The sequence below is a fragment of the Hydrogenophaga sp. L76 genome (genome assembly GCF_057654755.1).
In genome coordinates this window covers 2,587,501-2,700,298 of record NZ_CM172807.1, presented here as the reverse complement: position 1 = coordinate 2,700,298, position 112,798 = coordinate 2,587,501, and the positions used below count along the sequence as shown (strand labels likewise).

102 protein-coding genes, 5 tRNA genes and 1 pseudogene (2 of these 108 running past the window's edge) are annotated in these 112,798 nt (G+C 66.7%); 65 read left to right on the top strand and 43 right to left on the bottom strand.

The annotated features are described in order from the left end of the window. Together AC23D4_RS12910 and AC23D4_RS12905 are read right to left on the bottom strand one after the other, a co-directional pair. Positions 1-67, bottom strand: partial view of a hypothetical protein gene (locus AC23D4_RS12910; protein WP_472889931.1) — the beginning only. Its footprint begins 167 nt before the window's first position; 67 of the gene's 234 nt are visible here — the first part of the coding sequence; its start codon is at positions 65-67; the stop codon falls past the left edge of the window. Then, positions 67-312 (bottom strand): cysteine-rich CWC family protein, encoded by a 246-nt coding sequence (locus AC23D4_RS12905; protein WP_472889932.1) that lies wholly within the window; start codon positions 310-312, stop codon positions 67-69. The genes AC23D4_RS12910 and AC23D4_RS12905 overlap by 1 nt, the downstream gene beginning before the upstream one ends. 60 nt (positions 313-372) lie before the next feature. Here AC23D4_RS12905 and AC23D4_RS12900 point away from each other — a divergent pair, with 60 nt between their 5' ends. The 3 genes from AC23D4_RS12900 to AC23D4_RS12890 all read left to right on the top strand — a co-directional run bounded on the left by AC23D4_RS12900 (position 373) and on the right by AC23D4_RS12890 (position 3,235). Continuing rightward, positions 373-1,101 carry a c-type cytochrome gene (locus AC23D4_RS12900; RefSeq protein WP_472889933.1) on the top strand — a complete coding sequence of 243 codons (729 nt, stop codon included), beginning with the start codon at positions 373-375 and terminating at the stop codon, positions 1,099-1,101. Further along, positions 1,098-2,357, top strand: coding sequence for a c-type cytochrome (locus tag AC23D4_RS12895; RefSeq protein WP_472889934.1), 1,260 nt, complete (start codon positions 1,098-1,100; stop codon positions 2,355-2,357). Before AC23D4_RS12900 ends, AC23D4_RS12895 begins: the two co-directional genes overlap by 4 nt. Before the next feature lie 68 nt (positions 2,358-2,425). Beyond that, positions 2,426-3,235, top strand: a complete 810-nt coding sequence (locus tag AC23D4_RS12890; protein WP_472889935.1) for a crotonase/enoyl-CoA hydratase family protein — start codon at positions 2,426-2,428, stop codon at positions 3,233-3,235. Positions 3,236-3,259: 24 nt separating this feature from the next. Here the strand turns inward: AC23D4_RS12890 and AC23D4_RS12885 are convergent, their stop codons facing one another. Genes AC23D4_RS12885 through AC23D4_RS12860 form a run of 6 tightly spaced genes read right to left on the bottom strand, consistent with a single transcriptional unit; the run spans position 3,260 to position 9,811 of the window. Then, positions 3,260-3,559 carry a hypothetical protein gene (locus AC23D4_RS12885; RefSeq protein ID WP_472889936.1) on the bottom strand — a complete coding sequence of 100 codons (300 nt, stop codon included), beginning with the start codon at positions 3,557-3,559 and terminating at the stop codon, positions 3,260-3,262. Next, positions 3,556-4,263 (bottom strand): M48 family metallopeptidase, encoded by a 708-nt coding sequence (locus AC23D4_RS12880; protein ID WP_472889937.1) that lies wholly within the window; start codon positions 4,261-4,263, stop codon positions 3,556-3,558. The genes AC23D4_RS12885 and AC23D4_RS12880 overlap by 4 nt, the downstream gene beginning before the upstream one ends. Continuing rightward, positions 4,263-7,526: a type I restriction endonuclease subunit R gene (locus tag AC23D4_RS12875; RefSeq protein WP_472889938.1), complete on the bottom strand. Its 3,264-nt coding sequence runs from the start codon at positions 7,524-7,526 to the stop codon at positions 4,263-4,265. Before AC23D4_RS12875 ends, AC23D4_RS12880 begins: the two co-directional genes overlap by 1 nt. Beyond that, positions 7,523-9,103, bottom strand: coding sequence for an RNA/DNA-binding domain-containing protein (locus AC23D4_RS12870; protein WP_472889939.1), 1,581 nt, complete (start codon positions 9,101-9,103; stop codon positions 7,523-7,525). Before AC23D4_RS12870 ends, AC23D4_RS12875 begins: the two co-directional genes overlap by 4 nt. A gap of 25 nt (positions 9,104-9,128) precedes the next feature. Beyond that, the gene (locus AC23D4_RS12865; protein WP_472889940.1) at positions 9,129-9,584 is read right to left on the bottom strand and encodes a macro domain-containing protein; all 456 of its coding nucleotides are present in this window, start codon (positions 9,582-9,584) and stop codon (positions 9,129-9,131) included. After that, entirely contained in the window at positions 9,581-9,811 is a 231-nt protein-coding gene (locus AC23D4_RS12860; RefSeq protein ID WP_472889942.1) for a restriction endonuclease subunit S domain-containing protein, read from the bottom strand. Before AC23D4_RS12860 ends, AC23D4_RS12865 begins: the two co-directional genes overlap by 4 nt. Between AC23D4_RS12860 and AC23D4_RS12855 the strand changes: the two genes are divergently transcribed. Then, positions 9,735-11,095 (top strand): IS3 family transposase gene (locus tag AC23D4_RS12855; protein WP_472889941.1). Its coding sequence is split into 2 segments (ribosomal slippage): positions 9,735-10,215 and positions 10,215-11,095, totalling 1,362 coding nucleotides; the frame shifts between segments, so codons are not numbered across the junction. The two genes, AC23D4_RS12860 and AC23D4_RS12855, sit on opposite strands and share 77 nt — an antisense overlap. A gap of 67 nt (positions 11,096-11,162) precedes the next feature. Here the strand turns inward: AC23D4_RS12855 and AC23D4_RS12850 are convergent. The 3 genes from AC23D4_RS12850 to AC23D4_RS12840 all read right to left on the bottom strand — a co-directional run bounded on the left by AC23D4_RS12850 (position 11,163) and on the right by AC23D4_RS12840 (position 16,398). Then, on the bottom strand, positions 11,163-13,379 hold the full coding sequence (locus AC23D4_RS12850) for a malate synthase G (RefSeq protein ID WP_472890215.1): 2,217 nt from the start codon (positions 13,377-13,379) through the stop codon (positions 11,163-11,165). A 220-nt stretch (positions 13,380-13,599) separates the two neighbouring features. Beyond that, positions 13,600-14,976, bottom strand: a complete 1,377-nt coding sequence (locus tag AC23D4_RS12845; protein ID WP_472890214.1) for a sigma-54-dependent transcriptional regulator — start codon at positions 14,974-14,976, stop codon at positions 13,600-13,602. 24 nt (positions 14,977-15,000) lie between these two features. Continuing rightward, the gene (locus AC23D4_RS12840) at positions 15,001-16,398 is read right to left on the bottom strand and encodes a sensor histidine kinase (protein WP_472890213.1); all 1,398 of its coding nucleotides are present in this window, start codon (positions 16,396-16,398) and stop codon (positions 15,001-15,003) included. A 382-nt stretch (positions 16,399-16,780) separates the two neighbouring features. Here AC23D4_RS12840 and AC23D4_RS12835 point away from each other — a divergent pair, with 382 nt between their 5' ends. The 5 genes from AC23D4_RS12835 (at position 16,781) to AC23D4_RS12815 (ending at position 21,378) form a co-directional block, all read left to right on the top strand. Next, a complete protein-coding gene (locus tag AC23D4_RS12835) occupies positions 16,781-18,001 on the top strand; it encodes a CaiB/BaiF CoA transferase family protein (RefSeq protein ID WP_472890212.1) in 1,221 nt (406 codons plus the stop codon). 10 nt (positions 18,002-18,011) lie between these two features. After that, a complete protein-coding gene (locus tag AC23D4_RS12830) occupies positions 18,012-18,932 on the top strand; it encodes a hydroxymethylglutaryl-CoA lyase (RefSeq protein ID WP_472890211.1) in 921 nt (306 codons plus the stop codon). A gap of 136 nt (positions 18,933-19,068) precedes the next feature. After that, the gene (locus AC23D4_RS12825; protein ID WP_472890210.1) at positions 19,069-19,452 is read left to right on the top strand and encodes a DUF4189 domain-containing protein; all 384 of its coding nucleotides are present in this window, start codon (positions 19,069-19,071) and stop codon (positions 19,450-19,452) included. Between the two features lie 144 nt (positions 19,453-19,596). Further along, complete coding sequence (locus tag AC23D4_RS12820; protein ID WP_472890209.1) at positions 19,597-20,529, top strand: LysR family transcriptional regulator; 933 nt, start codon at positions 19,597-19,599, stop codon at positions 20,527-20,529. Between the two features lie 63 nt (positions 20,530-20,592). Continuing rightward, entirely contained in the window at positions 20,593-21,378 is a 786-nt protein-coding gene (locus tag AC23D4_RS12815) for a trypsin-like serine protease (RefSeq protein ID WP_472890208.1), read from the top strand. Positions 21,379-21,411: 33 nt separating this feature from the next. On the opposite strand, the gene AC23D4_RS12810 is transcribed toward AC23D4_RS12815, so the two are convergent. The 3 genes from AC23D4_RS12810 to AC23D4_RS12800 are packed head-to-tail and all read right to left on the bottom strand — an operon-like array spanning position 21,412 to position 24,574. Continuing rightward, positions 21,412-22,224: a carbon-nitrogen hydrolase family protein gene (locus AC23D4_RS12810; RefSeq protein WP_472890207.1), complete on the bottom strand. Its 813-nt coding sequence runs from the start codon at positions 22,222-22,224 to the stop codon at positions 21,412-21,414. A gap of 24 nt (positions 22,225-22,248) precedes the next feature. Further along, the gene (locus AC23D4_RS12805; RefSeq protein WP_472890206.1) at positions 22,249-23,922 is read right to left on the bottom strand and encodes a flavin monoamine oxidase family protein; all 1,674 of its coding nucleotides are present in this window, start codon (positions 23,920-23,922) and stop codon (positions 22,249-22,251) included. 10 nt (positions 23,923-23,932) lie between these two features. Further along, positions 23,933-24,574: a LysE/ArgO family amino acid transporter gene (locus AC23D4_RS12800; protein WP_472890205.1), complete on the bottom strand. Its 642-nt coding sequence runs from the start codon at positions 24,572-24,574 to the stop codon at positions 23,933-23,935. 153 nt (positions 24,575-24,727) lie between these two features. Here AC23D4_RS12800 and AC23D4_RS12795 point away from each other — a divergent pair. The 14 genes and pseudogenes from AC23D4_RS12795 to AC23D4_RS12730 all read left to right on the top strand — a co-directional run. Then, positions 24,728-24,972: pseudogene (locus tag AC23D4_RS12795) on the top strand (hypothetical protein); the annotation flags it as partial. Beyond that, positions 24,955-25,350, top strand: a complete 396-nt coding sequence (locus AC23D4_RS12790) for a hypothetical protein (RefSeq protein WP_472890218.1) — start codon at positions 24,955-24,957, stop codon at positions 25,348-25,350. The pseudogene AC23D4_RS12795 and the gene AC23D4_RS12790, both read left to right, overlap by 18 nt. A gap of 72 nt (positions 25,351-25,422) precedes the next feature. Further along, positions 25,423-26,757 (top strand): ethanolamine ammonia-lyase subunit EutB, encoded by a 1,335-nt coding sequence (locus tag AC23D4_RS12785; protein WP_487623741.1) that lies wholly within the window; start codon positions 25,423-25,425, stop codon positions 26,755-26,757. After that, the gene (gene eutC, locus AC23D4_RS12780) at positions 26,754-27,572 is read left to right on the top strand and encodes an ethanolamine ammonia-lyase subunit EutC (protein WP_472890203.1); all 819 of its coding nucleotides are present in this window, start codon (positions 26,754-26,756) and stop codon (positions 27,570-27,572) included. Before AC23D4_RS12785 ends, eutC begins: the two co-directional genes overlap by 4 nt. 43 nt (positions 27,573-27,615) lie before the next feature. After that, positions 27,616-28,527 (top strand): HTH-type transcriptional regulator ArgP, encoded by a 912-nt coding sequence (locus tag AC23D4_RS12775; protein ID WP_472890202.1) that lies wholly within the window; start codon positions 27,616-27,618, stop codon positions 28,525-28,527. 240 nt (positions 28,528-28,767) lie between these two features. Then, the gene (argS, locus tag AC23D4_RS12770) at positions 28,768-30,441 is read left to right on the top strand and encodes an arginine--tRNA ligase (RefSeq protein ID WP_472890201.1); all 1,674 of its coding nucleotides are present in this window, start codon (positions 28,768-28,770) and stop codon (positions 30,439-30,441) included. Positions 30,442-30,455: 14 nt separating this feature from the next. Next, on the top strand, positions 30,456-31,145 hold the full coding sequence (locus tag AC23D4_RS12765; RefSeq protein WP_472890200.1) for an SPOR domain-containing protein: 690 nt from the start codon (positions 30,456-30,458) through the stop codon (positions 31,143-31,145). A gap of 65 nt (positions 31,146-31,210) precedes the next feature. Next, positions 31,211-31,849: a thiol:disulfide interchange protein DsbA/DsbL gene (locus AC23D4_RS12760; RefSeq protein WP_472890199.1), complete on the top strand. Its 639-nt coding sequence runs from the start codon at positions 31,211-31,213 to the stop codon at positions 31,847-31,849. 139 nt (positions 31,850-31,988) lie between these two features. Beyond that, positions 31,989-32,624 (top strand): lipopolysaccharide transport periplasmic protein LptA, encoded by a 636-nt coding sequence (lptA, locus tag AC23D4_RS12755; RefSeq protein ID WP_472890198.1) that lies wholly within the window; start codon positions 31,989-31,991, stop codon positions 32,622-32,624. A gap of 5 nt (positions 32,625-32,629) precedes the next feature. Then, positions 32,630-33,406 (top strand): LPS export ABC transporter ATP-binding protein, encoded by a 777-nt coding sequence (gene lptB / locus AC23D4_RS12750; RefSeq protein ID WP_472890217.1) that lies wholly within the window; start codon positions 32,630-32,632, stop codon positions 33,404-33,406. A 193-nt stretch (positions 33,407-33,599) separates the two neighbouring features. Beyond that, positions 33,600-35,249, top strand: a complete 1,650-nt coding sequence (gene rpoN / locus AC23D4_RS12745) for an RNA polymerase factor sigma-54 (RefSeq protein ID WP_472890197.1) — start codon at positions 33,600-33,602, stop codon at positions 35,247-35,249. Continuing rightward, positions 35,246-36,580: a THUMP domain-containing class I SAM-dependent RNA methyltransferase gene (locus tag AC23D4_RS12740; protein WP_472890196.1), complete on the top strand. Its 1,335-nt coding sequence runs from the start codon at positions 35,246-35,248 to the stop codon at positions 36,578-36,580. The genes rpoN and AC23D4_RS12740 overlap by 4 nt, the downstream gene beginning before the upstream one ends. Then, positions 36,577-37,032, top strand: coding sequence for a putative toxin-antitoxin system toxin component, PIN family (locus AC23D4_RS12735; protein WP_472890195.1), 456 nt, complete (start codon positions 36,577-36,579; stop codon positions 37,030-37,032). Before AC23D4_RS12740 ends, AC23D4_RS12735 begins: the two co-directional genes overlap by 4 nt. Beyond that, positions 37,029-37,421: a glutaredoxin family protein gene (locus AC23D4_RS12730; RefSeq protein WP_472890194.1), complete on the top strand. Its 393-nt coding sequence runs from the start codon at positions 37,029-37,031 to the stop codon at positions 37,419-37,421. The genes AC23D4_RS12735 and AC23D4_RS12730 overlap by 4 nt, the downstream gene beginning before the upstream one ends. 10 nt (positions 37,422-37,431) lie before the next feature. Here AC23D4_RS12730 and AC23D4_RS12725 read toward each other — a convergent pair whose 3' ends face one another. Together AC23D4_RS12725 and AC23D4_RS12720 are read right to left on the bottom strand one after the other, a co-directional pair. Further along, a complete protein-coding gene (locus AC23D4_RS12725; RefSeq protein ID WP_472890193.1) occupies positions 37,432-37,677 on the bottom strand; it encodes a hypothetical protein in 246 nt (81 codons plus the stop codon). A 22-nt stretch (positions 37,678-37,699) separates the two neighbouring features. Then, the gene (locus AC23D4_RS12720) at positions 37,700-38,161 is read right to left on the bottom strand and encodes a winged helix-turn-helix transcriptional regulator (RefSeq protein WP_472890192.1); all 462 of its coding nucleotides are present in this window, start codon (positions 38,159-38,161) and stop codon (positions 37,700-37,702) included. 89 nt (positions 38,162-38,250) lie between these two features. Here AC23D4_RS12720 and AC23D4_RS12715 point away from each other — a divergent pair, with 89 nt between their 5' ends. The 3 genes from AC23D4_RS12715 (at position 38,251) to AC23D4_RS12705 (ending at position 42,209) form a co-directional block, all read left to right on the top strand. Continuing rightward, complete coding sequence (locus tag AC23D4_RS12715; RefSeq protein WP_472890191.1) at positions 38,251-39,105, top strand: SDR family oxidoreductase; 855 nt, start codon at positions 38,251-38,253, stop codon at positions 39,103-39,105. Positions 39,106-39,447: 342 nt separating this feature from the next. Further along, positions 39,448-41,184, top strand: a complete 1,737-nt coding sequence (locus AC23D4_RS12710) for an N-acyl-D-amino-acid deacylase family protein (protein ID WP_472890190.1) — start codon at positions 39,448-39,450, stop codon at positions 41,182-41,184. A gap of 218 nt (positions 41,185-41,402) precedes the next feature. Continuing rightward, positions 41,403-42,209, top strand: coding sequence for a YecA/YgfB family protein (locus AC23D4_RS12705; RefSeq protein ID WP_472890189.1), 807 nt, complete (start codon positions 41,403-41,405; stop codon positions 42,207-42,209). A gap of 157 nt (positions 42,210-42,366) precedes the next feature. Here the strand turns inward: AC23D4_RS12705 and AC23D4_RS12700 are convergent, their stop codons facing one another. The 3 genes from AC23D4_RS12700 to AC23D4_RS12690 all read right to left on the bottom strand — a co-directional run bounded on the left by AC23D4_RS12700 (position 42,367) and on the right by AC23D4_RS12690 (position 45,072). After that, positions 42,367-42,834 carry a CZB domain-containing protein gene (locus AC23D4_RS12700; protein WP_472890188.1) on the bottom strand — a complete coding sequence of 156 codons (468 nt, stop codon included), beginning with the start codon at positions 42,832-42,834 and terminating at the stop codon, positions 42,367-42,369. A gap of 203 nt (positions 42,835-43,037) precedes the next feature. Next, complete coding sequence (locus AC23D4_RS12695; protein WP_472890187.1) at positions 43,038-44,180, bottom strand: DNA alkylation repair protein; 1,143 nt, start codon at positions 44,178-44,180, stop codon at positions 43,038-43,040. 10 nt (positions 44,181-44,190) lie between these two features. Next, a complete protein-coding gene (locus tag AC23D4_RS12690) occupies positions 44,191-45,072 on the bottom strand; it encodes a LysR family transcriptional regulator (RefSeq protein WP_472890186.1) in 882 nt (293 codons plus the stop codon). A 72-nt stretch (positions 45,073-45,144) separates the two neighbouring features. Between AC23D4_RS12690 and AC23D4_RS12685 the strand changes: the two genes are divergently transcribed. Next, positions 45,145-46,116 (top strand): NAD-dependent epimerase/dehydratase family protein, encoded by a 972-nt coding sequence (locus AC23D4_RS12685; RefSeq protein WP_472890185.1) that lies wholly within the window; start codon positions 45,145-45,147, stop codon positions 46,114-46,116. Here the strand turns inward: AC23D4_RS12685 and AC23D4_RS12680 are convergent. From AC23D4_RS12680 to apaG, 5 genes are read right to left on the bottom strand one after another with little or no spacing between them, the layout of a single operon-like run. Further along, positions 46,105-46,593 carry a CinA family protein gene (locus AC23D4_RS12680; RefSeq protein ID WP_472890184.1) on the bottom strand — a complete coding sequence of 163 codons (489 nt, stop codon included), beginning with the start codon at positions 46,591-46,593 and terminating at the stop codon, positions 46,105-46,107. The two genes, AC23D4_RS12685 and AC23D4_RS12680, sit on opposite strands and share 12 nt — an antisense overlap. A 1-nt stretch (position 46,594) precedes the next feature. Then, positions 46,595-47,140, bottom strand: coding sequence for a phosphatidylglycerophosphatase A family protein (locus AC23D4_RS12675; RefSeq protein ID WP_472890183.1), 546 nt, complete (start codon positions 47,138-47,140; stop codon positions 46,595-46,597). Between the two features lie 47 nt (positions 47,141-47,187). Beyond that, positions 47,188-48,198 carry a thiamine-phosphate kinase gene (gene thiL, locus AC23D4_RS12670; RefSeq protein ID WP_472890182.1) on the bottom strand — a complete coding sequence of 337 codons (1,011 nt, stop codon included), beginning with the start codon at positions 48,196-48,198 and terminating at the stop codon, positions 47,188-47,190. Then, positions 48,195-50,420, bottom strand: coding sequence for a site-specific recombinase (locus tag AC23D4_RS12665; protein WP_472890181.1), 2,226 nt, complete (start codon positions 50,418-50,420; stop codon positions 48,195-48,197). The genes thiL and AC23D4_RS12665 overlap by 4 nt, the downstream gene beginning before the upstream one ends. Positions 50,421-50,472: 52 nt before the next feature. Further along, positions 50,473-50,874, bottom strand: coding sequence for a Co2+/Mg2+ efflux protein ApaG (gene apaG, locus AC23D4_RS12660; protein WP_472890180.1), 402 nt, complete (start codon positions 50,872-50,874; stop codon positions 50,473-50,475). 83 nt (positions 50,875-50,957) lie between these two features. On the opposite strand from apaG, the gene rpe reads away from it, so the two are divergent. Then, positions 50,958-51,635, top strand: coding sequence for a ribulose-phosphate 3-epimerase (gene rpe / locus AC23D4_RS12655; protein ID WP_472890179.1), 678 nt, complete (start codon positions 50,958-50,960; stop codon positions 51,633-51,635). After that, entirely contained in the window at positions 51,635-52,330 is a 696-nt protein-coding gene (gene gph, locus AC23D4_RS12650) for a phosphoglycolate phosphatase (protein WP_472890178.1), read from the top strand. The genes rpe and gph overlap by 1 nt, the downstream gene beginning before the upstream one ends. A 37-nt stretch (positions 52,331-52,367) precedes the next feature. Here the strand turns inward: gph and AC23D4_RS12645 are convergent, their stop codons facing one another. After that, positions 52,368-52,946, bottom strand: coding sequence for a chalcone isomerase family protein (locus AC23D4_RS12645; protein ID WP_472890216.1), 579 nt, complete (start codon positions 52,944-52,946; stop codon positions 52,368-52,370). Between the two features lie 439 nt (positions 52,947-53,385). Here AC23D4_RS12645 and trpE point away from each other — a divergent pair, with 439 nt between their 5' ends. The 29 genes from trpE (at position 53,386) to AC23D4_RS12500 (ending at position 81,702) form a co-directional block, all read left to right on the top strand. After that, positions 53,386-54,885, top strand: coding sequence for an anthranilate synthase component I (gene trpE / locus AC23D4_RS12640; protein ID WP_472890177.1), 1,500 nt, complete (start codon positions 53,386-53,388; stop codon positions 54,883-54,885). A gap of 5 nt (positions 54,886-54,890) precedes the next feature. Further along, entirely contained in the window at positions 54,891-55,487 is a 597-nt protein-coding gene (locus AC23D4_RS12635) for an anthranilate synthase component II (RefSeq protein ID WP_472890176.1), read from the top strand. Further along, on the top strand, positions 55,484-56,557 hold the full coding sequence (gene ltaE / locus AC23D4_RS12630) for a low-specificity L-threonine aldolase (protein WP_472890175.1): 1,074 nt from the start codon (positions 55,484-55,486) through the stop codon (positions 56,555-56,557). The genes AC23D4_RS12635 and ltaE overlap by 4 nt, the downstream gene beginning before the upstream one ends. Before the next feature lie 20 nt (positions 56,558-56,577). Then, on the top strand, positions 56,578-57,228 hold the full coding sequence (locus AC23D4_RS12625; RefSeq protein ID WP_472890174.1) for a LysE family translocator: 651 nt from the start codon (positions 56,578-56,580) through the stop codon (positions 57,226-57,228). 15 nt (positions 57,229-57,243) lie between these two features. After that, complete coding sequence (gene trpD / locus AC23D4_RS12620; RefSeq protein ID WP_472890173.1) at positions 57,244-58,311, top strand: anthranilate phosphoribosyltransferase; 1,068 nt, start codon at positions 57,244-57,246, stop codon at positions 58,309-58,311. 8 nt (positions 58,312-58,319) lie between these two features. Then, entirely contained in the window at positions 58,320-58,469 is a 150-nt protein-coding gene (locus tag AC23D4_RS12615) for a hypothetical protein (RefSeq protein ID WP_472890172.1), read from the top strand. Further along, on the top strand, positions 58,462-59,262 hold the full coding sequence (gene trpC, locus AC23D4_RS12610; RefSeq protein ID WP_472890171.1) for an indole-3-glycerol phosphate synthase TrpC: 801 nt from the start codon (positions 58,462-58,464) through the stop codon (positions 59,260-59,262). The genes AC23D4_RS12615 and trpC overlap by 8 nt, the downstream gene beginning before the upstream one ends. 10 nt (positions 59,263-59,272) lie before the next feature. Beyond that, positions 59,273-60,019, top strand: a complete 747-nt coding sequence (locus tag AC23D4_RS12605) for a uracil-DNA glycosylase (protein WP_472890170.1) — start codon at positions 59,273-59,275, stop codon at positions 60,017-60,019. 57 nt (positions 60,020-60,076) lie between these two features. After that, positions 60,077-60,162, top strand: a tRNA-Tyr gene (locus tag AC23D4_RS12600). A gap of 82 nt (positions 60,163-60,244) precedes the next feature. Beyond that, a tRNA-Gly gene (locus AC23D4_RS12595) sits at positions 60,245-60,318 on the top strand. 62 nt (positions 60,319-60,380) lie between these two features. Beyond that, positions 60,381-60,455 (top strand) — tRNA-Thr (locus AC23D4_RS12590). A 44-nt stretch (positions 60,456-60,499) separates the two neighbouring features. Then, positions 60,500-61,690 carry an elongation factor Tu gene (gene tuf / locus AC23D4_RS12585; RefSeq protein ID WP_472890024.1) on the top strand — a complete coding sequence of 397 codons (1,191 nt, stop codon included), beginning with the start codon at positions 60,500-60,502 and terminating at the stop codon, positions 61,688-61,690. Between the two features lie 28 nt (positions 61,691-61,718). Then, positions 61,719-61,794, top strand: a tRNA-Trp gene (locus tag AC23D4_RS12580). Between the two features lie 147 nt (positions 61,795-61,941). Further along, entirely contained in the window at positions 61,942-62,325 is a 384-nt protein-coding gene (gene secE, locus AC23D4_RS12575; RefSeq protein ID WP_226463758.1) for a preprotein translocase subunit SecE, read from the top strand. Then, on the top strand, positions 62,325-62,900 hold the full coding sequence (gene nusG / locus AC23D4_RS12570) for a transcription termination/antitermination protein NusG (protein WP_177132500.1): 576 nt from the start codon (positions 62,325-62,327) through the stop codon (positions 62,898-62,900). Before secE ends, nusG begins: the two co-directional genes overlap by 1 nt. Positions 62,901-63,015: 115 nt before the next feature. Next, a complete protein-coding gene (rplK, locus tag AC23D4_RS12565) occupies positions 63,016-63,447 on the top strand; it encodes a 50S ribosomal protein L11 (RefSeq protein WP_305360000.1) in 432 nt (143 codons plus the stop codon). Next, positions 63,448-64,143 (top strand): 50S ribosomal protein L1, encoded by a 696-nt coding sequence (rplA, locus tag AC23D4_RS12560; RefSeq protein WP_305359999.1) that lies wholly within the window; start codon positions 63,448-63,450, stop codon positions 64,141-64,143. It abuts the gene before it with no gap. Positions 64,144-64,397: 254 nt separating this feature from the next. Beyond that, positions 64,398-64,964, top strand: a complete 567-nt coding sequence (gene rplJ, locus AC23D4_RS12555; protein WP_305359998.1) for a 50S ribosomal protein L10 — start codon at positions 64,398-64,400, stop codon at positions 64,962-64,964. A gap of 41 nt (positions 64,965-65,005) precedes the next feature. Then, complete coding sequence (gene rplL, locus AC23D4_RS12550) at positions 65,006-65,380, top strand: 50S ribosomal protein L7/L12 (protein WP_177132494.1); 375 nt, start codon at positions 65,006-65,008, stop codon at positions 65,378-65,380. 335 nt (positions 65,381-65,715) lie between these two features. Beyond that, positions 65,716-69,840: a DNA-directed RNA polymerase subunit beta gene (gene rpoB, locus AC23D4_RS12545; protein ID WP_472890023.1), complete on the top strand. Its 4,125-nt coding sequence runs from the start codon at positions 65,716-65,718 to the stop codon at positions 69,838-69,840. Between the two features lie 27 nt (positions 69,841-69,867). After that, a complete protein-coding gene (gene rpoC / locus AC23D4_RS12540) occupies positions 69,868-74,082 on the top strand; it encodes a DNA-directed RNA polymerase subunit beta' (RefSeq protein ID WP_472890022.1) in 4,215 nt (1,404 codons plus the stop codon). A gap of 182 nt (positions 74,083-74,264) precedes the next feature. Further along, positions 74,265-74,858 (top strand): LemA family protein, encoded by a 594-nt coding sequence (locus AC23D4_RS12535; protein ID WP_472890021.1) that lies wholly within the window; start codon positions 74,265-74,267, stop codon positions 74,856-74,858. Position 74,859: 1 nt separating this feature from the next. After that, positions 74,860-75,930, top strand: coding sequence for a M48 family metalloprotease (locus AC23D4_RS12530; protein WP_472890020.1), 1,071 nt, complete (start codon positions 74,860-74,862; stop codon positions 75,928-75,930). 25 nt (positions 75,931-75,955) lie between these two features. Beyond that, positions 75,956-77,305, top strand: coding sequence for a 16S rRNA (cytosine(967)-C(5))-methyltransferase RsmB (rsmB, locus tag AC23D4_RS12525; RefSeq protein ID WP_472890019.1), 1,350 nt, complete (start codon positions 75,956-75,958; stop codon positions 77,303-77,305). A 94-nt stretch (positions 77,306-77,399) separates the two neighbouring features. Next, a complete protein-coding gene (locus AC23D4_RS12520) occupies positions 77,400-77,990 on the top strand; it encodes a DUF4390 domain-containing protein (RefSeq protein ID WP_472890018.1) in 591 nt (196 codons plus the stop codon). A gap of 41 nt (positions 77,991-78,031) precedes the next feature. Further along, the gene (locus AC23D4_RS12515; protein WP_472890017.1) at positions 78,032-80,278 is read left to right on the top strand and encodes a sensor histidine kinase; all 2,247 of its coding nucleotides are present in this window, start codon (positions 78,032-78,034) and stop codon (positions 80,276-80,278) included. 30 nt (positions 80,279-80,308) lie between these two features. Beyond that, positions 80,309-81,001, top strand: a complete 693-nt coding sequence (locus AC23D4_RS12510; protein ID WP_472890016.1) for a response regulator — start codon at positions 80,309-80,311, stop codon at positions 80,999-81,001. A 53-nt stretch (positions 81,002-81,054) separates the two neighbouring features. Beyond that, positions 81,055-81,130 (top strand) — tRNA-Phe (locus AC23D4_RS12505). Between the two features lie 173 nt (positions 81,131-81,303). Next, positions 81,304-81,702 (top strand): hypothetical protein, encoded by a 399-nt coding sequence (locus tag AC23D4_RS12500; RefSeq protein ID WP_472890015.1) that lies wholly within the window; start codon positions 81,304-81,306, stop codon positions 81,700-81,702. Positions 81,703-81,805: 103 nt separating this feature from the next. Here the strand turns inward: AC23D4_RS12500 and AC23D4_RS12495 are convergent, their stop codons facing one another. From AC23D4_RS12495 to AC23D4_RS12485, 3 genes are all read right to left on the bottom strand, one after another. Continuing rightward, complete coding sequence (locus tag AC23D4_RS12495; protein WP_487623615.1) at positions 81,806-82,759, bottom strand: cytochrome-c peroxidase; 954 nt, start codon at positions 82,757-82,759, stop codon at positions 81,806-81,808. Positions 82,760-83,037: 278 nt separating this feature from the next. Then, complete coding sequence (locus AC23D4_RS12490; protein ID WP_472890013.1) at positions 83,038-83,544, bottom strand: hypothetical protein; 507 nt, start codon at positions 83,542-83,544, stop codon at positions 83,038-83,040. After that, a complete protein-coding gene (locus AC23D4_RS12485; RefSeq protein WP_472890012.1) occupies positions 83,541-85,613 on the bottom strand; it encodes an ATP-dependent helicase in 2,073 nt (690 codons plus the stop codon). Before AC23D4_RS12485 ends, AC23D4_RS12490 begins: the two co-directional genes overlap by 4 nt. Positions 85,614-85,740: 127 nt before the next feature. Here AC23D4_RS12485 and AC23D4_RS12480 point away from each other — a divergent pair, with 127 nt between their 5' ends. The 3 genes from AC23D4_RS12480 (at position 85,741) to AC23D4_RS12470 (ending at position 89,793) form a co-directional block, all read left to right on the top strand. Next, positions 85,741-86,703, top strand: coding sequence for an AEC family transporter (locus tag AC23D4_RS12480; protein WP_472890027.1), 963 nt, complete (start codon positions 85,741-85,743; stop codon positions 86,701-86,703). Between the two features lie 207 nt (positions 86,704-86,910). After that, positions 86,911-89,127, top strand: a complete 2,217-nt coding sequence (gene katG / locus AC23D4_RS12475) for a catalase/peroxidase HPI (RefSeq protein ID WP_472890011.1) — start codon at positions 86,911-86,913, stop codon at positions 89,125-89,127. Between the two features lie 105 nt (positions 89,128-89,232). Then, positions 89,233-89,793: a histidine phosphatase family protein gene (locus AC23D4_RS12470; protein WP_472890010.1), complete on the top strand. Its 561-nt coding sequence runs from the start codon at positions 89,233-89,235 to the stop codon at positions 89,791-89,793. 3 nt (positions 89,794-89,796) lie between these two features. Here AC23D4_RS12470 and AC23D4_RS12465 read toward each other — a convergent pair whose 3' ends face one another. The 5 genes from AC23D4_RS12465 to AC23D4_RS12445 form a co-directional block, all read right to left on the bottom strand. Further along, positions 89,797-90,108 (bottom strand): DUF167 domain-containing protein, encoded by a 312-nt coding sequence (locus AC23D4_RS12465; RefSeq protein WP_472890026.1) that lies wholly within the window; start codon positions 90,106-90,108, stop codon positions 89,797-89,799. 90 nt (positions 90,109-90,198) lie between these two features. After that, the gene (gene priA, locus AC23D4_RS12460; RefSeq protein WP_472890009.1) at positions 90,199-92,346 is read right to left on the bottom strand and encodes a replication restart helicase PriA; all 2,148 of its coding nucleotides are present in this window, start codon (positions 92,344-92,346) and stop codon (positions 90,199-90,201) included. Positions 92,347-92,745: 399 nt separating this feature from the next. Continuing rightward, a complete protein-coding gene (gene hemE, locus AC23D4_RS12455) occupies positions 92,746-93,840 on the bottom strand; it encodes a uroporphyrinogen decarboxylase (RefSeq protein WP_472890008.1) in 1,095 nt (364 codons plus the stop codon). Positions 93,841-94,404: 564 nt separating this feature from the next. Next, positions 94,405-95,037 carry a thioredoxin family protein gene (locus AC23D4_RS12450; protein ID WP_472890025.1) on the bottom strand — a complete coding sequence of 211 codons (633 nt, stop codon included), beginning with the start codon at positions 95,035-95,037 and terminating at the stop codon, positions 94,405-94,407. Positions 95,038-95,173: 136 nt separating this feature from the next. Then, positions 95,174-97,384 carry a protein-disulfide reductase DsbD family protein gene (locus AC23D4_RS12445; protein WP_472890006.1) on the bottom strand — a complete coding sequence of 737 codons (2,211 nt, stop codon included), beginning with the start codon at positions 97,382-97,384 and terminating at the stop codon, positions 95,174-95,176. A gap of 271 nt (positions 97,385-97,655) precedes the next feature. Here AC23D4_RS12445 and AC23D4_RS12440 point away from each other — a divergent pair, with 271 nt between their 5' ends. Continuing rightward, positions 97,656-98,879 (top strand): class I SAM-dependent methyltransferase, encoded by a 1,224-nt coding sequence (locus AC23D4_RS12440; RefSeq protein ID WP_472890005.1) that lies wholly within the window; start codon positions 97,656-97,658, stop codon positions 98,877-98,879. A gap of 95 nt (positions 98,880-98,974) precedes the next feature. On the opposite strand, the gene AC23D4_RS12435 is transcribed toward AC23D4_RS12440, so the two are convergent. Continuing rightward, the gene (locus tag AC23D4_RS12435) at positions 98,975-99,751 is read right to left on the bottom strand and encodes an alanyl-tRNA editing protein (protein ID WP_472890004.1); all 777 of its coding nucleotides are present in this window, start codon (positions 99,749-99,751) and stop codon (positions 98,975-98,977) included. A 45-nt stretch (positions 99,752-99,796) separates the two neighbouring features. On the opposite strand from AC23D4_RS12435, the gene AC23D4_RS12430 reads away from it, so the two are divergent. Beyond that, positions 99,797-100,630, top strand: coding sequence for a creatininase family protein (locus AC23D4_RS12430; protein WP_472890003.1), 834 nt, complete (start codon positions 99,797-99,799; stop codon positions 100,628-100,630). On the opposite strand, the gene AC23D4_RS12425 is transcribed toward AC23D4_RS12430, so the two are convergent. After that, positions 100,631-101,314 (bottom strand): histidine phosphatase family protein, encoded by a 684-nt coding sequence (locus tag AC23D4_RS12425; protein ID WP_472890002.1) that lies wholly within the window; start codon positions 101,312-101,314, stop codon positions 100,631-100,633. A gap of 176 nt (positions 101,315-101,490) precedes the next feature. Between AC23D4_RS12425 and AC23D4_RS12420 the strand changes: the two genes are divergently transcribed. After that, the gene (locus AC23D4_RS12420; RefSeq protein ID WP_472890001.1) at positions 101,491-103,833 is read left to right on the top strand and encodes a hybrid sensor histidine kinase/response regulator; all 2,343 of its coding nucleotides are present in this window, start codon (positions 101,491-101,493) and stop codon (positions 103,831-103,833) included. A 180-nt stretch (positions 103,834-104,013) separates the two neighbouring features. On the opposite strand, the gene AC23D4_RS12415 is transcribed toward AC23D4_RS12420, so the two are convergent. Genes AC23D4_RS12415 through AC23D4_RS12385 form a run of 7 tightly spaced genes read right to left on the bottom strand, consistent with a single transcriptional unit; the run spans position 104,014 to position 109,980 of the window. Beyond that, the gene (locus AC23D4_RS12415; protein WP_472890000.1) at positions 104,014-104,985 is read right to left on the bottom strand and encodes a threonine dehydratase; all 972 of its coding nucleotides are present in this window, start codon (positions 104,983-104,985) and stop codon (positions 104,014-104,016) included. A gap of 16 nt (positions 104,986-105,001) precedes the next feature. Beyond that, positions 105,002-105,697: a VOC family protein gene (locus AC23D4_RS12410; RefSeq protein ID WP_472889999.1), complete on the bottom strand. Its 696-nt coding sequence runs from the start codon at positions 105,695-105,697 to the stop codon at positions 105,002-105,004. Next, complete coding sequence (locus tag AC23D4_RS12405) at positions 105,694-106,569, bottom strand: PhzF family phenazine biosynthesis protein (RefSeq protein WP_472889998.1); 876 nt, start codon at positions 106,567-106,569, stop codon at positions 105,694-105,696. The genes AC23D4_RS12410 and AC23D4_RS12405 overlap by 4 nt, the downstream gene beginning before the upstream one ends. A 15-nt stretch (positions 106,570-106,584) precedes the next feature. Next, complete coding sequence (locus AC23D4_RS12400; protein WP_472889997.1) at positions 106,585-107,202, bottom strand: glutathione S-transferase family protein; 618 nt, start codon at positions 107,200-107,202, stop codon at positions 106,585-106,587. A gap of 5 nt (positions 107,203-107,207) precedes the next feature. Then, positions 107,208-108,383: an aminotransferase-like domain-containing protein gene (locus AC23D4_RS12395; RefSeq protein ID WP_472889996.1), complete on the bottom strand. Its 1,176-nt coding sequence runs from the start codon at positions 108,381-108,383 to the stop codon at positions 107,208-107,210. Next, positions 108,380-109,342, bottom strand: coding sequence for a DMT family transporter (locus AC23D4_RS12390; RefSeq protein ID WP_472889995.1), 963 nt, complete (start codon positions 109,340-109,342; stop codon positions 108,380-108,382). The genes AC23D4_RS12395 and AC23D4_RS12390 overlap by 4 nt, the downstream gene beginning before the upstream one ends. Next, positions 109,339-109,980, bottom strand: a complete 642-nt coding sequence (locus tag AC23D4_RS12385; protein WP_472889994.1) for a LysE family translocator — start codon at positions 109,978-109,980, stop codon at positions 109,339-109,341. The genes AC23D4_RS12390 and AC23D4_RS12385 overlap by 4 nt, the downstream gene beginning before the upstream one ends. A gap of 171 nt (positions 109,981-110,151) precedes the next feature. Here AC23D4_RS12385 and AC23D4_RS12380 point away from each other — a divergent pair, with 171 nt between their 5' ends. Beyond that, entirely contained in the window at positions 110,152-111,624 is a 1,473-nt protein-coding gene (locus AC23D4_RS12380; protein ID WP_472889993.1) for an aminotransferase-like domain-containing protein, read from the top strand. A gap of 140 nt (positions 111,625-111,764) precedes the next feature. Here AC23D4_RS12380 and AC23D4_RS12375 read toward each other — a convergent pair whose 3' ends face one another. Further along, a protein-coding gene (locus tag AC23D4_RS12375) for an ATP-binding cassette domain-containing protein (RefSeq protein ID WP_472889992.1) crosses the window boundary here: on the bottom strand, positions 111,765-112,798 show its 3' portion. 868 nt of this gene lie beyond the right edge of the window; the window shows 1,034 of its 1,902 coding nt (coding positions 869-1,902); its start codon lies beyond the right edge, outside the window; it ends in the stop codon at positions 111,765-111,767.

The following is a 112,798-nucleotide window of genomic DNA, read 5'->3' as shown; positions in this document are numbered from 1 at the left end:
GTGCCACGGCCAGCCAGATGGCGATGACCACCAGCCAGACCAACGGGAAGCGGTCCAGCCAGCCCATCACGCGGCGCTCCCGTTGGGGCTTTGACCGGCCTGGAAGGCTGCCAGACAGTTGCCGCAGATGCACGCCTGGCCCCGCGCCGCCTCGGGCAGGCGGTCCAGCAATTCGGCGCTGAAAGTGAACGAGGTGCACCAGCACGGCGCCTGTTCCACGCCGGTGGCGCGCTGGATCTCCATGGCGCAGCGGTTGTCGCCGCCGCAGAGCGGGCAACGGGTCGGGTCGGTGGACAAGATGGTGGTCTGCATGGAAATGGAACAATCTGCTCAGTGTATCGGCCCGGTGCCTGTGGTACTTTCAAACCGTCCATGCCCCACCTTCGAACCCCCATTTCCATCGTCCTCGCGGCACTGCTTTGTCACGGTGCCGCCCTCGCTGCCGAGCCGCTGCACACCGTGCCCGACACCCTGGCCCAGCGCATGATGGCCTGCACCCTGTGCCATGGCCAGGAAGGCCGCGCCACCAACGCCGGCTACTTCCCGCGCATCGCCGGCAAACCGGCGGATTACCTGTACCACCAGTTGCTGCACTTTCGCGACGGTCGGCGCAACAACGCCGGCATGAGCGATCTGCTCGACCACCTGAGCGACACCTACCTGCGCGACATCGCGGGCCACTTCGCCGGGCTGGACCTGCCTTACCCGCCACCCCAACCCTCTGACGCACAGGTTGACGAACTCGCGCGCGGTGAGGCGTTGGTCCGCCGCGGCGATGCGGCGCGCGAACTGCCCGCCTGCACCGCCTGCCACGGCGCGGCCCTGACCGGCGTCAATCCCGCCGTGCCCGGCCTGCTGGGGCTGCCGCGCGACTACCTGATCGGCCAGCTCGGTGCCTGGCAGACCGGCTTGCGCAAGGCCTTCGAACCCGATTGCATGGCTCACATCGCCCAGCGCCTGCAGCCGGCCGACGTCGCGGCCGTGTCCGGCTGGCTCGCTGCGCAACCCCTGCCCGCCAACACCCGCCCGGCGCCGCCGGCCACCCTGGCCCTGCCGCTGAAATGTGGCCTCTCGCCCCAGAGCGGCGGGGGCGCTCGATGAAGGTCGCGCCCCTGCGCGCCACCCTGGCGGTGTTGCTGCTGGCCTGCGGTGGGCTGGTGGCTGCCGTGTGGTCCGAGCTGCGGGGTGATGCCCTGCCGGCCGCGGAGGCTTTGGCGCCGCCTGCGGCGGAACAGGTGGCCCGCGGGGCCTACCTCGCGCGCGCCGGCAACTGCATGGCCTGTCACACCGCGCGCGGTGGTGCACCCTATGCGGGTGGCCGCGGCATCGAAACGCCCTTCGGCACCGTGGTCGCCGGCAACCTCACGCCCGACCCGGAAACCGGCCTCGGCCGCTGGTCGCCCGAAGCCTTCCGCCGAGCCCTGCACGAAGGCCGTTCGCGCGACGGCCGTCTGCTCTACCCCGCCTTCCCTTACGCCCACACCACCCTCATGCCCGAGGCCGACGTGGACGCGCTGCACGCCCACCTGCGCAGCCTGCCCCCGGTGCACCAGGCCAGCCGGCTGCACAGCCTGCGTTTTCCCTACGACACCCAGGCCGCGCTGGCGGTGTGGCGTCTGCTGAACTTCAAGCCGGGCCGTTTCCAGCCCGACCCCGCGCAGTCGGCCGAGTGGAACCGGGGCTCCTACCTCGTCAACGGGCCCGCCCACTGCGCCGCCTGCCACAGCGCGCGCGATGCCCTCGGTGGCGCCAGCGCGGCCTTCGGCGCCAGCGACCTGCCCGACGGCCACTGGTTCGCCCCTTCGCTGAGCGATCCGCGCCAGGCCGGCGTGCAGCTGTGGAGCACCGAACGCATCGTTGCATTGCTGCAGCGGGGCAGCGTCGACGGTGCCACCGTCATGGGGCCGATGGCCGACGTGGTTTTTCACAGCACGCAACACCTGCAGACCGACGACCTGCGCGCCATGGCCACCTACCTCAAGGCCCTGCCGGTGCTTGAAGAGCCCGAGGTCGCTTTCAGTGCCGCCGACAGCACCCAGATGCATCTCGGCGAACAGCTCTACCAGCGGCATTGTGTGGATTGCCATGGCGCCGCCGGACAGGGCGCCGCCGGCGCCTACCCGCCGCTCGCAGGCAACCGCGCTGTCACCCAGACCTCCCCGGTCAACACCCTGCAGGCCATCCTCCGCGGCGGCTTTGCGCCCGCCACCGCCGGCCATCCGCAACCCTACGGCATGCCACCGTTCCGCACCTTGCTGAGCGATGTGGAGGTGGCCGCCGTGGCCAGCTTCGTCCGCCAGAGCTGGGGCAATGCCGCGGGCGCGGTGTCTTCGCTGGAGGTGCAGCGCGTGCGCTGAGTTCGGTCTTGCGTCGCGTGGCGCCTGGGTGACCGCGCAGTGGGGCGCCGTGTCACTACCATCGTGCCATGAACACCGCCACACCCCCCGACGCAGGCCGCATCAGCACCGAAGTGCGTGGCCATGTGCTGCTGATCGGCATTGACCGTCCGGCCAAACGCAACGGCTTCACGCCGGCCATGATGCGGGCGCTCGCCGAGGCCTACACCCGGCTCGACGACGATCCCGCGCTGCGCGTGGGCGTGCTGCACGCGCACGGCGGGCACTTCACCGCCGGCCTCGACCTGCCGACCTTCGCGCCGCTGATGCAGCGCGGCGAAACCGCCGTGCCCCACGGCCTGGTGGACCCGCTCAACCTCGGCGACGCCGGCTGGCGCCGCCGCACCAAACCCATGGTGGTCGCGGTCAAGGGCATCACCTACACGCTCGGTATCGAACTCATGCTCGCGGCCGACATCGTGGTCGCGGCGGACGACTGCCGCTTTTCTCAGCTCGAGGTGAAGCGCGGGATCATGGCCACGGGTGGCGCCACGCTGCGCATGGCCGAACGCGCGGGTCTGGGCAACGCGCTGCTGCACCTGCTGACCGGTGATGAGTTCGACAGCGCCGAAGCGCTGCGACTGAACTTCGTGCAGCGCGTGGTGCCCGCGGGTACCGAGCTCGACGAAGCCCTGCGCATCGCCGACGCCATCGCGCAGCAGGCCCCGCTGGCCGTGGTGGCAACGCGGCTCAACGCACTCAAGGCGGTGGAGCAAGGGCCGCTGGTCGCCATGGCCGAGTTCGATGCGGTGCAGCAGCGGCTGGCGAACAGCGAGGATGCAGGAGAGGGTGTGGCTTCGTTCAAAGAGAAGCGGGCGGCGGTGTTCAAAGGGCGCTGAGCCGCTACGGATCGGCAGTTCGATTCAGTCGCTCCCAGAAAACCGCCCCACCAGCGCCTCACCCCATTCCCAAGGCCCGGTGAGCGTCAGCGTCACCGTGGTCCAGTCGCCGTCGTTCTGCACCTGCTGGTCGGCGTCCCAGGCGCCACCTTCGTCCAGCGGTCCACGCGGGCCGGGGCTTTGGCGTTCGGCCCAGTCCAGCACGGTCTGCACTTCGGCCAGCACAGCAGGCACTTCCGCCGCGCTCACGCTGGCCATGGCGTCCCAGGTGCCGGAGCCTTCGCCGTCGTCGCTGGCATCAAAGATCAGGTACTGCAGTGTCATAGGTCCAAGGTCGCGCCACGCACACGCAGCCAGTCCTTGCGCTCACGGTGGTCCGGCAGCACCTTGTCCACCTCGTTCCAGAATGCGTCACTGTGGTCGCGCAGGTGCAGGTGGCACAGCTCGTGGACCACGATGTAGTCGATCACGGTCAGCGGCGCCATCAGGCACTTCCAGTGAAAGTGCAGAGTGCCACTCGGCTGGCAAGCCGCCCACCGAAACCCAATGTCCTTCACCAGCACCGTGCCCGGTGTCACACCCACCCGGGGCGCGAAGTGCGCCACGCGCCGCTGCAGCCGTTCCAGCCCTTTGGTCGCGTAGAACTGCTCGAACGAGGCCCGTGCCGCCGCCGCGCCGCCATGCTCTACGAGCGAGCGCAGCAAGAGGAACCGTCCGTCTTTCAGCTTCAGCGGCTCGTCCTGTTCGGCCACCAGTTGCAGCTGGTAGCTGCTGCCCAAGTACAGAAAGGTTTCGCCGTTCACCCACTCGCGCACCACGCCGCTAGCGTTCAGGTCACGCCACTCGGCCAGGTTGCGGTAAATCCACATGCGTTTGCTCAGCACCGTGGCGTCCACCTGCTCGGGCGCCATGTGGCGCGGCGGCCGCACCGTGATCACGCCGTCGCGCTCGATGACGATGTCGGTGGTGCGCCGCTCAGCACCCGGCAGCAGCCGGTACTGGATGTCTTTCACCTGCCGCGTTTGCATCAGGCCTCTCCCCCGCGCGCGGTGTTCACCAGCGCGTCGTGGCGGTTCTTCGCCAGCCGCATGATTTCCACGGCTACCCGTTCGCGGTTGATCTTCAGCTCTTCGATGCCGGTCTTGGTGATCTCGGTCTTGATGAGTCCACGCAGGCGCTTTTGTTTGTCCGGGTTCTGCCAGAAGTCGATGCTGCCAATCGTCTCCTGCAGCAACGCCACCACCGCCTCCATCAGTTCTTTGAAGCGCGGCTTGTCCGCCTCGCTCACCGCCCCCCCGGCAAAGCCCACCAGGGCGATGTGTTCGTAAAACGTGGTCGCTTCGCGGCTCATGCCCGCTTCGCCCTGCTGGCGCCCAGCCACGGCTTCCCCGCGCAGCTCGGCCAGCTTCTCGGCAAGCAGGTCCCACTGGTCCTGGTGTTGCTCAATCAGCGCGTCCACCTTGGCCGACAGGCTCTTGTAGAACGCCGGGTCTTCGTCGTGGTGCACGGTGCAGTGCTTGCGGATGGCATGCTCCATCTCGCTGGCCTTGGCCTCGGGGTTGCCACCCGTGTGGGCCGCCAGCTGGGCCATGAAGTCCTCGGCCAGCAGCTCCACCGGCGGCACCTTGGGGTTGATGCCCAGGCTGATCAGGTGCTCGTTGATCAGCGCCTTCACCTTCTCGCCCGCGTTGCCCAGGTTCAGGCTCTCGTCCTTGTAGCGTTCCTTGGCCAGCTGCAGCACATAGCCCATGCGCCGCGCCGGCACCCGGTAGGGCTGCGCGTCCGGCCGCGGCAGCACGATGTCCAGGCTTATCAGAAACTTCTTCAGGTACACCTCAAAGTCGGCCCGCTGCTTCTCGTCCTTGAGCGCCTTCACCGCCTCGTTCACCACCGCCGCATCGGCGTCCAGACCCGGCAGGGCACCGGTGACAAACGCCTTGAAGTGCTTCACGCCCAGCGCGTCAAAGTGCTGCAGCAGGCGCTGGTAGCGCTCCTCTAGCACCGGCAGTTCGGACGTGATGCTCTTCATCCCGTCCTGCAGCTCCTGCAGTTCGTCCGCAGCGGCGTACAGGCTCAGCGCCTCGGTCAGGTGGTTGGCCAGGCCGATGTAGTCCACGATGTAGCCGCGCTGCTTGCCCTTCTTCACCCGGTTGGTGCGGGCGATGGCCTGCAACAGCGTGTGTTCGCGCAGCTTCTTGTCGATGTACATCACCTGTTCGATGGGCGCGTCAAAACCCGTCAGCAGCATGTCGCACACGATCAGGAAGGCAATGCCGGTGTTTGCCTTGTCCGGGGCTTGTTGGTCAAAGCCGCGGCAGAAGTTGTCCACCGCCTTCATCTGCGCCGCCTGCTTGCGCGCCTGGGTGATGAAGGCCGCCTCGTTCGTACCGTCCGACGAAATCACCACCGCCGTTTTCAGGAAGGCCAGCCGTTCGATCAGCGCGACGTCGGGCTCGGATTTAGCGCGCTCCTGTGCCAGCCTTTCGGCCAGCGCCGCCTCAATGCCCGACTGGTAGCGGATGCACGCCAGCTTCGAGTGGCACACCACCTGGGCCTTGAAGCCGTTGGGCAAGATGTTGTCCACGTAGTGCCGCACCATGTCGCGCGCGATCGCGTCGACGCGGTTCTTCGCCTCCAGGATGTCACCCGTCGCGCCGTATTTCTTCTTGATCGCCAGCAGCTCCGCCTCGCTGCGCTCGCGGAACAGGTCTTCAAACGCGGTGTCGAAGGCGTGTTTTTGATTCAGCGCAGTGTCCGCCGTCCGGCCTTCGTACAGGATCTGCAGCGTCGCCCCGTCGTGTACCGAATCCATGATCCGGTACACGTCGATCAGCTCGCCAAAGCGCTTGTGCGTGCGCTTCTCGCCGTGGCGTTCGGTGATCAGCGGTGTGCCGGTGAAAGCGATGCGCGTGGCGTTCGGGAACGCCTCGAACAGGTTCTCGCCCAGGTCCGAGCTTTGTGTGCGGTGCGCCTCGTCGATCATCAGCACGATGCGGCTGGACGGGTTCACCACGCCAAAAGTCTGGCCTGCCGGCATGGCCAGGTAGGTGCCTAGTGCCTCGGCCACCGTATTGCTCAGCGTCTGCTTGTGCTCCTGGAATTTGTGGACCATCACCATGTTGATGTCCGAGCTGTCGCTGGCCAGGTGCTGGCGCAGGCTCTGGCGGCTCTCGATCACGTTCACCTTGCCGCCGATCAGCGTGGCCGTGTCGGCCAACTGGTCTTCCAGGTCGGTGCGGTCGTTCACCAGCACGATCTTGTGGTCGCTCAGATCGCGGCTCGCCCGCAGCATGCGCGCCAGAAACACCATCGTCAGCGACTTGCCCGAGCCCTGCGTGTGCCAGACCACGCCGCTGCGCTCCAGCGCGGTCTGGCCGCTGCGCAGCCGCTCCACCACCTTGTTGGCCGCGCGGAACTGCTGGTAGCGGCACACCACTTTCACGCGCGGGCCGCCGTCCGTGTCCATGCACACCGCGCTGGTGCGCAGTATCTGCAGCAAGTTGCTCTTGGTCAGCATGCCCGCCACCAGCTGCTGCTGTGCGTTCAGCCCGGCCAGCGCCGCGTCGTCCTGCGGGTACAGCGTCTTCCAGCCGTAGAAGTGTTCTTCTTCCGAGGTGATCGTGCCGTAGTCCGCAAGGGTGCCGCTGCTGCGCACCACCATCAGGTTGCTGTGAAACAGGCGCGGCTCGCCTTCCTTCAGCCCGGCGGCTTCCGTCTCGGCGCGGCGGCGCATGTAGCGCTGCAGCTGCACAAAGGCTTCCTGCATGGGGTTGGCGCAGGTTTCCGACCCCTTCTTGCACTCCACCACCACCAGCGGAATGCCGTTCACGAACAGCACGATGTCCGGGATGATGAAGGGCTTCACGCAGCCCGGCGTGTCCACGCGGAACTGGTTGATCGCGTGAAAGCGGTTGTTCTCCGGCGTGTGGAAGTCGATCAGCCGCACCACCGGGTCGGCCTCGCCCGTCAGTTCGTTGCGGTCGGCCTGCGCCTTGATCAGCAGCGCCTGCACCGCCTCGTTGGACTCCAGCAGCGTGCGGTTGGGGTGGCGCGTCAGCTGGGTGCGCAGCTCGTCGAGCTGCCGGTCGGTCAGCCAGGGCTGGCCGTCGGGTGTGGTGTTGATGGCGCGCACCGCTTCGTCAAACACCCCCGGCAGCAGCGTCTGGCGAAAGTGCTGGCGCAGGCTGGGCGTGGCGTCCTGCTGCACCCCCTGGCCCTGGTCGATCACCGTCCAGCCCTGCGCGGCCAGTTGGTCGAGGAAAGGGCGTTCGACCTCGGAGTATTCGCTCACCGGTTGGCCCCCTCCGGTGGGTTCTGCAGCCATTGGCGGCCCAGAGCCGTGAGCCGGTAGCCCTGCTTGCTGCTTTGCGGCTTGTCGGGCAGCGTCATTTCCACCAACTCCGAAGCCAGGGCCGGCAGCAGGTAGGCCTTGCGGAAGTGCTTGGTGTCCTTCAGCCCCAGCGCCTGCTGCAGTTCCTGGCGCGACAGCGGCTGGGTCAGGGCCACCACCACCAGGCGGACTTCCGGGGTGACTTGGGGGGTGACTTGGGGGGTGACTTGGGGGGTGACTTGGGGGGTGACTTGTTCGGCCCCTTCCTGATCCGGGCGCTTGGCCTGCGGGTGGGCGGGCAAATGCACGGCACAGGCCAGGCGGTCGTCGTCGGTCTCAAACCGGGGCGGCAGCGAGCCGTTGGCCGCCATCGCCTTCAGGATCTTGGGCACACCGGTGGAGCGGCCCTCGGTCAAGTCCAGCTCTTTCAGAAACTCGCCGATGCGCCGGTTGCGGTAGCGGCGGCTCACCGCGCGCCCGGCCTCAAAGTCCGCCGTTTTGATCGAACGGTCCGGCCCCGGCACGCTCACGATCACCAGCTCGTCGTAGCCGATGCGCACCTCCACCGGCTCGCGCTCTTCGTACGAGCGGTGGTAGACCGCGTTCACCAGCGCCTCTTCCACCGCCACATACGGGAAGTTCCACACCCGCGTCGCCTCGGCCCGGTCCGGGTGCTTGATCACGGTTTCGTGCAGGTAGTTGCGCTGAATGTAGGCCAGCGCCTCGCGGATCATGCGCGCCAGCGGCCCTTTGAAAATCTTCTCGTCAAAACGGTCGCCCCCGGCACCTTCGGGGAACCACACCACGTCGATCTGCGCGTAGGGGAAAAACCGCTCAGGCGCCTCGTTGAAAAACAGCAGCCCCACGTTCTTCACCCAGGGCGTTTCGCTCGGCCCGCCCACCACATTCATCTGCCGCCCCAGCGCTTCCAGCGGCAGGCTGTCGGCATCGTCGGCCAGCGCGCTGCCCACCTCGCGCAGGTAGTCCAGCATCAGCGGTCGCGACAGGTCGGCCACGCTGGCCTGCTGCGCAAAGCGGTCGTCCCAAGGCACCTGAGCGGTCAGGCTCAGCAATTCGCGCTCGGTGTCGCCCTTGGCCTCCACCGTGCTGCTGAAGCGGCGGATGTAGTAGTGGCAGCTCTTGTGTCTGGCCGACACGGAAGCCGGCGCCTTGTAAGGCCGGTTCATGCCGCCCGGCGCCTGCAGCACGATCAGCTGGCGGCCCTCGACCGTTTCGACGCTCAGCGCGGGGAAGTACGGCGGCTGGATCAGCTGGCAGGCGGCCAACAGCTCCTGTTGCACCTTGTCCAGCTGGTCGGCAGGCACACCCACCGGCGGAAACACCGGCTGGCCGTTGGCGTCGCAGTCCTGCCCAATCACCACATAACCGCCGCCCAGGTTCTGGAAGTCGTTGGCAAAGGCGCACAGCGTGCGGATGATCGCGTCCGGGTTCCAGCCCGCCTTGTATTCAATGCGCTCACCCTCCACCGTGCGCTGGCGCAGCAGGTCGGCAATGTTGATCGGCAGGTGTTGCGGCATGGCAGGCAGGGCGGTGAAGGGTGGCTCAGGGCTGCAAAGGTTGATACACGCGAACGTCCACAGGCAAGTCTGCCAGAGCGGCCGCTATCTCGGCGCGCACCGCGGGCCAGCTCAGACCGCCCAGCCCGGCGCCCAGGGCGGGCAGCGCCACCGACTTCACACCCTTCGCCAGCAGAAAGCCCCGCAGGTCCTGCAGGCCGTCGCGCACCCATTCCAGCCGCGACGGGTCGCGCCAGTGCTGCTTGGTCGGGAAATTGACGATCCAGCGCGGCCCCATCAACGCGGGCGTCTCGGTCACGAACATGCGGCCCGTCACCACCTCGCCGCGCTGGCAGGCGGCGGCGTAGGCCTGGAAGTTGGCCGGGAAACGGGTCTTGAACGCCAGCGCAAGGCCCTTGCCCATCACGCCCGCCGTGTTCACCGCATTGACCAACGCGTCCACGTCGGCGGCGAGCAGGTCGCCTTGGTGGTAGCTGATCACGCGGCGGCCTCGGCGGGTTCGGAGTCGGCGGACACCGGGACGCGGCCAGTGAGCAGGTCTTGCATGAGGCCGAGTTTTTGCTTCTGTAGCTTCTCCGCTTCTCGCTCAAGCCCTTCGATTCGTTCTCCCGTTGCATCCAGCCTCTCCACGATCAATGCCTGTTCTTCAAGTGGAGCGAGCGCGATCGGGTATCTGGCCGGGCCGCTGGGCCATAAGGCTTTGGCCAAGCAGTACGGGATAGGCCGAAACAGCATCGCGAACTGGGTGGACCGCTATATGGCCCATGGTCTGAAAGGATTGCACAGAAAGCCAGGGGGCTACTACAGCGCAGAGTTCAAGTTGAACGTACTGCGCCAGGCCAAGCTTCGGGAGTTGTCGAACACGCAAGCGGCCACGCTCTTTGATGTGCGTGGCGGTGGAGGCATCGTGGGTTTGTGGCGGCGCCAGTACGATGAGGGCGGCCTGCAAGCGCTCCACCCCAAACCCCGAGGCCGCCCTCCCATGAAGCCCCCCAAGCCCAAATCCGCGCCAGCCGCCCCCGCGCAGACGGACGACAAGCGCTCGCTGCAAGAGTTGCACGAGGAGAACGAGCAACTACGTACGGAGGTGGCCTACCTAAAAAAGTTGGAGGCCTTGGTTCGAGCCAATCGGCAAGCTGCGCTGAAAAAGCGCAAGCCGTCCTCGAACTGAGGCCACAGTTCCTGCTGCGTCGACTACTGCAGTCCGCAGGCCTGTCGCGAAGCACGTTCTACTACCAAGCCAAGGTGCTGCAGGCTGGCGACCGATACGCCGGATTGAAGGACAGCATTCAAGCTGTGTACGAACGCCACAAGGGGCGTTATGGCTACCGGCGCATCACGGCCGAGCTCGGCCGCAGCGGCCAAATAGTGAATCACAAGACGGTGCAGCGTCTGATGCAGAGCCTGGGCCTGAAGTCGCTGGTGCGACCCAAGAGATATCGCTCCTATCGGGGCGAGATGGCCTCGACGCCCAACCTACTCAATCGTCGGTTCGAGGCCGAGCGTCCGAACGAGAAATGGGTGACCGATGTGACCGAGTTCAATGTGCGCGGCGAGAAGCTGTACCTGTCGCCCGTGATGGACCTGTTCAACGGAGAAATCGTGGCTTATGAAATGAACGAGCGTCCGCTCTTCCCGCTGGTGGGAAACATGCTCAAGAAGGCTCTGTCGCGGCTCACTGCGCAGGAGGCTCCGATGATGCACTCAGACCAAGGCTGGCAGTACCAGATGGAGGCCTATCGACAGCGGCTGCTCGAGCGAGGCCTGACGCAAAGCATGTCCCGCAGGGGTAACTGCCTGGACAACGCAGCGATGGAGAGCTTCTTCGGCACGCTGAAATCGGAGTTCTTCCGTCTCAACAAATTCGACAACGTCCAGCAGTTACGACAGGGACTGTGCCGCTACATCCACTACTACAACCACCAGCGTATTAAGCTCAAACTAAAAGGCCTGAGCCCGGTGGAGTACCGAACTCAGGCCTTGGGTGCCTAGCTTCCAACCGTCCAACTTCTTGGGGTCAGTTCAGAAGGCGCCGTTTCGTTTTCACTGCTCGGAGTGATCAGGCTGCGGCCTTGACCTTCAAACGCCAAGCGTGCAGCAGCGGCTCGGTGTAGCCGCTGGGCTGGGCCAGGCCCTTGAAGACCAGGTCGCAGGCGGCCTGGTAGGCCATGCTGGTCTTGAAGTTGCCGGCCATCTTTTTGTAGAACGGGTCGCCCGCGTTCTGCTGGTCCACCACGGCGGCCATGCGTTCAAAGGTCTCGCGCACCTGCTGCTCCGTCACCACGCCGTGGTGCAGCCAGTTGGCCATGTGCTGGCTGCTGATGCGCAGCGTGGCGCGGTCTTCCATCAGGCCCACGTTGTGGATGTCGGGCACCTTGGAGCAGCCCACGCCCTGGTCCACCCAGCGCACCACGTAACCCAGGATGCCCTGGGCGTTGTTGTCGAGTTCCTGCTGTTTTTCTTCGGCGGTCCAGTTGGGGTTGGCGGTCACGGGGATGGTCAGCAGGCCGGTGAGCAGGTTGTCGCGCTCGGCGTTGGCGTCGATCTTCTCCATCTCCTTCTGCACGTCGGACACCAGCACCTGGTGGTAGTGCAGGGCGTGCAGCGTGGCGCCGGTCGGGCTGGGCACCCAGGCGGTGTTGGCGCCGGCCTTGGGGTGGGCGATCTTCTGCTTGAGCATGTCGGCCATCAGGTCGGGCATGGCCCACATGCCCTTGCCGATCTGCGCCTTGCCGCGCAGGCCGCAGGAGAGTCCCACCAGCACGTTGTTGCGCTCGTAGGCCTGGATCCAGGCGCTGGTTTTCATGTCGCCCTTGCGCACCATCGGGCCGGCGAGCATGGCGGTGTGCATCTCGTCGCCGGTGCGGTCGAGGAAGCCGGTGTTGATGAAGGCGACGCGGCTGGCGGCGGCGGCGATGCAGGCTTTCAGGTTGACCGAGGTGCGGCGCTCTTCGTCCATGATGCCGAGCTTGACGGTGCTGTCGGGCAGGCCGAGCACCTGTTCGACGCGGCTGAAGAGTTCGGCAGCGAAGCCGACTTCCTTGGGGCCGTGCATCTTGGGCTTGACGATGTAGACCGAGCCGGTGCGGCTGTTGCGGATAGCGCCGCTGGCGAGCTGGCCGTGGCCTTGCAGGTCGTGCAGGGCGATGGTGGTGGTGACCATCGCGTCCATGATGCCTTCGGGGATCTCTTGGGCGTCCGTGCCCCAGAGGATGGCCGGGTTGGTCATCAGGTGGCCGACGTTGCGCACGAAGAGCAGCGAGCGGCCGTGCAGGCGCACTTCGCCCGAACCCGTGGGCGCGGTGTACACGCGGTCGGGGTTGAGGCCGCGCGTGAAAGTCTTGCCGCCTTTGGCGACGTCTTCGGTCAGGTCGCCCTTGAGGATGCCGAGCCAGTTGCTGTAGGCCAGCAGCTTGTCTTCGGCGTCGACGGCGGCCACGGAGTCTTCGAGGTCGAGGATGGTGGACAGAGCGGCTTCAACCACCACGTCGGCAATGCCGGCCGCATCGCTCTGGCCGATGGGTTTGGAGCGGTCGATGATGATGTCGATGTGCAGGCCGTTGTGCACGAGCAGGGCGCTGGAGACGCCGCGCGCATCGCCCTGGTAGCCGACGAACTGGGCCGGGTCTTTCAGGCCGACGACCTGGCCGCCCTTGACGGCGACCTGCAAGCTGCCGTCCTTGACGAAATACACCGTGGCGTCGCTGTGCGAGGCGCCGGCCAGCGGGGCCGCATCGTCGAGCAGCTGGCGCGCGAAGGCGACGACCCTGGCGCCGCGCTTCTCGTTGTAGCCCGGGCCTTTTTCGCAGCCGTCGGCTTCGGAGATGGCGTCGGTGCCGTAGAGCGCGTCGTACAGCGAGCCCCAGCGGGCGTTGGCGGCGTTGAGGGCGTAGCGCGCGTTCAGGATCGGCACCACCAGCTGCGGGCCGGCCTGGATGGCGAGCTCGGCGTCCACGTTGGTCGTGGTGGCCTGGGCGTCGGTTGGCACCGGCACCAGGTAGCCGATGGTCTCCAGGAATTTGCGGTAGCCCGCCATGTCGGTGATCGGGCCGGGATTGGCGTTGTGCCAGGTGTCCAGCTCGGTCTGCAGGCGGTCGCGTTCGGCCAGCAGGGCGGCGTTTTTCGGGGCGAGGTCGGCGACGATGGCATCAAAGCCTTTCCAGAAAGAATCGCTGGAAACGCCTGTGCCGGGCAGCACGCTTTGATTGATGAAGTCGTAGAGGGCGGTGGCGACCTGCAGACCGTGAACGGAAGTGCGTGCGGTGGTGGCGGACATGGCAATACCTCGGACAGGTGAAACGAATGGGGCAGGCGTGTCAGGTGTCCCGGGCTGCACGGGCAAACATCGTGCCGGGTGCTGTACCGAAAGGGGACATTCCCCAGGCTGGACACAAGAAGAGGAATGTTATTCCATACCTGGATCGGTATTAAATAACAAAGGTCCGATTGATAAGTGACTTTTTTGAATGTAATTTGCCGCTATCGGAGGGCTGGTGTCACTTGGCTGGCGCGTAGAGACCGTGGCGGTCCATGCGTTGTTGCAGCGCATCGACGCTCACGTCCAGCATCGTGGCCGCGGCCGGCAGGTTCCAGTGCGTTTCTTCCAGGGCGCGCACCAGGTGCGAGCGTTCCAGTTCTTCGTTGCGGGTGAACTCGGGCAGTTCCGATGGTTTTTCAGCGAAGTCCACGGGCGCGCTGGGCGTGAGCAGGAGATCGGAGGAGGAAATGCGGCCATCGGTGCTCAGCAGCACGGCGCGCTCGATGACGTTGCTGAGTTCACGCACGTTGCCCGGCCAGGTGTGTTGCAGCAGGGCGGCCTCGGCGGAGGGGTCGAGCGTGGTGGGCGGTTTGTTGTAGCGCTTGGTGAACACGGTGGCGAAATGTTGCGCAAGCAGCCAGAGATCGCTGCCGCGGGCGCGCAACGGTGGCACGCGGACCGCAAACACGCGCAGCCGGTACAGCAGGTCGGCGCGGAACTGCCCGGCGCGCGTCATCGCCTCCAGATCGCGGTTGGTGGCGGCCACGACGCGCACATTGATCAACCGGTCGGTCACGGCACCCAGCCGCCGCACCCGGAGGTTTTCCAGCACGCGCAACAGCTTGGCCTGCAGGCTCAGGTCCAGCTCGCCGATCTCGTCGAGGAACAGGGTGCCGCCATCCGCCGCTTCGAAGAGCCCGATGCGCCGTTCAGCGTGATCGCCGCCTTTTTCGTAACCGAAGAGTTCGCCCTCCATCAGGTGCGCGGGCAGCGAGGCACAGCTGACTTCGACAAAGGCGCCCTTGGCGCGCGGCCCCGAAAAGTGGCAGGCCCGGGCCACCAGCTCCTTGCCGGAGCCCGTCTCGCCGCAGATCAGGATGGGTGCCACCGGGGAGGCGTCGGACGGTTCGTTCTGGATCAGGACCTGGATCAGTTCGCGCAAGGCCTGGATGGGACGTGATTCGCCCAGGATGCATTCGATGCCGCCGTGTTCGGCTTCGCGGCGCTTGTAGTAGTCGAGTTCGCGCCGGGCGTTGGCCTCCGCCAGGGCGCGGTCGATCACGTCTTTCAGGGTCTTGAGCGGGACCGGCTTGGTGAGCAGGTCGAAGGAGCCCGCCTTCATGGCATCGACCGCCACCGCCACGTTGGCATGCCCCGACACCATCACCGTGCGCACCTGGTCGTCGTTGCGGTGCAGCTCGCGGATCACTTCGAGTCCGTTGATGCCGGGCAACTGGTAGTCCACGATGGCCACGTCGGGCATGAGACGGCGCGCCGCCTCCAGGCCCGCGACCCCATCGCTGGCAATTTCCACCGTGTGGTGGTGTTGCTGGAAGAAGCGTGCGATGTTCTTGGCCAGCATCGGCTCGTCTTCGATGACCAGTAGGGTTGCCATGGTGCAGCTCTCGGGTTGGGGCTTTCAGGCCGGTTGGGTCAGGCAGGGCGCGGAACGGGGCAGCAGAATTTCGACGCTGGTGCCTTGCGGGGTGGCCGGCGCCAGCGTGAGGTGGCCATGCCACTGCTCGACCATGCGTTTGACAAGGGCCAGACCGATGCCCAGGCCGCCGCCCTTGGTGCTGAAGAACGGGCGGAAGAGGCGCTTCTGCACTTCGTCCGAGATGCCGGTGCCGCTGTCGGCGAGGCGCAGCCCGGCCAGGGTGGGCGTGCTGCACCAGCTGATGTCCAGATGGCCCCCGCCGGGCATGGCCTCGATGGCGTTGGCCATGATGCTCAGCAGGATCTGGCGCAGGGTGGCCGGGTGGGCATCGACCTGCAGGGCCCTGGTGTTTTCTACATTCCAGACGATGTGTCGGCGGGTCATTTCGGGGGCCATCTCCAGCAGGCAGGTCTCGACCAGCGTGCCCAGATCCACCGCTTCGGGCTGCAGCTGGGGCGCCTGCGACACGTGCACCAGCTCCGTGATCCAGCGGTCGGCCCGGTCCACCGCGTCGATCACGCCTTCGCTCACTTCGCTGATCTCGTCTTCGTCGAGGTGGCCGCCGTTCATCAGTTCGGCCGCCGAGCGGATGGATGCCAGCGGGTTGCGCAGGTTGTGGGCCACGGCACTGGCGAGCTCGACCGCCGAAGCCAGGCTTTGCGCTTCGGTCAGGCGCAGCTGCTGGTCGCGCAGGGTCTTGTCGGCATGGGCCACGATCCAGTACAGGGTGACAAAGAGGCCGATGGCACACAGGAAGCAGGCGATCCAGAGCTGCTGGAGGCCGCGGTGGATCGCGGCGTTGAGCTGGGTGGGCCGCTTGTAGACCTCCATGACACCCAGCACCCGGTCGCTGTCCCGGGCCAGGATCGGGATGTAGGTTTCCACAAAAAAGCCGTCTTGCGTCGACATGCCGACGTGTTCCGTCTTGCGGTCGTGGAAGACTTCTTCGAGGTTGACGTCTTCCGCGTGCACTTCGAGACGGCCCGTGAGCGCGGTGTCGAGCTCGGGGTTGTCGTCAAACCGCTTGCCGACCAGGCTCTTGTTGGTGGACCAGAGCACCGACTTGTCGAGCCCGTAGGCGTTCGAGCGCACGGTGTCGCTCATGGCGACGATGTGCTCCATGGAGCGCAGGAAGCGCTGGCGCAGCTCGGGATCGGCGGGATTGGCCAGGAACTCGGCCGACCGGTCGGTCGTCAGCAGGTTCTGCATGAAGGCCCCGGTGACCTCGCCCTCGCGCTGCAACATGCGTTCGGTCAGCACGTTGGACAGCACCAGCCCGAGCACGATGGCAATCGCCGAGATCACAAGCAGGCTCGCCAGCGCGAACCGTTTGCGCAGGTTCAGCGGCTGTGGTGGCCTCAGGATCTCGGAGACGGTCATTTGGTTTAACCCGGTGTCCAGTTCCGTTGCGCAGCGAAATCGGTGTGTACGGTTGGTTACATTGCCAGTGCCCCCATGGGCTGTCAATACCAAGAACTGGGTATCTTGTGCAACAAATGAAGCGGGCGCCGGACCGGCAAAAAGTGGTTGCTGGCGCGCACTTCCCACCTGCTGCGTTGCCGGCTGATCGGCGGGGTGCCTGTGCGACTCTTTGTAACGATCGGGGCGTGGTACGGCCCTTCATCCGGTGGACGGAATCCATCATGATCGGCCGCCTGGACGCCGACAGAGGGCACCCTTTTTGCCCACGCGGACCATGAGGGTTCGATCAGAGGCTGAGGGCGTTGGCATGATGAGCACCTTGATTCACGAAACCGGAACCATGAACGCCGAGCCCAACGCCCCTTCCGCCGACATCCCGCAGCCGCTCAAGGGCCTGCGCGTGGTCGAGTTCACCCACATGGTCATGGGCCCCACCTGTGGCATGGTGCTGGCCGACATGGGGGCTGAAGTCATCAAGGTCGAGCCGATCGACGGCGACCGCACGCGCCACCTGCTGGGCTCGGGCGCGGGCTTCTTCCCGCTCTTCAACCGCAACAAGAAAAGCATCGCCATCGACCTGCACAGGCCCGAGGGCGCCGAGCTGGCGCGCAAGCTCGCGGCCGGCGCCGACGTGGTGGCCGAGAATTTCAAGCCCGGCACCATGGGCAAATACGGGCTCGACTACGCGGCCCTGTCGCAGGTGAACCCGCGCTGCATCTACATCAGCCTCAAGGGCTTTCTGCCCGGCCCCTACGACCACCGCACCGCGCTGGACGAGGTGGTGCAGATGATGGGCGGCCTGGCCTACATGACCGGGCGCCCCGGCGATCCGCTGCGCGCGGGCACCAGCGTGAACGACATCATGGGCGGCATGTTCGGCGCCATTGGCGCGCTGGGTGCGCTGATCCAGCGCGGCATCACCGGCAAGGGCCAGGAGGTGCAGAGCGCGCTGTTCGAGAACAACGTGTTCCTCGTCGGCCAGCACATGCTGCAGTACGCCATCACCGGCCAGGCGGCCGCGCCCATGCCCGAGCGCATCTCGGCCTGGGCGGTGTACGACGTGTTCACCGTGAAAGACGGCGAGCAGATTTTCCTGGCCGCCGTGAGTGACGCGCAGTGGACCACCTTCTGCGATGCGCTGGGTTTTGCCGACCTCAAGGCCGACCCGCGTTTCCCCGACAACAACGCCCGCGTGAGGCAACGCCCGCAGCTGCTGCCCATCCTGCGTGAGCGGCTGGCCGGGCGCAGCGCCGCCGATCTGGCCGCGCTGTTTGAACGGGTCGGCTTGCCCTTCGCCCCCATCCGCAAGCCCGAGGAGCTGTACGACGACGAACACCTGCTGGCCACCGGCGGCCTGGCCGACATCACCCTGCCCGACGGTGCGCGCGCCGGCCAGACCGCCAAGACCACGCTGTTTCCCTTCACCATGGACGGTCACCGCCTGGGTGTGCGCCTGCAGCCGCCCACCCTGGGGCAGCACACGGTGGAGTTGCTGCAGGCTTTGGGCTATGCCGAAGCCGATATCCAGCGCCTGCATGCCCAGCGCGTGGTCGCTGGCTGAGGGAGGCGCCATGCCCAACGCCCCCCAGGTTCACATCAGCGAAGTCGGCCCGCGCGACGGGCTGCAGTCCGTCCAGACCGTCATGTCCACGGCCGACAAGTGCCGCTGGATCGATGCGATGGCCGCGGCCGGTCTGCGCGAGATCGAGGTCGGATCCTTCGTGCCCGCCAGGCTGCTGCCGCAGATGGCCGACGTGGCCGAGCTGGTGGGCCACGCGCGCACGCTGCCTGGCCTGTGCGTGATGGCGCTGGTGCCGAACCGGCGCGGCGCACAAGCCGCGCTGGCCGCGGGCGTGCACAAGCTCACCCTGCCGGTCTCGGCCAGCGAAGCGCACTCGCTGGCCAATGTGCGCAAGACGCGCGGGCAGATGCTGGCCGAGTTGCGCGAGGTGATCGCGCTGCGCAACGCCGAGGCGCCCGGGGTGCCGGTGGAGGTGGGCCTGTCCACTGCGTTTGGCTGCACGCTGCAGGGCGCGGTGGATGAAGACGACGTGATCCGCCTCGCGCTCGCCTGTGCGGACGCGGGCGTGGACGAAGTGGGTTTGTCCGACACCACCGGCATGGCCCACCCGGCCCAGGTGCGCCGCCTGTTCACCCGCCTGCGCGCCGAACTGGGCGAGCGCGCCGGCGCCGCCCACCTGCACAACACGCGCGGCCTGGGCCTGGCCAACTGCCTGGCCGCGTTCGACGTGGGCGTGCGCAGCTTCGACAGCTCGCTCGGCGGCCTGGGCGGCTGCCCCTATGCGCCCGGCGCCAGCGGCAACGTGGTCACCGAAGACCTGGTCTTCATGTTCGAAGCCATGGGCGTGTCCACCGGGGTGGACCTGCAGAAACTCATCGCTGCACGGGAGCCGCTCAAGGCCGGCCTGCCCGGCGAGCCGGTCTACGGCATGACACCCGAGGCCGGCCTGCCCAGGGGCTGGCGCGCCTGAGGTTCATGAAGGCCGCCCCGCCAGCCGGGGCAGGGGCGGCTCTCCGTGGTGGATGCAAGCCCCCGGCTGGAATAGACTCTTCGTGGAGCGCGGGTGTCGCGTTCATGCCTGTTGTACTTCTCAGAGGAGGTTGGATATGAAAACATCGCTGTGGGGCCTGTGTGCTGTGTGCGTGGCTTCCCTGCTGTTGACCGCCTGCGGCGGCAATGACGATGGTTATGGATCGGTGGCCGTGAGCGATTCGACGCGGCGCGTGGCCATCTCTACCGGCGCGCTGACGCAGTCGGTCGCCAACGACGAGGCGCGCGACGAATGCGATGCCAGCGATTGCCGGGTGGTGCTCCAGTTCGAGCAGTGCGGTGCGGTCTCCGTGGGCACCAAGGCCGGTGGCGGTTTTGTGGTGGTGGCGAAGGGGGCTGGTACGGCCTTCGATGCGCAAACTGCGGCCAACAACGCCTGTACCGCCCAGGGCGGGGAGGGTTGTGGCCCGATCCCCAACCTCGAAGCGCAGTGCAACTGAGCTGCGCTTGAGCACGGAAGCGCTCCGGTCGGCCGGAGCGCGCTGGTGCTGCTGGCCACGCCGCCCCAGTGTGGCGAATTTGGTTAAAAGTTGATGCATGATTTCCGTTGATTGCCCTCTTTTGTTGAGGTAATCTGCGGCTCCATGGACAAGCTCAAGCAGCTCGAAACCTTCGCTTCCGTGGCCACCCGCGGCAGCCTCACCGCCGCCGCCAAGGCCGAGGGCGTGGCGCCGGCCATCATCGGCCGCCGGCTCGACGGCCTGGAGTCGCGTCTGGGTGTCAAGCTCATGGTGCGCACCACGCGCCGCATCACCCTCACGCACGAAGGCAGCGCCTTCCTGGAAGACTGCCAGCGCCTGCTGACCGACCTGGCCAACGCCGAGGCCAGCGTCAGCGCCGGCGGTGTGAAGGCCAGCGGGCACCTGCGCCTCACCGCGCCGGCCGGTTTCGGCCGCCGCCACGTGGCACCGCTGGTGCCGCACTTTCGCGAACTGCACCCCGAAGTGACGATCTCGCTCAACCTCAGCGACCGCGTGGTCGACGTGGCGGGTGAAGCCTACGACTGCGCCGTGCGCGTGGGCGACCTGCCGGACTCGTCGCTCGTGAGCGTGCGCCTGGCCGACAACCGCCGGCTGTGCGTGGCCACGCCGAAGTACCTGCAGCAACACGGCCGACCCGCCACGCCGGCCGACCTGGCGCGGTTCGACTGCCTCACCCTGTCCAGCGATGCCTCGCAGACGCGTGGCTGGGCCTTCGCGGTGCCGGCCTCTGTGGGGGAGGGGACCGACATCGTGCACCTGCGACCGGGCGGTCCGCTGGACTGTTCGGACGGGCAGGTGTTGCACGAGTGGTGCCTGGCCGGCTACGGCATCGCCTGGCGCAGCATCTGGGAGGTGGAAGCCGACATCGCGGCCGGGCGGCTGGAGGTCTTGCTGGAGGACTACGCTGCGCCGCCCAACGGCATCTACGCGCTGTTTCCTCAGCGCAAGCACCTGGCACTGCGCGTGCGGCTGTGGATCGACTTCCTCAAGCACCACTACGGCCAGCCCGACTTCTGGTCGTCCGGGCGCACCTGATCTGGCGCTACAGTCGGGGCTGCGGGCCGCCGCTGGTGAGCGGTCGAGTTCATAGGGGACAACATGAAAATCGGATGCAAATACCTGGGCGTGGTGATGGCCCTGCTGCTCGTTGCCTGCGGCGGTGGTGGCGGTGACGAGGTGTCTCTGCCCAGCGCGGCGGAACTGTGCGGCAGCGTGGGCGTGCAGCCCAAGATCGCCAATGGCAGCAACTGCGCCACGCCGGAAAAAACGCCGGTGATCCTGCTGGTCGTGGTGGGGGCAGAGGGCAACTCCAGCATCTGCTCGGGCGTGCTGCTCACGCCGGCGAAGGTGCTGACGGCGGCGCATTGTGTGCCCGCCGGCACGCGCCGGGTGGCGGCTGCCGTGTGGCGCGCCGACGGCAGCGTCACCGCGTTGAACGCCAGCGGCTGGGTGCCCCATCCCGGCTTCGCCCAGAGCAGCACGGGCTATGTGAACGATGCGGCCGTGGTGACCCTGCCCGGCGCCATGCCCAACCCCACCATGCCGCTGCTGGTCAGCCAGCCGTCGAGCGTGGGTGACTCGGTGTTTCTCTCGGGCTGGGGCGGTCCGGGGTTCGAGCTGGCGGTGGGCTTTGCGAGCCTGACCACGGTCAACGACAACCACGTGGGCTTCACCTACACCGGCAAGCTCAGCAACGCCTGCGCGGGGGATTCCGGTGGCCCGGTCTACCGGGCGGTGGGCGGGCGCCAGGGCGTGGTCGGACTCACGTCGTCCGGCACGGTGGCCAACTGCGAGGTGGGTGATCGTTCGCTGTTCACCAACACCCAGGGCGCTTCGGTGCTGAATTTCATCCGTTCGCAGGCGCCGGGCGCGGCTGAAATCTGAAACCCTGTCGCCGTCATGGCGGCCTGACGTGCGTCAACCGGCCAGCGGCCCGTAGAGATCCCTGCGCCGCGCCGGCAACGGGGACGACCGGCGTGCACCGGTCAGGGCCTCCCGCGTCAGGGTTGTCCGCAGCAGCGCCGCGTCGCGCCCGGCACGGGTCCACACGCCCCCGTCGGGGCCCGCCACCGTGCTCAGTCCGCCGTAGTGAACGCCCGGTTCGTTGCCGCAGGCATTGGCGTAGGCCACGAACACCCGGTTTTCGCAGGCGCGCGCCGGCACCAGCAGGTTCGGCACCTCGTCGAACGCCATCATGTTGGCCGTGGGCACCAGCACCGCGTCGGCGCCCTGCAACGCCAGCAGGCGCACGGTCTCGGGGAACTCCACGTCGTAGCAGATCAGCAGGCCCAGGCGCCAGCCTTGCCATTCGAACAGCTGTGACGCCGCGTCGCCTGCGCTGAACTGCGCGCGGTCCATGTCGCCGAACAGGTGGGTCTTGCGGTAGTTCGCCAGGCGCGTGCCGTCGGGGGCGATGGCCTGCGTGGCGTTGAAGGGCTGGCCGCCGTGCGGGTGGTGTTCGGGGTAGCCGTAGACGATGGCGACGCCTTGGCGCTGCGCGATGCTGGCCACTGTCTGCGCCAGCGGGCCGTCGGCCGGCTCGGCCAGGGCCTGCACGCGCCCGGGACCGATGGCGTAGCCGGTGAGGCCCATCTCGGGGCACACCAGCAGTTGCACGCCCTGCGCCCGGGCCTGGGCGGCCGCGTCGTCGAGCCGCTGCAGCGCCTCGGCGGTCGTGCTCGCGTAGCTGGTTTGCCAGAGGGCGAGGGTGAGGGCTTCGGTCGGGGCCATGCTGACGGGGTGCTTGAGGGGGATTCAGTCGGGCAGCGCCATCGGTCCGATCTGCGCGAACAGGTCGCCCGGTCCCGGGTTCTCGGCATGACACCGCCCACCCAGGTGGTGCACGATGCCCCAGACCGCGTTGAGCGAGGTCTGCACCGCGCCTTCGACCCAGGCCGGCGTCCACGACACGTCGTCGCCGGCGATGAAGATGCCGCGCTCGGCGGCGGGAAAGGCGTCCTGCATGAAGTGGCTGTACATGCGGTGGTTGTAGCGGTAGTGGCCGGGCAGGGCGCCTTTGAAGGCGCCTAGGAAATGCGGGTCGGCTTCCCACGACACGCTGATCGGGTCGCCCACGATGTGGCTGGCGATGTCCACGTCGGGGTAGATTTTCTGCAGCGCCGAGAGCGCGAGCTGCACGCGTTTCTGTGTGTCGTGCGGCAGCATCTTGAGCGCATCGCCCATCCAGGCGTAGGAGAGGCAGATCACGCCTGGTTTGTCCGGCCCGTTGTCGAACAGGTAGGTGCCGCGCGTGAGGCGGTCGGTGAGCGTCATGCCCAGCGTGGGCCAGCCGTTGGCCTTCAGGTCGTTCCAGAACGGGCGGTCCACCATCACGAAGGTCTTGCTCGACTGCATGTAGCGCGTGCGGTCCAGCGCCATCCAGTGCTTCTGCGAAAACAGGGTTTCTTCGACCGCGATCTGCGTGGTCAGCAGCCAGCTCTGGCAGGTGGTGAGCGCGGCCGGGTAGTGGCGTGTGTTGCCCCAGGTGTCGGTCAGCGCGAGCTGGCCGTCGGACGCGCGCGCGATGGCGGTCACGCCGTGTCGCGGCGCGCCGTGGTGCAGGCTGGCCAGCGTGGTGCCGGCTGGCCAGTGGCGCAGTTCGTGTGCGGCGGGCGCGTGGTGCCACAGGCCCACGGGCACCTGCTGGGCGCCGCCCACGATCAGGTGCTGGTCTTCATCGCAGCCGGTCAGCACCACGCGCAGGATCTCCAGCATCGAGTTGGGGAAGTCCGAGTCCCAGCCACCGGTGCCAAAACCCACCTGGCCAAACATCTCGCGGTGGCGGAACGAGAGCGCGGCAAACGCCGGCGACTGCGCCACGAAATCGTAAAACGTGCGGTCGTCCCACAGCGGCACCAGGCGGTCCCACAGGGTTTTCAGGCGCGGCACGTCACGTTCGCGCAGCGCCTGCTGCAGGCCGCTGAAACCGGCGCCGTCTTCGAGCGCGCGGGCCCAGGCCCCGGCCACCTCGGCAAACAGCGGCGGCAGGTCGGCCAGGTGGCGCGCCCAGTGCGTCTGGCCTTCGAGGTCGATCACGGTGCAGCCGGCGGCGGGGGTGAGCGGGTTGGGGAAGGGCCGGGTCTGCAGGCCGAGCCGGTTCACGTAGTGGAAAAACGCGGTGCTCGACGCCGGAAAGCGCATGCCGCCGAGCTCGGCCACCACACCCTGGCCGCCTTCAAACGGCTGCGAGCGCAGCCGCCCGCCCATGCGCGAGGCCTCGTAGACCACGGGCTTGAGGCCCAGCTTCATCAGCTCGTAGGCGGCCACCATGCCGGCCATGCCCGCGCCCACGATGGCGACCTCGCTGCCCAGGCGCTCGGGCGGCAGCTCGCCCAGCCCCTGCGGGTGGGTGATCCAGTCGTCGAAGGCAAACGGAAAGTCCGGGCCGAAGATGGTGACAGGGGCGTCGGCGGTGCGGGTGGCGGTCATGGTGGGGATCTCAAAACAGGCTGGTCAGAAGCCACGCGGCCGTGCCCCACATCATCAGCGCCACGGCGCCGTCCAGCAAGCGCCAGATGTGCAGCGAATTGAGGCGCCGGCCCAGCCAGAACGCCGCAGCGCCGAGCACAACGAACCACACCACCGAACCCGCGGCCGCACCCAGGCCAAAGGTGGTGCTGCCCTGCCCGTAAGCCAGCGAGGCGCTGCCGATGAGCACGGCGGTGTCGAGCCAGGCGTGCGGGTTGAGCACCGAGAAGGCCAGCGCCGAGAGCACCGCCTGGCGCCGTGTCACGGGGGCTGGTGCGCGGCGCTGCACACCGGGTTCGTCATCCAGCGAGGCCGGGGCCTGCGGTTTCAGGAAACGCTGGAACGCCTGCCAGCCGTACACGCCGAGGAACAGCACCCCGGCACCGACCAGCGCGCCCAGCAGCTTGTCGCTCAGGCCACCCAACTGCGCCAGGCCGAGCACGCCGAGCGAGATGAGCACGATGTCGGCCACGGCGCAAACGGCCACCGTGAGCCACAGGTGCTGGCGCTGCAGGCCCATGCGCAGCACGTGCGCGTTCTGTGGCCCGATGGCCATGATCAGGGACATGCTCAGCAGCATGCCGGCGGAGAAGGTGGGGAAACTCAGGATCATGGCGGTTCTCGGTGGCGTTCGCCGGCACCCGTCACGGGGGGTGCATCGGTCATGGCCCGGAGTCTGCCGCCGTCCGGCCATTGTTTAAATCATTTCAACAAAAAATGATATTGGTTAAAAAATAATTGATTTTAGTCAGGCCAGCTCAGACCAGTGTGCGCACGCGGTGCACCACGTCCTGCCGGCACCTTGGGCTTCCTGCTGGCCACGGTGTTCGTGGTGCTGATGCACACCGCCTTCATCTTCAACTTCACCGAGCTGTCCACCGCCATCCCCTCGCCGGCGGCCCGTTCGCCCACGCCCGGCGCGCGTTGGGCCCCACCGGCGGCTTCATCGCGGGGTTCGCCACGCTGGTGGAGTTTGTTTTCGCGCCACCGGCCATGAAGATGGTGGTGGGCGGCGGCGTGATCGCCGTGTTCAGCGACGAATGGATCAGCTTCGGCGGCCTGCCGCTCACCGCCAACACCGTGACCATGGCCTCGCTGTTCAAGCTGCGCGCCAGCGGGCCCCTGCTGGAGTGCCCGTTCCGCGCGCCGTTCCACCCGCTGTTCCCGGCGATTGCCCTGGTTTGCGGCCTGGTGTGTCTGTTCGCGGTGGTGAGCTTCAACGCCATGCTCTCGGTGCTGATCCTGGGCCTGATGGCACTGGCCTGCGGCCACTTCCGGATCGGTTCCGCGCAACGCGATGCCGCCCGATGGATGCCATGCTGGGCGTGGTGGAATGAATGCTCGGCGGTTGTGGTGGCTAGACTAGAACGCATCACCCCCGCCGGCTGAAAGGATGCATCCGTGAGTCTGGGCACCACCCTGGGGCAGCGCGCCTACCGTTTCGAGAACCTGCGCGAGGTCATGGCCAAGGCCACGCCCTTGCGCTCGGGCGACTGCCTGGCCGGCCTGGCCGCCGCCACCGAGCAGGAGCGCGTGGCCGCTCGCTGGGTGCTGGCCGACGTGCCGCTCGCGCGCTTCCTGAGCGAGGCGCTGGTGCCCTACGAAGACGACGAAGTCACCCGGCTGATCATCGACAGCCACGACGCCGCCGCTTTCGCCCCGGTGGCCTCGCTCACCGTGGGCGGTTTTCGCGACTGGCTGCTCGGCGAACGGGCCACGCCCGAGGCGCTGCGCCGGCTCGCCTCCGGCCTCACGCCCGAGATGGTGGCCGCCGTGAGCAAGCTCATGCGCAACCAGGATCTGATGCTGGTGGCGCGCCGCTGCGAGGTGGTCACCCGCTTTCGCAACACCCAGGGCCTGCGCGGCCACCTCTCGGTGCGGCTGCAGCCCAACCACCCCGCCGACGACCCCGCCGGCATCGTCGCCAGCCTGATCGACGGCCTGATGCACGGCGCGGGCGATGCGGTGGTCGGCATCAACCCGGTGTCCGACAGCGTGCCCGACCTGGTGCGGCTGAACCACCTGCTGGCCGAGGTGCTGGCGCGCGGCGCCATCCCCACCCAGACCTGCGTGCTCACCCACGTCACCAACACCATGCAGGCCATGCAGCTGGGCGCCCCGGTGGACCTGGTGTTCCAGTCCATCGCCGGCACCCAGGCCGCCAACCAGTCTTTCGGCATCGACCTGGCGCTGCTCGACGAAGCCCGCGCCATGGCCCTGGCGCTGGGCCGGGGCACGGTGGGCCACAACGTGATGTATTTCGAAACCGGCCAGGGCAGCGCCCTGTCGGCCAACGCGCACCACGGTGTGGACCAGCAGACCTGCGAGGCCCGCGCCTACGCCGTGGCGCGGCGCTACCAGCCGCTGCTGGTGAACACCGTGGTTGGCTTCATCGGCCCCGAATACCTGTACGACGGCAAGCAGATCACCCGCGCCGGCCTGGAAGACCACTTCTGCGGCAAGCTGCTGGGCCTGCCCATGGGCTGCGACATCTGCTACACCAACCACGCCGAGGCCGACCAGGACGACATGGACAACCTCATGGTGCTGCTGGCCACGGCGGGACTGAACTTCCTGATGGGCGTGCCCGGCGCCGACGACGTGATGCTCAACTACCAGAGCACCTCGTTCCACGACGCGCTGGTGCTGCGCGAGCTGTTCGGCCTGAAGCGCGCGCCCGAGTTCGAGGCCTGGCTGCAGGGCGTGGGGGTGACGGGGGCCGATGGCCGCCTGCTGCCGGCCGCCGCGCAAGGCGCGTTGTCGCAACGCCTGTGGACCCTGCCGGAGCCCGCATGACACCGGACCAGACCCCCGCGCCAGGCACCGAAATCGAGACCGGTGCCGACCCCTGGGCGCGCCTCAAACGCTACACGCCCGCACGCATCGCGCTCGGCCGCAGCGGGGTCAGCCTGCCCACGCACGAGGTGCTGGGCTTCTCGCTCGCCCACGCGCAGGCGCGCGACGCCATCCATCTGCCGCTCGACGTGGTCACGCTGGCCGACCAGTTGCAGGCCGATGGCTGGCCCGCGCCGCTGACACTGCGCAGCCGAGCCCGCGACCGCCACGAATACCTGCTGCGCCCCGATCTGGGGCGTCGACTCGACGGCGACAGTGTGGCGGCACTGCAGGCCTGGCACACCAGTGGCGCATCCCCGGATGTGGCGCTGGTCGTGGGCGACGGGCTGTCGGCCCTGGGCATCCAGCGCCATGCCGTGCCGCTGCTGGGCGCCATCCGCGCGGCGCTGGGCGGGCCGTTGACCCTCAGCCCACCGGTGCTGGTGAGCCAGGCGCGCGTGGCCGTGGCCGACGAGGTGGGCGAACAGCTCGGCGCGCGCATGGTCGCCATGGTCGTGGGCGAGCGCCCTGGCCTGAGTTCACCCGACAGTGTGGGCATCTACCTCACCCACGCGCCCCGCGTGGGCTGCACCGACGCGCAGCGCAACTGCATCTCCAACGTGCGGCCTGCCGGACAAGACCCGCTCACCGCTGCGCGGCGCCTGGCCTGGCTGGTGCACGAGGGCCTGCGCCTGGGCTTGACCGGTGTGGCGCTCAAAGACCACAGCGGCCTGCCCATGGTGTCCCAAGCGCCTGCCCATCTGGATGCTGGTTAAACTGGTCTGAACCGTCTTCGGATCGATCAAGTTTCTCTCATCCATGCTGGACGCCCGCCAACTGCAAGCCCTGGCCGCCGTGATCGAACACGGCGGTTTCGGACCGGCCGCACAGGCCCTGAACCTGACCCTGGCCGCTGTGTCCTTGCGCATCAAGTCGCTGGAGTCGCACCTGGGCCAGCGCCTGCTGGTGCGGGGCAAGACGGTGCGTGCCACCGCCTCCGGGCAGGCGCTGCTGGCGCACGTGAAGCAGTTGCAGATGATGGAGGCCGACCTGCTGGTCGGCTTGCAGGGGGGCGAGCCGCGTGGCGCGGGCGCCGCCTGGCAGAGCCTGAGTGTGGCCATCAACGCCGATTCGGTGGCGGGCTGGTTTCTGCCCGGCGTGGCGCCGCTGCTGCAGCGCCACCGCTTGTTGCTGGAGATCCTGATCGACGACCAGGACCACACGCACGACGCGCTCAAGAGCGGCGACGTGATCGGCTGCGTGACCACGCTAGCGGAACCCATGCGGGGCTGCGTGGCCGAACCGCTGGGCGTGATGCGTTACCGCTGCGTGGCCGCGCCGGCCGTGGTGCAGCGCTGCCGCACTCCGCGCGGTACGGTGTCGCCGCACAAGCTGCTGGCACAACCGGCCATCATCTTCAACCGCAAGGATGCGTTGCAGGACAGTTTTCTGGCGCAGCACTTCGGCCTGAAGCAGCCGAACTACCCGAAGCACTTCGCGCCCGCGGTGGAAGCTTTCGAGACCGCGATCGAACTCGGCCTGGGCTGGGGCATGGTGCCCGAGCAGCATCTGGCCCGGCGGCCGGGGCTGCAGGAAGTGCTGCCCGGCGCCACGGTGGACGTGGTGCTCTACTGGCAGCACTGGGCGCGCGAGCCGCTGTCGGCCCAGCGCCTGACACAGGCGGTCAAGGCCGCGGCCCATGCCAGCCTGCCGCCGGTTTCAACGGATTGAACGACAGCGGGATTGCCGGGGCTTCCCCCGCACGGGTACGGGTTCAGGTGCTGGGGCTCGACACCTGGGTCGACCGCAGCGCGTGCCGATCTGCGCGGCGATGCTGCCCGAGCGCCACCGCCTGCCCAAGGTGCGCGCCTGCACCGACCACCGGGCGCGCTGGCTCTCGGGCGAGGTCCCGGCTGGCCTTGTGCCCGCCTGAAACAAGCGCAGAGGCCCGCCGCCTAAAATCCCATCCCTATGCTCAAGATCAAACAGGAACTGCTGGCCGGTCTGGCCACCTCGCTCGACGCGCTCTCGCCCGGCGCGGGCGCCAAGGCCGCCTTCGAATCGCCCAAGGTGGCGGCCCATGGCGACTTCGCCGTGACCGCGGCCATGCAGTTGGCCAAACCGCTCAAGCTCAACCCGCGCCAGGTTGGCGAAAGCCTGCGCACCGCGCTGCTCGCGATGCCGGTGTACCAGCAGTGGGTCAGCGACATCGACATCGCCGGACCCGGCTTCATCAACATCCGCCTCAAGCCCGCCGCCAAACAGCAGATCGTGAAAGAAGTGCTGGAGGCCGGTGCGGGCTTCGGTGTGCAACCGGCCAACGGTCAGCGCCTGATGGTCGAGTTCGTCTCGGCGAACCCGACCGGCCCGCTGCACGTGGGCCACGGCCGCCAGGCCGCGCTGGGCGACGCCATCTGCAGCCTGTACCAGACCCAGGGCTGGGACGTTCACCGCGAGTTCTATTACAACGACGCGGGCGTGCAGATCGGCACCCTGGCCAACAGCACCCAGTTGCGCGCCAAGGGCTTCAAGCCCGGCGACGAACAATGGCCCGAGGCCGCCTACAACGGCGACTACATCCAGGACATCGCCAACGACTACCTGGCCAAGAAGACGGTGCATTCGGATGACCGCGAATTCACCGCCAGCGGCGACGTGGATGCGCTCGACGACATCCGCCTTTTCGCCGTCGCCTACCTGCGCCACGAACAGGATCTGGATCTGCAGGCCTTCGCCGTCAAGTTCGATCACTACTATCTGGAGTCGAGCCTGTACACCAGCGGCAAGGTGGACGCCACGGTGCAGAAGCTGCGCGACGCCGGCAAGACCTACGAGCAGGACGGCGCGCTGTGGCTCAGGTCCACCGACTACGGTGACGACAAGGACCGCGTCATGCGCAAGGGCGACGGCTCCTACACCTACTTCGTGCCCGACGTGGCCTACCACATCAGCAAGTGGGAGCGCGGTTTCAGCAAGGTGATCAACATCCAGGGCACCGACCACCACGGCACGATTGCCCGCGTGCGCGCCGGTCTGCAGGCCGCTGGCGTCGGCATCCCGGCCGGGTATCCGGACTACGTGCTGCACACCATGGTGCGCGTGGTCAAGGGCGGCGAAGAGGTCAAGATCAGCAAGCGCGCCGGCAGCTACGTGACGCTGCGCGACCTGATCGAATGGACCTCGAAAGACGCGGTGCGTTTCTTCCTGCTCAGCCGCAAGCCCGACACTGAATACACCTTCGACGTCGATCTGGCGGTCCAGAAGAACAACGACAACCCGGTCTACTACGTGCAATACGCGCACGCGCGCATCTGCTCGGTGCTGGCTTCCTGGGGCGGCGACCCGGCCACGCTGGGCGGCGTGGACCTCTCGGCGCTGGACAGCCCGGCCGCGCAGGCGCTGATGCTGCTGCTGGCCAGGTACCCCGCCATGCTGGCCGACGCTGCGCGCGACTTCGCGCCGCACGACGTCACCTTCTACCTGCGTGAACTGGCCGCCAGCTACCACAGCTACTACGATGCCGAGCGCATCCTGGTGGACGACGAGGCGGTGAAACTGGCCCGCCTGGCGCTGGTGAAAGCCACGGCGCAGGTGTTGCACAATGGCCTCGCGGTGCTGGGCGTGAGCGCCCCGCAAAAGATGTGAAGCGGAAACCCCCTATGAAACAACAGACATTGCAGGCACACAAACAGCACGGCAGCACCATCGTGGGCTTCGTGGTGGGCCTGCTCGTGGGGCTGGGCATTGCGCTGTCGGTGGCGGTGTACGTCACGCGCGTACCGGTGCCCTTTGTCGACCGGGGCGTGTCGCGCAAACCGGCGCAGGATGTGGAGGAGGCCGAGCGCAACCAAGGCTGGAACCCCAATGCCGGTCTGGCCGGCAGCCCGGCCACCCTGCCACCACCGGTTGTGAGCCCGGAGCCGGCGCCCGCTTCAGCCGTGGCTGAACCGGCAGACAGTCCCGCCGCAACGACCACCGAGCCGGCCGCCGACAAGACCGCCGCCCGGCAACCAGAGCCGACGCAGGCCGATCCCCTGGGCGACCTGATGCGGGCGCGCACCGGCGCGGTCAAGGGGGCCGAACCGTCGGACAGCGCGTCGGTGCCGGCCGATCCTTTCACCTACTTCGTGCAGGCGGGCGCGTTCCGCGCGCCCGAAGAAGCCGAAGCCCAGCGCGCCCGACTCGCCATGCTGGGCATGGCGGCCGACATCAGCGAACGGGAGCAGTCCGGGCGCCCCGTTTTCCGGGTGCGCGTCGGACCATTCAGCCAGAAAGCCATGGCCGACGCCACGCTGGAACAACTCGAAGTCAACGGGGTGGATGCCGCCCTGGTGCGCGTTCAGCGCTGAACCCATCCCGGAACTTTTCCCATGGCCTGTGAAACCAAGTAGGTCAACACAAGGAGTTTGATTCGATGCAACGCCGCGATCTATCCCGTTCTCTGCTGGCTGCCGGTGCCCTCGCTGCCAGTGGCCTGGGGCTCAGCCCCGCCTGGGCGCAGCGCGTCGGGTTCCAGGAGGGCAAGGACTTTGTCCGACTGAGCAAGCCGGTGCCGGTCAGCACGCCACCGGGGCAGGTGGAAGTGGTGGAGTTTTTTGCCTACTCCTGCATCCACTGTCACCATTTCGAGCCGCTGCTCGACGCCTGGATCAAGAAGCTGCCCGCCGATGTGAAGGTGCGCCGCGTGCCGGTGGCCTTCAACACGGCTTTTGTGCCCATGCAGCGCCTGTATTTCGCGCTGGAATCCATGGGCCTGGTCGATGCCCTGCACCAGAAGGTGTTCAAGGCTTTTCACGAAGAGCGCCTGCCGCTGACCACGGCGCCGGCCATCACCGCCTGGGTGGAGAAGCAGGGTGTTGACCGTGAAAAATTCACCGGTTTCTTCAACGGCAGTGCCATCAAGATGGCCGAGGCCGCCATCGGGCTGCAGAACGCTTATGACGTTGAAGGCACACCTGCGCTGGGTGTGGCGGGCCGTTTTTACATCGGTGGGCAGGGTCCGCGCACGATGCTGATTGCCGATTCACTCATTGCTGAAGCACGCAAAACCTGATCCCGGGTTCCCCGTGCCGCGAGCAAGACCCGCTGCAGGCGGGTCTTGTGCTTTTCGGGCCGGCTCATTGAGCGCTGGATGCCGACAAGTGGCCTTTGCACCGTTACAATGAATGCAAGATTTGTGCCCTATTAAAGCCATGCCCACACACCACCTTCCCCCCCCATGGATCCGCAGTCTCTTTGCCACGATGGCCGGTCTGGTGCTGGCAGGCGCGGCCCACGCGGAGCTGGCCGACAAAGACAAGCCCATGAACATCGAGGCGGACGCGCTGCGCTACGAAGACACGCGGCAGACCAGCGTGTTCACCGGCAACGTCCTGATCACCAAGGGCACCATCGTCATGCGGGGCAGCAAGATGGACGTGCGCCAGGATCCGCAGGGCAACCAGTTTGGCGTGGTGACCGGCACGGCGGCAGCGCCTGGTTTCTTCCGCCAGAAGCGCGAAGGCCTGGACGAGTGGATCGAAGGCGAGGGTGAGCGCATTGAATACGACAGCAAGGCCCAGACCGTGGTGTTCACCGGCAGCGCCGTCTTGCGCCGCTACCGCGGCACCCAGCTGAACGACGAAAGTGTGGGCAATCAGATCACCTACAACAGCCTGACCGAGGTGTTCACCGTCAAGGGTGGACCCGCCAACCGCACGGCCGCCAACCCCTCGGGTCGCGTGCGTGCCATGCTCACGCCCATTCCCGATGCGGCGTCCCCGGCACCCGCCCCGACCGATCCTGCCAAGCTGCGACCCAGCACCGATCTCAACGAGAAGCAGAAGTGACGACCATGCTCATGGCCAGCACGCCTCAGGCGATGGCGGTGCGCAGCAGTCTGGAAGTCCGGGGTCTGAAGAAATCCTATGGCAGCCGCACGGTGGTCAAGGATGTCTCGCTCAAGGTCGACAAAGGTGAAGTGGTCGGCCTGCTGGGCCCGAACGGCGCCGGCAAGACCACCTCGTTCTACATGATCGTGGGCCTGCTGCGTGCCGATGGCGGGCAGATCCTGCTCGACGGCCAGCGCATCGAAGGCTTGCCGATCCACCGCCGTGCCCGGCTGGGCCTGGGTTACCTGCCACAAGAGGCCTCGATCTTCCGCAAACTCACGGTGGCGCAGAACGTGCGCGCCGTTCTGGAGCTGCAGCACGATGTGGATGGCAAACCCCTGACCGAAGCAGAAATCGGCAGCCGCCTCGATGAACTGCTCAAGGACCTGCGGGTGGACCATCTGCGCGATTCGCCGGCGCCCGCCCTTTCCGGGGGCGAGCGGCGCCGGGTGGAAATCGCCCGGGCCCTGGCCACGCGCCCGCGCTTCATCCTACTGGACGAACCCTTTGCCGGCATCGACCCGATTGCGGTTCTGGAGATCCAGCACATCATCGGTTTTCTGAAGTCCAGGGGCATCGGTGTGCTGATCACCGATCACAACGTGCGCGAAACCCTGGGCATCTGCGACCACGCCTACATCATCAGCGACGGCCATGTTCTGGCCAGCGGTCCCACCGCAGAGATCGTGGAAAACGCCGAAGTACGCCGTGTGTACCTGGGCGAGAACTTCCGCATGTGAACATGACCTCCACGCTCGTCATTGCATGTACTTCGCGGCCCCCCGAGGGGGCTGATTCGCCTTGGGGCGGCCCGGCGGCGTCTTGTGGCCCCCACGCCTTGCCGCTGCGCGGCGCGCTGCCCCCCAAGGGGGTTGATTCGCCTTGGGGCGGCCCGGCGGCGAATCTCCGTTTCCCGCTGCTGTACGCCCAGGCATGAAGCAAGGCCTCTCCCTGCGTGTATCGCAGCATCTGGCGCTCACGCCCCAGTTGCAGCAATCGATCCGCCTGCTGCAACTCTCCACGCTGGAAATGGCGCAGGAGGTCGAGCAGATGCTCGACGAAAACCCGTTTCTGGAGCGCACGGAAGAGATCGCCGAGCGCGAGGCTTTCGGTCTGGAGCAGGTCGATGCGCCGGTGAGCGCCGGCGAACAGATCGCCGATGCCGCGCTGCCGGTGGCCGACGCCGTGGCCGCCCCCGCCGAATTTGACGGCCCGCTGCCTGACCGCGTCAGCAGCACGTCCGACGCGCCCGCCGACAGCGGCTCAGGCGACGAGATCGAAAGCCGGCTCGACGGCGCCACCCCGGTGGAAGAAAGCTGGGAAGGCGACGGCACGGTCGAGATGGCGCCCGATGACAGCGAATGGGGCGGCGACGCACCGGCGCGCAACAGCGGCTCCGGTGGCGACGACGAAACCGCCAGCGCAGCCGACCTGGCCCGCAGTCCCGTCAGCCTCCAGGACCACCTGCACGAGCAGGCCCGTTGTCTGCGGCTGAGCGACGAGGACGCGGCGGCGCTGTATTTCCTCATCGAATCGCTCAACGACGATGCCTACCTCGAAGACGACATGGCCGAGCTCGCCCTGGGCTTCTGGCGGCTCATGCACGGCCGCGAGGCCACCTCGCCTGCCATCGAAGAGCTGGAGGCCGTCGAAGCGCAGCTGCGCATGGCCCTGGGCTGGCTGCAGCACATGGAGCCCACCGGCGTGGGTGCGCGCAACCTCGGCGAATGCCTGCGCCTGCAGATCGAAGAGCTGCGCAACACCCCCGAAGCGCGCGCGGCGCTGGCCATCTGCAACCAGTCGATGGAGCTGGTGGCCAAACGCGACATCAAGCGTCTGTGCGCCCTGTGCGGCATCGACGACGAAACGGCGCGCGCCGCGCTGGGTGTCATCGCGCGGCTTGAACCCAAACCCGGGCGCCGTTTCATCGATGTGGAGCGCAACGTGGTCGTGCCCGACGTCATCGTCACACGCGCCGGCCGGGGCTTCAAGGTCATCCTGAATCCCGACGTGATGCCGCGCCTGCGCGTGCACGACGTGTACGCCAACGCCATGCGCCAAAACCGCGGCGGCCGGGACAACGGCGGCGAAGCCGGCCACGCCGCCATGCAGCAGCGCCTGCAGGAAGCGCGCTGGTTCATCAAGAACATTCAGCAGCGTTTCGACACCATCCTGCGCGTATCGAGTGCCATCGTCGAGCGCCAGCGCAACTTCTTCATGCACGGCGAACTCGCCATGCGCCCGCTGGTGCTGCGCGAGATCGCCGACGAGCTGGGCCTGCACGAGTCCACCATCAGCCGCGTGACCACCGCCAAGTACATGGCCACGCCGTTCGGCACCTACGAGCTCAAGTACTTCTTCGGCTCTTCGCTCGGCACCGAAACCGGCGGCAACGCGTCGAGCACCGCGGTGCGCGCCCTGCTCAAACAGTTCATCGCCTCCGAAGAGCCCAAGAAACCGCTGTCCGACAACCAGCTCTCCGACCTGCTCAAGGAGCAGGGCATCGAGTGCGCGCGCCGCACCGTGGCCAAGTACCGCGAGGCACTTCGCATCGCACCGGCCAACCTTAGAAAAAGCCTGTGAATCAATTGAAGTTGTTTCTCCCCTGTGCGGCCGGCGTGGAGGACATGCTCGCCGACGAGGTGCAGCGCATCACCAACGAACCGCTGGCCTTCAAGGCCCGCGGCGGTGTGGGCATCAAGGCCTCGTGGCGCGACGCCATGCGCCTGAACCTGTACAGCCGCCTGAGCCAGCGCGTGCTGGTGCAGCTCTGGCACGGTGGTTACCGCGGCGAGCAGGACCTGTACAACGCAGCCAGCGAGATCGCCTGGGAAATCTGGTTCACGCCGCAGCAGACCATCAAGGTCGAGATCACCGCGCAGCACAGCCCGCTGACCAGCCTCAACTTCGCCGCACTGAAGATCAAGGACGCCATCTGTGACCGCTTCCGCGACAAACGCGGCGAACGCCCCAGCGTGGACACCACCTGGCCCGACGTGCGCATCTACGCCCACGTCACCACCGACGAACTCACGCTCTACATCGACACCTCGGGGGAGCCGCTGTTCAAGCGCGGCTGGCGCGAAGACAAGGGCGACGCGCCGCTGAAGGAAACGCTGGCCGCGGCCATGATCGCTGCCACCGGCTGGAACGGCGGCGAGGCACAAACGCTGGACGACATCACCCCGCTGTACGACCCCTGCTGCGGCAGCGGCACGGTGGTGATCGAAGCGGCGCAGATCGCGCTCAACATCCCGCCCGGCATGCTGCGCCGCTTTGCGTTTGAAAAGATGCTGCCGTTCCAGCAGCATGTGTGGACCGCGATCCAGGACGAAGCCGAGCGCGAGATGCGCGACTGGCCCGAAGGCCACGCGCCCATCGTGTTCGGCAGCGACGTGTCGTTCCGCATGGTCGATTTTGCGCAGCGCAACGCCGAGCGCGCAGGCGTTGCCCACGCGATCGAACTGCGCGGCGGCGACGCCCTGCAGCGTATGCCGCCCACGCAGAAACCCGGTGTGATGCTGCTCAACCCGCCCTACGGCGAGCGCATCGCCGCGGCCGGTGTGGCTGGAGAAAACGCCAGCGCCCGCGCCCAGCGCATGGAGCCGCGCGCCCCCCGCACCGGCGCGGCCGGCAAGGCTGCGCCCCCCGCGCCCGGCCTGGGCCGCGAGAGCGCGCAGATGGCCGACGGCGGCGACGGCAGCGAGTTCTTCCAGCAGCTCGCCGCTCACTGGAAGAGCCACTACGCGGGCTGGAGCGCCTGGCTGCTCACGCCCGACCTCAAGCTGCCCGGCAAGATGCGCTTCAAGGAATCGCGCCGCGTGCCGTTGTGGAACGGTCCGATCGAATGCAGGCTGTTCCGGTTTGATCTCACCGCAAGGCGTGCCCCAGACGCCACTCCGCCCGCGGCATGAGCAGAACGGATCCGGTGACGCTGGTGATCGACACCAACGTCGTGCTCGACCTCTTCGTCTACGAAGACCCGGCCACGCTGCCGCTGCGCGCGACCCTGGCCAAGCCGCAGAGCCGCTGGCTGGCCACGCCCGTCATGCGCGAAGAATTGCGCCGCGTGCTGGCCTACCCGCAGGTGGTCAAACGCCTGGAGGCCCGGTCCCTGACCGCCGAGGCCGTGCTCGCCGCCTTCGACGCCCGCGTCCAGCTCGCGGACACCGCCCCCAAGGCGCCCTTCACCTGCAAGGACACCGACGACCAGCAGTTCATCGACCTCGCCGTTGCCCACACGGCCGTGCTGCTGAGCAAAGACAAGGCCGTGCTGTGCATGGCCAAACGGCTGGCCACACTCGGTGTGAGCGTGAACCGCCAATGGGCGCCCGCCGCCATTCAACCCCAACCCATCACCCCATGAAAACCATCGTCCGCGCCTTCTTCAAAACCATGCGCGCCGTGCTCGGCCCGTTCATGCTGCTGAAAGAGCGCCTCACCCAGCCGAAAGGCGTGGTGCGCGAGCCCGCAGCCCAGACCACCGTGAATCTGCAGTGCCAGAACCTCGCGCTGTACCAGTTCAGCACCTGCCCGTTCTGCATCAAGGTGCGGCAGGAAATGCGCCGCCTCTCGCTGCCCATCGAGCAGCGCGACGCCCAGCACAACGCCACCCACCGCGCCGAACTGCAACAAGGCAGCGGAGCGACCAAGGTGCCTTGCCTGAAGATCACCGATGCGTCTGGTCAGAGTCAGTGGCTGGTCGATTCGGCCGCGATCATCGGCTACCTGCGCGGGCGCTTCGCCACAGCCTGAGCGGCTGGCCTCAGTCGGCCAGCAAGCCAGCGCTCACCCCGGCCGCATCCGGCCGCTCAAACACCGTGTTGTGCCGCTCCGTCAGTGGCCCGCCGCCGGGCACGGTCTCGCCCCGGGACGTGCTGCCCACGGCCTTGAATTTCCACACCGCGCCGATGCGCTTGAGGTAACCCACATGCTGGCCGGCCGCGTCCAGCACGGCGAACACGCCCTCGTTCACGGGGCTCAGGCTCAGGGGTCCCGGCGCTGCGCTCACTGGACGACCCTCCGTGCTGCGCTCATGCCGGGGTCCGCACACCGGCGCGCACGCCGGGCAAGGGGGCGACTGCCAGCGCGTCGGCGCGCTCGCGCCGCCCGCTCAGGATGCGGCCGAGGTTGCCCTCGATCCAGTCCGCCAGGCCTTCCACCTGACGCGCTACCTCCACGCCCATCGATGTGAGGCTGTATTCCACGTGCGGCGGCACAACAGGGTATTGCGTGCGCAGCACGAAGCCATCGCCCTCCAGCCACTGCAGCGTCTGCGCCAGCATCTTCTCGCTCACGCCGCCGATCTTGCGGCGCAGGTCGCTGAAGCGGTGCGTGCCCGCCAGCAGCGCCACCAGCACCAGCACGCCCCAGCGGCTGGTCACGTGCTGCAGCACGGCGCGTGAGGGGCATTCGGCAGCGAACAGCTCACCACGCTCCATCAGCGTGGCGATAGCGGGGGCTTCGGCACCGGGCAACGGTTCGTTGGTATTCATGGGGTACTTACCTTTGTGTTCGTACTTACGAAAAGTTTGTTAGAAGGATATTCTCCGCTCCTCATCGTTTCCACACAAGGAGTTTTTCCATGATTGCCATCACCGGCGCCACCGGCCAGCTCGGCCGCCTCGTCATCCAGAACCTGCTCAAGACCGTGCCAGCCGCACAGATCGTGGCCGCCGTGCGCAGCCCTGAAAAGGCCGCCGACCTCGCCGCGCTCGGCGTGCAGGTCCGCCAGGCCGACTACGCCCAGCCCGCCACGCTCGAAGCCGCCTTTCAGGGCGTGGACAAACTGCTGCTCATCTCGTCCAGCGAAGTCGGCCAGCGCGCCCCGCAGCACGCCGCCGTCATCGCCGCCGCGCAAAAGGCCGGCGTGAAGCTGGTCGCCTACACCAGCCTCCTTCGCGCCGACACCTCGCCGCTCGCCCTCGCCGCCGAACACAAGGAGACAGAAGCCATGCTGCGCGCCTCGGGCCTGCCCCATGTGCTGCTGCGCAACGGCTGGTACACCGAAAACTACACCGGCAGCGTCGGCGCCGCATTGCAATACGGCGCCGTCATGGGCAGCGCGAAAGACGGCCGCATCGCCTCCGCCACCCGGGCCGACTACGCCGCCGCGGCCGCCGCCGTGCTCACGAAGGACGACCAGGCCGGCAAGGTGTACGAACTGGCGGGCGACACCGCCTACACCCTGAGCGAACTCGCCGCCGAAATCGCCCAGCAGTCCGGCAAGCCCGTGGTCTACAACGACCTGCCCGAAGCCGCCTACGCCGCAGCCCTGATGCAAGTGGGACTGCCCGAAGGCTTCGCCGCGCTGCTGGCCGACTCGGACGTGGGTGCCTCCAAAGGCGGCCTGTTCGACGACGGCCACCAGCTCAGCCAGCTCATCGGCCGCCCGACCACGCCGCTGGCCGATGTGGTGAAGGCCGCGCTCGCGGGCTGATCAGCGCAGCCAGACAGGGGTCGCTCAGACGGCATGCGCCTGGGCCGGGTGTGTGCCTCGCTCGCACCCATCTCGCGCGGATGCCGCATGACCCCAGAGCGTCCATGCCAGCGAACAAAAAGCGACCCCCCTGCAAAGGGGTCTCTTCCGTCCTGAGGCGATAGTGTTTATAAAGAACCTGTTCACGCACGCGGTCCAACTGCTGGCTTGCGAGAGCCCGTGTAGCCCGTTGCCTGGTCGGGTTTTCCGGGATTGGGCGACGACCTGCAGGGCGTTGGGCTCATAGACCGGCGTTCGTGATCTGCTGCGAAACGTGAAAACGTGACCGTGGAGGGCCAAGACATGGCACACGATGTGGACATGGTTGTCAGAAACGGTCGGATCGTCGACGGGACTGGGGCCGAGGCCTTCGAGGCCGATATCGCCATCTCCGGCGGCCGCATTGTCGAGGTCGGGACGCTCTCAGTGCGTGGACGCGATGAAGTCGACGCGCAAGGGCTGGTGGTCACCCCCGGCTTCGTCGACATTCACACGCACTACGACGGGCAGGTCACCTGGGCGGATCGCCTCATACCTTCATCAAGCCACGGTGTGACAACTGTCGTGATGGGCAATTGTGGAGTGGGCTTCGCCCCATGTCGGCCCGATCAGCATGAGATGCTCATCGGTCTCATGGAAGGTGTCGAAGACATCCCCCACCCGGTGCTGGTGGACGGATTGCCATGGACCTGGGAGACGTTTCCCCAGTACCTTGATTTTCTCGCCACCCGACGGTACGACATGGACATCTGCGCCTACGTGCCGCACGCCCCTGTCCGTGTCTATGTGATGGGCCAGCGCGGCGCAGACCGGGAGCCCGCGACGCCGGCCGATCTGGAGCAGATGGCCCGCATCGTGCGCGAGGCTGTTGCGGCGGGTGCGATGGGCTTTTCAACATCGCGCACATTCTTCCACCGCTCCGCCGACGGCAAGTCCACACCGAGCTTCGAGGCGGCCGACGACGAGCTGATGGCACTCGCGCAAGCCCTCAAGGCGTCGGGCAAGGGCGTCATGCAGCTGATCAGCGATTTCGACGACCCCGAGCAGACCTATGCGTTGCTGCGCCGGCTGGTGCAGCGTGCGGGGCGGCCGCTGTCGGTTTCGCTGTTGGAGGGCGGCTACGGCCCGATGACGCTGCGCTGGCACGACGTACTCGACTGGGCGGCCGAGGCCACCTCCGCCGGGCTCCCGATCAAGGCCCAGGTCCTCAGCCGGGCGATTGGCGTGATGCTGGGACACGAGTTGACGCTGAACACGTTCTACACCTGCGGGTCCTACGTCAAGCTGGCACAGTTGCCCTTCGACGAGAAGATTCGTGAACTGAAGCGGCCTGAGGTTCGCGCGCGCATCCTGGCGGAATCAGCCGATCCCGATCCGACCATCGTGCTGGGGCGCCTGGCGCGGGAGTTCGACCACATGTTCCTGCTCGGCGATCCGCCGGACTACGAGCAGCCGGTCGGGCAGAGCATTGCGGCTCGGGCAAAACGTCTGGCGGTCTCACCGGAAGAGCTTGCCTACGATCTCATGCTCGAGCGAAACGGGCGCAACAATCTCTACGTGACCCTGTGCAACTACGAACACGGTTCACTCGATTCATCACTGGGCATGATGCGTCACCCGGGTTCGGTGCTCGGGCTGGGCGACGGCGGTGCCCACTGCGGGACGATCTGTGACGGAAGCTATCCGACCTTCATGCTCACGCACTGGGTCCGTGACCGGACTCGTGGCGAGCGTCTGCTCTTGCCCGCGGTGGTGAAGCTGCTCAGCTGCGACACCGCACGTGCGGTGGGTCTTGAGGACCGCGGGCTCATCGCCCCCGGCTACAAGGCGGACCTGAACCTTTTCGATCTGGATCGCCTGCATCTGCACGCGCCGGAGGTGGCCCATGATCTGCCGAGCGGCGGACGGCGCCTCGTGCAACGCGCAGATGGCTACACCGCCACGATCGTGAGTGGCGCTGTCGTGTACCGAGGTGGCGTGCCGACCGGACTGCTGCCTGGTCGGCTGGTGCGGGGGCCACAGGCTCCTGCCCTGCACTGAGCGGCGTGGCCCCGGAGTCGCTCGCCAGAAAGCCCGGGCGGCTTTCGGGCCGGATCTTCTGCCGCATGAACCGAAGCCGCCGATGCAGAAACCCACCAGAATGAACAGGATCAGGAGGGCGCACCGGGTCGAGGGCGTTTGTGGCGTTCGAGCAGGCGGGCCTTCAGAGGGGTGAGGGACTACACTGCCCGCACCGTAAAACCCGACCCCGCTTCAACATGACCTCTGAAACCCCGATCCAGCCGATGGACAACGAAGACTTTGACGCGCTGGACGCCATCCTGGACGACCTGCGCACGCGCGGCGAAGACGTGCCGCAGTGGGAGTTCTGCGAAGGCGCCATGGCCGCGCTGCTGTGCACGCGCCGCCTGGTGTTGCCCGACGAGTTCCTGCCCCTGTTGCTGGGCACGGGCGACAGCCGGCCCGGCGTGGCCAGCGGCGAAGAGGGCGACACCTGGTTCGCCGATGAAGCGCAATACGCGCAGTTCATGACCCTCTGGACACGCCGCTGGAACGAGGTGGCCAGCGCGCTGGGTGCGAATGTGGAGACGCTGGAGGACGAACGCAGCTACCACCCCGAGGTGATGGACGTGCGCGGCGCCGTCGCGGGTTTGCCCGAGGCGGAACGCGCCGAAATCGGCGATCAGGAGCTGCCGGCGTTTGCGCAGGTCTGGGCGCTGGGCTTCATGTTCGTGGTGGAAAACTGGGCCGAAGAATGGGCCGAGCCGCGCGACAAGGAAGTCGTGGCCATGCTCAACGACGCGCTGGAAGCGATCGTGGTCCTGACCGAAGACGACACCGACGAACCCACGGTGTGCATGCACAGCGAAGACGGCCCGCCGAGCGTGAGCGACGAGCGCCTGAATGCGTTTGGTGCGGCGATCTGGGCGGTGTACGACCTGCGCCAGATCTGGCAGAGCCTGGGGCCGCGCGTGGAGCCGGCCCGCAAGGCGGACGAGCCGGGCCGCAACGATCCTTGCCCCTGCGGCAGCGGGAAAAAATACAAAAAGTGCCACGGCGCTTGAGCTTGCCCGCCGCGCTCGCTCACCGCGTATAGCTCGCTGATCTCGATCGGGCGCCATCGCAGGCGCGCTTCCAGCACACGCCGAGGCTCCGGCTTCGCCGGGCCAAGGGCGTGGTTCCCCGGGGAGGAAGCCGCACAGCGGCGCAGGGGGGCTCTTGTCAACCCCTTTGCATCTCGCGCAGCAGGCCCAGCACTTTGGCGCGGCTGCGCTCGAAGTCGGTGTTGAGCAGGGTGCTCGCGCGGGCCATGCGGTTGTTGCGGGCCAGCGCCAGCGCCTGAGACGCCATGGTGTGAAGCCGGAGGTGCTCCTGCTGCAGGTCGAGGAAGCGTGGGTCCCGGTCGGTCATGCGCGGGTGCATCCGGGCCAGCCACTGGCCGAGATCGCAGTGGTGCGCATCGGGCAGCGGCCTGATGCCGTGGGTGTGGGTCGAATCCACCGCCAGGTGTTCGTTGAAGAGCACACACCATTCCAGGTGGTGAATGACCGCTGCCCGGGTGTCGAGGCGCTCGGGCCGCAGGGCGGTGGTCGGGCCCGGCGTGGACAGACGCGGTGTCCCCGGCGCGGAACGGTTGGGCATGAACGAGAGCAGCCAGGGCAGGCGTTGAAGCAGTTGCTGGAATCTCATGGCTTGGGGTGTGTGACAAGGACCCGCCGTCGGTCCTTGGGCCAGCGGGTGCAACCGGTACCTTAGCGGCGCGGGCCCTGCGGGGCGCTGGCAGCCTGTCAAAAGTGACAACGCCGGCCTTGGGGCGCCATTTTTGGTGTGGATGCATCAGCGGTGTGACGCATTGCGCCCTGAGAGGGGCGATCCGAGGGCGGACGGCGGGATCAGTCCATCAGATCGAAGTCCGCCTGGGCCAGTGTCTGGCCATTCACCTGCAGTTCGATGCGGTGCGGACCGGGGTAGAGCACCCGTGTGGTGACCGGGCGCAGGCTGTGGCGTTTGCTCAGTGTGCGCTGTTCGCCGGGGCCCAGCGTGAGCTTCCAGCCCTTGAACACCTTGGGCGAGGTGGACCCGTTGGCGCGCACGTGGTGAACCACGTAGTCCACCAGCAGGTCCTGCGGCTGCGGGCTGCTGGACGCCAGCGAGACCGCCAGCGCGATTTCGCCGCCCACCGCGGCGCGGGTGGCCGAGAGGCCGAGCGAGACCGTGCCCCGCAGGCCCTGGCCCACACCCCAGGCGGACAGGGTGGGCGCGTGGCCCTGTTTGATCAGGCTGCGGCTGGCGTGGCGCAACAGGGCCGTGCGCGCCGGGCTGGCGGCACGCAGGTGTTGGTGCACCCAGTCGGCGACCAGCTCGGGGTGGTCCTTGGCGATGTCGTTCAGGTGGTTGGCCACGCTGCGGCGCACGTAGGCGCTGGGGTCGTCCTGCAGGGCGCGCAGCAGGGGCAGCGTGGGCGTGGGGTCGGCCACCAGCGCCTGCAGCCGCAAACCCCAGGGCAGGCGCGGGCGGCTGCCTTCGCTCACCAGCCGGCGCACGTGGGCGCTCGGGTCTTCGACCCATTGCGCCAGCGTCGCCAGCACCGTGTCAGGTGCCCGCTGGATGAAAGGGCGGATCGCGAACTCGGCCGAGAAACGCTGCGTGAGCGCGTGCAGGCAGCGCAGGGCGCGTGGCACATCGCCCATGCCGCGGCGGGCCACACAGTCCCCCATGGACCACACGATCCAGCCCGAGAGGCCCTGTTCGCTCTGGGCGTCGCTCAGGCCCGCAGGTTCGCCCCGAGCGTCCAGTGGAATGGGCGGCGCGAGGCTGGCTTCGAGCACGCTGGCGGCGTCGGCAAAGTCGGCGGGCAGGGCCGCCTCCAGCGCGTCGGCGATCTGCATGGCGCGGGCCTTGAATTCGAGGGCGTCCAGGCCACTGGCGGCGCGGAGTTCAAAGCCCTGACGGTCGAACGCCGGCCACACGCGTTCCAGGTGTTGCCCAGCGCGTTGCACTGTGCCGGTGTTGATGAGGTTCTTGAAGGGTTCCATGCCGGTCCGTTCACAACATCGGCGGCAATTCGCGCGCCAGAAAATCCACCACCGCACGGATGCGCCGGCTGGTGCGGATCTCGCGGTGCACCACCAGCCAGACCGGCATCGCCGGCACCGGCAGATCGGGCAGCACCGCCACCAGCAACGGGTCGTGACGCAGCAGGTAGCTGGCCACGAAGCCGATGCCCAGGCCGGCGCGCACCGCGGCCCAGTAGGCGATCAGGTCGTCGGTGCGCAGCGCGAACTGTTCCGGCCCCACCGGGTGACCCATGGCCGCGAATCCCCGGTAGATTTCCTGCACGCGGTCATTGCCCACCAGCTCATGGGCCAGCAGATCTGAGGGCGTCAATGGCGTACCGCGCCGGGCCAGGTAGCCGCGGTGCGCGCAGGCGCTCACGCCCACCTGTCCGATGCGCCGCGCCACCAGCGTGCCCTGCGCCGGACGCAGCATGCGGATCGCCACATCGGCCTCACGGCGCAGCAGGTCGCTCACCGCGTTGCTCACCACCAGCTCGATCTGGATGCCGGGCAATGCGGTGCGCATCTGGGCCAGCAGCGGCGGCAGCAGAAAACAGGCCACCGGCTGGCTGGCCGAGATGCGCACCGTGCCCGAGAGCGTGGCCTGGGCCTGTTGCGCACCGCGCATCAGCGTCTGCGCGCCGGCCTCCATGGCCCGCGCCGCTTCGGCCAGCCGCAGGGCGGCGGGTGTCGGCACGAGCCCCCGACCTGTGCGCTCGAACAGCGGCGTGCCGAGTTGCGCTTCCAGTTGCGTCACATGCCGGCCCACCGTGGGCTGGCTGATGCCCAGCGCACGCGCCGCGGCCAGCAGGCTGCCATGCTGGTGCGCCGCCAGGAATGAAGGAATCAGCTGCCAGTTGAAGTCGGACATGTTCAAAAATGCACAACCGGTGTGCACATCCGGTGGATTGTGCCGCCCGATCCGGGCGCCCACAATGACCGCATGGCTGAACCACACACTGCTTCTTCTTCGGGCTCCGGCCTGCACACGGTCCTGGGCGCGGGTGGCGTGATCGCCCGCGAGCTGTCGCTGCAACTGGCTCGCGATGGACGGCACATCCGTCAGGTGGGGCGCCATCCGGCGGCGGTGCAGGCCAGCGATCAGCTGAAGACCGCCGACCTGCTGGATGCGAGCGCCACCGCCGAGGCGGTGGCCGGCAGCGAGGTGGTGTACCTGGTGGCGGGGCTGGCCTACGACGCGGCCGTCTGGCAGGCGCATTGGCCGCGGGTGATGCAGAACACCATCGATGCCTGCCGCCGCCATGGTGCGCGCCTGGTGTTCTTCGACAACGTCTACGCCTATGGCCGGGTGGACGGCGCCATGACCGAAGACACGCCGTTCAACCCCTGCAGTCGCAAGGGCGAGGTGCGCGCGGCCATCGCCTCCACGCTGCTCGGCGCCATGCGGCGCGGCGAGCTGCAGGCGCTGATCGCGCGCTCGGCCGACTTCTATGGCCCGGGTGCCCGGTTGAGCTTGCTCGAAGCGGTGTTCTTCGCTCGCCTGCGCGCCGGCAAAGCGCCGCAGTGGGTGGGCAACCCGGATCTGGCGCACACCTTCACCTTCACGCCCGATGCCGGGCTCGCGCTGGTTGCGCTGGGACAGACACCCGAGGCGTTCGGTCAGACCTGGCACCTGCCCACGGCGCAGTCGCTGGACGGCGCGGCGGTGACCGGCCGGGCGCTGGCGCGGGCCGTGTGCGCGCTGGCCGGTCAGCCCGATCGCCTGCAGGTGGCGCCAGCCTGGCTGCTCCACGCGATGGGCTGGTTCGTGCCGGTGCTGCGCGAGAACCGCGAGATGATGTACCAGTACCAACACGGCTACCGCTTCGAGAGCGGCAAGATCGAACAGGCCTTCGGCCTGCGGCCCACGCCGTACAGCGAGGGCCTGGCCCGGACCTGGCGTTCAGCGGCCTGAGGCGAGGTGGGTGCGCAATCCGGTCAACGCGTGCGCCACCGTCGCCTGGCGCACCGCAGCGCGGTCGCCGTCAAAACGCCGGTGCTCGGTGAACACGCCAGCGGGTGTGGCCCAGCCGAACCACACCGTGCCGACCGGCTTTTCAGGGCTGCCGCCGGTGGGGCCGGCGACGCCGGTGACGGCCACCGACCAGTGCGCATGGGCGTTGGCCACGGCGCCCGCCGCCATGGCCCGCGCCACCGGCTCGCTCACCGCGCCGTGCACCTCGATCAGCGCCGCGGGCACGCCCAGCAGCTCGGTCTTGGCGGCGTTGGAATAGGTGACGAAGCCGCGTTCGAACCAGTCGCTGGACCCGCTGAGTTCGGTGCAGGCGCCGGCGATCAGGCCACCGGTGCAGCTCTCGGCCGTGACCACCATCTGGCCGCGTGCCTTGAGTTCGCTGGCCAGTTGTTCAACCAGTTCAGGGATGGGGGGCATCTCAGTATCTCCAGGCTGCGATGACGAGCAGCGTGCACAGCGCCGCCGCAAAATCGTCGAGCAGGATGCCGAAGCCGCCGCGCGGGCCGAAGCCCTTGAAGGTCTGGTCGGCCCAGGCCATGGGACCGATCTTCACGGCGTCGAACACGCGGAACAGCGCGAAGGCGTAAAGCTGGCCCCAGAAGCTGGTGGGCGAGACGAGCCAGAGCACGAGCCAGAAGGCGACCACCTCGTCCCAGACGATGTGGCCCGAATCGGCGATGCGCATGTGCTGGGCCGTCACGGTGCAGGCCCACCAGCCGATCAGCGTGCCCAGCCCGATCAGGGCCGCCCAGCCGGCGTCGGACATCGAGGATGGCAACAGGGCGAAGACAGCCCAGGCCCAGAGCGTGCCCACGGTGCCCGGGGCCCAGCGGGCCAGACCCGACCCGGCGCCCAGCGCGATGAAATGCGCCGGGTGCGCGAGCAGGAAGCGCACGCCCGGGTGAGCGATCGGGGCGGGCTGCGCGAGGGCCGCGCGGAGCGGGAGATCGGTGTCAACCATCATGGGTCGATTATGGAACGCGGGTGCGTTGGCGGTTGCCGGGGGGCCGGTCAGGCGAAGTGGTCGAACCCGCGTGTGGGCACGGCCACCGTCTGGCCTTGCTGGCCGATCAGGCGCAGTGTCCCCGCACCTGCGATGATGCGCCCGATGCGCTGCACCGGCGTCTGGCTGGCGCGTGCCGCGGCCAACACCTGCTCACGGATATTTGGCCCGGCGGAGAACAGCAGTTCGTAGTCGTCGCCGCCGTGCAGCAGGCATTCGAGCCGCTGGGCTTCGGGCAGGCGCGCCAGGTCGGGCGGCAGGGGCAGGGCGCCGAGTTCGATCTCGGCCCCGGCGCCGCTGGCGCACAGGATGTGGCCCAGATCGCCGGTGAGACCATCGCTCACATCGATCGCGGCGTGGGCCAGCCCCGCCAGCGCCTGGCCGAGCGCGACGCGGGGCGTCGGACGCTCCAGCCGTTCGCGCAGCCGGGACAGGGCATCGGGCGCGCTGTGGGCGGTGGCCCAGGGGGTGCCGCGCAGCAGTTCAAGGGCCAGCCGGGCCTCACCGACCGCACCGCTGAGGTAGAGGTCGTCACCGACCTGCGCCGCATCGCGCCGCAGCGCCTGGCCCGGCCGCAATTCGCCAAAGATGGTGATGCAGAGGTTGAGCGGTCCGCGCGTGGTGTCGCCGCCGACCAGCGGGCAGGCGTGCGCGTCGGCCAGTGCGAAGAGCCCGCGCGAGAAGGCCGCGAGCCAGGCGTCGTCCGCCCGGGGCAGGGCCAGCGCGAGCGTGAAGCCCAGCGGCCGGGCGCCCATGGCCGCGAGGTCGCTGAGGTTGACGGCCAGGGCCTTGTGTCCCAGTGCCTCGGGCGCTACATCATGGAAAAAATGCACGCCTTCGAGCAGCATGTCGCTGGAGATGGCGAGCTGGTGGCCGGGGCTGGGTAGCAGCAGGGCGCAATCGTCACCGATGCCCAGCGCCACGGCGGGGGTCGTTGGCGACCCTGCGCGCTGGAAGTGCCGGCGGATGAGGTCGAACTCGGTGCCCGGTGCAGGCGCGGCGTCTTCACGGGGTTTCATGGGGTGCGCAAGTCGGTCAGGCGCGCGCTGTCGTCGCCCGCGGCGGGCGCATCGGTGCCCGGTGCCGGCGCGGTGTTCGGGCTGGTGATGCTGCGGTCCCAGAGGTCTTCAGCGGGTGCGCTGGCGTCGGCCGCGCGCGCCAGGTAGGCTTCGGCCCAGCGCCGGCTGGCTTCGTCCATGGCGTCGTGCCGGGTGTCGGCTGCCCAGGCCGCTTCGATGTCGCTGACGTCTTCGGTCGGCGCCGCCGTCGCGGTGCGCGGTGGCAGGAAGAAGCCCAGCGGATGGCTGCGCAGTCGGCGGCGCAGGGCGAGGTGGATCAGGCTGCGGTTGACGTCGCTGATGTTTTGCGCCTTCAGGGCGAGGCGAAACGCCAGGTAGAAGCTGACGAACAGGTTCAGCGGGCCGACCACCAGCACGCCCGCCACGGCCCACCAGAAGCCGGCATCGACGAGCGCAGCCGGCCCCAGGGCCGCCGCCGCCGCCGCGAGCTGCCCGGCGGCCAGGGTCACGTGGCGGATGTCGAGACCGAGGCCGAAGAACTGGGCAAATGCCGGCACCAGGCCGAGCATGAAACCCAGCGAGGTGTTGGCGGCCAGGCCGGAGATGTTGTCGCGAAAGAACTGCGCCCAGCGTGCGGCGCGTTTGGCGCCCAGCACCTGCGTGAAACGGGGGTTGTAGCGGATGGCGGAGTCGAGCCGGTAGTAGACAAACCAGTTCTCCACCCAGCCGGCGATGATGCTGGAGGCGAACAGCAGCACGCCGGTGAACGCCGCGAACAGGGCACTCGGGCCGAGCAGGTGCAGGGACTCCAGCACGTGGGAGGCCTCGCCCGCATCGATCATGGGCGCGCCCGTGGCCTGCACCAGCACGACGCTGATCAGCACCACCACCGGCACCACCAGGCCGACGTTGCCCAGGATGGCGGCGATCTGCGACCGGAACAGGTGGGCTACCTCGTCGACAAATCGCCGTACCGCACCGCGTTGCTGGATGTCGCGCAGCTTGGCGACCATGGCCGGCGCGGTCACGGCGGGCTGTTTGGTCGCCACGGTGAAGTGCAGCAACTGGATCAGCACGAAAGACAGCGCGTAGTTCAGCCCGGCGGCGAAGCCGGCCCAGAAGGCCGAGAGGGCCAGCGCGGTGACGCCGAACTTGACCCAGGTGGTCAGCCCCAGGACGGCGCCGCCGCCGCCGGCCATGCCCAGCATCTGGCGGTATTCGCTGGCGTTGCGGGTGATGTAGCGTTCGCCGGTTTCGGCGCTGCGTTCGGCCACCTTGGCCGCCGTGAGACCGGAACTGTGGGCGACCAGGGCGCGGATGCTGCGGTTGTCCTGCCCGAGTTGCGCCAGGTCTGCGAGCAGCGCGGCCGTGGCCCGGTCGGGCTGCTCGGAGAGCATGCAGTCGAGCAGTTGCTGGATGCGCACGATACGTTCGGCCAGCTGCCGCAGCCGGAACACGATACCGACCGAGACGCCGTGTTCGTCCAGGTGCGCGTAGACCGACTGGGCCGCAACGCGGCACACATCAAGCTGGCGGCGCAGTTTGTTCACCTCGTGCCGCACCTGTCCGCTGCGCGCGCCGTGGCGCAGGGCGCTGCGGCGCACGGCCTCCGCCTGCACCGGCAGCGCGTGAAAGGCGCGCCGGGCGCGCTCTTCGTGGCTCATGCGGCCGCGGATCTCGCTGGCGAAACCGGTGGCGCTGACCTGGCCGACGCAAAAGACCAGGGCGTCGAGCAGGGTCGCCTGCCAGTGCGACGGGGCCTGTGGATCGGGTGCCGTGGGTGCGTCGCTGAGCAGCAGCAGCCGGATGTCTTCCAGCGTCCGCGTGTCCAGTGCCTGCAGCCAGCGCACGTCAAAGCGGCCCGGCAGCAACAGCCCGAACAGGTCGGTGATGTCGTTGGTCTCGGGTGTGCCGGGCAGCAGCTTGCGGCGCAGGCGGTGGCCGAGCTCGCTCAAAAAGGCCGTGCGCGGAGCGAAACCGAAGTCGGCCAGCAGCGGCGTGAGGTCCACCGTCTGCAGGAAACGGGCCCACCAGCGGTGCCAGCGGGCCAGCCACGCCGGGTCTTCACGGACCGTGGCCAGCAGCTGGCGCACGCGCCCCACGCTGGCCTGAGGATCTTCGCCTTCGCCGCGCACCCAGCGCAACGCGTCCATCAGCCAGAGGTGGCGCTGCGCGAGGGGCGCGTCCGGGTCCAGCGTGTCGAGCAGGTCGGTGAGTGTCATGAAAGCGTGGATGTGGGCAAGCGCGTGCCCGCGCCGCTGCCAGTGGCGGCGGTCAGTGGAGCACGCGCGCTGCGCCTGGACCCGCACCGGAAGCGCCGGCGCTGAGCGCGAACTCGGGCACCAGGGCTTCGAACCGCTCGCCATCCTCGGCGACACAGAAAAAACTGCCGCGCATGGTGCCGTTGGGCGTCTGCAGGCGCGTGCCGCTGGTGTACTGGAAGGATTCGCCGGGCCGCAGCAGCGGCTGGTTGCCCACCACTCCCAGGCCCTTGACTTCTTCGGTGTGGCCCTGGGCGTCGTCGATGATCCAGTGGCGCGAGATCAGTTGCGCCGTCATGTCACCGGTGTTGGTGATGGTGATGGTGTAGGCAAAGGCGTAGAGATCCTCGTCGGGCGAGGACTGCTCGCTCAGGTACTGGGGCTCGACCTCGCAGGTCAACTGGTATTTCGACATGAGCGGCATGTTACCGCGGCGCGGCAAATCCTTGCCGGGCCTGCGAAAATCAGCACCAGTCCTGTTTCCAACTTCTACGTGCCATGACCACCTACCGCATCGCCCCGTCCATCCTGTCCGCCGACTTCGCCCGCCTCGGGGAGGAAGTGAAAAACGTCATCGCCGCCGGCGCCGACTGGATCCACTTCGACGTCATGGACAACCACTACGTGCCCAACCTGACCTTCGGGCCCATGGTCTGCCAGGCCCTCAAGCCGCACGCGAAAAAACCGGACGGCACGCCGGTGCCGATCGACGTGCACCTGATGATCCAGCCGGTGGACGCGCTCGCGGGCGCCTTCATCGACGCCGGTGCCGACCTGGTGAGCTTCCACCCCGACGCTTCGGCCCACGTGCACCGCAGCGTGCAGGCCATCAAGGCCAGGGGTTGCAAGGCTGGCCTCACCTTCAACCCGGCCGAGCCGCTGGACGTGCTGGACTACCTGATCGATGACATCGACCTGATCCTGATCATGAGCGTGAACCCCGGCTTCGGCGGCCAGAGCTTCATCGACTCCGCGCTGCGCAAGATCGAAGCGGCGAAGAAGCGCATCGAAGCCAGCGGGCGGGACATCCGGCTGGAGGTGGACGGCGGCATCAAGGTCGACAACATCCGCCGCGTGGCCGACGCGGGCGCCGACACCTTCGTGGCTGGCAGCGCGATCTTCGGCAAGCCCGATTACAAGAGTGTGATCGACCAGATGCGTGTGGCCCTGGCGTGATGTTCCGGGGCATCACAGCCGTCATCGTGGACCTCGACGGCACGATGGTGGACACGCTGGGCGACTTCGAAGTGGCGCTCAACCGCACCATGGCCGATCTGGGCCTGCCCGGGGTGGACCGTGCCGCCGTCGAGCGCACGGTGGGCAAGGGTTCGGAGCACCTGATCCGCAGCCTGCTGGCCGAGCAGTTGCGGCGCCCCGAAGTCATCGGTTGTGGCCAGGCGTGTCCGGCCCTGAGTGTGGATGCCCTGTACGAGCGTGCCTGGGGCCAGTACCAGCACCATTACCGGAGCATCAACGGCCAGTTTGCCGATGTGTTCCCCGGCGTGTTCGACGGGCTGCAAGGCCTGCGCACCGCCGGCCTGCGGCTCGCTTGCCTGACCAACAAACCACTTGCGTTTGCGCAGGGACTGCTGCAGGCCAAGGGTCTGGAGGAATTTTTCGAGAAGGTGTTCGGTGGCGACAGCTTCGAGCGCAAGAAGCCCGATCCGATGCCGCTGTTGAAAACCTGCGAAGCGCTGGGCACGTTGCCTGGGCAGACCCTGATGGTGGGCGATTCGCAGAACGACGGCATCGCCGCACGCGCCGCTGGCTGCCCGGTGGCTCTGGTGACCTACGGCTACAACCACGGCGACCCGATCGCCGCGGCGCCGCACGACCGGTTGATTGGATCGCTGACCGAGTTGCTGAGCTGACCGCGACCCGCACAGCGGCGGAGTGTGGGGGCAGCAGCTACTTCTTTTTGCCCAGCAGCGCGTCCTTGAGCTGCCAGTCCGCCGGCTTGGGGCCGAGCCAGATGCGCATGAGCGCGTTGAAAAACTCAGGCTCCTTGAACGGTTCGCCCTCGACCTTGCCCTTGATCGTGAGCACGGTGCCGGTGCCCGGGATCCAGTCCAGCAGGAAGGTCTCGCCTTCCTTGAGTTTCTTGTGGTCGCTGAACACCTGGCTCATGCGTATCACGCCGGGTATCAGTTTGGAGAATGCGCTGCGTTCCATGTTGTCTTCCATGCCGCGAGAGAACAGCTTGCCGAGCTCGGTCGAGTCGATTTCGCGCAGCATGGTGATCGTCATGCGCTTGGGGCCCGGCGCGGCCAGCACCTCATCGGGCGTGCTCGCTTTCTGGCTCAGGTACAGCCCGGCGGTGTAGACCTTGAACACCGCCTTGTAGCGCACGCCGGCGCCGTTGAGCTGCAGCGAACTGCCCGCCAGGCTCACCTGGTCTTCCAGCTTGACGCCGCTGAGTTCGATCGTGGCTGCCGTTGCCTGCAGCGCCCCCAGACAGAGGCACAGCCCCAACAAGGGGCCAGCCATGGAACGCGAAATGTGGCGATGGGGGGTTTTCATGGCGTGAGGTTCACACAGAGAGGATGTTGAAAAAGAACGACCGTTCGAAAAGAATTCTCAGCACCCCCATGGCGGAATGCAACAGGGTTTCACCGGAGAACCCTGCCATCGGGCGCGCTTTCTGGCCGGGAGCGCGACAGCTTTGCTACACTTTGGCCCCATGTTCATCCCACGCACATCCTTCACAGGTGGTCTGCCGAGCCGCAATGGCCGGGGAGCCTGGCCCTGGCGCAAGCCAGCGTAAACGTGCACTCCCCCGGCGGTGCGCAGACTCCGGAACAGCCCCCAGGCAATCCCAGCCCGCGCCACCCCAGCCCCCGAACCCGGCAGCGCGCCTGACCGGGCACCCCAGAAAAAAGGCTCCCCACCCCTGCTAGGCAGCCAGGAGCCGATGGAGCGTCTGAACATGATCACCGAACTCGAATTCAAGAGCCTGGCCAGCCAGGGTTACAACCGCATCCCGCTGATGGCCGAGGCCTTTGCGGACCTTGAGACCCCGCTCTCGCTGTACCTGAAGCTGGCCCACGGGCGCGGCGACGGCAAATACAGCTTCCTGCTCGAATCCGTCGTTGGCGGCGAGCGCTTTGGCCGCTACAGTTTCATCGGCCTGCCGGCGCGCACGCTGCTGCGCGCCAGCGGCTTCGGCGCCGAGGCCAAAACCGAGGTGGTGCGCGACGGCGTGGTGGTGGAAACGAACCACGGCAACCCGCTGGACTTCATTGCCGCCTACCAGCAGCGCTTCAAGGTCGCGCTGCGCCCGGGACTGCCGCGTTTCTGCGGCGGCCTGGCCGGTTACTTTGGCTATGACGCGGTGCGCTACATCGAGAAAAAGCTCGAAAACACCTGCCCGCCCGACACCCTGGGCTGCCCCGACATCCTGCTGCTGCAGTGCGAAGAGCTGGCGGTCATCGACAACCTCTCGGGCAAGCTCTACCTGATCGTCTACGCCGACCCGGCCCAGCCCGAGGCCTACGCCAATGCCAAGAAGCGCGTTCGCGAGCTGAAGGAGGCGCTGAAATATTCGGTGAGCGCGCCGGTGGTCAAGCCCAGCCAGAGTTTCCCGGCCGAACGCGACTTTGCCAAGGCCGATTACTTGGCCGCCGTGGAGCGCGCCAAGGAGCTGATCGCTGGCGGTGACTTCATGCAGGTGCAGGTGGGACAGCGCATCAAGAAGCGCTACACCGAGTCGCCGCTCTCGTTGTACCGCGCGCTGCGTTCGCTGAACCCCAGCCCCTACATGTATTACTACCACTTCGGGGACTTCCACGTGGTGGGCGCATCGCCCGAGATCCTGGTGCGCCAGGAGCAGGTCGATGAGGGGCAGAAGGTCATCATCCGGCCGCTTGCAGGTACCCGGCCGCGCGGCGCCACGCCCGAGAAAGACAAGGCCACCGAAATCGAACTGGTGAACGACCCGAAAGAGCGCGCCGAACACGTGATGCTGATCGACCTGGCACGCAACGACATCGGCCGCATCGCCAAGATCGGCAGCGTCAAGGTGACCGAGGCTTTCGCGGTGGAGCGCTACAGCCATGTGATGCACATCGTGAGCAACGTCGAGGGCACGCTGGTGGACGGCATGACCAACATGGACGTGCTCAAAGCCACTTTCCCGGCCGGCACGCTGACCGGCGCGCCCAAGGTGCACGCGATGGAGCTGATCGACCAGTTGGAACCCACCAAACGCGGCCTCTACGGCGGCGCCTGCGGCTACCTCAGCTACGCCGGTGACATGGACGTCGCCATCGCTATCCGCACCGGCATCATCAAGGACCAGATGCTCTACGTGCAGGCCGCCGCGGGGGTCGTGGCCGATTCCATTCCCGAGATGGAATGGAGGGAAACCGAACACAAGGCCCGTGCGCTCTTGCGTGCGGCGGAGCTGGTGGAAGAAGGGCTGGAGTGAACACCATGACAAAGAGAATTCAGCTCCTGATGGTCGACAACTACGACTCTTTCACCTACAACATCGTGCAGTACTTCGGTGAGCTCGGTGCCGATGTGACCGTGGTGCGCAACGATGAAATCACCGTCGACGAGATCCAGCGCCGTGTGGACGCGGGACAGGTGGATCGTCTGGTGATTTCCCCCGGCCCCTGCTCGCCGGCCGAAGCCGGCATCTCGGTGGCGGCGATCCAGCATTTCGCCGGCAAGTTGCCCATTCTCGGCGTGTGCCTGGGCCACCAGAGCATTGGCGCGGCCTTCGGCGGCAAGATCATCCGGGCGCAGGAACTCATGCACGGCAAGACCAGCGTCATCACCACCACGCAGGAGGGCGTGTTCGCCAACCTGCCCGAGCAGTTCACGGTCAACCGTTACCACTCGCTGGCCATTGAGCGTGAGACTTGCCCCGATTGCCTGAAGGTCACGGCCTGGACGCCCGACGGCGAGATCATGGGCGTGAAGCACAAGACCCTGGCGATCGAGGGTGTGCAGTTTCACCCCGAGAGCATCCTCACCGAGCACGGCCATGCCATGCTCAAGAACTTCCTGGAGCAGGCCGCATGAAGACCATTGATCTGCGCAGCGACACGGTCACGCAGCCGACCGAGGCCATGCGCGCCGCCATGATGGCTGCGCCCCTGGGCGACGACGTGTTCGGCGACGACCCCACGGTCAACGCGCTGCAGGACCGCATTGCCGCCATCACCGGCAAGGCCGCCGCGCTGTTCATGCCCTCGGGCACGCAGAGCAACCTCTGCGGCATCCTGGCGCACTGCGGCCGGGGTGACGAGTACATTGTCGGCCAGATGGCCCACACCTACCGCTACGAAGGTGGCGGCGCAGCCGTGTTCGGCAGCGTGCAGCCACAACCGCTGACGCAGGATCCGCAGGGCAGCATGGCGCTGGGCGACATCGCCGCCGCCATCAAGCCCGACGACCCGCACTTCGCCCGCACCCGCCTGCTGTGCCTGGAGAACACCTGGAATGGCCATGTGATGCCCGATCACTACCTGCACGGTGCCACGGCGCTGGCGCGCGAACACGGACTGGCCACACACCTGGACGGCGCGCGCGTGTTCAACGCCGCAGTGGCCTCGGCCGCTGAAGGGCAGGGCGCCCACGCACGTGTGCGCCAGATCGCCGACCACTTCGACAGCCTCTCGGTCTGCTTCAGCAAAGGCTTGGGCGCGCCCGTGGGCTCTGCGCTGTGCGGTTCGCAGGAGCTGATCGACCGTGCGCGCCGCATCCGCAAGATGGCCGGCGGTGGCCTGCGCCAGGCGGGCCTGCTGGCCGCCTGTGCGCTGCACGCGCTGGACCAGCATGTGGACCGGCTCGCGGACGACCATGCCAACGCGCAGCGCCTGGCCGAAGGTTTGAGCGGCATCGATGGTCTGACGGTGAGTTCCGTCGAGACCAACATTGTTTTCGTCGATGTGGCCGAGGGCCGTGGCCCGGCCCTGCTGGACTTCCTGAAAACCAACGGTGTGCTGGCCACCGGTCTGATCGGCCTGCGCTTCGTCACCCACCTCGACGTGGACGCGGCGGGCATCGAACATGCCATCACCTCCGTGCGCCGCTTCTTCGCCGAGGCACCCGCTGCGCCGGTCGGCGCCGGACGCACCGGCCCCTACTGATCCATTGACAGGAGCGCGCCATGCCCGACATGCCCCAACTCCTGATGTTCATCGCGGCGGGCTGGCTGCTCAACCTCACGCCCGGCCCCGATGTGCTGTACATCGTGACCAATGCCCTCAAGAGCGGCGTGCGCGCCGGCATCGTGGCGGCGCTGGGCATCGTCAGCGGCTGCTTCGTGCACGTGTTCGCGGCCGCGCTTGGCGTGAGCGCGCTGCTCGCCACCTCGGCCACGGCTTTCACCGTGCTCAAGTGGGTGGGCGCCGCTTACCTGGTGTGGATGGGCATCAGGCTGCTGTTGGCCAAGGGCGGCTCTTCGGTGATGCCAACCGATGCCGCTCAGGCGAAAGTCCCAGCCGACCTTCGGCGCATCTACCTGCGCGGCTTCCTCACCAACGTGCTCAACCCCAAGGTCGCACTGTTCTTCCTGGCCTTTGTGCCGCAGTTCATAGCCCCCGGCACGCCCGACAAGGTGACCGCCTTCCTGCTGCTGGGCCTGCTGTTCAACCTCAACTCGTTGCCGATCAACTTCGGCTATGCCTGGCTTGCCGGCTGGGCCGCAGGTCGCGTGAGCGCCGTGCAGCGCACCATGCACTGGATGGACCGCGCGGCGGGCGCTATGTTCGTCAGCTTTGGCCTGAAGCTGGCCATGTCCGACAATCCTTCTCGCTAAGTTCTGGAGACACCCATGCCCAACAGCCACAAGATCACCCCGCAGGAAGCTCTGCAACGCACCATTGAGCACCGCGAGATCTTTCACGACGAGATGCTGCACCTGATGCGACTGATCATGAGCGGCGAGATGTCGCCGGTCATGATGTCCGCGCTCATCACCGGTCTGCGCGTGAAGAAGGAGACCATCGGCGAGATCACCGCCGCCGCGCAGGTGATGCGCGAGTTCTCCACCAAGGTGAACGTGGCCGACAAGACCCACCTGGTGGACATCGTGGGAACCGGCGGCGACGGTTCGCACACTTTCAACATCTCCACCTGCTCCATGTTCGTGGCCGCGGCCGCGGGCGCCAAGGTCAGCAAACACGGGGGGCGCAGCGTCAGCAGCAAAAGCGGCAGCGCCGATGTGCTGGAGAGCCTGGGCGTCAACATCAACCTGCCGCCCGACGCCATTGCGCGCTGCATCGAACAGGTGGGCGTGGGCTTCATGTTCGCGCCCAACCACCACCCGGCGATGAAGAACGTGGCGCCGGTGCGCCGCGAGCTGGGCATGAAGACCATCTTCAACATCCTCGGCCCGCTCACCAACCCGGCCTCGGCGCCGAACATCCTGATGGGCGTGTTCCACCCCGACCTGGTGGGCATCCAGGTGCGTGCGCTGCAGCGCCTGGGCGCCGAGCACGCGGTGGTGGTCTACGGCCGCGACGGCATGGACGAGGTCTCGCTCGGTGCGGCCACCATGGTGGGCGAGCTCAAAAACGGCGAGATCACCGAATACGAAATCCACCCGGAAGACTTCGGCCTCACGATGGCCAGCAACCGCACCTTGCGCGTGGAAACGCCCGAAGATTCCAAGGCCATGCTGATGGGCGTGTTGAACAACAGCGACGAACCGACCATCAAGGCCGCCAAAGACATCGTGTCGCTCAATGCCGGCGTGGCGCTCTATGCCGCCAATGTGTGTGACGGCATGCCGCAGGGCATCGCGCTGGCGCGGCGTGCCATCGAGTCCGGTGCTGCGGCGCAAAAGTTGCGCGAGCTGACCGACTTCACGCAAGCCGCCACCGCCACCGTTGGCCCCTGATCGATGCCATGAACCTCCCGGTCTGGATGCAAAACGAAGGCGCCTGGATCGCCATCGGCATCTCGCTGCTGTTCATCGTGGCCGGTGTGGTGATGCACCGGGTCATCAAGAAGGTGCTCCAGTCGCCTCCACCCCAGGAAAACAAACCCCATGAGTGACATCCTCAACAAGATCGTGGCCGTCAAGCACGAAGAAATCGCCGCCGCGCGCAAGAAGAAACCGCTGGACGTGGTGCGCTTCGACGCCGAAAGCCGTTTGCTCACACGCGACTTCGAGGGCGCCCTGCGCGCCAAGATCGCTGCCGGCCAGGCCGCTGTGATCGCCGAAATCAAGAAGGCCAGCCCGAGCAAGGGCGTGCTGCGCGAAGACTTCATCCCGGCCGACATCGCCCAGAGTTACGCTGAAGGCGACGGCAAGGTCAGCGCGGCCTGCCTGTCGGTGCTGACCGACAAGCAGTTCTTCCAGGGCGGTTCGGACTACCTGAAACAGGCCCGCGCCAGCTGCGACCTGCCGGTGCTGCGCAAGGACTTCATGGTGGACCCGTACCAGGTCTACGAGGCACGCGCCATGGGGGCCGACGCCATCCTGCTGATCGCCGCCTGTCTGGACGACGCGCAGATGGCCGATCTGGAAGCGATTGCCCTCAGCATGAACATGGCGGTGCTGGTGGAGGTGCACGACCGCACCGAGCTGCAGCGCGCGCTCAAGCTCAAAACCCCGCTGCTGGGCATCAACAACCGCAACCTGCGCACGTTTGAGGTGACGCTGCAGACCACGCTGGACATGCTGCCCGACGTGCCGGCCGACCGCCTGCTGGTCACCGAGTCCGGCATCCTGGCTCGCGACGACGTGACGAAGATGCGCGCAGCGGGTGTGCACGCTTTCCTGGTGGGCGAAGCCTTCATGCGCGCGCCCGAGCCGGGCCTGGCGCTGGCCGATCTGTTTGCCTGAGCGGTTTCCGATGCAAGGTGCGCTGGATTGGGATGCTCCCGGAGCTGCTCAGGAAGCGGTGGTGCCGCAGTTGCAAGCGGCCGACCCCACGCAGTGGCCGGTGCAGGCCGACTGGTCGGCACTGGTCGGCGATTTCTGGGCGTCTGCCACCGGGCAGGCGCTGCAAGCCTTCTTGCAGCAGCGGCTGGACAACGGTGCCGTCATCTACCCGCCTCAGCCGTTGAGGGCCTTGGCGCTGACGCCGCTGTCCGAGGTGCGGGTGGTGATCCTGGGCCAGGACCCCTACCACGGACCAGGTCAGGCCGAGGGATTGGCGTTTTCCGTGGCACCCGGTGTCAGGATTCCGCCCAGCCTGCGCAACATGTTCAAGGAACTGCAGCGCGACCTGGGTCTGGCCATGCCGGCCAATGGCTCGCTGGTGCGCTGGGCCGGGCAGGGCGTGCTCCTGCTCAACACCTGCCTGACGGTGGAAGACGGCCAGCCCGCCTGCCATGCCGGCCGGGGCTGGGAAACGCTGACCGACGCCCTTGTCCGGATCTGCAGCGAAACCGGTGACCCCAAACTGTTCCTGCTGTGGGGTGCCCACGCCCAGAAAAAGGCCGCGCTGATCGACGGTACCCGCCACCAGGTGTTGCGCGCCAACCACCCGTCGCCCCTGTCGGCGAGCCGTGGTCCGCTGCCGTTCCTCGGTTGTGGTCATTTCGGGGCCGTCAACCACTGGCTGAAATCGTCCGGACAAGCGCCTGTGGCGTGGTAATCACTTATCTGGACGCAACCCGGTTAAAAACCATGGCATAATGCTGGGCTGCGCTATGGAGGGGTGGCCGAGTGGTTAAAGGCAGCAGACTGTAAATCTGCCCGCTTACGCGTACGCTGGTTCGAATCCAGCCCCCTCCACCAGTGATCGATGAGTGATGTGCGAGCGATTGAGATCGAGGCGCTCTGAATGTTGGAAGCCCTTGTGGGTGTGAAGACGGTTCGGGCGGGAGTAGTTCAATGGTAGAACTCCAGCCTTCCAAGCTGATCACGCGGGTTCGATTCCCGTCTCCCGCTCCATGTGCTTTTGATGGCTGGATGTGTGAAGTTTTCTGAGATGTCCGGGTTGTCCGGGTATCTTGGCCCTTGTGGCTCAGTGGTAGAGCACTCCCTTGGTAAGGGAGAGGTCGCGGGTCCGATTCCCGCCAAGGGCACCATATTTGTTCTGGTGTTTCGGCAGTTTTGATTTTGGAGCTGAAAAATGGCAAAAGAGAAATTTGAGCGGACCAAGCCGCACGTGAACGTCGGCACCATCGGTCACGTGGACCACGGCAAGACGACACTGACGGCGGCGATCACCACCGTGCTGTCGGCCAAGTTCGGCGGTGCAGCCAAGGCCTACGACCAGATCGACGCGGCTCCGGAAGAAAAGGCCCGCGGCATCACCATCAACACCGCCCACGTGGAATACGAGACGGCCAACCGCCACTACGCCCACGTTGACTGCCCCGGCCACGCCGACTACGTCAAGAACATGATCACCGGTGCCGCCCAGATGGACGGCGCCATCCTGGTGTGCTCGGCCGCTGACGGCCCCATGCCCCAGACCCGCGAGCACATCCTGCTGGCCCGTCAGGTGGGCGTGCCTTACATCATCGTGTTCCTGAACAAGTGCGACATGGTCGACGACGCCGAGCTGCTCGAACTCGTTGAAATGGAAGTGCGCGAACTGCTCGACAAGTACGAATTCCCTGGCGACGCCACCCCCATCATCCACGGCTCGGCCAAGCTCGCCCTCGAAGGCGACAAGGGCCCTCTGGGCGAAGAAGCCATCATGAAGCTGGCCGATGCGCTGGACACCTACATCCCCACGCCTGACCGTGCGGTGGACGGTGCCTTCCTGATGCCCGTGGAAGACGTGTTCTCCATCTCCGGCCGCGGCACCGTCGTGACCGGTCGTATCGAGCGCGGCATCGTCAAGGTCGGCGAAGAAATCGAGATCGTCGGTATCAGCGACACCCAGAAGACCACCTGCACCGGCGTGGAAATGTTCCGCAAGCTGCTGGACCAGGGCCAGGCTGGCGACAACGTCGGTATCCTGCTGCGCGGCACCAAGCGCGAAGACGTGCAGCGCGGTCAGGTGCTGTGCAAGCCCGGCTCCATCAAGCCGCACACGCACTTCACCGGCGAGATCTACGTGCTGTCCAAGGATGAAGGTGGCCGTCACACGCCGTTCTTCAACAACTACCGTCCGCAGTTCTACTTCCGTACCACCGACGTGACCGGCTCGATCGAGTTGCCCGAAGGCAAGGAAATGGTCATGCCGGGTGACAACGTGTCGATCACCGTGAAGTTGATCGCCCCGATCGCCATGGAAGAAGGCCTGCGCTTCGCCATCCGCGAAGGTGGCCGTACCGTTGGTGCCGGTGTGGTTGCCAAGATTCTTGCGTAAGTTCAACGCCCGTTAGGGCATAGCCAGTAGGGGTATAGCTCAATTGGCAGAGCGTCGGTCTCCAAAACCGAAGGTTGTAGGTTCGATTCCTACTGCCCCTGCCACAAAACAGGTAAGCATCGGAACCTGAATCCGCTCTGTTTTCGTGGTTTACAAGCCCGCCGAAGTCGTCAAGACCTCTGGTGGGCTTGCGTGTCTCAAGCTTCGGGCTTCGATGTCACGCGTTTTTGTTACGAATCGTCTGGAACCCCATGGCCTCTTCCGAAGTTCAAACCGTCAACACCAGCGCCGACAAGGCCAAGCTGGCGGTCGCTGTTGTGCTGCTGCTGGGGGCGTTCGTCGCGTTTTACCTGCTTTCGGGCCAGGGAGCGCTGGCGCAATGGGGTGCGCTGATTGCGTGCCTGGTGGCTGCTGTGGTGGTTTTTGGTGTTTCCGAGTCAGGCAAGCGGCTCGTGGCCTTCGGGCGCGATTCGTGGCGTGAAGCCAAGAAGGTGGTCTGGCCTGCGCGCAAGGAAGCGATCCAGATGACAGCCTACGTGTTTGCATTCGTGTTTGTGATGGCGCTCTTTCTGTGGCTGACCGACAAGACCCTGGAATGGTTGTTTTACGACCTGATCCTGGGCTGGAGAAAATAATGACCGATCAACACAGTCCCGTGACGGATGGCGTGGCCGCCGAGGGCATGCGCTGGTATGTGGTGCACGCCTATTCCGGCATGGAAAAGGCGGCTGAGCGCAACATCATCGAGCGCATCAACCGTGAAGGCATGCAGGACAAGTTCGGCCGCATTCTGGTGCCCACCGAAGAAGTGGTGGAGGTCAAGAACGGCCAGAAACGCACCACCGAACGCAAGTTTTTTCCTGGCTATGTGCTGGTGGAAATGGTGATGGACGATGAAACCTGGCACCTGGTGAAGCACACCAACAAGGTCACCGGTTTTGTCGGTGGCGCCAAGAACCGCCCGGCCCCGATTTCCGAGGAAGACGTCCAGAAGATCGTCAACCAGATGCAGGAAGGCACCGACAAGCCCCGCCACAAGGTGGAGTTTGTCGTCGGAGAATACGTGCGCGTCAAGGAAGGCCCGTTCACGGACTTCAACGGCACGGTCGAAGAAGTCAATTACGAGAAGAACAAGATGCGCGTGTCGGTGACCATTTTCGGTCGCGCCACGCCAGTCGAGCTCGAATTCAGCCAGGTCGAAAAGACCTGAAGTTTCCGCGGCACAGGTGGGTCGGCCCGACGCCTGTGCCATTTGTTTTTTCCGGGTCCCCCACCGCGAGGAGGTTGTCATGATGGCAGCCGTCTGCACTCGCAGGAGCTAAAAAATGGCGAAAAAAATCGTCGGCTTCATCAAGCTGCAAGTGCCAGCTGGTAAGGCCAACCCCTCCCCACCGATCGGCCCGGCCCTGGGTCAGCGCGGCCTCAACATCATGGAGTTCTGCAAGGCGTTCAACGCCCAGACCCAGGGTCTTGAGCCCGGTATGCCGATCCCGGTGACCATCACCGCTTTTGCTGACAAGAGCTTCACCTTCAAGATGGGCACGCCTCCGGCGACCTACATGATCAAGAAGGCCATCAAGCTCGACAAGGGTTCTTCGGTACCCAACAAGAACAAGGTCGGCAAGATCACGCGCGCTCAGCTCGAAGAGATCGTGAAGACCAAGATGAAAGACATGACCGCTGCCGACGTGGACGCCGCCGTGCGCACCATCGCCGGTTCGGCCCGCTCGATGGGCGTGATTGTGGAGGGCGTGTAAATGTCCAAGCTGACCAAAAAGCAAAAGGCCTTCGCCGGCAAAGTGGACGCCAACAAGCTCTACGCGCTGACCGACGCCCTGGCCATCATCAAAGAGTGTGCCAACGCCAAGTTTGACGAATCCATCGACGTGGCGATCCAGCTCGGCGTGGACGCCAAGAAATCCGACCAGGTGGTGCGTGGCGCCGTCGTGATGCCCAACGGCACCGGCAAGACCAAGCGCGTGGCCGTGTTCGCCCAGGGCGCCAAGGCCGAAGAAGCCAAGGCCGCCGGTGCCGATATCGTCGGCATGGACGACCTGGCGGCTGACGTCAAGGCAGGCAAGATGGACTTCGACGTCGTCATCGCTTCGCCCGACGCCATGCGTGTGGTCGGTACCCTGGGTCAGATCCTGGGTCCGCGCGGCCTGATGCCCAACCCCAAGGTGGGTACCGTGACGCCCGACGTGGCGCAAGCGGTGCGCAACGCCAAGGCCGGTCAGGTGCAGTTCCGCGTTGACAAGGCTGGCATCGTGCACGGCACGATCGGTCGCCGTTCGTTTGAAGCCGACAAACTCCAGGGCAACCTGGTGGCCCTGCTCGACGCCCTGACCAAGGCCAAGCCCGCCACCAGCAAAGGTGTTTACCTGCGCAAAGTGGCCGTGTCTTCGACCATGGGTGTGGGCGTTCGCGTCGACATGCAATCCATCGCGGCCTGATCGCGAGAAGAATTCGGGCCACTCCGGTGGCCCGGGTGTGGTGGGTCCGGGGGTTGACAACAACGTCAGTCCACGGGGCCATCCAAGACCGTTGGTGTCGGAGCGTGTTCGCGAGAACACCGACCGACTTAATTGTGACAAGCCAACGCAGATGGCGATCCCGCTGCAGATGGATTGAGTTCCTGAAACAGTTGGTCGCTGCAATGAGGCGTGCCGGAGGCCTTTGGGCCGAGGGCACATTTAAGGAGTAGACCTTGAGTCTGAATCGCAGTGAGAAAGAAGCGGTCATTTCCGAAGTGACCAGCCTCGCCGCAAAAGCTCAAACGCTCGTGATGGCGGAATACCGTGGCATCACGGTCGCGAACATGGACAAATTGCGCGTCAATGCCCGCAACAGCGGTGTGAGCCTGAGCGTGTTGAAAAACACCCTGGCCCGCCGTGCGGTGGCTGGCAGCAGTTTTGAAGTGGTCGCCGACCAGATGACCGGTCCGCTGATCTATGGCTTCTCCGAAGACGCCGTGGCCGCCGCGAAAGTGGTGGCCGAATTCGCAAAAACCAACGACAAGTTGGTGATTCGCGCAGGCGTCTACGGTGGCAAAGTCCTGGACATCGAGGGCGTCAAGCAGCTCGCCAGCATCCCATCCAAGGAAGTTTTGTTGGCCCAGCTGTGTGGCTTGCTGATGTCGCCCATGTCGCGTACGGCCGTTGTGCTGGGCGCGTTGGCGGCGAAAAAAGGCGAAGGCGCTGCCGCTCCGGCAGAAGCAGCTGCAGAACCCGCAGCTGAACCCGCCGCACCGGCAGAAGACGCTGCCGCCGCCTGAAGGCGTGGCAGATTCGTTTAACCAATTGTTAGGAAATCAAAATGGCATTCGATAAAGACGCATTTTTGACCGCGCTGGACAGCATGACGGTCATGGAACTCAACGACCTGGTGAAAGCCATCGAAGAGAAGTTTGGTGTGAGCGCTGCCGCCATGGCCGCTCCCGCTGCTGGTGGTGGCGGTGCCGCTGCTGCTGCTGAAGAGAAGACCGAATTCAACGTCGTGCTGCTCGAAGCCGGCGCCAACAAGGTCTCCGTCATCAAGGCCGTGCGCGAAATCACCGGTCTGGGCCTGAAAGAAGCCAAAGACCTGGTCGACGGCGCTCCGAAGAACGTGAAAGAAGCTGTTGCCAAGGCCGACGCCGAAGCCGCAGTGAAGAAGCTGGTGGATGCCGGCGCCAAGGCCGAGCTGAAGTAATTCACTCGCCAGGCCAGGGCTGGAGTGCTCGAAAGAGCCTCCAGCCTTTGGTGCTTTCTGAGCCGCCAGTGCCGATGGCACTTTTGCAGTGTTTCAAACCCACTGCAGCGCCCATGCACTGGTGCCGTGTTTTAAATAACACTGATAAGCAAACTCTTCCGAGTTTGTTTATCAGTGTTTTCTGACCCCGACTGCAGAAAACGACTTGGTTCGGGCCTGTGTGCAATGCACAGGCCGTCCGCCAATGGTTGGTAGAGGCCAGCCACCAAGCAAGTCACCAGGAGTCCATCCCTGGTAGGCAGACAGTCGCCGCAGACCTCAAGCCCGGAGATCTCATGGCCACAGCATCGAATTATTCATACACCGAACGCAAACGCATCCGAAAGAGTTTTGGCACCCGCGAAACCGTCATCGCGATTCCTTACCTCTTGCAGATGCAAAAGGACGCGTACACCGCGTTCCTGCAAGCCGATTCGGCTCCCAAAAAGCGCACCAACGAAGGCCTTCAGGCTGCGTTTGAGGCCGCCTTCCCCATCGTCTCGCACAACGGCTTTGTGGAGATGAAGTTCGTCGAGTACAACCTGGCCAAGCCGGCGTTCGACGTGCGCGAATGCCAGACCCGTGGCCTGACCTTTGCTTCGGCCGTGCGCGCTCGCGTGCAGCTCATCATTTACGACCGTGAGTCCTCGACCAGCCAGTCCAAGGTCATCAAGGAAGTCAAGGAGCAAGAGGTCTACATGGGCGAAGTGCCCCTGATGACCGACAAGGGTTCCTTCATCATCAACGGCACCGAGCGTGTCATCGTGTCGCAGTTGCACCGTTCACCCGGTGTGTTCTTCGAACACGACAAGGGCAAGACCCACAGCTCGGGCAAGCTGTTGTTCTCGGCCCGCATCATTCCTTACCGCGGTTCGTGGCTCGACTTCGAATTCGATCCGAAGGACGTGCTGTTCTTCCGCGTCGACCGCCGTCGCAAGATGCCGGTCACCATCCTGCTCAAGGCCATCGGTCTGACGCCGGAAACCATCCTGGCCAACTTCTTCGTCAACGACCACTTCCGCCTGATGGACAGCGGCGCCCAGATGGCCTTCGTGCCCGAGCGCCTGCGTGGCGAGGTGGCCCGTTTTGACATCACCGACAAGTCGGGCAAGGTCGTGGTCGCCAAGGACAAGCGCATCACCGTGCGCCACACCCGCGAAATGGAACAGTCCGGCACCACGCACATCAGCGTGCCCGAAGACTTCATGATCGGCCGCGTGGTCGCGCGCAACATCGTGGACGCCGACACCGGCGAGATCATCGCCAAGGCCAATGATGAGTTGACCGAAGTGCTGCTGAAGAAACTGCGCACCTCGGGCGTGCAGGACCTGCAGTGCCTCTACACCAACGAACTCGACCAGGGCGCTTACATCAGCCAGACCCTGCGCAGCGACGAAACCGCTGACGAGTTCGCCGCCCGTGTCGCCATCTACCGCATGATGCGCCCCGGCGAACCGCCGACCGAAGACGCGGTGCAGGCCCTGTTCCACCGCTTGTTCTACAACCCGGACACGTACGACCTGTCGCGCGTGGGCCGCATGAAGTTCAACGCCCGCGTGGGCCGCGACGAATCCACCGGCGCCATGGTACTGTCCAACGAAGACATCCTGGCCGTGGTCAAGATCCTCGTGGACCTGCGCAACGGCCGGGGCGAAGTGGATGACATCGACCACCTGGGTAACCGCCGTGTGCGCTGCGTCGGCGAACTCGCCGAGAACCAGTACCGCACCGGTCTGGCGCGCATCGAAAAGGCCGTGAAAGAGCGTCTGGGCCAGGCCGAGCAAGAGCCGCTGATGCCGCACGACCTGATCAACTCCAAGCCGATTTCCGCGGCCCTGAAGGAGTTCTTCGGCGCGTCGCAGCTGTCGCAGTTCATGGACCAGACCAACCCGCTGGCCGAGATCACCCACAAGCGCCGCGTGTCGGCCCTTGGCCCGGGTGGTCTGACCCGCGAACGTGCCGGCTTCGAAGTGCGCGACGTGCACGTGACCCACTACGGTCGCGTCTGCCCGATTGAAACGCCTGAAGGTCCAAACATCGGCCTGATCAACTCGCTGGCCCTGTACGCGCGCCTGAACGAATACGGCTTCATCGAAACACCGTACCGTCGCGTGATCGATGGCCAGGTGACGAACCAGATCGACTACCTGTCGGCCATTGAAGAAGGCAAGTACGTCATCGCCCAGGCCAATGCCACGCTGGACGCCGAAGGCCGCCTGACCGGCGACCTGATTTCCGCGCGTGAAAAGGGTGAATCCATCCTGACCTCGGCCGACACCATCCAGTACATGGACGTGTCGCCGGCGCAGATCGTGTCGGTGGCCGCCTCGCTGGTTCCTTTCCTGGAGCACGATGACGCGAACCGCGCGCTGATGGGCGCCAACATGTCGCGCCAGGCCGTGCCTGTGCTGCGTCCCGAGAAGCCGCTGGTCGGCACCGGCATCGAGCGCGTCGCCGCGATCGACTCCGGCACCGTGGTCACCGCCAAGCGTGGCGGCGTGGTCGACTACGTGGACGCGACCCGCATCGTGATCCGCGTGAACGACGCCGAAGCCGTGGCCGGTGAAGTCGGTGTGGACATCTACAACCTGATCAAGTACCAGCGTTCCAACCAGAACACCAACATCCACCAGCGCCCGATCGTCAAGAAGGGCGATCTGCTGGGCAAGGGTGACGTGATCGCCGACGGCGCTTCGACCGACCTGGGTGAAATCTCGATCGGCCAGAACATGCTGATCGCCTTCATGCCCTGGAACGGCTACAACTTCGAGGACTCGATCCTGATCTCCGAGCGCGTGGTCGCCGAAGACCGCTACACCTCGATCCACATCGAGGAACTGGTGGTCATGGCGCGCGACACCAAGCTGGGCGCGGAAGAAATCACCCGCGACATCCCCAACCTGGCCGAGCAGCAGCTCAACCGCCTGGACGACTCCGGCATCATCTACGTCGGCGCCGAAGTGCTGCCCGGCGACGTGCTGGTGGGCAAGGTCACACCCAAGGGCGAGACCACGCTCACGCCCGAAGAAAAACTGCTGCGCGCCATCTTCGGCGAGAAGGCCAGCGACGTGAAAGACACCTCGCTGCGCGTGGACCAGGGCTCGCAAGGCACCGTGATCGACGTGCAGGTCTTCACCCGCGAAGGCATCACGCGCGACAAGCGCGCGCAGCAGATCATCGACGACGAACTGAAGCGTTTCCGCCTGGACCTGAACGACCAGCTGCGCATCGTGGAAGCCGACGCCTTCGACCGTATCGAGAAGTTGCTGACCGGCAAGCTCGCCAACGGCGGCCCGAAGAAGCTGTCCAAGGGCACGACCATCGACAAGGCCTACCTGGCCGACGTCGAGAAGTACCACTGGTTCGACATCCGTCCGGCCGACGATGATGTCGCCGCCCAGCTGGAGTCGATCAAGAACTCGATGGAGCAGACGCGTCACAGCTTCGACCTCGCGTTCGAAGAGAAACGCAAGAAGCTCACGCAGGGCGACGAGCTGCCCGCTGGCGTGTTGAAGATGGTCAAGGTCTACCTCGCCGTCAAGCGCCGCCTGCAGCCGGGTGACAAGATGGCCGGCCGCCACGGCAACAAGGGTGTGGTCTCCAAGATCGTTCCGGTCGAAGACATGCCCTACATGGCCGACGGCACCCCCGCCGACATCGTGCTGAACCCGCTGGGCGTGCCTTCGCGCATGAACGTGGGTCAGGTGCTGGAAGTCCACCTGGGCTGGGCCGGCAAGGGCATTGGCCAGCGCATCGGCGACATGCTGCAGCAGGAAGCCAAGGCTTCCGAAATGCGAGCGTTCCTCGAAACGGTCTACAACCACACCGGCAAGAAAGAGACCCTGTCCGAGCTCAGCGACGCTGACGTGATGGAGATGGCCGAAAACCTGACGAACGGCGTACCGTTTGCCACGCCGGTGTTCGATGGTGCGTCGGAAGATGAAATCCGCGCCATGCTGAAGCTGGCGTACCCGGACGACATCGCCGCCAAGAAGGGCCTGACCGAAACCCGCACCCAGGCGCAGCTGTACGACGGCCGCACGGGTGACGCTTTCGAGCGCAAGACCACCGTGGGCTACATGCACTTCCTGAAGCTGCACCACCTGGTCGACGACAAGATGCACGCCCGTTCCACCGGCCCGTACTCCCTGGTCACGCAGCAACCGCTGGGCGGCAAGGCGCAGTTCGGTGGTCAGCGTTTCGGCGAGATGGAAGTGTGGGCACTCGAAGCCTACGGCGCTTCCTACATCCTGCAGGAAATGCTCACCGTCAAGTCCGACGACGTGCAGGGCCGCACCAAGGTGTACGAAAGCATCGTCAAGGGCGAGCACTCGATCGAAGCGGGCATGCCCGAGTCGTTCAACGTGCTGGTCAAGGAAATTCGTTCGCTCGGTATCGACATCGAACTCGAACGCTCCTAATTCGCCGGCAAGACAAGGATTGAACCCATGAAATCATTACTCGACCTGTTCAAGCAGTTCACGCCCGACGAGCATTTCGATGCCATCCGCATCGGCCTGGCTTCGCCGGAAAAAATCCGCTCGTGGTCTTTCGGCGAAGTCAAGAAGCCCGAGACCATCAACTACCGCACGTTCAAGCCCGAACGCGACGGCCTGTTCTGCGCCAAGATTTTTGGTCCCATCAAGGACTACGAATGCCTGTGCGGCAAATACAAGCGCCTCAAGCACCGCGGCGTGATCTGCGAGAAGTGCGGCGTTGAAGTCACGCAGACCAAGGTGCGCCGCGAGCGCATGGGTCACATCGACCTGGCCGCGCCCTGCGCCCACATCTGGTTCCTGAAGTCGCTGCCTTCGCGTCTGGGCCTGATCCTGGACATGACGCTGCGCGACATCGAACGCGTGCTGTACTTCGAAGCCTATGTGATCGTCGATCCGGGCATGACGCCGCTGAAGAAATTCGCGATCATGACCGAGGACGACTACGACGCCAAGCGCAAGGAATTCGGCGACGAGTTCATTGCCAAGATGGGCGCCGAAGGTATCAAGGAGCTGCTGCAGGCCATCGACCTCGAGATCGAGATCGAAAAGCTGCGCAACGACCTGACCGGTTCCGAGCTCAAGATCAAGAAGAACGCCAAGCGCCTGAAGGTGCTGGAAGCCTTCAAGAAGTCCGGCATCAAACCCGAGTGGATGGTGCTGGACGTGCTGCCCGTGCTGCCGCCGGACCTGCGTCCGCTGGTGCCGCTGGACGGCGGCCGCTTCGCGACCTCTGACCTGAACGACCTGTACCGCCGCGTCATCAACCGCAACAGCCGTCTGCGCCGCCTGCTCGAACTCAAGGCCCCTGAAATCATTGCGCGCAACGAAAAGCGCATGCTGCAGGAAGCCGTGGACTCGCTGCTGGACAACGGTCGCCGTGGCAAGGCCATGACGGGTGCCAACAAGCGCGCCCTGAAGTCGCTGGCCGACATGATCAAGGGCAAGAGCGGCCGTTTCCGCCAGAACTTGCTGGGCAAGCGTGTCGACTACTCGGGCCGTTCGGTCATCGTGGTCGGTCCGACGCTCAAGCTGCACCAGTGCGGCCTGCCCAAGCTGATGGCGCTGGAGCTGTTCAAGCCTTTCATCTTCTCGCGTCTCGAAGCCATGGGCATCGCGACCACCATCAAGGCCGCGAAGAAGGAAGTCGAAGCCGGCACGCCGGTGGTGTGGGACATCCTGGAAGAGGTGATCAAAGAGCACCCGGTGATGCTGAACCGCGCACCCACGCTGCACCGCCTGGGTATCCAGGCTTTTGAACCCATCCTGATCGAAGGCAAGGCGATCCAGCTGCACCCCCTCGTTTGCGCGGCCTTCAACGCCGACTTCGATGGCGACCAGATGGCCGTTCACGTGCCGCTGTCGGTGGAAGCCCAGATCGAAGCCCGCACCCTGATGCTGGCCTCGAACAACATCCTGTTCCCGGCCAACGGCGAACCCTCCATCGTGCCGTCGCAAGACGTGGTGCTGGGTCTGTACTACGCGACCCGCGAGCGCATCAACGGCAAGGGCGAAGGCATGATCTTTGCCGACCTGCTGGAACTGCAGCGTGCGCTGGACAACGGCGTGGTCGAGATCACCGCCAAGATCAGCGTGCGTCTGCAGCAGTACACGCTGGACAAGGCCACGGGTGAATTCACGCCTTTCATCTCCCTGGTCGACACGACGGTTGGCCGCGCGCTGCTGTCCGAGATCCTGCCCAAGGGCCTGCCTTTCGAAGTGCTGAACAAGCCGCTGAAGAAGAAGGAAATCTCCAAGCTGATCAACGTGTCTTTCCGCAAGTGCGGTCTGAAAGAGACCGTGGTTTTCGCCGACAAGCTGTTGCAGAACGGTTTCCGACTGGCCACCCGCGCCGGTATCTCGATTGCCGTGGACGACATGCTGGTGCCGAAGGAAAAGCCGGCCATCATCGAACGCTCGGAAAAAGAGGTGAAGGAAATCGCCCAGCAATACGCTTCGGGTCTGGTGACCGCAGGCGAACGCTACAACAAGGTGGTGGACATCTGGGGCAAGGCCGGTGACGAGATCTCCAAGGTCATGATGGCCCAACTGGCCAAGCAGAAGACCACCGACCGCCACGGCAATGAAGTGGACCAGGAGTCGTTCAACTCCATCTACATGATGGCCGACTCGGGTGCCCGCGGTAGCGCGGCCCAGATTCGCCAGCTGGCCGGCATGCGCGGCCTGATGGCCAAGCCCGACGGCTCCATCATCGAGACCCCCATCACGGCGAACTTCCGTGAAGGTCTGAACGTGTTGCAGTACTTCATCTCCACCCACGGCGCCCGAAAGGGCCTGGCCGACACGGCGCTGAAGACCGCGAACTCGGGTTACCTGACCCGCCGTCTGGTGGACGTGACGCAGGATCTGGTGGTCAACAGCCAGGACTGCGGTACGACCAACGGCACGGTGATGCGCGCCATCGTCGAAGGTGGTGAAGTGATCGAGTCGCTGCGCGACCGCATCCTGGGCCGCACCACCTGCGATGAGGTGATCCACCCGGAGACCCGCGCGGTCCTGTTGCCGGCCGGCACCCTGCTGGACGAAGACATGCTCGACGAGCTGGAAGCCGCTGGCGTGGACGAGGTCAAGGTGCGCACCGCACTGACCTGCGAAACCCGCTTCGGCATCTGCGCCAAGTGCTATGGCCGCGACCTGGGCCGCGGTGGCCTGGTGAACATCGGCGAAGCCGTCGGTGTGATCGCAGCCCAGTCGATTGGCGAACCCGGCACGCAGCTGACCATGCGCACCTTCCACATCGGTGGTGCGGCGTCGCGTGCGGCCGTGGCCTCCAGTGTGGAAGCCAAGTCCAGCGGTTCGATCGGTTTCAACGCCACCATGCGTTATGTAACCAACACCAAGGGCGAGCTGGTGGTGATTGCGCGTTCCGGCGAAATCATCATCCACGACGAAATCGGTCGTGAGCGCGAACGCCACAAGGTGCCCTACGGCGCCATCCTGGCGGTCAAGGCCGACCAGGCCATCAAGGCCGGTGCGATCCTGGCCAACTGGGACCCGCTGACCCGACCCATCATCACGGAATTCGCCGGTCAGGTGAAGTTCGAGAACGTGGAAGAGGGTCTGACGGTGGCCAAGCAGGTCAACGACGTGACCGGTCTGTCCTCGCTGGTGGTGATCGATCCGAAGCACCGCGGTTCGACCAAGGTGGTTCGTCCGCTGGTCAAGCTGCTCGACGCCCAGGGCAACGAAGTGAAGATCCCCGGCACCGACCACTCGGTGACGGTGGGCTTCCAGATCGGCGCGCTGCTGGAAGTGCGCGACGGTCAGGACGTCGGCCCCGGCCACGTGCTCGCCCGCATCCCGGTCGAAGGCCAGAAGACGCGCGACATCACCGGCGGTCTGCCGCGGGTGGCCGAGCTGTTCGAAGCCCGCAGCCCGAAGGACAAGGGCATGCTGGCCGAGATGACCGGTACCGTGTCGTTCGGCAAGGAGACCAAGGGCAAGGTTCGCCTGCAGATCACCGATCCGGAAGGCAAGATCTGGGACGAACTCATCCCCAAGGAAAAGAACATCTTGGTGCACGAAGGCCAGGTGGTCAACAAGGGCGAGAGCGTGGTGGACGGCCCGGCCGATCCGCAGGACATCCTGCGCCTGCTGGGCATCGAAGAGCTGTCGCGTTACATCGTGGACGAGGTGCAGGACGTGTACCGACTCCAGGGCGTGAAGATCAACGACAAGCACATCGAGGTGATCGTGCGCCAGATGCTGCGCCGCGTGATCGTCGACAGCGTGGGCGATTCGAACTACATCGCCGGTGAGCAGGTCGAGCGTTCGGAGATCCTCAACACCAACGACGCGCTGCGCGCCGAGGGCAAGCTGCCCGCGGTCTACAGCAACGTGCTGCTGGGTATCACCAAGGCCTCGCTGTCCACCGATTCCTTCATCTCGGCGGCTTCCTTCCAGGAAACCACCCGCGTGTTGACCGAAGCGGCCATCATGGGCAAGCGCGACGAACTGCGTGGCCTGAAGGAAAACGTGATCGTGGGTCGTCTGATCCCGGCCGGTACCGGCATGGCTTACCACGAGGCGCGCAAGGTCAAGGAAAAGATGGACGACGAAGAGCGTCGCGCCATCGCCGAAGCCGACGCCGTGTCGCTGGCGGCCGATCAGGCCGACGCTTCGAGCACCAACGAAGCGGCTGAATAAGCCACATGAACTGAACCCGGCTTCACCGCTGAGTTCCTGAACGCCCCCGGCCATCTGGCCGGGGGCGTTTTTATTTGTCTGCGGGTCGATGCCCCTGACAACGTGGACGGGCGCTGGGGTATATTGCCAGCGCCCAGGTACCGGATCGAGGGCGTTTGTTTGATCACAGGAGTTCACACACCATGTCGGCTACTTTGTGGATTTTGCTGGCCGTTGGGCTGGCGTTGGTGTTCTGGGCCGTGGGCGCCTACAACCGCCTGGTGCGGCTGAAAAATGCCATCGCCAACGCTTTTGGCCAGATCGACGTGCAGTTGAAGCGTCGCTACGACCTGATCCCCAACCTGGTCGAAGTGGCGCGCAAATACCTGGCGCACGAAGCGCAGACGCTGGAAGCCGTGATCGCTGCGCGCAATCAGGCGCGCAGTGCCGAACAGAGCGCCGCCGCCAGCCCCCTGAATGCCGGCGCGCTCGGCGCGCTGGCCGGTGCCGAGCAACTGCTCGGTGGCGCGCTGGGCCGCCTGTTTGCGGTGGCCGAGGCCTACCCGGATCTCAAGGCCGACCAGACCATGCGCGAACTCAGTGAAGAGCTCTCGAGCACCGAAAACCGCATTGGCTTCGCGCGCCAGGCCTACAACGACCATGTGCTCGAATTCAACGATGCGGCGGCCCAGTTCCCGACGCTGATCGTGGCGCGCCTGTTCAATTTTCCGACCCAGTCGATGCTGGAATCCACCAGCAACGAAACCGAGCGCCAGGCCGTGAAGGTCGCGTTCTGACGTGCTGATTTTCGAGTCGCAACGTGAGGCGCGCGGGCAGACCCGCAAGCTGCTGCTGGTCTTCGCGCTCACCGTGTTGCTGCTGGTGCTGGCGGTCAATGCCGCTCTGGCCCTGGCCTGGGGGCTGACCTGGAGCTTCTGGTTCCCGGGAGCGGGTTTCCCGCGACACTTCTTTGCAGTCAACACCGCCGTGGTGTTGCTGTTTGTGCTGGGCGGCTGGTGGGTGGAAACCTCACGCCTGGCCAGCGGTGGCGGTCAGCGTCTGGCCGAACAGATGGGCGCACGGCCCGCGCAGCCATCGGGCAACTTCGACGAGCAGCGTTTCTGCAACATCGTCGACGAGATGGCCATATCGTCGGGCATGAAGCGGCCGACCGCCATGGTGGTGGCGCGCGACCAGGGCATCAACGCCTTTGCCACCGGTTGGGATGAAGACGACGCTGTGGTTGCGGTCACCCGCGGTGCGCTCGAGTTCCTGACGCGCGAGGAGCTGCAGGGGCTGGTGGCCCACGAATTCAGCCACATCCGTGAAGGCGATACGCGCCTCAACATGCGGCTGATCGGCATGGTGTTCGGCCTGGAGATGCTCTACCGCATGGGCCAGCACCTGTTTGAACCCGATGTGCGGGGCCGGCGCATGGCCGCGGCCTTGCTGGGACTGGCCATCATGGCTGCCGGCTGGTTGGGCTGGGTGGCAGGGCACGCCTTGCAGGCGGCGGTGTCGCGCCAGCGCGAATACCTGGCCGACGCCCGCGCTGTGCAGTGGACGCGCAGCCGCGATGGCCTCGGCGGTGTGCTGCGCAAGGTCAAGAGCCAGCGCCAGGCGGACTTTGCACCCCGCCAGGTCGGCTCCACGGTGCAGCACATGCTGCTGGTGGGGAACGAGGTCGGTCAGGTGGCACACTGGCTCGATTCGCACCCCACGCTGGAGCAGCGCATCCGCCGCATCTATGGCCGCCACATGGGGGCGCTGCCCCTGGAGCGTGACCCCGCGCTGGATGCCACAGCCACTGCCCAAGCCGCGCCGACAGATCCTTCAGGACCTCAGGCTCCGGGCTGGACACTCAGCTGATGGCGAATATCTACCAGGACCCTCATTGACCTCCAACAGCTCCGCAGACCGCCCGGTGCCCAACGCGCCAACGCTTGCCACGCAACTGCGCTGGACCGCCCAGTGCGTGCTCGCGGTCGAACAGGGTCGCTCGCTCAGCGAGGTGCTGCCCCAAGTGGCATCGGCGCTGCGACCGGGCGTGCAGGCGCTCACCTTCCAGACCCTGCGCCAGCTCGGCGCTGCGCGCGCACTCGGTCGGCTGCTGGCGCAGCGTGCGCCTGCCGCGCCGGTGCTGGCCTTGCTGCACAGCGCGCTGGCCGTGTTGCTGGGTGATGAAAACGGGCAGCACTACCAGCCCCACACCGTGGTGGATCAGGCGGTGGAGGCGGCCAAGCAGCAGCGCAGCACCAGCATGCAGGCGGGCTTTCTCAACGCCTGCCTGCGGCGGTTTCTGCGCGAACGCGAGGCCCTGTGCGCGCAGCTGGTGGACGATCCGGTCGCGCGCTGGAACCACCCGCTGTGGTGGGTGGAGCGGCTGCAGCACGATCATCCCGAGCACTGGGCCGCGATCCTTGAGGCCAACAACGTGCCCGGCCCGATGGCGCTGCGGGTCAACCGGCGCCGCGCCGCGCGGGACGACTACCGCGCCCAGCTGGAGGCCGCCGGTCTGTCGGCCAGCCCGGTGGGCGATGACGGTCTGGTGTTGTCGGCCGCGCAGCCGGTGGAGCGCCTGCCCGGCTTTGCCCGAGGGCATGTTTCCGTGCAGGACGCAGCGGCCCAGATGGCCGCCAGCCTGCTGCTCGACGGCCGCGCCTGGAGCCCCGCCGACCGCGTGCTCGACGCCTGTGCCGCGCCCGGCGGCAAGACCGCGCACCTGCTCGAACGCGCCGATCTCGACCTGCTCGCGCTGGACGTCGACGCCCGGCGCTGCACCCGCATCCACGACAACTTGCGGCGCCTGGGCCTGAGCGCCGAGGTGCAGTGCGCCGACGCCGCCAACACCGCGGGCTGGTGGGACGGGCGCCCCTTTGACGCCATCCTGCTCGACGCGCCCTGCACGGCTTCGGGCATCGTGCGCCGCCACCCCGACGTGCGCTGGCTGCGCCGGGCCAGCGACGTGGCCCAACTCGTGGCTGTGCAGCGGCAGTTGCTGGAGCGGCTGTGGCCGCTGCTCAAGCCGGGTGGTCGCCTGCTGTATTGCACCTGCTCGGTGTTCCAGGCCGAAGGATCCGAACAGGTGAATGCGTTTCTGCTGCACCACACCGATGCCGTTCTGCAGCCTTCCCCTGGCCATTTGCTCCCCGGAACCGCCGCTGCCCATGGGGAGTTCAACGACAATGTGCCCGGTGGATACGACGGTTTCTTTTACGCACGCATCGACAAGGCCGGGCCTTGAGGGGGCCGTGCGCCGGGCGGCAACGCGTCTGTCGTTGCGATGGGTTCGTGCTTTGGTCTGGGTGTTCGCGCTGGCTTGCCTGGCGGGACCCGTCATGGCACGCGAGCCCGAAATCCAGTTCGTCAGCCTTCAGCGCAACACGGATGCGCTGACACTTTCCGTGCGACTGGGCTCGGTCGCCACGGCGGCGGTTGAAGATGCCCTGCTCAAGGGTGTGCCGATGTACTTCGTCTGGCAGGCCGACGTGTACCGTGACCGCTGGTACTGGGCCGATAAACGCGTGAGTTCGATGGTCCGGACCTTTCGGCTGGCCTACCAGCCACTGACCCGGCGCTGGCGTCTGAGTCAGGCCCACGATGGTGTGACGGGCTCGGGTGCGGCGGCACTGCAATATGCGCTGCACCAGAACTTCGAGAGCCTTGACGAGGTGCTGGCGGTCGTGGGCCGCGTTTCCAGCTGGGTCATTGCCGACGCAGCCCGGCTGGACGACGGTGCGCAGCACCGGGTCGAATGGCGGTTCAGCCTGGATCTTTCGCTGCTGCCGCGCCCGTTCCAGATCGGCATGGCCAACCAGTCCGACTGGAACATCGAGGTGGATGGGCGGCTCGATGTGCCCCATCAAGCCAAGGTCGATCCGCCTCCGGACATCGCCGTTGAGGTCAGGCCCGGCGAACCGGCGCGGTGAGGTGTGATGGCCCGCCGCTCTTCCTCCGCCGCCGCTGATTCATGAGCGAACACGTCCGATCTCCCGAGAAAAGACGCGCCTCCATGCGCTGGGCGGTGATCGTGGCCCTGGTGGTCATGACCGGTCTGGGCATGGTGCTGCTGTTCCTGCTCACCCTGGCCACACGCAACCGCGTGCTCTACGAGCAGTATTTTTCCTGGCTGTTCGGTGTCAATGTGACGGTGGCGACCTTGTTGTTCCTCGTCATCGTGTGGCTGGCGGTGCGGCTGGTCAGACGTCTGCGGCGTGGCAAGTTCGGGAGCCAGCTGCTGCTCAAGCTGGCCGCCATCATCGGGCTGGTCGGGGTGTTGCCCGGGCTGCTGATCTACACGGTGTCGTACCAGTTCGTTTCGCGGTCCATCGAAAGCTGGTTTGACGTGCGGGTGGAGTCTGCGCTGACCGCAGGGCTGAACCTGGGTCGCACCACGCTGGACACCCTGAGTGCCGATCTCGGCGCCAAGACCCGCATGGCCGCGGAACAGCTGTCGCGGGTGCCCGACGCCTCGGCGGTGCTGGCACTGGAGCGACTGCGCGAAAGCCTGTCGGCAAGCGATCTGGTGCTCTGGAGCGCTTCGGGGCAGGCGATCGCCAGCGCCGGCGCCTCGCGCTTCGACTTTTCGCCCGATCGTCCTGGCATGGCCCAGTTGCGCAGCGTTCGCGCGAACCGGGTGATGGTGCTGGTCGAAGGGCTTGATGAGGGCGGGGAAGAGCCGGCACAGGCCGGCTTGTTGGTGGCACAGGCACACATCAAGGTGCTCGCCCTCGTGGAGGCGGCCGGTTTCGGATTCAATGAAAACCCGCGCTACCTCCAGGTCGTGGTGCCCCTGCCGCGAGCGCTGGTCGCCGATGCCTTGGCCGTTCAGGTGGCCAACCGCGAATACCAGGAGCGCGCGCTGGGACGCCAGGGGCTGCAACGCATGTACATCGGCACGCTCACGCTGGCCCTTTTTCTGGCCATCTTCGGCGCCGTGTTGCTGGCGGTGTTGCTGGGCAATCACCTGGTGCGTCCCTTGCTCGTGCTCGCCGAAGGCATGCGCGAGGTCGCCCAGGGCAACCTCGCGCCCAAGGTTGAACTGACCTCGCGCGACGAGCTCGCGGGCCTGACCCGCACTTTCGCCCACATGACGCAGGACCTCGCCGATGCGCGCTCGGCGGTGCAGCACAGCATGGAGCAGGTGGACGCCGCCCGCGACAACCTGCAGACCATCCTCGACAACCTCACGGCCGGTGTGGTCGTGCTGGACGAGCGCGGCGGCGTGCTCAGCGTCAACCCGGGGGCGGCCCGCATCCTGCGCACCCCGCTGGGGCTGCATCTTGGGCAACCGCTGGCGGCCGTGGTTGGCCTGGAAAATTTTGCGGCGCAGGTGCTGCAGCAGTTCGAGCGCTTCCTGTCCGATGACACCCCGCACGAAGGCGGTCACTGGCAGCAATCGTTTGAACTCGGCGCGCACGACGCCACGGGCCAGCATGAAGGCATCACGTTGATCGCCCGCGGGGCCTTGCTGCCCAACAACGAGCGCTTGCTGGTGTTTGACGACGTGTCGGAGATGGTGTCCGCCCAGCGCGCGCGCGCCTGGGGCGAAGTGGCGCGGCGCCTGGCGCACGAGATCAAGAACCCGCTGACACCCATCCAGCTGTCCGCCGAGCGCCTGGCCATGAAACTGCAGGGCAAGGTTCAGCCGGCAGAGCAGGCCCTGCTGGACAAATCGGTCCGCACCATCGTCGATCAGGTCGACGCCATGAAGCACCTGGTCAACGAGTTCCGAGACTACGCGCGGCTGCCTGCAGCACAACTCACGCCCACCGACCTCAATGCCCTGGTGCGCGACATTCTGGTCCTGTATGACAGCTCGGCGGTGCCCGTGAAGACCGATCTGGACGATGACTGCCCCAGTGTGATGGCCGATCCGCAGCAACTGCGACAGATCCTGCACAACCTGGTGCAGAACGCGCAGGACGCCATGGCCGGGCAAGCCGGTGCCGAAGTACTGCTCCACACCCGGCGCTCAGGCTCGGGCCAGTGGGTGCGCCTGTCCGTGATCGATCAGGGTCCCGGATTCGCTGAAAACATCCTCAAGCGGGCGTTCGAACCCTATGTCACGACCAAGACCAAAGGCACCGGCTTGGGCCTGGCGGTGGTCAAGAAAATCATGGAAGAGCATGGCGGGCGCGTGGATATCAGCAACCGGTTGATCGATGGCAAAGTGGTGGGCGCCCAAGTGTCGTTATCATTCGCAGTTGCAAATTGACAACACGGACCGAGGGAAACATTTCACGCCATGGCAACTATTCTGGTCGTAGACGACGAACTGGGCATCCGGGATCTTCTCTCCGAGATCCTCAACGACGAAGGCCACACGGTCGAGCTGGCGGAAAACGCCGCTCAAGCCCGTGTTCTGCGCACGCAGATGCGCCCTGATCTGGTGTTGCTGGATATCTGGATGCCCGACACCGATGGCGTGACCTTGCTCAAGGAATGGGCCAGCGGTGGCATGCTCAACATGCCCGTGATCATGATGAGCGGACACGCCACCATCGATACCGCCGTGGAAGCCACACGCATCGGCGCCACCGCCTTCCTCGAAAAGCCCATCACCCTGCAGAAGCTGCTCAAAGCCGTGGACATGGGGCTGAACAAACCGGTGGCCAGGGTCGGTGCTGCGTTGCCCCTGAAAAATGGCGCGCTCGCGCCCGTGATGGAGCTGACCGTGGAAGTGGCCATGACCGGTGGCAGCCAGCCCGATGTGGTGTTTGACATCGGTCCCCAGCCTTCGCAGGCCTTCAACCTGGAAGGGCCGCTGCGCGAGGCGCGCGACGAGTTCGAGAAGGCCTATTTCGAATACCACCTGGCCAAGGAGTCCGGCTCCATGACGCGGGTGGCTGAAAAGACGGGTCTGGAGCGCACCCACCTGTACCGCAAGCTCAAGCAGCTTGGCGTGGATCTCGCCCGCAGCAAGCGCAACGCCCTTTGAACGCAGCGTCTGCAAAGTGGGGTCGATAAGCTGCTACAATCTTGCTTCTGTTTGGCCCGGTAGCTCAGTTGGTAGAGCAGCGGATTGAAAATCCGCGTGTCGATGGTTCGATTCCGTCCCAGGCCACCAAACACCTCGCAAAAGCCCATCCAACGAGATGGGCTTTTGCTTTTCCGGGTTGACCTTTTGTGTGGGTCGATCCAGGCCGGTTCGGCACCGAACCGGTTCACTGAATCTCAGGATTCGCTGTCGGCAAGACCGACTCCCCGGGCTCCGGCCCACCATCTTGCAAGGACTCCCCCGTGGTCACTGAAACATTTGCGCATGGGCACACCGAACTGGTTGCCCAGTTCGTGAGCCAGCTCACCACCCGCACCCTGAACCGCTTTGCCGAAGAATCCCGCCTGGATGGGGAAAGTCTGAAGGATGCCGTCGACCGCTATGAGATCGACTACGCCTGGCACATCCTGGGCTCGGACCGGATGCGCGAGTCCACTGTGGCGGTGCTGAAGGCCGGGCTCCCGCAATCGGTCACGGACGAACACCGGGACATCGTCGCCGCAATTCTGAGGTCGGCCGCCGAAAAGCTCGCGCCCGATGTGCTGATGAGTTTTGACAACGATGTGCCCGAACAGCTGGGAGGCCTGTTGCAGGCATGGTTCGAGGGCCATCCGGTTCCGGCGGTGGAGGCCGCCTGCTGAACGGTGCGCGCTGATCGGGCTTGGCCGCAACGGTGAGCCTTGGGAACCGACAAGAAAAAACCGGCGCGAGGCCGGTTTTTTTTCATGAGGCATCGACAGATGCTCAGTTGAACGGACGCGGCTTCGGCGTCTTGTCGGTCGAAGGCGGCATGATCGGCAGCGCGATCTGCGGTTGCTGGCCGGTCAGGGTCTTGAGGAAGGCCACGATCTTGGCGTTTTCGTCCTTGTTGAACTCGCGGCCCAACTGCAGTCGGCCCATCAGGTCCACGGCTTCCGTCATCGTTTCGGCTGCGCCGTCGTGGAAGTAGGGGTAGGTGAGTTCGATGTTGCGCAGCGTTGGCACTTTGAAGTTCAGGCGGTCGGCATCTTTGCCGGTCACGTCCACACGTCCGGCCGCGGTGCTGGCGGTTTTGTAGGGCTGTACCAGACCCATCTTCTGGAACGAGTTGCCGCCCAGGTTGGGACCGTTGTGGCAAGCCACGCAACCGCTGTCCTTGAACAGTTTGTAGCCGGCCAGCTCGTCGGCCGTGATGGCCTTCTTGTCGCCGTCGAGCCACTGGTCAAAGCGCGAGTTCGGCGTCACCAGGGTTTCTTCAAAAGCGGCGATGGCGGTGGTCACCTCGTCGATGGTGAGCTGGTCGGTCTTGAAGACCTGTTTGAACTCATCCACGTAGCCAGGGATGGACCTCAGCGTTTCAATGGCGAGCTCATGCGTGAAGGCCATTTCGCCCGGGTTGGCGATCGGGCCGCCGGCCTGTTCTTTCAGGTCCTTGGCGCGGCCGTCCCAGAACTGCGCGAGGTTCAGTCGCGAGTTCAGCACCGTGGGCGAGTTGATCGGGCCCTGCTGCCAGTTGTGGCCGATGGAGGTTTTCAGGTTGTCGGTGCCGCCCAGGCTCAGGTTGTGGCAGCTGTTGCACGAAATGAAGCCGGACTTGGACAGACGGGGATCAAAAAACAGTTTCTTGCCCAGTTCAACCGCAGCGGGATTGACCGCTTTGGGCGCTGGAACCGGAGAAACAGGCTCTTGATCCTGTGCCATGGCGGCGCTGGAGGTCATGAGGGCTGCAACAGCCACAGCGCGGAGTACCCACTGGAGAGATTTTGTGGTTTTCATGATGTCGGTGCTTTCAAAGTGTCAGAAGAATCACGGCATCAGTGGCGGTGTGACCGTCCGCAGACGTTTGCTTGTGACGGGGGCACTGTATGAGGGTAATCCCGGGTTTTTGTTGATCCCGGTCAACCTGATAGCCGACATCAATAGACTTCGACTATGTACTTCTTAGTCGTTGGCTATTGATGGCAGATGTTTTGGCCAATGCGGCGCAACGGGTGCGATCAGCGCCAGCCGGGCGCCTTGTCGAGACGGAAATACAGGCTGGACTGGCCGCTGGTGCTGCCTTCCGCCGGGCGTCGAATGCCGCGAATGACCTGCCCGCACGCCAGTGGCGCACCCGCCCAGACCGCATCCATGGTCACGCCGTCGGCGGATTCGTCGAGGTTGAACTCGCCGTCCACCACATCGCCTGACACCTGGGCCTGTACATCGTTGCCGGCGGTGGATCGCTTGATGTGACCACGCACGCTGCCGGGATAGTCGGGGTGGCGCTCGAACAGCACGGCGCCGCGGGAGTGGGGCTCGGTTTCCAGTCCGTCCAGCGGCCACAGCGTGAGCTGCCACAGGCCGTAGAGATGGACAGGTGTCATGCGGGCCGGTTCGACGCAGGTCAACGCCGCAGGCCCGTTGGGGCTGTTCTGGGCGGTGGCGTCGGGTGAGGACGTTGCTGTCAGCAAGGTCAGCAACATGGAGCCGATCAACGCGGACTTGGATCTGGTCTGGTTCATGGTGTTTCCGCGGCTTTCTGCGCGGCCTGGTCGGTGGCGCGCTGGGCGAACTCGGCGCGCAGCGCGCGCAGCTTTTCGCGCGGGTCTTCCTTCACCGTGTTCTGGTCCAGCGCCATCTCCTGGATGAAGCGGCTGGCCATGCCGGGCACGCTTTCGCGGCCCTTCTTGCGGCGCTTGAGCCAGCTCACGGCCAATGTGCGCTGCGCGCGCGTGATGCCCACGTACATCAGACGGCGCTCTTCCTGCAACCGCGACGCCAGGCTCTCGGCACTGGCGTCGCGGTTGCTCTCTTCGTCCATCTTGAACGGCAGCAGGCCTTCGTTCACGCCCACCAGCATCACGTGCGGCCACTCCAGGCCTTTGGATGCGTGCAGGGTCGAAAGCGTCACCACGTTCTGGTCTTTCTCGCGCTCGCTCAGGGTCGAGAGCAGGGCGATGGTCTGAACCACTTCGAGCAGCGTCTTGCGCTCGGTTTCGGTCTGCACGCCGGCCTCGTCCTCGATCTGGCCGCCGCAGCGCCCCGCCACCCAGTCACAGAATTCGACCACGTTGGTCCAGCGCGCGGCCGCCACCTTCTCGTTGTCTTCGCTGTCGTAGAGGTGCTTTTCGTAGGCAATGTCCTTGAGCCACTCGTTCAGAAAGGCGCGGGCGGCCTCGTGACCCACCGTGTGTCTGGCGCGGTACTCCAGGTCGTTCACCGCACGGCCAAACTCGTGCAGCGTCGCCACGGCGCGCGCGGGCAGCGTGGCGCCCAGCGAGTTGGAGAACAGGGCCTCGAACAGGCTGAGCTTGTATTGCGTGGCGAAGTTGCCGAGCTGTTGCAGCGTGGTGTGGCCGATGCCGCGTTTGGGCGTGGTGGCCGAGCGCAAAAACGCCGGGTCGTCGTCGTTGTTCACCAGCAGGCGCAGCCAGGCACAGAGGTCGCGGATCTCGGCCTTGTCAAAAAAGCTCTGGCCGCCCGAGACCTTGTACGGGATCTGGGCGCGGCGCAGCGACTGCTCGAACGATCGCGCCATGTGGTTGGCGCGGTAGAGGATGGCGAAGTCGCGCCACTCCTTGTGCGGCGAAACCGTGCGCAGGCTCTGGATGCGCGCCACCGCGCGCTCGGCCTCGTGCTCCTCGTTGTCGGCGTCGACCACGCGCACCGGCTCGCCTTCGCCAAGGTCGCTCCACAGCGTCTTGGGGAACAGTTTGGGGTTGGGGCCGATCACGTTGTTGGCCGCGCGCAGGATGGCGCTGGTGGAGCGGTAGTTCTGCTCCAGCTTGATGACCTTCAGCTCGGGAAAGTCCTGCGGCAACCGCTTGAGGTTGTCCAGCGTGGCGCCGCGCCAGCCGTAGATGGACTGGTCGTCGTCGCCCACGGCCGTGAAGCGCGCGCGCTCGCCCACCAGCAGTTTCAACAGCTCGTACTGCGTGGCGTTGGTGTCCTGGTACTCGTCCACCAGCACATGGCCCATCTTCTTCTGCCAGCGCTCGCGCACATCGAGGTGCTCGGTGAGCAGCTTGAGCGGCAGGCTGATCAGGTCGTCGAAGTCCACGCTCTGGTAGGCCGTGAGGCGCTCTTCGTAGCGCGCCATGATGGTCGCGGTGATCCGTTCGTTCTCGTCCTTCGCTGCGGCAAGCGCCTGGCCTGAATTCAGGCCCGCGCTCTTCAGGGCGCTGATCGCCCACTGCCAGCCGCGCGCGGTGTTGGCGTCGGTGGTGCCGCCACAGTCCTTGAGCATGCTGGTGATGTCATCGGTGTCGAGGATGCTGAAGTTCTTTTTCAGTCCCAGCGCCGCGCCGTCTTCGCGCAGCAGGCGCACCCCCAGCGCGTGGAAGGTGCAGATCAGCACTTTCTTGGCGTCGCGCCCCACCAGCTGTTTGGCGCGCTCGCGCATTTCGGCGGCGGCCTTGTTGGTGAAGGTGATGGCGGCGATGCGGTCTGCCGCGAGCCCGGCGTTGATGAGGCGGCCGATCTTGTGTGTGATCACCCGCGTCTTGCCCGAGCCCGCGCCGGCCAGCACCAGGCAGGGGCCGCCCAGGTGGTTCACGGCGTCGAGTTGGGCCAGGTTCAGGCCGTGGGACATGGGGACTTCATCGCTGGCATTCGGCAAAGCGTCTGATGATACCGGCGGCCCCCCGCACCCGCTGGCGTGCAGGCCTGGTGTCCGGCTTGCCCGGTGCACCGAGGTGATCCTGAGACAATCGCCCACCGTGCTCAACATCCTGCTCGTCACCTTCCCCTTCTTCGCGCTCGTGCTCGCCGGCTTTCTGGCCGCGCACCGGCGCATGCTGCCGCTGGAGGCGATCCCGGGGTTGAACGGCTTCGTGCTGTATTTCGCTCTGCCCTGCATGCTGTACCGCTTCGGCTCGACCACGCCGATCGCGCAGCTGCTCGATGCTTCGGTGGCGGGTGTCTACCTGCTGTGCGCGCTGATCATGGTGGCGTTTGCCATCGTCATGAGCATGAACAGCCGCATCCGCTGGAACGATGCGTCCATGGGCGCGCTGGTGGCGGCGTTCCCCAACACCGGCTTCATGGGCGTGCCGCTGCTCGCCGCGCTGCTCGGGCCGCAAAGCGTGGGGCCGGTGATCGTGCTGATCGTGGTGGACATGGTGATCACCAGCTCGCTGTGCATCGCGCTCTCGCGGCTGGATGAGGGCGAGGGCCATGGCGCCGAAGCCATGCTGGACGCCGCGAAAAAGGCGCTGCGCGGCGTGGTGGTGAACCCCATGCCCTGGGCCATCATCCTGGGCGGCGTGGCCTCGGCGCTGCAGTTCACCCTGCCCGGACCGGTGGAAAAAACCGTCTGGCTGCTGGCCGATGCGGCCTCGCCGGTCGCGCTGTTCACCATCGGCGCGGTGCTGGCGCGTTCGCAGATCCAGTCCAGCCACCCCATGCCCACCAGCGACTATTTGCCGGTGGCGATCATGAAGCTGTTGTTGCACCCGCTGCTGGTGCTGGCTGTCGGCACGGCGGCGATCCAGCTCGGCGTGCCACTGACGCCGTTTGCGCTCACGGTGATGGTGCTGGTGGCGGCCCTGCCCAGCGCCAGCAACGTGTCGCTGCTGGCCGAGCGCTTTGGCGCCGACAACGGGCGCATCGCCCGCATCATTCTGGTGACCACCGCGGCCGCCTTCCTCACGTTCTCGGGCGCGGTCGCGCTGATGACCTGATCTATAGTTATTGACTATTGATTGCCTAGTAAAAATCAGGTTGTCAAATCAAAGAGCGGACACTACAGTGGGGCCTCGATCACCCGCTGGAGCCCTGCCATGACATTCCCCGACACTTTCACCAGCTTCCTGGCCGACTGTGTAGAACGTTTCGCAGCACTGGCCCTCGCCCACTGAACGAGCCCGTTCAACCCACTGGAGACCCCCATGAGCAACCCCTCCGCCGAATCCAAGTGCCCCTTCCACGCCGCCGCTGGCGCACGCGCCACGCAAGGCGCGCAGTCCAACGCCGACTGGTGGCCGAACCAGCTGAACCTGGGCATCCTGCACCAGCACGCTCCGGCGTCCAACCCGATGGACCCGGAATTCGACTACGCCGAGGCCTTCAAGCAACTCGACTTCGCCGCGCTCAAGCAAGACCTGACCGCGCTGATGACGGACTCGCAGGACTGGTGGCCGGCGGACTGGGGCCACTACGGCGGCCTTTTCATCCGCATGGCCTGGCACAGCGCCGGTACCTACCGCACGGCCGACGGCCGCGGCGGCGCGGGCACCGGCAACCAGCGCTTCGCCCCGGTCAACAGCTGGCCCGACAACGGCAACCTCGACAAGGCGCGCCGCCTGCTCTGGCCGATCAAGCAGAAATACGGCAACGCCATCTCCTGGGCCGACCTGATCATCCTGGCCGGCAACGTGGCCATGGAGTCCATGGGCTTCAAGACCTTCGGCTTTGGCGGCGGGCGTGCTGACATCTGGCAGCCCGAAGAAGACGTCTACTGGGGCGCCGAACACGAATGGCTCGCCACCAGCGACAAGGCCAACAGCCGCTACAGCGGCGACCGTGATCTGGAGAACCCGCTGGCCGCCGTGCAGATGGGCCTGATTTATGTGAACCCCGAAGGCCCGGACGGCAACCCCGACCCGGTGCTCTCCGGCCGCGACGTGCGCGAGACCTTCAAACGCATGGCCATGAACGACTACGAAACCGTCGCGCTCACCGCCGGCGGCCACACCTTCGGCAAGGCGCACGGCGCGGGCGACCCGGCGCTGGTGGGCCCCGCGCCCGAGGCCGCGCCCATCGAAGAAATGGGCTTCGGCTGGATCAACCAGCTGGGCAGCGGCAAGGGTGTTCACACCACCACCAGCGGCATCGAAGGCGCGTGGAAACCCAATCCGACGAAGTGGGACATGGGCTACTTCAAGGTGCTGTTCAAGTACGAGTGGGAACTGGTCAAGAGCCCGTCGGGCGCGCACCAGTGGCGCGCCAGGGACGTGGAACCGGAAGACATGATCGTGGACGCCCACGACCCGTCCAAAAAGCACGCGCCCATGATGACCACGGCCGACATGTCGCTGAAGCTCGACCCGGTCTACGAAAAGATCTCGCGCCACTTCGCCGCGAACCCGGACGAGTTCGCCGACGCCTACGCCCGCGCCTGGTTCAAGCTGACCCACCGCGACATGGGCCCGAAAAACCTGTACCTCGGCCCCGAAGTGCCGGCCGAAGACCTGATCTGGCAGGATCCGGTGCCCGCGGTGGACCACCCGCTGATCGACGCCCAGGACGTGGCCGAACTCAAGGCCCGCGTGCTGGCCAGCGGCCTGAGCGTGAGCGAACTGGTCTCCACGGCCTGGGCCTCGGCGTCCAGCTTCCGCGGCTCCGACAAACGCGGCGGCGCCAACGGTGCGCGCATCCGCCTGGCCCCGCAGAAAGACTGGGAAGCCAACCAGCCGGCGCAACTGGCCAAGGTGCTGGCCGTGCTCGAAGGCATCCAGGCCACCTTCAACAGCGCGCAGACCGGCGGCAAGCAGGTGTCCATGGCCGACCTCATCGTGCTGGCCGGTGCCGCCGCGGTGGAAGCCGCCGCCAGGGCCGCGGGCCAGGCCGTCAACGTGCCCTTCACCCCGGGCCGCACCGACGCCTCGCAAGCCCAGACCGACGTGGAATCGTTCAGCGTGATGGAGCCCGAGGGTGATGGCTTCCGCAACTTCCAGAAGAAGGCCTACAGCGTGGCGCCCGAAGAAATGCTGCTCGACAAGGCGCAGCTGCTCACACTCAGCGCACCGGAGATGACGGTGCTGGTCGGCGGCCTGCGCGTGCTCGGCGCCAACCACGGCGGCAGCCAGGCGGGCGTGTTCACCCAGCGCCCGGGCCAGCTGACGAACGACTTCTTCGTCAACCTGGTGGACATGTCCACCGCGTGGAAGCCCAGCGGCGACAACGCCTACGAGGGCCGCGACCGCCAGACCGGCGCCGTGAAGTGGACGGCGACCCGCGTGGACCTGGCCTTCGGCTCCAACTCGCAACTGCGGGCGATTGCAGAGGTTTATGCGCAGAACGACGGCGGCCCGAAGTTCGTCAAAGACTTCGTCGCCGCCTGGAACAAGGTCATGAACCTCGACCGCTTTGACCTGAAAAAGTGATGCATTGATCCGGCAGCTTGTCTTGCCCCGGCCCCCGCAGCTTCGGCTCCGGGGGCTTTTTTGGGTCGGTGCGAAGATCAGGGCTTTCCACCCGACCCCCTCCGCATGGCCCTGACCCTTCTGCTCGCCCGCCACGGCCAGACCGACCTCAACACCGACGAACGCTGGCAGGGTCGGCTCGACCTGCCGCTCAACGCCACCGGTCTGGCCCAGGCAGCGCAGCTTGTGCTGTCGCTGCCCGGTGGCATCGACGCCCTGGTGGTCTCGCCCATGCTGCGGGCGCGCCAGACGGCCGAACCGGTGGCGCTCGCGCGCGGGCTGGTGCCGCGTCTGGACGCCGACTTCCGCGAGCGCGATTTCGGCCTATTCGAAGGCCTCACCGCCGACGAAGCCGCGCAGCAGTTCCCCGAACTCGCCGCGCGCAACGTGGCCTATCGCTGGGACGAAGAACCCCCCGGTGCCGAAGCCACCCGCGCGGTGGTGGACCGGGTCGAGCGCGGGCTGCAACTGCTGCGCGCGATGCACGACGGCCAGACCGTGTTGCTGGTGTCGCACGGCTTCGTGGTGCGCTGCCTGCGTTACCTGATCGACGGTCTGAGCGATGCGGCCTTTTTTGAAGCCGAGCGCATCCCGAACGGCGTCTTCCTGACGCGACAGCTGCCCTGAGCCCTACGGGCCCGCGTCCTGCAGCAGCTTGGCCAGCACGGCGGGTATCTTCTTCGGCGCCAGGATGCGCAGCTGCTTGTTGATGTTGAAGCGGCCGAACACCACGGTGATGGCCTTGGCCGGCACGTCGAATTCTTCCGCCAGGAACTTCACCATGTGGTCGGTGGCCTTGCCCGCCACCGGCGTGGCCGTCACGCTCACCTTGAGCTGGTGACCCTTGGTCTTGCCGATCGCGTCGCGCTTGGCCGCCGGTGTGCCCAGGATGTTGACCACCAGCGTGTCGCCGTCCCATGCACAGGGCGTGTTCATCTTCATCCGTGGCGCGGTTGACGGCTCTTCGTCCTCGACATCGTCAAGCGATTGCACCGGAGGTTTGGCTTTGGATTTGCGCGCCATGGTGCCGCCTTATATGGTGAGCGGGTCCACGTCCACCGCCCAGCGCACCAGGCCCTTGGCCTCGGGCGCGCTGCGGCAGGCGTGCAGCACCGGTTGCCACGCCGACAGAAAACGCTGCAGCGCGCCGCGCGAATGGGTCTCCACCAGCATCTGCGCGCGCTCCACGTTGGCCACGCGCTGGATCGTCAGCGGCACGGCGGGGTAGAGCGTGATGTCGTCGCGGTGCGGCAGGCCGGCGGCCTGCCCGGCGGCGATGTTCAGGAACGCCTGCGCGGCCTGCTGCGTGCGCGCGTCGGCGCGCAGCAGGGCCTGAAAGCCGTACGGCGGCATGCCGGCCTGCTCACGTTCGGTCAGCTGTTCGGCGGCGAAGGCCGGGTAGTCGTGTTTTTTCAGCGTGGCAAACAGCGGGTGCTGCGGGTACCAGGTCTGCACCCACATCTCGCTCGCGCCACTCTGCGCCGCGTCGCGCCCGGCGCGGCCCGCCGCCTGCATCAGCAGGGCAAACAGGCGCTCGGGCGCACGGTAGTCGCTGGCAAACAGGGCGGAGTCGGCGTTGATCCCGGCCACCAGCGTGATGCGGCGGAAGTCGTGGCCCTTGGCGATCATCTGCGTGCCCACCAAGACATCCACCTCGCCGCTGTGCAGCGCCGCGAGCTGCACTTCCAGGCTGCCTTTGAGCCGGGTCGAATCCGCGTCCATGCGCGCCACGCGCGCGGGGCTGCCGTCGGGCCGTTTCACGTCGGCCAGCAGGGTGGCGAGCTGTTCTTCCACCTGCTCGGTGCCGCGGCCCACGGGCGCGATGTCGAGGTTGCCGCAGTCCGGGCAGGCGCGCGGCACGCGTTCGGTGAAGCCGCAGTGGTGGCAGCGCAGGGTGCGGTCGAGTTTGTGGAACACGCGGTAGGCGCTGCAGTGCGGGCAGCCGCTCTTCCAGCCGCAGTCGTGGCAGGCCAGCACCGGCGCGTAGCCGCGGCGGTTCAGCAACACCAGGCACTGCTCGCCGCGTTCAATGCGCTCGCTCATGGCCGCCAGCAGCGGGGGCGCCAGCACGGCGCCCTTGGGCTGGTGGTTCATGTCCACCAGGCGCAGGCGCGGCAGCGCCCCGCCGCCGATGCGCCCCGGCATGGTCAGCCGCACATAACGCCCCTGGTCCGCCGCGTGCCAGCTCTCCAGCGAAGGCGTGGCCGAGCCCAGCAGCACCTGGCAGCGCGGCATGGCCACCGTGCGAAGCGCCGCTGTCCCAGCCGCCAGCGCCTCGCTCTCCACCTTCGCCCGGTACACCGCCAGATCCCGCGCCGAATAGCGCGCACCCTCCTGACTCTTGTAGCTCGGGTCGTGTTCTTCATCCACCACGATCAGCCGCAGCCCCGGCAGGCTCGCAAAGATCGCCATGCGTGTGCCCAGCACGATGCGCGCGCTGCCCGTGTGCGCCGCCAGCCAGCTGTTCAAACGCTGTGCCGGTGTCATGCCGCTGTGCAGGCAGACCACCGAGCCGGCGCCGAATCCGGGCTCGAAACGCTCGCGAAAACGCGCTTCCAGCTGGGGTGTGAGGTTGATTTCGGGCACCATCACCAGCACCTGGGTGGGGCTTTCGCCGTCAGAGACCGTGGTTTCCAGCACCGCCTGTGTGGCGCGCAGGTACACCTCGGTCTTGCCGCTGCCGGTGGCTCCAAACAGCAGCACCGGGGTGCTGGCAGCGGCCAGGGCCTGCAGCGCCTCGGCCTGCTCGTCGCTCAGGTCGTGTCCGCTCAGTTCGCCCGGGGTGGCCGGTCCGGCCGCTCCCGCCTTGGCGCGCTTTTTGAGCCGGCGGGCCAGTTGGGTGCTGTCGAGCCCGCGCAGCTGCGGCGGCAGCGCGGCCAGTGCCACCTCGCCCAGGCTGCGCTGGTAATACTGGGCGCTGAATTTCACCAGTTGGCGCCAGCACGCATTCAGCGGCGGCAGGCCGTCCAGCACGCCCGCGACCGCTTTGGTCCGGGCTTCGGTCAGGCCTTCGGGTGGTGCGTCCGGGCAGTCCCAGACCACGCCCAGCACCTCGCGCGACCCCAGCGGCACACGCACCAGCACCCCCGGCGCGAGCGACAACTCACTTCGGTACGTGAGCGTCGCCCCCACGCCGCTGTGGGCCGGGGTGGCAACAACGATGCTGGGCCAGAAAGCCATGGTTAGCGGAGTTTCCTCAGTTCAACTGTCGGAAAGCGATGCAAGTCTTTGATTTACCGGGGCTTATCCGACTATCCAGACTTTCTGTGGATAACTTTGTTGATAGGTGCATTTTGCGGGCCGGGAAGCCTTGTAAATCAAGGGCTTGCTTAAAATGCCCGGAAAAAAAGCAGAAATCAAAAGTCAATCAAATCAACAACTTGCGAGAGTTGGCTTGCGCCGAACCGATTCATAAGCGCCGAAAAATTGTTGCGGCGCCGCAGCACAAGATTTGTGCATAAGTGAGATGTGTCAAGTGGTTTTTTCCCGGGCTTTTGTGCTATGGGCTTGTCGCAGGCTGGGGTTTTGACCCCCATGCAGCGGTCTGGGACCGCCCGGCCGGTCTGGCCAGGGCCGCGGTCAACCTTGCGCGCGCAGGCGTTTCGAGTGCGTGTGCACCGCGTCCACCAGCACCTTCACGCTCTCCGGCGGGGTGTACTGGCTGATGCCGTGGCCCAGGTTGAAGATGTGCGTGGGCCCGGTGCCGGCGCCTTGGTGGGGTTTGCCAAAACTCTCCAGCACGGCCGCCACTTCACGGTCGATCGCCTCGGGCGGCGCGAACAGCACGTTCGGGTCGATGTTGCCTTGCAGGGCTTTGGTGTCGCCCACCGCGGCGCGTGCCTTGGCCAGGTTCACCGTCCAGTCCAGGCCCAGGGCTTCGCAGTCCAGGCCCTTCATGTCGTCCAGCCACAGGCCACCGCCCTTGGTGAACACGATGCGCGGAATGGTCACGCCGTCGTGCTCGCGCTTGAGCTGCGCCAGCACGCGCTTCGTATAGGCCAGCGAAAAGTCCTGGAACTTGCCGTCGGCCAGCACGCCGCCCCAGCTGTCAAAGATCATCACCGCCTGCGCACCCGCTTCGATCTGCGCGTTCAGATACGTCGCCACCGAGTCTGCGTTGATCGCGAGGATGCGGTGCATCAGGTCCGGGCGGCTGTACATCAGCGATTTCACCGCGCGGTAGTCGTCCGAGCCGCCGCCCTCCACCATGTAGCAGGCCAGCGTCCAGGGGCTGCCCGAAAAGCCGATCAGCGGCACGCGGCCGTTGAGCGCCTTGCGGATGCTGGTCACCGCGTCAAACACGTAGCGCAGCTTCTCCATGTCCGGCACGGCCAGCGTGGCCACGTCGGCCTCGGTGCGCACCGTCTTCGCAAACTTCGGGCCTTCGCCCTGCTGGAAGCTGAGGCCCAGACCCATGGCGTCGGGCACGGTCAGGATGTCGCTGAACAAAATCGCCGCGTCCAGCGCATACCGCTCCAGCGGCTGCAGCGTCACCTCGGTCGCATAGTCCACGTTCGTCGCCAGCCCCATGAAGCTGCCCGCCCGGGCGCGCGTGGCGCAGTACTCGGGCAGGTAGCGGCCGGCCTGGCGCATCAGCCACACCGGCGTGTGGTCGGTCGATTGGCGCAGGCAGGCGCGCAGGAAGGTGTCGTTCTGCAGGGGGGCGTAGCTCATGGGGGTGTCCGGTGCGGTCGTCGATAGAAAGCTGGGATTATCCCGCGCGGCGTTGACCCATGAGCAGCGCATCCGCGGCGCCGATCGCGGGATGGATTCGGCCATCAGCGAGTACCGAAGTCGACCTTGGCGCCTGAACCATCACGTCATCGAAACGGTACCGGCCAGGCACTGGGCTCGCACAGTGCTCACTTTCACCGTCCGCGGGCAGCTCATCCTTCGGCAGAACTGTCAAAAAGTGGCGTAAGTCTTTGATTTGACTTGGCTTCTGCCGATGTCCCATCTTTCTGTGGATAACTTTGTTGATAGCGCCTGTGTACCTACCGGGAGGCCTTGTAAATCAAGGGTTTTCTTGAGCTGCCCGGAAAAAGGGCAAAAATAAAAAGTCAATGAAATCAAAGACTTGAGGATGTGGCCGGCCGGTGAGGTGTGTTTTGATTCCCTGCGATGTCCTGGCGGGTCGCTGCACAGGATTTGTGCATAAGTGACGGCTGTCAAGCGTTTGTTTCTGACGGGCTTGTGCCGCGGACCTCCCGGTGTCTTGCCTCAAGACGCCGCGACCCTTCAGGTCTTGTACTTCACGCTGCAGCCGTAAGCCTGGCTGGTCGCCACGCTCACCGGTTTGCCCGCCAGCAGTTCGGTCAGGCCCTGGCGCACGTGGTTGGTGGCTTTTTGAATGTCGGCCACGCGGGCGGTGGGGATGCTGTCGATGGCGCCCGCGTAGGCCAGCAGGCCCTGGCCGTTGACGATGTACATGTGGGGGGTGACGCGGGCGCCGTAGGCCTTGCCGACGTTGCCGTCTTCGTCCATCAGCGTGGCGCTGGGGCTGGCGCCTTTCTCGGTCATCCAGCGCGCGAGCTGCGGCGGGCTGAGGTAGTCGCCGCTGGCCTCTTCGGTGGAGTTGATCGCCAGCCAGACCACGCCCTGATGGGTGAAGTCTTTCTGCAGCGCCTGCATGTTGCCCTGGTAGTGCTTGCGCACGAAGGGGCAGCCGGGGTTGTTCCACTCCAGCACCACCAGCTTGCCCTTGAATTGCGAGAGCTTGACGGGTTTGCCCGCCGTGTCGCTCAGCGTGAAGTCGGGCGCGGGCTGGCCGACGCTGGCGGCGGCGTGGGCCGCGCGGGGCAGCAGGCCGGCTGGCAGGGCGAGCACGCCCAAACCGGTGGCGCCCAGGGTGTTGAAGTGGCGGCGTTGCATCATGGTCTGGCTCCGTTGGACAACAGAAGAACTACGACACGGGCACGGCGCTTTGGTTCAAGGCACCCGCGGAACCGGCTCCGCCGGGCCGCCAGGTGCGCCCCCCGGGGGGTGACGCCGCAGGCGGCGCGGGAGATTACAACCCGGCAATCACCGCGCGGACCTCGTCCACGCCCAGCACCTCGGACAGCACCTGCGGCGCCTGTCCGTTCTTGTGAATCGCATACACCGGCACGCCGTTGCGGCCCAGGCTGGCCAGCGCGGCGGTGACGGCGGGGTCGCGTCGGGTCCAGTCGGCGCGCAGCAGGGCCACGTTTTTGGCGGCGATGTCGCCCAGCACATCGGCGTTGGCGAGCGTGGTGCGCTTGTTGTACTGGCAGGTCACGCACCAGGCGGCGGTGAAGTCGATGAACACCGGGCGGCCCTCGGCCAGCAGGGCGGCCTGGCGCTCGGGGCTCCAGGGCTGCCAGCTCACGCCCTGCACGGCGGTGGCGACTTCGGCGCCGGGGCTGGCGTCCTGCATCCGCGTCACGTTGGGGCCAACCGCCCAGCCCAGCCACAGCAGACCGGCGAGCGAGAAACCGGCCAGCACGGTGCGGCTCTTGCCACGCAGGCCGAGCGCCCACACCAGCAGCGCCAGCACCACCAGCAGCATCAGCAGCGCCGCGGCGCCGTCGATACCGCTCTGCTGGCCCAGCACCCATAGCAGCCAGACCACGGTGGCGAACATGGGGAAGGCCATGCCACGGCGGAAGGTGTCCATCCAGGCGCCGGGGCGCGGCAGCGCGCGTGCCACGGCCGGCCACCAGCTGGCGACCAGGTACGGCAGCGCCATGCCCAGGCCCAGCATGCCGAACACAGCCAGCGCCTGCACCGGGGGCAGGGCGATGGCCAGGCCCAGCGAGGCGCCCATGAAAGGCGCGGTGCAGGGTGAGGCGATGGCGGTGGCGAGCACGCCGGTCAGGAAGGCATCGGCTGTGGGGTTTTTGGCCTGCAGGCTGGCCAGGCCGCTGGGCAGCACGCTGCCGAATTCGAACAGGCCGGCGAGGTTGAGGCCGATCAGGGTGAACAGCACGGCCAGCGCAGCCACCACGCCCGGGCTTTGCAGCTGGAAGCCCCAGCCGAGCTGTTCGCCCGCGGCGCGCAGGCCCAGCAGCAGACCGCCGAGCGCCAGGAAGGAGAGCACCACACCGGCGGTGTAGGCCAGGCCGTTGGCGCGGTGGGCGCTGCGGTCGCCGGCGTGTTTGGCGAACGCCAGCACCTTGATGGCGAGCACCGGGAACACGCAGGGCATGAGGTTGAGGATCACACCACCCAAAAGGGCGCCGATCAGGGCGGCCCAGAGCGTGATCGGTGCGCCCGTCGGGCCTGCCGGGGCCGCGGCGCGCGCGGCATTGGCGTCAAGCGCGGCCTGCAGCGCATCGGGTACGGCCACCGGCAGGGCCGCGGCGGCGGGCCAGTCGCCTTGCACCGGCACGGTCAGGCGCACGCCGGCACTGCCCGCGCCTTCGCCGGGCGGGTTGGCCTGGGCCACCACCAGGGCGAGCTGGGCCGGGCTGTCGCTGCGCTGCGGTGAAAGGGGCACGCGGGCGGTCCAGCGTGCGCCGTCCCAGGCCTGGGTCCAGGCGGCGCCGGGTTCGATCAGGCCGGTGGCTTCGGGGAAAAACTCCAGTTTTTGCCCCTGCCAGGCCGCGGGCAGGCCGGCGAGCGAGGCGTTCAGAAAGCCGGGTTCGGGCGCCAGCGCGCTGTCGGCGGCGGGCTGGTCTTTCGGGCCGGCGGCCAGCGCGGCCTCGAACGCCAGGCCGTTCAGCGCGGTCGAGCCTTGCACGGGGATGCGCAGCGTGAAGTTGCCTTCTTCGGGAATGCATTCCTGGCGGCAGGCGAGCCAGGCGGCGTAGAGCTGCACGTCCACATGGCTGCCCTTGAAGCCGGGCGCCACGGTCAGCGGCACCGGCAGCAGCACGGTGCCGTCGTAGCCGTAATTGGCCAGTGTGCCAAGCGGGAACTTGCGCGGCGTGGGCCAGGCGATGTCACCGGCCGTCACGCCCTCGGGCAGGGTCCACTGCAGCTCGGTGGGCAGGCCGGAGTCGCCGGAGTTCTTCCAGTAGGTGTGCCACTCTGGGGTGTGCGTGAGCTGCAGGCCGACCCAGAGCTTTTGCCCGGGCGCAGCGCCTTCGGGCGCGTGGGCCAGCAGCTCGCCCTGCACCATCTGGGGCAGGGTCTGGCTGGTGGCGCCACCGAGGATGCCCTGCGCCTGCACGGCGAGAGGCAGCAGCAAAGCCAGCGACAAGGCCGGAAGCCGGCGCTGGACAGAGCGGACGGCACATGAAAGCAGTTTCTGGAGCATCGGGAGCGGGTTTTGGGGGGTCGTCGCAGCGGGGGGCGGGCGGTGCCAGTGAAGTATGAGGGCGCTACCGGCTTCAAGTTCCTGGGACCCGGCGCGTCCGGGATGGGACCGAATATAAGTCAGTGCTGTTGGTTTGTCAGGGTCAAGTCTGGTGGCTTCATGCAGGCCGTCTATCGGAATCATTGAACGGTTGGGGTGGTCAGAGGGTTCACAGAACCAGAAGCTTTATGTAAAAACCGAAGCCTGGACGGATCTGCATGGAGGCTTGTGCATGGGATCGATCGTCGAACGCGCCTTGCTGCCGTGGGCGCAGCGGATGAAGAACCAGGTGAACCTGCCGGTGCGCCTGAGCTGGGGCGCGGGTGGCGGCGCTTCGCTGGCCTTGGGCGACTTCGAGCAGCCGATGGTGGAGATCCGCGTGCGCGACCCGTCGGCGCTGCCGCTGCTGATCGATCCGGGGCTGGACACACTGGGCCAGGCCTATGTGGAGGGGCTGGTGGATGTGGACGGTTCGGTGGCCGACATCCTGGCCGTGGCGCACCGGCTGGCCGAGTCGGCCCAGCCCGAAGCCGGCTTGCTCGGGCGCATCCGCCGACGCTTTGGCCACACGCGCGAGAGCGACAGCGAGGCGATCCAGTACCACTACGACGTGTCGAACGCGTTCTACGCCCAGTGGCTGGGCGAAGGCATGGTGTATTCCTGCGCCTACTTCGAACACGGTGACGAAACGCTGGACGAAGCGCAGTTGAAGAAGATCGACCACATCCTGCGCAAGATCCGTCTGCAGCCGGGGCAGCGCCTGCTCGACATCGGCTGCGGCTGGGGCGCGCTGGTGCTGCGCGCGGCGCAGCAGTATGGCGCGCAGTGCGTGGGCGTGACGCTGTCGAAAAACCAGTACGAGCTGGCGCGAGAGCGGGTGCGCGCGGCCGGGCTGCAGGACCGCATTCAGATCCGCCTGCAGGACTACCGCGACGTGAGCGACGGCCCGTTCGACCGCATCACCAGCGTGGGCATGTTCGAACACGTGGGACTGGACCACCTGGCGAGCTACTTTGGCCACATCCGCCGCCTGCTCAAGCCCGATGGCTGGGTGATGAACCACGGCATCACCAGCACCGACGCCTGCGACGGCGAAACGCGCCACGGCGGCGGCCATTTCATCGACCGCTATGTGTTTCCGCGCGGCGAGCTGCCGCACATCGGCACCGTGTTGCGCACGCTGCAGGAAGGTGGGCTTGAAGCCTTCGACGTGGAGAACCTGCGCCGCCACTACCAGCGCACCACCCAGCTCTGGAGCGAAGCCTTTGAGGCCAACACCGGGTGCATCAAACCGCTGCTGGACGAGAAGCGCTGGCGCATCTGGCGCATCTACCTCGCGGGCTGCGCGCTGGCGTTCGAGAACGACGAGGTGGCGCTCTACCAGGTGCTGTGCCGGCCGGCCGGGCAGGGCACGGCGGGGCTGCCGTGGTCGCGGAGCTGGATGTACCGAGAGTAGCCCCCCACACGCCAACGCTGACACGCGTCGCGCGAAACGGTCCATCCCGAAGACACCGAGGAACCGGCTTTTCCGGGCCTCAGGTGTCGCCCCTTTCAGGGGGTGGCGCCGAAGGCGACGCGGGGGGGAGCGTCCTGAAATCCGAGCACCACGCGGCGCGTGGTGGCGCTCTTCTTTTCGATCTTGGTGACCACCACGCGGCCGATTTCGGCGGTGTTGGCCACATGCGTGCCGCCGCAGGGCTGCAGGTCGATCAGGCTGGTCTCGCCGATGCGCACGGTGCGCACCGTGCCGCTGCCGCGCGGCGGCGAGACGCTCATGCTCTTGACCAGCGACGGGTTGGCGTCCAGTTCGGCGTCGCTGATGGCGCCGATGTGCACCGGGTGCGCCGCGGCCACCAGCGCGGCGATGCCGGCGCTGAGCGCATCCTTGTCCAGCGGATCGGTGAGGGCCAGATCGAGCCGCGCGTAGTCGGGCGTGATCGAGCAGCCGTTGACGGGCACCGGCACCAGGTGGCACAGCAGGTGGGTGGTGGTGTGAAAACGCATCAACCGGTAGCGCCGCGCCCCATCGATGCGGGCGGTCAGCGCCGTGCCCGGTTGCAGCGTGGCGAGCAGCGCGTCCTGATCCGGGGCGGGCACATGCACGATGTCGGCGGTGGGCCGGCCTTCGGCGTCCTTGCCCTTGCGGGTATCGGCGATGGTGATCGAGGTACCGTCGGCCAGCAGCAGTTCGCCCGCGTCGCCGGCCTGCCCGCCGCCGAGCGGGTAGAACACGCTGCGGTCGAGCACGATGCCGTGCTGGTTGACGGCGGTGACGGTGGCGCTGCACTCGGTGAGGTAGGCGTCCTGGCGGAAGAGGTCCTGGGTCATGGCTTCATCTTACGGGGCAGCGGCCACAAGCCGTAAACTGCCGCCATGAAAGCGCCCGCCCGCCACTGGTCCGACCTCAGCACCGCCGACTTCGCTGCGCTCGACCGCGCGCGTGCCATCGCGGTGCTGCCGGTGGCCGCCACCGAGCAGCACGGGCCGCACCTGCCGCTGTCGGTGGACACCGACCTGGTCAACGGCGTGATCGCCGCCGCGCTGCCGCACATCCCGCACGACCTGCCGGCGCTGTTTTTGCCGACGCAGGCGGTGGGCTTCAGCCCGGAGCACACGCGCTTCGCCGGCACGCTCACGCTCAAGGCCGAGACGGTGTTGCGCCTGTGGACCGAGATCGGCGAGTGCGTGGCCGCCAGCGGCGTGAAGAAGCTGGTGCTGCTCAACGCCCACGGCGGCCAGGTGGGCCTGATGGACCTGGTGGCGCGCGACCTGCGCGCGCGGCTGGGCATGCTGGTCTACAGCGTGAACTGGTTCAGCCTGCCGCTCACCGATGCGCAGGGCCAGGACGTGAACGCGCGTTTCAGCGCCGACGAACACCGCTTCGGCATCCACGCCGGCGAAATCGAAACGGCCATGATGCTGGCGCTGCGCCCTGAGCGGGTGCGCATGGAGCAGGCCGAGTATTTCCGTTCCACCTCGCAGGACCGCGCGATGCACTTTCCCATCCTCGGCAACGGCCGGAGCGCCAAGCTCGGCTGGATGATGCAGGACTACAACGCCAACGGCGCGGTGGGCAACGCGGGCGCCGCCAACGCCGAGAACGGCCACGCCGTTCTCGACGCCGCGGGCCGCGCGCTGGCGCAGTTGCTGGGCGAGATCGACCGCCTGCCGCCCGACACGCTCACCGAACGCACCGCGTTCGACTGATCAGGCGTACGTGATCCAGTCCCGGTGGTCCGGGCTGTCGAGGTGCGGCAGCGTGTTGTAGGTCAGCAGGGTGTGGCGCCGGGCGCTGAACTGGAACTCGGTGACGGCGCTGTTGCGGATGCGCATGTTGAGGTCGATGGTGGCGTCCGGGCTCAGGCCCAGCACGTGGCCCACCGCGGTGGCGATCGGCCCCCCGCTGGAGACGATCAGCACGTTCTGACCCTTGTGGTTCGCCCGCACATGGTCCAGCGCGCTGGTGATGCCGTGCACGAAGTCGGTGTATTCCGGCATGCCCTGTGGGCTCACGGTGCCCGCCATCCACTGCGCGAGACCGTCGCGCAGCAGCCGGAAATGCGCGCGATAGCCCTCGGGTGAGTGGGGATCGCCGAGCACGGCTCCGCTTCTGCAGGGCAGCACGGCGCGGATCACCGCCTCGCTGTCGTATTCGTTGAGTCCCGGCCACACCAGCGGTTCGATGTCCAGCCCGGCCCCGCTGGCGATGCCGGCCCAGGTTTGGGCGTGGCGCTTGAGGCTGCCCGTGAGCACGGCGCCGAAGCGCAGGCCGCGCTCGGCCCAGTAGCGGCCCAGTCGCTCGCTCTGCCGCTGGCCGAGCGCGCTGAGCTGGTCGTAGTCGTCTGCGCCAAACGAGGCCTGGCCATGGCGCACAAGGTAGAGGATTCCCATGGGGTCATTCTGGTGGAGGCCGGGGCCCGGGCTTTGTCCCGACAGCGACTGCCGGCCTCCGTGCCGGCTGCGCTTTGGCCCCCGGCGGAAAAACGCGCTGGAAAATCAGGGCACATCTGGCGTTTGGCCGATGGGTCCTGTGCTTCAATGGAACCACGAAAAACCTGCCCACCTCCATGCAACTTGACTTGTTGACCATCCTGGCACTTCGGCTTTGCGTCGATGGGCTGGCGACCGCCGCGTTCTTCGCGCAAGCGCGCCGCCATCCCTCTGTGGGCGGGCCGGGCTGGTGGACGGTCTCCGGGCTGTTGGCGGCCCTGGGTTCGGTGGGGCTGGGGCTGCGTCCCGACGGACCCGAGTTGCTCACCTTCGGCGTGGCCAACACCGCGTTCGTCGCCAGCGCGGCGTTCTTGTGGATCGGACTTCGCAGTTACCTGGGGCAGCCCTACGCGCTGCGGCCGGTGCTGGCGGCCCTTCTGGCCGTGTTCGTTGGCAATGTGTTGCTGACCTCGGTCTGGGACTCGATGGCGGCGCGCCAGATCCTGTTTTCCGCGGCGGGTGTCGTGATCGCCGGCCTGGCCTTGAACGACATCCGCCGCTTCGACCCCCTTCACCGCATCCTCGAATTGCAGGTGCTGCGCTGGGTCACCTGGTTCAAGCTCGTGGCGCTGATCGGGCTGGCGGTGAGCGTCTGGTTCCTGCCGGTCAGCGCCACCGGAGAACGCACGAGCCCGGCGGTGCCTGTGCTCTTGCTGGGCACCATGATCGACGTGCTGCTGCGCCTGGTGATCTTCAGTTCTCTGGTCACGCTGCGCCTGCAGCAGCAGGGTGATCGCGCGCGGCAGGTGCTGCAGATCCGTGAGGCCGACTCGCGGGCGCTGATCGAAAACCTGAGCGCTGGCGTGATGGTGTTCCGGCCCGACCAGACGCTCGCCAGCGTCAACAGCGCGGCGCGGCGCTTTCTGGGCTGGAGCGAGCGCGATGCGCATTCGGCGATGCCCGTGCCGTTCGCGCCCGAATGGCGCTTGCTGAGCGAAGACGGGCGACCGATGCCGCGCCACGAGGTCCCGTTTGAACGCGTGCTCGCCACCGGGCAACCCGTGGCCGACGTGATCCTGGGGGTGCAGTCGGGCGACGGCGCGCAGACCCAGTGGGCGCTGTGCAACGCCTACCCCGAAAACGACGCCATCGGTGACCTGCGGCACGTGATGTTCACCTTCGTGGACATCACCTCGCTGCGCGAGGCGCAGCGACACCAGCAGGCGCTGGAGCACCAGCTGGCGCAGGCGCACAAGATGGAAGCGCTCGGCACGCTGGCGGGCGGCGTGGCGCACGATTTCAACAACATCCTGGCCGCCATCCTGGGCAATGCCGATCTGGCGCGCCAGGATCTGCCGCCCGACTCCCTGGCCAGCGAAAGCCTGGACGAGATCAGTACCGCGGCGCGACGCGGTCGCGAGCTGGTGCGCCAGGTCCAGGCCTTCAGCCGCCAGCAACCCATGGAACGCAGGCCGGTGCACGTGGCCGAGGTGGTGGCCGAGTCCTGCAGCTTGCTGCGTGCGGCCACCGCGTCTCCGTTTGAACTGGTGCAGACCTGTGCGGACGGCCTGCCGCCCATCCTGGCCGACGCCACGCAACTGAGCCAGGTGCTGCTCAACCTGGGCACCAACGCCGCCCACGCGCTGAATGGGCGGGCCGGCCGCATTGAATACCGGATCGACGCACTGGGGTCCGACGATCCGCGCCTGCCCGCCGCGGTGGTGCAGGCGTGTGCCGAAAATCGCGCGGTCCGGGTGCAGGTGCAGGACAACGGCTGCGGCATGGACGAGGCCACGCGCGTGCGCATGTTCGAACCGTTTTTCACCACCCGTGTGGTCGGTGCCGGTACCGGCCTGGGGTTGCCGGTGGTGCTGGGTATCGTGCAGACGCACGGAGGTGCCATCGAGGTGGACAGCGCACCCGGCGTGGGCACCACCTTCACGCTGTATTTCCCCGCAGTTCGGGCGCTGTCCGCGGCAACGGCCGATACCGGGCTCACCCCGGATGGGGGCACAATGACAACCCACACAAGTGGTAACACCGAGTTGCCCGGCCCCTCTTCAGTGGAGAAACCCGACATGGCTCCTGATGCGATGACCGACCCGCGCCACATCCTCTACCTCGACGACGACGACACCCTGGTGTTTCTGGTGCGCCGCCTGCTGGAGCGGCGCGGCTACAAGGTCACTGCGTTGACCGACCAGAACGAGGCCATTGAAGCCGTGCGCAGCCAGCCCGCCGGGTTTGATCTGGTGATGACCGACTACAACATGCCGGGCATGTCGGGTCTGGAAGTGGCCAGGGCCGTGCTGGCGATCAGCCCGGATCTGCCGGTGGCCTTGGCTTCGGGGTACATCACCGACGAACTGCAGGCAGAAGCGCTGGCCGCCGGGGTGCGCGAGGTGGTGTTCAAGACCGACGCGGTGGAGGCGTTCTGCGAGGTGGTGGCGCGGCTTGTGACCCCCCCGCGCCCCGCCTAAGGGCGGGTGTCTTGCAGGCCGCGTCATCGTCAGAGCCGATGACTCTTCGTCCCGTCCAAGCCTGCGCAGGCAGCCTCGGAGCCGCGGTCCTCAGCCCCCCAGGGGGCGATGCTGGCGGCCTGGCAAAGCCGGTTCCGCGGCATCCTCGGCACGAACCCTCTCGCCGGAGGGGTCCCGTTTTCAGTCCGTGTTCGACAGCACCTTGGCGAATACCTCGCTGTCGACATTGCCGCCGCACAGCGTGGTGCCGACGACCTTTCCTTTGAGGCTTTCCCGTTCCTGCCACGCAGCGGCGAAGCTGGCCGCGCCCGCGCCTTCGGCGACGTTGTGGGTGTCGGCGAACAGCGTGCGCATGGCCTGCGCCACTTCGTCGTCGCTGACTTTCACCACGTGGTCCAGGTGCGGCATCAAGACGTCGAGCGCCGCATCGTCGGCGACGCGGCAGGCCATGCCGTCGGCGAGTTCGGTGCTCACGGGGGATTCGACCACGCGTCCCGCAGCGATCGAATCGGCGTAGGTGGTGGCGTGCGCGCTGACCACGCCGACGATGCGGGCGGGGAGCCCCAGCGCGAGCTTGGCCGCGATGGCCGAACACGCGCCCGAGCCCTGACCGATGGGCACGTAGACCACGTTCAGCTGCGGCACGGCCTGGAAAAATTCCCACCAGTAGGTGCTCACGCCGCGCAGCAGGTCCTTGTGGTAGCTCGGCACCATGTGCGCGCCGCGCTCGGCGGCCAGTTGGATCGCGTGTTCGCGCGCTGCCTGGAAGTCGTTGCCGTGTTCGATCAGGTTCACGCCGAGCGCGCGCATGGCGGCGTTCTTCTCCAGCGAGTTGCCCAGCGGCACGACGATGCTGCAGGCCACGCCGTGCGCGCGCGCCGCCCAGCCGATGCTCTGTCCGTGGTTGCCGCGCGTGGCGCTCATCACTTCGCGCGGCAGCTCGCCGCGTTGCTTCAACTGGTGAAAATAGGTCAGGCCGCCGCGGATCTTGAACGCGCCCACCGGCGTGTGGTTTTCGTGTTTCACCCAGCAGTCCGCGCCCAGGCGCTGCGTCAGCGTGGCCCACCGGTATTGGGGTGTGGCCTGGAAGGATTGGTAGACCACCTGGGCGGCGGCTTCGATGTCTTGCAGGTTGGGCAGTTGAATGGACATGAGGGGCACCGGTGGTTCAAAGGAGCGAGGTCAGCGTGTGGGGGCCGTGGGGTGTATCGAGCAACGCGGTGAGCGCGGCGGGGCCCGGCGCCACGGCAAGCTGATCCAGGCCGGTGGCATTCAGCGCCTGTTGCAACGCGGTCGCTTCGGGGTGGCTGAGCGTGAGGCCGCGCAGCGCGAGCCCGCTGGGCGGCATGGCTTTGGCGGGGTGTGTCTCGCCCCACTGGATCAACGTGGGCAGGCAACCGCCGAACAGGCGCTGGCCGTCATCGCGCACGGTGATGCGCCATTGCAGCAGGCCCTTCGGTGTGGGGCGCGACGCGGCGATCACCGGGCCGCGGTGAATGCCGAGGGAGGTCAGTTGGCGGGTGGCGGCGTCGATGTCGGGCACGCTGGCCACCCAGTGCACCAGTTGCGGCCCGTGTTGGGCCAGGCGCGCCTGCAGGGCCGGGTCATCAAGATCGAACCAGCGCTTCAGCGGGGCGGGGCGCGTGGGCGTGGCCTGCGGGTTCACCGCGATGATTTCCAGGTAGGCGCGCGAGGCGTGTTCGCAGTGCAGCCGCAACAGCCGGTTGTGGGTGCCGAACAGGGCATGTTCGCCGCCCGGTCCGGGCACCCCACCCAGCGTGGCCTCGCACCAGGCCACGCCTTCGTCCAGCGTGCGCGCGGCCACCACGAGGTGGTCGATCTGCGCGCTGTGCGGGGTGGTCACAGGGTGACGTGGCCGTGAATGCAGGTGACGGACTGGCCGCCGACCCAGATCGTGCCGCTGGCGTCGCGCTCGATGAACACGCGGCCCTCGCGCGCCAGCGCCGTGCCTTGCGCGGCCACGTAGCGCTCGGGCGCCAGGCCCGCGCCGATCAGCCATTGCGCGAGCGCGGCGTTCAGGCTGCCGGTCACGGGGTCTTCGCACAGGCCGTTGTTGCCGGGGAAGAAGGCGCGCACCTCGAACAACGTGTCGTGTTCATCGCGGGCACCGACCACGCCGACCTTGCCGCGCGGGCCCACCACGCCAATGTCCAGCCCGGCCAGCACCGCGCCGTCGGGCCTGAGCGCCAGAACCTGTTCGGCGCTGCGCAACATCACGCCGCGCCAGTTGGGCCCGTTGTCGCACCAGGCGTGGGCCGTGATGTCGCCGCGCGCCACGCCCAGGCCACGCGCGATCAGCGCCACGTCTTCTTCAGGCAGCGGGCAGCTCTTGATCAGCGGCGGCGCGGCGAACGCAAGCCGGTGGCCGTCGCGCCGCAGCTTGACCAGCCCGACACCACATTCCTGCACCACGTGTTCACCGCGCGGCACACCACCGGCTTCGAGCCAGGCGTGGCAACTGCCCAGTGTGGGGTGACCGGCGAAGGGCAGCTCGCGGCCGGGGCAGAAGATGCGCACGCGGTAGTCGGCTCCCGCCGCACGGCCTTCATCGCTGGGCGGCAGCAGGAAGGTGCATTCCGACAGGTTGGTCCAGTTGGTGAAGTGCTGCATCTCGGCGGCCGAGAGGCCGCTGCCGTCGAGCACCACGGCCAGCGGGTTGCCGCGGTAAGGCGTGGCGGTGAACACGTCGACCTGTTTGAAAGGGCGTTGCTGCATGGTGGGCTTCCGGTGTCAGGACAGGGGGAGATCGAGCACGCCACGGCTCGCGGGCAAACTGAGCCACTGCGCGTACCAGCGTTCCAGGTGCGGCCACGCGGGGCGCGGCTGCGGCAGGCCCCACCAGCGGTGCACCTCGCAGGCGATGGGGATGTCGGCCATGCTCAGCGCGTCGCCGGCCATGAAGGCTTGTTTTGACAGATGCTCATCGAGCTGTGCGAACAGCGGCTCGGTCGCGGCCACCGACGCGGCAATGACCTGCGGGCAACGCTGTTCGGCCGGCGTGCGGATCCATTGCTTGAAGGCGGGGCTGCCGGCCGGGTTCAGCTCGGTTTGCTGCCAGTCCATCCAGCGTTCGGCGTTGAAGCGTTGTTGCAGGTCTTGGGGGTACAGCGGTGAACCCGCGCGTGCACACAGGTAACGCACGATCACGTTCGATTCCCAGAGGATGAAGTCGCCGTCTTCCAGCAGCGGCACCAGACCGTTCGGGTTTTTCGCGCGGTAGTCGGGCGTGTTCACGACGCCGAAGCTCAGGCCGGCGTCGATGCGCTCGAACTCCAGCCCGAGCACCTGCGCGCACAGCACGACCTTGCGCACGTTGATCGAGCTGATGCGTCCCCAGAGGCGCAGCATGGCGATCAGCCTTGCGCGGATTCGCGGATCGCCTGCGCCAGCGCCGCGATGCCGATGTGGATCTGCTCCTCGCTGGCCGTCACGAAGGACAGGCGCAACGTGCGCGGGTCCGCATGGTCGGCGTAGAACGCGGCACCGGGCACGAAGGCTACGCCCTTGTCCACAGCCTTCGGCAGCAGTTCCACGGCGTTCATGCCTTCGGGCAGGCGCACCCAGAGGAACATGCCGCCGTCGGGCGAGTTCCACTGTACGTCCAGGCCAGCCATTTCGGTCTTCAGCGCCTCCAGCATCGCGGCGCACTGGCTCTTGTACAGCGCGCGGATGGTGGGCACATGGCGGTGAATGAAGCCGTCCTTCAGCACCTCGGACACCATGCGCTGGTTGAAGCTGGGGCTGTGCAGGTCGGCCGCCTGCTTGGCCTGCAAGAGCTTGGGCATGATGGCCTTGGGCGCGATCACATAACCCAGCCGCAGGCCGGGCGCGAGCACCTTGGAGAACGAACCCAGGTAGATGCAGCCTTCGGGGTTGCGCGCGGTCAGCGGTTTCGGGGGCGGCTGGTCGAACCACAGGTCGCCATACGGGTTGTCTTCCACCAGCGGCAGGCCGATGGCGGCGGCGCGCTCCACCAGCGCCTGGCGCCGTGCTTCGCTCATGCTGCGGCCGGTGGGGTTCTGGAAGTTGGGCAGCACGTAGAGGAAACGCGCGCCGTCGGCCTTCGCGGCCAAGTCTTCAACGTCCACACCCTCGGCATCGCTGTCCACGCTCACGATGTTCGGTTCCATCGGCGTGAAGGCCTGCAGCGCGCCGAGGTAGGTGGGCGTTTCCACCAGCACGGTGCTGCCTTCGTCGATCAGCACCTTGGCCACCAGGTCCAGGCCCTGCTGGCTGCCAGTGGTGATCAGCACCTGATCGGCCGACACGTCCCAGGGCATGCTGGCCGCGACCCATTCGCACAGCGGGCGGTAGCCTTCGCTGGCCGCGTACTGCAGCGCAGCGCGACCGTCGGTGCGCAGCACGGTTTCGCAGGCGGCGGCGAAGGCCTCGACCGGGAAGGTCTTGGGCGAGGGCAGGCCACCGGCGAAGCTGATGATGCCGGGCTTCTCGGTCACTTTCAGGATCTCGCGGATCACCGACGGGTTCATCTTGTGGGCGCGTTTCGCGAGGGTCCAGGTGCTGCTCATGAAGTCTCCTTGTTGGATTTCGAATGTGTGATGGGCGGGGCGGCCATGCGGCGCCCCATGAAAACGGTGGCGACCACGGCGAGTGCAAAGCCCAGCGTCATCGCATCCAGCGATTCTCCCAGCAGCGGCAGGGCGGCCAGGATGCTGACGAAGGGTTGCAGCAATTGCAGCTGGCTCACGCGCAGCGCGCCGCCCAGCGCCAGCCCGCGGAACCAGGCGAAGAAGCCGGCCCACATGGAGAACACGCCGACGTAGAGCAGCGCCCACCAGGCCGAGGTGTTGATGGGTTGATCGGGCCAGGTCAGCAGCGCGCCGGGCACGGTGAGCGGCAGAGCCATCACGCAGACCCAGCTGATCACGCGCTCGGCGCCGAGCACCGGCGTGACCTTGGCGCCCGCCACGTAGCCGAGCGCGGCCGCGATCACGGCGCCCACCAGCAGCCCGTCGGCCCAGGCCAGACCGAAGCCGTGGCCGAGCTGGTGCGCGCGCAGCAGGCTGTAGGCCGCCACCAGCAGGCTGCCGAGCCCGGCGAACAGCCAGAAGCCCAGGCGCGCGCGCTGGTGCAGCAGCCAGGCCGCGGCGGCGGCGGTGGCCAGCGGGAGCAGGGCGGTGATCACGGCGGCGTGGCTGGCTGTCACGTGGCGCAGCGCCCAGCCCAGCAGCAGCGGGTAACCGATGGCATTGCCCAGCAGCGAGAGCGCGAGCGGCTGGCGGTGCTCGGGCGCCGGCAGCGGCGAGCGCGTGGCCAGCAGGTAGATCAGCGACAGGCCGCCCGCCAGCGCGGCGCGCGCCCAGGTGACGAACCAGGGCGAGAGCTGGGGCGCGTCGGCCGTGCCGGTGGCCAGCCGCGTCATGGGCAGGGTGAGCGCGAACACCACCACGCCGACCAGGCCAAGCCACAGGCCCAGCGTCTGTTCGCGGTGGCTGGGCAGGGCGGGCAGCGCGGTGCTGTGGCTCATGGCTGGCCTCCCAGGCCCGTCATCAGCATCCACCCGGCGGTGAGCACCAGCGCGCTGGCCATGACGCGGTTGAACACCTGCAGGCGCGCGCCCGTGGCCACGCCGTCCACCACCGGACCGGCCAGCCAGTGGCGCAGCAGGGAACCGACCGAGGCATAGAGGAGGTTGCTGAAAAACGCGAAGGCCAGCATCAGCGGCAGCACCTGCACGAAGCGCTCCAGCGCGTCCGGCCGGCCGGCGATCCAGCCCGCCACGATGGACAGCGCCAGCATCCAGGCCTTGATGTTGAGGAACTGCAACCCCACGCCCTGCACAAACGTGACCTGCAGTCGCTCCGCCTTGACCTGGCTGAGCGAGCGGCTGCCCCAGAGCTTGCGCGCCAGCCACAGCAGGTAGGCGCAGCCTCCGATGAGGATGGCCCAGCGCAAGGCCGGCTGCGCCACGATCAGCGTGCCCAGGCCACCGGCGCACAGCGCCAGCAGCACACCCCAGCCCACCGGCACCGCGCAGACGAAACGCAGCGAATGCCGCAGGCCGAAGTTGGCGGCGAGCGCGGTGGACAGCGTGGTGTTGGGCCCGGGCGTGAAGCTGGTGGCCGTGGCCAGCACCAGCAGGGCGCTGAATTCGGTGGCGTTCATGGGCGGCCCTTCGCGTGTGCACACCGGTCCGGTGCCTTGAACGGACGGTGGTGAGTGAAAAGGGCTTGCGGGCGCATGGCAGACACTTTATCCTTTCACACCAATACACAAGCCATACAGTTTGGGCATTCAGTTCAACAACTGTGTGGTTCGTTCTGCCCACACACTGCCATGTTCAACACCTCCGACGCCAGCCCTGGCGATGCGTTGTCCAGCGCGCCCGCCCTCAGCCGCACGGCGGCGCAGACGCTGGCCGAGCAGCTGGCCGAGCGCTTTGCCGCCCGCATCCGCGACCGCCTGCTCGCACCCGGCGCACGCCTGCCCAGCGTGCGCCAGTGCGCGGCCCAGCAGGGCCTGAGCCCGTCCACGGTGGTGGCTGCCTACGACCTGTTGCTGGCGCAGGGCCTGGTGCAGGCGCAGCGTTACCGCGGCTTTTTCGTGCGTGAACGCACGCCGCTGCGGGGCGCGGGTGCCGGGCGTGCGGATCCGGCACCGGGCGCCGAGTCGTCCGACCGCATGGCCGCGCCGGTGAACGCAGCGGCGCTGATCCGCGGCATGTTCCACCCGGCGGGCTCGCGGCCGCAGCCCGGCATGGGCGCCTTCCCGCCGGACTGGATGGTCTCCAACTTCATGCAGGCGGCGGTGCGCCGCGTCACCACGGGGCCTGCGCTGGCTGACAACTCGCTGCGTTACGGCGAACCGCTGGGCGACGGGCAGTTGCGCCGCGTGCTGGCCGACCGCCTGCAGGTGCTGGGCCTGCCCGCTGGGCCGCAGCAGATCATCACCACCGTGGGCGCCACGCATGCCCTCGACATCGTGAGCCGCACCCTGCTGAAGCCGGGCGATTGTGTGATGGTGGAAGAGCCGGGCTGGGCGGTCGAGTTCGCGCGGCTGGCGGCCATGGGCATGCGCATCCTGCCGGTGCCGCGCGGACCGGCGGGGCCCGATCTGGCGGTGATGGCGCGCTACTGCGAAGAACACGCACCCAAGCTGTTCGTGAGCGTGAGCGTGCTGCACAACCCGACCGGCTACAGCCTCTCGCCGGCGAGCGCGCACCGTGTGCTGCAACTCGCGCAGCAGCACGGTTTCTATGTGGTGGAGGACGACACCTACGGCCACATTGCACCCGAGCACGCCACCCGCATGAGCGTGCTCGACGGTCTGCAGCGCACCATCTACGTCAGCGGTTTTGCCAAGATCCTGGCGCCCAACTGGCGCGTGGGCTACCTGGTGGCGCCGCCCGACTGGGTGGAGCGACTGCTCGACACCAAGCTGCACACCACGCTGACCACGCCCAGCCTGCTGGAGCGCGCGCTGGCGCACTGCATCGAGCAGGGCCAGCTGCTGCGTCATGCCGAGCGCATTCGCACCCGGCTGGACGAAGCCCGCAGCCGCAGCGTGAAGCTGGCGCAGGCGGCGGGTTGCCGTTTCGTCTCGGAGCCCGCGGGACTGTTTGGCTGGGTGGACACGGGCGTGGACACCGAGGCGCTGGCGCAGCGCATGCTGGACGAGGGCTACCTGATCGCGCCCGGCTCGCTGTTCCACGCCGCGCGCGCACCGAGCACGCTGATGCGCATCAACTTCGCGACCACGCAGGACGCGACGTTCTGGAAGGCGTTCAAGCGGCTGGTGGCGCCGCGCTGAGCAGCGCGGCCAGCGCGGCATCGATCCGCTTCGCCTCGGCGTGCATCAGGGGCAGGGCGCGGCCGAAGCGTGGCCAGTCGCGTGAACGCGCGGCCCAGTCCCTTGGACAAGCGGGCGCCGCACTCGGCCGGTTGGGGCGTTCAACTGCCTCCAAGCACCTCCCAGCGCTCCAGGGCCTGCATCCACTCAGACTCTATTTCGGCGTGTCGGGCGCCCAATTGAGTGGCGCGGGCCGGATCGGTGGCAAAGAGTTGCCCGCCCGCCAGCGCGCGGTCGATCTCCGCCTGCTCGGCCTCCAGTGCAGCGATCTTCCCTTGCAGGGTTTCGAACTCGCGCTGTTCCTTGTAGCTGAGCTTGCGTTTCGGTGAGGCCGTGGTGTTGGTCACCGCGGGCACGGTCGAAACGGGGGCCAGTGCAGTGGCCGCTGCGGCGGGCGCACGCTCGCGCTGCAGCGCTTCGGCTCTCGCCGACTGCGTGAGCCAGTCCTGCACATCCCCCACGTATTCTCGCCAGCGGCCTTCGCCCTCGGACACCAGGGTGCTGGTGACCACGTTGTCCAGGAAGCGCCGGTCATGGCTGACCAGGAACACGGTGCCTTCGTATTGTTGCAACAGGTCTTCCAGCAGCTCCAGCGTGTCGATGTCCAGGTCGTTGGTGGGCTCGTCCAGCACCAGCACGTTGGCCGGGCGCGCAAACAGCCGCGCCAGCAGCAGGCGGTTGCGCTCGCCACCCGATAGCGTGCGCACCGGTGCGTTGGCGCGTGCAGGCGAAAACAGGAAGTCGCTCAGGTAGCTCTTGACGTGGGTGCGCTTGTTGCCGATCTCGATCCACTCGCTACCCGGGCTGATGAAGTCTTCCAGCGTGGCGTCCAGGTCGATCTGGTCGCGCATCTGGTCAAAGTAGGCCACGGTTTGTTTGCTGCCCTGGCGGATCGTGCCGCTGTCGGGCGCCAGCTCACCCAGGATGATCTTCAGCAGGGTCGTTTTGCCCGCCCCATTGGGCCCGATCAGACCGATCTTGTCGCCGCGCAGGATGGTGCCGGTGAAATCGCGGACCACCATGCGTTGCCCGCCATCGGCGGTGGGGAAGGATTTGCAGATCTTCTCCAGCTCGGCCACGATCTTCCCGCTGGAGGTGCCGCTGGCCACTTCCAGTTTCACGCTGCCCAGGGCAT

Excerpts from the sequence above, each read along its gene's own strand:
- AC23D4_RS12395 (WP_472889996.1), bottom strand. The coding sequence starts at position 108,383 with ATGAGCAGCACCTGGACCCTCGCGAAACGCGCCCACAAGATGAACCCG.
- rplL (WP_177132494.1), top strand. The coding sequence starts at position 65,006 with ATGGCATTCGATAAAGACGCATTTTTGACCGCGCTGGACAGCATGACG.
- trpE (WP_472890177.1), top strand. The coding sequence starts at position 53,386 with ATGATCACCGAACTCGAATTCAAGAGCCTGGCCAGCCAGGGTTACAAC.
- AC23D4_RS12775 (WP_472890202.1), top strand. The coding sequence starts at position 27,616 with ATGCTGGACGCCCGCCAACTGCAAGCCCTGGCCGCCGTGATCGAACAC.
- AC23D4_RS12680 (WP_472890184.1), bottom strand. The coding sequence starts at position 46,593 with ATGCCCCCCATCCCTGAACTGGTTGAACAACTGGCCAGCGAACTCAAG.
- AC23D4_RS12845 (WP_472890214.1), bottom strand. The coding sequence starts at position 14,976 with ATGGCAACCCTACTGGTCATCGAAGACGAGCCGATGCTGGCCAAGAAC.
- AC23D4_RS12765 (WP_472890200.1), top strand. The coding sequence starts at position 30,456 with ATGAAACAACAGACATTGCAGGCACACAAACAGCACGGCAGCACCATC.
- trpD (WP_472890173.1), top strand. The coding sequence starts at position 57,244 with ATGCCCAACAGCCACAAGATCACCCCGCAGGAAGCTCTGCAACGCACC.
- thiL (WP_472890182.1), bottom strand. The coding sequence starts at position 48,198 with ATGAAACCCCGTGAAGACGCCGCGCCTGCACCGGGCACCGAGTTCGAC.
- AC23D4_RS12895 (WP_472889934.1), top strand. The coding sequence starts at position 1,098 with ATGAAGGTCGCGCCCCTGCGCGCCACCCTGGCGGTGTTGCTGCTGGCC.
- AC23D4_RS12520 (WP_472890018.1), top strand. The coding sequence starts at position 77,400 with ATGGCACGCGAGCCCGAAATCCAGTTCGTCAGCCTTCAGCGCAACACG.
- AC23D4_RS12720 (WP_472890192.1), bottom strand. The coding sequence starts at position 38,161 with ATGAATACCAACGAACCGTTGCCCGGTGCCGAAGCCCCCGCTATCGCC.
- AC23D4_RS12485 (WP_472890012.1), bottom strand. The coding sequence starts at position 85,613 with ATGTCCCACGGCCTGAACCTGGCCCAACTCGACGCCGTGAACCACCTG.
- tuf (WP_472890024.1), top strand. The coding sequence starts at position 60,500 with ATGGCAAAAGAGAAATTTGAGCGGACCAAGCCGCACGTGAACGTCGGC.
- AC23D4_RS12870 (WP_472889939.1), bottom strand. The coding sequence starts at position 9,103 with ATGCCGCAACACCTGCCGATCAACATTGCCGACCTGCTGCGCCAGCGC.
- AC23D4_RS12835 (WP_472890212.1), top strand. The coding sequence starts at position 16,781 with ATGAACGCCGAGCCCAACGCCCCTTCCGCCGACATCCCGCAGCCGCTC.
- AC23D4_RS12430 (WP_472890003.1), top strand. The coding sequence starts at position 99,797 with ATGAAAGCGCCCGCCCGCCACTGGTCCGACCTCAGCACCGCCGACTTC.
- AC23D4_RS12700 (WP_472890188.1), bottom strand. The coding sequence starts at position 42,834 with ATGAGATTCCAGCAACTGCTTCAACGCCTGCCCTGGCTGCTCTCGTTC.
- AC23D4_RS12465 (WP_472890026.1), bottom strand. The coding sequence starts at position 90,108 with ATGAAGATGAACACGCCCTGTGCATGGGACGGCGACACGCTGGTGGTC.
- AC23D4_RS12705 (WP_472890189.1), top strand. The coding sequence starts at position 41,403 with ATGACCTCTGAAACCCCGATCCAGCCGATGGACAACGAAGACTTTGAC.
- AC23D4_RS12440 (WP_472890005.1), top strand. The coding sequence starts at position 97,656 with ATGGGATCGATCGTCGAACGCGCCTTGCTGCCGTGGGCGCAGCGGATG.
- lptB (WP_472890217.1), top strand. The coding sequence starts at position 32,630 with ATGCTCATGGCCAGCACGCCTCAGGCGATGGCGGTGCGCAGCAGTCTG.
- AC23D4_RS12900 (WP_472889933.1), top strand. The coding sequence starts at position 373 with ATGCCCCACCTTCGAACCCCCATTTCCATCGTCCTCGCGGCACTGCTT.
- AC23D4_RS12515 (WP_472890017.1), top strand. The coding sequence starts at position 78,032 with ATGAGCGAACACGTCCGATCTCCCGAGAAAAGACGCGCCTCCATGCGC.
- AC23D4_RS12690 (WP_472890186.1), bottom strand. The coding sequence starts at position 45,072 with ATGTCCGACTTCAACTGGCAGCTGATTCCTTCATTCCTGGCGGCGCAC.
- AC23D4_RS12800 (WP_472890205.1), bottom strand. The coding sequence starts at position 24,574 with ATGATCCTGAGTTTCCCCACCTTCTCCGCCGGCATGCTGCTGAGCATG.
- AC23D4_RS12450 (WP_472890025.1), bottom strand. The coding sequence starts at position 95,037 with ATGCAACGCCGCCACTTCAACACCCTGGGCGCCACCGGTTTGGGCGTG.
- AC23D4_RS12905 (WP_472889932.1), bottom strand. The coding sequence starts at position 312 with ATGCAGACCACCATCTTGTCCACCGACCCGACCCGTTGCCCGCTCTGC.
- AC23D4_RS12840 (WP_472890213.1), bottom strand. The coding sequence starts at position 16,398 with ATGACCGTCTCCGAGATCCTGAGGCCACCACAGCCGCTGAACCTGCGC.
- AC23D4_RS12820 (WP_472890209.1), top strand. The coding sequence starts at position 19,597 with ATGGACAAGCTCAAGCAGCTCGAAACCTTCGCTTCCGTGGCCACCCGC.
- rpe (WP_472890179.1), top strand. The coding sequence starts at position 50,958 with ATGACCACCTACCGCATCGCCCCGTCCATCCTGTCCGCCGACTTCGCC.
- AC23D4_RS12380 (WP_472889993.1), top strand. The coding sequence starts at position 110,152 with ATGTTCAACACCTCCGACGCCAGCCCTGGCGATGCGTTGTCCAGCGCG.
- lptA (WP_472890198.1), top strand. The coding sequence starts at position 31,989 with ATGCCCACACACCACCTTCCCCCCCCATGGATCCGCAGTCTCTTTGCC.
- AC23D4_RS12415 (WP_472890000.1), bottom strand. The coding sequence starts at position 104,985 with ATGTCCATTCAACTGCCCAACCTGCAAGACATCGAAGCCGCCGCCCAG.
- AC23D4_RS12400 (WP_472889997.1), bottom strand. The coding sequence starts at position 107,202 with ATGCTGCGCCTCTGGGGACGCATCAGCTCGATCAACGTGCGCAAGGTC.
- AC23D4_RS12885 (WP_472889936.1), bottom strand. The coding sequence starts at position 3,559 with ATGACACTGCAGTACCTGATCTTTGATGCCAGCGACGACGGCGAAGGC.
- AC23D4_RS12605 (WP_472890170.1), top strand. The coding sequence starts at position 59,273 with ATGCAAGGTGCGCTGGATTGGGATGCTCCCGGAGCTGCTCAGGAAGCG.
- AC23D4_RS12850 (WP_472890215.1), bottom strand. The coding sequence starts at position 13,379 with ATGTCCGCCACCACCGCACGCACTTCCGTTCACGGTCTGCAGGTCGCC.
- AC23D4_RS12695 (WP_472890187.1), bottom strand. The coding sequence starts at position 44,180 with ATGGAACCCTTCAAGAACCTCATCAACACCGGCACAGTGCAACGCGCT.
- ltaE (WP_472890175.1), top strand. The coding sequence starts at position 55,484 with ATGAAGACCATTGATCTGCGCAGCGACACGGTCACGCAGCCGACCGAG.
- AC23D4_RS12805 (WP_472890206.1), bottom strand. The coding sequence starts at position 23,922 with ATGACCGCCACCCGCACCGCCGACGCCCCTGTCACCATCTTCGGCCCG.
- AC23D4_RS12830 (WP_472890211.1), top strand. The coding sequence starts at position 18,012 with ATGCCCAACGCCCCCCAGGTTCACATCAGCGAAGTCGGCCCGCGCGAC.
- eutC (WP_472890203.1), top strand. The coding sequence starts at position 26,754 with ATGACACCGGACCAGACCCCCGCGCCAGGCACCGAAATCGAGACCGGT.
- AC23D4_RS12470 (WP_472890010.1), top strand. The coding sequence starts at position 89,233 with ATGGCCCTGACCCTTCTGCTCGCCCGCCACGGCCAGACCGACCTCAAC.
- AC23D4_RS12635 (WP_472890176.1), top strand. The coding sequence starts at position 54,891 with ATGACAAAGAGAATTCAGCTCCTGATGGTCGACAACTACGACTCTTTC.
- AC23D4_RS12790 (WP_472890218.1), top strand. The coding sequence starts at position 24,955 with ATGAAGATGGTGGTGGGCGGCGGCGTGATCGCCGTGTTCAGCGACGAA.
- hemE (WP_472890008.1), bottom strand. The coding sequence starts at position 93,840 with ATGAGCTACGCCCCCCTGCAGAACGACACCTTCCTGCGCGCCTGCCTG.
- AC23D4_RS12815 (WP_472890208.1), top strand. The coding sequence starts at position 20,593 with ATGAAAATCGGATGCAAATACCTGGGCGTGGTGATGGCCCTGCTGCTC.
- AC23D4_RS12760 (WP_472890199.1), top strand. The coding sequence starts at position 31,211 with ATGCAACGCCGCGATCTATCCCGTTCTCTGCTGGCTGCCGGTGCCCTC.
- AC23D4_RS12425 (WP_472890002.1), bottom strand. The coding sequence starts at position 101,314 with ATGGGAATCCTCTACCTTGTGCGCCATGGCCAGGCCTCGTTTGGCGCA.
- AC23D4_RS12435 (WP_472890004.1), bottom strand. The coding sequence starts at position 99,751 with ATGACCCAGGACCTCTTCCGCCAGGACGCCTACCTCACCGAGTGCAGC.
- rplK (WP_305360000.1), top strand. The coding sequence starts at position 63,016 with ATGGCGAAAAAAATCGTCGGCTTCATCAAGCTGCAAGTGCCAGCTGGT.
- AC23D4_RS12390 (WP_472889995.1), bottom strand. The coding sequence starts at position 109,342 with ATGAGCCACAGCACCGCGCTGCCCGCCCTGCCCAGCCACCGCGAACAG.
- priA (WP_472890009.1), bottom strand. The coding sequence starts at position 92,346 with ATGGCTTTCTGGCCCAGCATCGTTGTTGCCACCCCGGCCCACAGCGGC.
- trpC (WP_472890171.1), top strand. The coding sequence starts at position 58,462 with ATGAGTGACATCCTCAACAAGATCGTGGCCGTCAAGCACGAAGAAATC.
- AC23D4_RS12785 (WP_487623741.1), top strand. The coding sequence starts at position 25,423 with ATGGCCAAGGCCACGCCCTTGCGCTCGGGCGACTGCCTGGCCGGCCTG.
- nusG (WP_177132500.1), top strand. The coding sequence starts at position 62,325 with ATGACCGATCAACACAGTCCCGTGACGGATGGCGTGGCCGCCGAGGGC.
- AC23D4_RS12535 (WP_472890021.1), top strand. The coding sequence starts at position 74,265 with ATGTCGGCTACTTTGTGGATTTTGCTGGCCGTTGGGCTGGCGTTGGTG.
- AC23D4_RS12420 (WP_472890001.1), top strand. The coding sequence starts at position 101,491 with ATGCAACTTGACTTGTTGACCATCCTGGCACTTCGGCTTTGCGTCGAT.
- AC23D4_RS12825 (WP_472890210.1), top strand. The coding sequence starts at position 19,069 with ATGAAAACATCGCTGTGGGGCCTGTGTGCTGTGTGCGTGGCTTCCCTG.
- secE (WP_226463758.1), top strand. The coding sequence starts at position 61,942 with ATGGCCTCTTCCGAAGTTCAAACCGTCAACACCAGCGCCGACAAGGCC.
- AC23D4_RS12645 (WP_472890216.1), bottom strand. The coding sequence starts at position 52,946 with ATGGCTGGCCCCTTGTTGGGGCTGTGCCTCTGTCTGGGGGCGCTGCAG.
- apaG (WP_472890180.1), bottom strand. The coding sequence starts at position 50,874 with ATGTCGAAATACCAGTTGACCTGCGAGGTCGAGCCCCAGTACCTGAGC.
- AC23D4_RS12710 (WP_472890190.1), top strand. The coding sequence starts at position 39,448 with ATGGCACACGATGTGGACATGGTTGTCAGAAACGGTCGGATCGTCGAC.
- AC23D4_RS12810 (WP_472890207.1), bottom strand. The coding sequence starts at position 22,224 with ATGGCCCCGACCGAAGCCCTCACCCTCGCCCTCTGGCAAACCAGCTAC.
- argS (WP_472890201.1), top strand. The coding sequence starts at position 28,768 with ATGCTCAAGATCAAACAGGAACTGCTGGCCGGTCTGGCCACCTCGCTC.
- AC23D4_RS12880 (WP_472889937.1), bottom strand. The coding sequence starts at position 4,263 with ATGCAAACGCGGCAGGTGAAAGACATCCAGTACCGGCTGCTGCCGGGT.
- rpoC (WP_472890022.1), top strand. The coding sequence starts at position 69,868 with ATGAAATCATTACTCGACCTGTTCAAGCAGTTCACGCCCGACGAGCAT.
- AC23D4_RS12495 (WP_487623615.1), bottom strand. The coding sequence starts at position 82,759 with ATGACCTCCAGCGCCGCCATGGCACAGGATCAAGAGCCTGTTTCTCCG.
- rplA (WP_305359999.1), top strand. The coding sequence starts at position 63,448 with ATGTCCAAGCTGACCAAAAAGCAAAAGGCCTTCGCCGGCAAAGTGGAC.
- AC23D4_RS12715 (WP_472890191.1), top strand. The coding sequence starts at position 38,251 with ATGATTGCCATCACCGGCGCCACCGGCCAGCTCGGCCGCCTCGTCATC.
- katG (WP_472890011.1), top strand. The coding sequence starts at position 86,911 with ATGAGCAACCCCTCCGCCGAATCCAAGTGCCCCTTCCACGCCGCCGCT.
- AC23D4_RS12510 (WP_472890016.1), top strand. The coding sequence starts at position 80,309 with ATGGCAACTATTCTGGTCGTAGACGACGAACTGGGCATCCGGGATCTT.
- AC23D4_RS12735 (WP_472890195.1), top strand. The coding sequence starts at position 36,577 with ATGAGCAGAACGGATCCGGTGACGCTGGTGATCGACACCAACGTCGTG.
- rpoN (WP_472890197.1), top strand. The coding sequence starts at position 33,600 with ATGAAGCAAGGCCTCTCCCTGCGTGTATCGCAGCATCTGGCGCTCACG.
- AC23D4_RS12685 (WP_472890185.1), top strand. The coding sequence starts at position 45,145 with ATGGCTGAACCACACACTGCTTCTTCTTCGGGCTCCGGCCTGCACACG.
- AC23D4_RS12615 (WP_472890172.1), top strand. The coding sequence starts at position 58,320 with ATGAACCTCCCGGTCTGGATGCAAAACGAAGGCGCCTGGATCGCCATC.
- AC23D4_RS12665 (WP_472890181.1), bottom strand. The coding sequence starts at position 50,420 with ATGACACTCACCGACCTGCTCGACACGCTGGACCCGGACGCGCCCCTC.
- AC23D4_RS12445 (WP_472890006.1), bottom strand. The coding sequence starts at position 97,384 with ATGCTCCAGAAACTGCTTTCATGTGCCGTCCGCTCTGTCCAGCGCCGG.
- AC23D4_RS12730 (WP_472890194.1), top strand. The coding sequence starts at position 37,029 with ATGAAAACCATCGTCCGCGCCTTCTTCAAAACCATGCGCGCCGTGCTC.
- AC23D4_RS12490 (WP_472890013.1), bottom strand. The coding sequence starts at position 83,544 with ATGAACCAGACCAGATCCAAGTCCGCGTTGATCGGCTCCATGTTGCTG.
- AC23D4_RS12890 (WP_472889935.1), top strand. The coding sequence starts at position 2,426 with ATGAACACCGCCACACCCCCCGACGCAGGCCGCATCAGCACCGAAGTG.
- AC23D4_RS12675 (WP_472890183.1), bottom strand. The coding sequence starts at position 47,140 with ATGATGGTTGACACCGATCTCCCGCTCCGCGCGGCCCTCGCGCAGCCC.
- AC23D4_RS12385 (WP_472889994.1), bottom strand. The coding sequence starts at position 109,980 with ATGAACGCCACCGAATTCAGCGCCCTGCTGGTGCTGGCCACGGCCACC.
- gph (WP_472890178.1), top strand. The coding sequence starts at position 51,635 with ATGTTCCGGGGCATCACAGCCGTCATCGTGGACCTCGACGGCACGATG.
- AC23D4_RS12405 (WP_472889998.1), bottom strand. The coding sequence starts at position 106,569 with ATGCAGCAACGCCCTTTCAAACAGGTCGACGTGTTCACCGCCACGCCT.
- AC23D4_RS12625 (WP_472890174.1), top strand. The coding sequence starts at position 56,578 with ATGCCCGACATGCCCCAACTCCTGATGTTCATCGCGGCGGGCTGGCTG.
- rpoB (WP_472890023.1), top strand. The coding sequence starts at position 65,716 with ATGGCCACAGCATCGAATTATTCATACACCGAACGCAAACGCATCCGA.